101 protein-coding genes, 10 tRNA genes and 1 CRISPR repeat array are annotated in these 115,343 nt (G+C 40.3%); of the genes, 51 read left to right on the top strand and 60 right to left on the bottom strand.

Annotation, left to right across the window (positions count from 1 at the left end; genetic code table 11):
- Positions 1-952: 952 nt before the first annotated feature.
- From thrS to infC, 3 genes are read left to right on the top strand one after another with little or no spacing between them, the layout of a single operon-like run.
- The gene (thrS, locus tag FHK89_RS06855; RefSeq protein ID WP_230658425.1) at positions 953-2,893 is read left to right on the top strand and encodes a threonine--tRNA ligase; all 1,941 of its coding nucleotides are present in this window, start codon (positions 953-955) and stop codon (positions 2,891-2,893) included.
- 48 nt (positions 2,894-2,941) lie between these two features.
- The gene (locus tag FHK89_RS06860; RefSeq protein WP_230658428.1) at positions 2,942-3,394 is read left to right on the top strand and encodes a hypothetical protein; all 453 of its coding nucleotides are present in this window, start codon (positions 2,942-2,944) and stop codon (positions 3,392-3,394) included.
- A gap of 54 nt (positions 3,395-3,448) precedes the next feature.
- Positions 3,449-3,952: a translation initiation factor IF-3 gene (gene infC / locus FHK89_RS06865; protein WP_230658431.1), complete on the top strand. Its 504-nt coding sequence runs from the start codon at positions 3,449-3,451 to the stop codon at positions 3,950-3,952.
- Between the two features lie 205 nt (positions 3,953-4,157).
- Here infC and FHK89_RS06870 read toward each other — a convergent pair whose 3' ends face one another.
- Positions 4,158-4,862 carry a hypothetical protein gene (locus FHK89_RS06870; protein WP_230658434.1) on the bottom strand — a complete coding sequence of 235 codons (705 nt, stop codon included), beginning with the start codon at positions 4,860-4,862 and terminating at the stop codon, positions 4,158-4,160.
- 261 nt (positions 4,863-5,123) lie between these two features.
- On the opposite strand from FHK89_RS06870, the gene FHK89_RS06875 reads away from it, so the two are divergent.
- Positions 5,124-6,371, top strand: a complete 1,248-nt coding sequence (locus FHK89_RS06875) for a toxic anion resistance protein (RefSeq protein ID WP_230658437.1) — start codon at positions 5,124-5,126, stop codon at positions 6,369-6,371.
- Between the two features lie 180 nt (positions 6,372-6,551).
- Here the strand turns inward: FHK89_RS06875 and ahpC are convergent, their stop codons facing one another.
- Entirely contained in the window at positions 6,552-7,118 is a 567-nt protein-coding gene (gene ahpC, locus FHK89_RS06880; protein WP_230658439.1) for an alkyl hydroperoxide reductase subunit C, read from the bottom strand.
- A 310-nt stretch (positions 7,119-7,428) separates the two neighbouring features.
- Between ahpC and FHK89_RS06885 the strand changes: the two genes are divergently transcribed.
- Entirely contained in the window at positions 7,429-8,349 is a 921-nt protein-coding gene (locus tag FHK89_RS06885) for a hydrogen peroxide-inducible genes activator (RefSeq protein ID WP_230658442.1), read from the top strand.
- A 3-nt stretch (positions 8,350-8,352) separates the two neighbouring features.
- Complete coding sequence (locus FHK89_RS06890) at positions 8,353-9,096, top strand: HD domain-containing protein (protein ID WP_230658445.1); 744 nt, start codon at positions 8,353-8,355, stop codon at positions 9,094-9,096.
- A 75-nt stretch (positions 9,097-9,171) separates the two neighbouring features.
- On the opposite strand, the gene nemA is transcribed toward FHK89_RS06890, so the two are convergent.
- On the bottom strand, positions 9,172-10,269 hold the full coding sequence (gene nemA, locus FHK89_RS06895; protein ID WP_230658449.1) for an N-ethylmaleimide reductase: 1,098 nt from the start codon (positions 10,267-10,269) through the stop codon (positions 9,172-9,174).
- A gap of 450 nt (positions 10,270-10,719) precedes the next feature.
- On the opposite strand from nemA, the gene FHK89_RS06900 reads away from it, so the two are divergent.
- The gene (locus FHK89_RS06900; RefSeq protein WP_230658452.1) at positions 10,720-11,907 is read left to right on the top strand and encodes an alanine racemase; all 1,188 of its coding nucleotides are present in this window, start codon (positions 10,720-10,722) and stop codon (positions 11,905-11,907) included.
- Positions 11,895-13,220: a D-arabinono-1,4-lactone oxidase gene (locus FHK89_RS06905; protein ID WP_230658455.1), complete on the top strand. Its 1,326-nt coding sequence runs from the start codon at positions 11,895-11,897 to the stop codon at positions 13,218-13,220. The genes FHK89_RS06900 and FHK89_RS06905 overlap by 13 nt, the downstream gene beginning before the upstream one ends.
- 381 nt (positions 13,221-13,601) lie before the next feature.
- Here the strand turns inward: FHK89_RS06905 and FHK89_RS06910 are convergent, their stop codons facing one another.
- The 8 genes from FHK89_RS06910 to FHK89_RS06945 form a co-directional block, all read right to left on the bottom strand.
- Positions 13,602-14,957, bottom strand: coding sequence for an outer membrane protein transport protein (locus tag FHK89_RS06910; protein ID WP_230658458.1), 1,356 nt, complete (start codon positions 14,955-14,957; stop codon positions 13,602-13,604).
- Positions 14,958-15,079: 122 nt separating this feature from the next.
- Positions 15,080-16,354, bottom strand: a complete 1,275-nt coding sequence (gene trpB, locus FHK89_RS06915) for a tryptophan synthase subunit beta (protein WP_230658460.1) — start codon at positions 16,352-16,354, stop codon at positions 15,080-15,082.
- 198 nt (positions 16,355-16,552) lie between these two features.
- Positions 16,553-17,587 (bottom strand): hypothetical protein, encoded by a 1,035-nt coding sequence (locus FHK89_RS06920; protein ID WP_230658463.1) that lies wholly within the window; start codon positions 17,585-17,587, stop codon positions 16,553-16,555.
- Positions 17,588-17,772: 185 nt separating this feature from the next.
- A tRNA-Leu gene (locus FHK89_RS06925) sits at positions 17,773-17,857 on the bottom strand.
- 1 nt (position 17,858) lies between these two features.
- Positions 17,859-17,943: transfer RNA gene (locus FHK89_RS06930), tRNA-Leu, on the bottom strand.
- A gap of 87 nt (positions 17,944-18,030) precedes the next feature.
- A tRNA-Tyr gene (locus FHK89_RS06935) sits at positions 18,031-18,116 on the bottom strand.
- Positions 18,117-18,207: 91 nt separating this feature from the next.
- Positions 18,208-18,292 (bottom strand) — tRNA-Leu (locus FHK89_RS06940).
- Between the two features lie 75 nt (positions 18,293-18,367).
- Positions 18,368-18,453 (bottom strand) — tRNA-Tyr (locus FHK89_RS06945).
- Between the two features lie 862 nt (positions 18,454-19,315).
- Between FHK89_RS06945 and FHK89_RS06950 the strand changes: the two genes are divergently transcribed.
- Positions 19,316-19,819, top strand: coding sequence for a hypothetical protein (locus FHK89_RS06950; protein ID WP_230658465.1), 504 nt, complete (start codon positions 19,316-19,318; stop codon positions 19,817-19,819).
- A 64-nt stretch (positions 19,820-19,883) separates the two neighbouring features.
- A CRISPR array of direct repeats spans positions 19,884-22,011; the repeat unit is 28 nt; unit sequence TTTCTAAACCATCTATGCGATGGATAAC.
- A gap of 426 nt (positions 22,012-22,437) precedes the next feature.
- On the opposite strand, the gene FHK89_RS06955 is transcribed toward FHK89_RS06950, so the two are convergent.
- The 3 genes from FHK89_RS06955 to FHK89_RS06965 all read right to left on the bottom strand — a co-directional run bounded on the left by FHK89_RS06955 (position 22,438) and on the right by FHK89_RS06965 (position 26,229).
- On the bottom strand, positions 22,438-24,588 hold the full coding sequence (locus FHK89_RS06955; protein WP_230658468.1) for an NADPH-dependent 2,4-dienoyl-CoA reductase: 2,151 nt from the start codon (positions 24,586-24,588) through the stop codon (positions 22,438-22,440).
- Between the two features lie 400 nt (positions 24,589-24,988).
- Positions 24,989-25,837, bottom strand: coding sequence for a hypothetical protein (locus FHK89_RS06960; protein WP_230658471.1), 849 nt, complete (start codon positions 25,835-25,837; stop codon positions 24,989-24,991).
- Between the two features lie 200 nt (positions 25,838-26,037).
- Entirely contained in the window at positions 26,038-26,229 is a 192-nt protein-coding gene (locus FHK89_RS06965) for a hypothetical protein (protein ID WP_230658474.1), read from the bottom strand.
- 256 nt (positions 26,230-26,485) lie between these two features.
- On the opposite strand from FHK89_RS06965, the gene FHK89_RS06970 reads away from it, so the two are divergent.
- Positions 26,486-27,241 (top strand): CPBP family intramembrane glutamic endopeptidase, encoded by a 756-nt coding sequence (locus tag FHK89_RS06970; RefSeq protein ID WP_230658476.1) that lies wholly within the window; start codon positions 26,486-26,488, stop codon positions 27,239-27,241.
- Positions 27,242-27,268: 27 nt separating this feature from the next.
- Here the strand turns inward: FHK89_RS06970 and FHK89_RS06975 are convergent, their stop codons facing one another.
- Complete coding sequence (locus FHK89_RS06975; RefSeq protein ID WP_230658479.1) at positions 27,269-27,454, bottom strand: hypothetical protein; 186 nt, start codon at positions 27,452-27,454, stop codon at positions 27,269-27,271.
- A 258-nt stretch (positions 27,455-27,712) separates the two neighbouring features.
- Between FHK89_RS06975 and FHK89_RS06980 the strand changes: the two genes are divergently transcribed.
- Positions 27,713-29,368: an AMP-binding protein gene (locus FHK89_RS06980; RefSeq protein WP_230658482.1), complete on the top strand. Its 1,656-nt coding sequence runs from the start codon at positions 27,713-27,715 to the stop codon at positions 29,366-29,368.
- Between the two features lie 120 nt (positions 29,369-29,488).
- Here FHK89_RS06980 and FHK89_RS06985 read toward each other — a convergent pair whose 3' ends face one another.
- Together FHK89_RS06985 and hemA are read right to left on the bottom strand one after the other, a co-directional pair.
- Positions 29,489-30,634: an aminotransferase class V-fold PLP-dependent enzyme gene (locus FHK89_RS06985; RefSeq protein WP_230658485.1), complete on the bottom strand. Its 1,146-nt coding sequence runs from the start codon at positions 30,632-30,634 to the stop codon at positions 29,489-29,491.
- Positions 30,635-30,924: 290 nt separating this feature from the next.
- Positions 30,925-32,292, bottom strand: a complete 1,368-nt coding sequence (hemA, locus tag FHK89_RS06990; RefSeq protein WP_230658487.1) for a glutamyl-tRNA reductase — start codon at positions 32,290-32,292, stop codon at positions 30,925-30,927.
- A 420-nt stretch (positions 32,293-32,712) separates the two neighbouring features.
- Here hemA and FHK89_RS06995 point away from each other — a divergent pair, with 420 nt between their 5' ends.
- The 9 genes from FHK89_RS06995 to panD all read left to right on the top strand — a co-directional run bounded on the left by FHK89_RS06995 (position 32,713) and on the right by panD (position 40,444).
- A complete protein-coding gene (locus FHK89_RS06995; protein ID WP_230658490.1) occupies positions 32,713-34,689 on the top strand; it encodes a tetratricopeptide repeat protein in 1,977 nt (658 codons plus the stop codon).
- Between the two features lie 98 nt (positions 34,690-34,787).
- Positions 34,788-35,486 (top strand): lipoprotein insertase outer membrane protein LolB, encoded by a 699-nt coding sequence (gene lolB, locus FHK89_RS07000; protein ID WP_230658493.1) that lies wholly within the window; start codon positions 34,788-34,790, stop codon positions 35,484-35,486.
- A gap of 98 nt (positions 35,487-35,584) precedes the next feature.
- On the top strand, positions 35,585-36,544 hold the full coding sequence (gene ispE, locus FHK89_RS07005) for a 4-(cytidine 5'-diphospho)-2-C-methyl-D-erythritol kinase (protein ID WP_230658496.1): 960 nt from the start codon (positions 35,585-35,587) through the stop codon (positions 36,542-36,544).
- Between the two features lie 172 nt (positions 36,545-36,716).
- A tRNA-Gln gene (locus FHK89_RS07010) sits at positions 36,717-36,791 on the top strand.
- 224 nt (positions 36,792-37,015) lie between these two features.
- Positions 37,016-37,091: transfer RNA gene (locus FHK89_RS07015), tRNA-Gln, on the top strand.
- A gap of 98 nt (positions 37,092-37,189) precedes the next feature.
- A complete protein-coding gene (locus tag FHK89_RS07020) occupies positions 37,190-38,143 on the top strand; it encodes a ribose-phosphate pyrophosphokinase (protein WP_230658499.1) in 954 nt (317 codons plus the stop codon).
- Positions 38,144-38,470: 327 nt separating this feature from the next.
- The gene (locus FHK89_RS07025; protein WP_230658502.1) at positions 38,471-39,163 is read left to right on the top strand and encodes a 50S ribosomal protein L25/general stress protein Ctc; all 693 of its coding nucleotides are present in this window, start codon (positions 38,471-38,473) and stop codon (positions 39,161-39,163) included.
- A 182-nt stretch (positions 39,164-39,345) separates the two neighbouring features.
- The gene (gene pth, locus FHK89_RS07030) at positions 39,346-39,930 is read left to right on the top strand and encodes an aminoacyl-tRNA hydrolase (RefSeq protein WP_230658505.1); all 585 of its coding nucleotides are present in this window, start codon (positions 39,346-39,348) and stop codon (positions 39,928-39,930) included.
- 133 nt (positions 39,931-40,063) lie between these two features.
- Positions 40,064-40,444 (top strand): aspartate 1-decarboxylase, encoded by a 381-nt coding sequence (panD, locus tag FHK89_RS07035; protein ID WP_230658508.1) that lies wholly within the window; start codon positions 40,064-40,066, stop codon positions 40,442-40,444.
- A 137-nt stretch (positions 40,445-40,581) separates the two neighbouring features.
- Here panD and FHK89_RS07040 read toward each other — a convergent pair whose 3' ends face one another.
- From FHK89_RS07040 to FHK89_RS07055, 4 genes are all read right to left on the bottom strand, one after another.
- The gene (locus FHK89_RS07040) at positions 40,582-41,061 is read right to left on the bottom strand and encodes a hemerythrin domain-containing protein (RefSeq protein ID WP_230658511.1); all 480 of its coding nucleotides are present in this window, start codon (positions 41,059-41,061) and stop codon (positions 40,582-40,584) included.
- A gap of 135 nt (positions 41,062-41,196) precedes the next feature.
- Entirely contained in the window at positions 41,197-41,826 is a 630-nt protein-coding gene (locus tag FHK89_RS07045; protein WP_230658513.1) for an RDD family protein, read from the bottom strand.
- Between the two features lie 265 nt (positions 41,827-42,091).
- Positions 42,092-42,168, bottom strand: a tRNA-Arg gene (locus tag FHK89_RS07050).
- Positions 42,169-42,331: 163 nt separating this feature from the next.
- Positions 42,332-42,421: transfer RNA gene (locus FHK89_RS07055), tRNA-Ser, on the bottom strand.
- A 264-nt stretch (positions 42,422-42,685) separates the two neighbouring features.
- Here FHK89_RS07055 and FHK89_RS07060 point away from each other — a divergent pair.
- A complete protein-coding gene (locus FHK89_RS07060) occupies positions 42,686-43,489 on the top strand; it encodes a hydroxymethylpyrimidine/phosphomethylpyrimidine kinase (RefSeq protein WP_230658516.1) in 804 nt (267 codons plus the stop codon).
- Between the two features lie 222 nt (positions 43,490-43,711).
- Here FHK89_RS07060 and FHK89_RS07065 read toward each other — a convergent pair whose 3' ends face one another.
- The 17 genes from FHK89_RS07065 to FHK89_RS07145 form a co-directional block, all read right to left on the bottom strand.
- Positions 43,712-44,281: a YggT family protein gene (locus FHK89_RS07065; protein ID WP_230658519.1), complete on the bottom strand. Its 570-nt coding sequence runs from the start codon at positions 44,279-44,281 to the stop codon at positions 43,712-43,714.
- 68 nt (positions 44,282-44,349) lie between these two features.
- On the bottom strand, positions 44,350-45,141 hold the full coding sequence (gene proC, locus FHK89_RS07070) for a pyrroline-5-carboxylate reductase (RefSeq protein ID WP_230658806.1): 792 nt from the start codon (positions 45,139-45,141) through the stop codon (positions 44,350-44,352).
- 133 nt (positions 45,142-45,274) lie between these two features.
- Positions 45,275-47,032: a tRNA lysidine(34) synthetase TilS gene (gene tilS / locus FHK89_RS07075; protein WP_230658522.1), complete on the bottom strand. Its 1,758-nt coding sequence runs from the start codon at positions 47,030-47,032 to the stop codon at positions 45,275-45,277.
- 47 nt (positions 47,033-47,079) lie between these two features.
- Positions 47,080-48,189, bottom strand: coding sequence for a DNA polymerase beta superfamily protein (locus FHK89_RS07080; protein ID WP_230658525.1), 1,110 nt, complete (start codon positions 48,187-48,189; stop codon positions 47,080-47,082).
- Complete coding sequence (locus tag FHK89_RS07085; RefSeq protein WP_230658528.1) at positions 48,149-48,949, bottom strand: nucleotidyltransferase domain-containing protein; 801 nt, start codon at positions 48,947-48,949, stop codon at positions 48,149-48,151. The genes FHK89_RS07080 and FHK89_RS07085 overlap by 41 nt, the downstream gene beginning before the upstream one ends.
- 247 nt (positions 48,950-49,196) lie before the next feature.
- A complete protein-coding gene (locus FHK89_RS07090; RefSeq protein ID WP_230658531.1) occupies positions 49,197-50,000 on the bottom strand; it encodes an acetyl-CoA carboxylase carboxyltransferase subunit alpha in 804 nt (267 codons plus the stop codon).
- Positions 50,001-50,210: 210 nt separating this feature from the next.
- A complete protein-coding gene (gene ppx, locus FHK89_RS07095) occupies positions 50,211-51,728 on the bottom strand; it encodes an exopolyphosphatase (protein ID WP_230658534.1) in 1,518 nt (505 codons plus the stop codon).
- 137 nt (positions 51,729-51,865) lie between these two features.
- The gene (hisC, locus tag FHK89_RS07100; protein ID WP_230658536.1) at positions 51,866-52,987 is read right to left on the bottom strand and encodes a histidinol-phosphate transaminase; all 1,122 of its coding nucleotides are present in this window, start codon (positions 52,985-52,987) and stop codon (positions 51,866-51,868) included.
- A 339-nt stretch (positions 52,988-53,326) separates the two neighbouring features.
- Entirely contained in the window at positions 53,327-54,631 is a 1,305-nt protein-coding gene (hisD, locus tag FHK89_RS07105) for a histidinol dehydrogenase (protein WP_230658539.1), read from the bottom strand.
- Between the two features lie 227 nt (positions 54,632-54,858).
- The gene (locus tag FHK89_RS07110) at positions 54,859-55,302 is read right to left on the bottom strand and encodes an NADAR family protein (RefSeq protein ID WP_230658542.1); all 444 of its coding nucleotides are present in this window, start codon (positions 55,300-55,302) and stop codon (positions 54,859-54,861) included.
- Between the two features lie 47 nt (positions 55,303-55,349).
- Entirely contained in the window at positions 55,350-56,315 is a 966-nt protein-coding gene (locus tag FHK89_RS07115) for a Hint domain-containing protein (protein WP_230658545.1), read from the bottom strand.
- 31 nt (positions 56,316-56,346) lie between these two features.
- Positions 56,347-57,960, bottom strand: coding sequence for an ATP-binding protein (locus tag FHK89_RS07120; protein ID WP_230658548.1), 1,614 nt, complete (start codon positions 57,958-57,960; stop codon positions 56,347-56,349).
- A gap of 66 nt (positions 57,961-58,026) precedes the next feature.
- A complete protein-coding gene (hisG, locus tag FHK89_RS07125) occupies positions 58,027-58,719 on the bottom strand; it encodes an ATP phosphoribosyltransferase (protein ID WP_230658551.1) in 693 nt (230 codons plus the stop codon).
- 381 nt (positions 58,720-59,100) lie between these two features.
- Entirely contained in the window at positions 59,101-60,369 is a 1,269-nt protein-coding gene (gene murA / locus FHK89_RS07130) for a UDP-N-acetylglucosamine 1-carboxyvinyltransferase (RefSeq protein ID WP_230658554.1), read from the bottom strand.
- Positions 60,370-60,535: 166 nt separating this feature from the next.
- Positions 60,536-60,787: a BolA family protein gene (locus tag FHK89_RS07135; RefSeq protein ID WP_329958696.1), complete on the bottom strand. Its 252-nt coding sequence runs from the start codon at positions 60,785-60,787 to the stop codon at positions 60,536-60,538.
- A gap of 140 nt (positions 60,788-60,927) precedes the next feature.
- The gene (locus tag FHK89_RS07140; protein WP_230658558.1) at positions 60,928-61,926 is read right to left on the bottom strand and encodes a BON domain-containing protein; all 999 of its coding nucleotides are present in this window, start codon (positions 61,924-61,926) and stop codon (positions 60,928-60,930) included.
- Positions 61,927-62,077: 151 nt separating this feature from the next.
- Positions 62,078-62,473: a YraN family protein gene (locus FHK89_RS07145; RefSeq protein WP_230658561.1), complete on the bottom strand. Its 396-nt coding sequence runs from the start codon at positions 62,471-62,473 to the stop codon at positions 62,078-62,080.
- A 148-nt stretch (positions 62,474-62,621) separates the two neighbouring features.
- On the opposite strand from FHK89_RS07145, the gene rsmI reads away from it, so the two are divergent.
- Both rsmI and FHK89_RS07155 read left to right on the top strand, forming a co-directional pair.
- On the top strand, positions 62,622-63,512 hold the full coding sequence (gene rsmI, locus FHK89_RS07150; protein WP_230658564.1) for a 16S rRNA (cytidine(1402)-2'-O)-methyltransferase: 891 nt from the start codon (positions 62,622-62,624) through the stop codon (positions 63,510-63,512).
- Between the two features lie 68 nt (positions 63,513-63,580).
- Positions 63,581-64,489, top strand: coding sequence for a histone deacetylase family protein (locus FHK89_RS07155; protein WP_230658567.1), 909 nt, complete (start codon positions 63,581-63,583; stop codon positions 64,487-64,489).
- A gap of 37 nt (positions 64,490-64,526) precedes the next feature.
- Here FHK89_RS07155 and FHK89_RS07160 read toward each other — a convergent pair whose 3' ends face one another.
- Positions 64,527-65,171: a DNA-3-methyladenine glycosylase family protein gene (locus FHK89_RS07160; protein ID WP_230658571.1), complete on the bottom strand. Its 645-nt coding sequence runs from the start codon at positions 65,169-65,171 to the stop codon at positions 64,527-64,529.
- Between the two features lie 49 nt (positions 65,172-65,220).
- Between FHK89_RS07160 and FHK89_RS07165 the strand changes: the two genes are divergently transcribed.
- A complete protein-coding gene (locus FHK89_RS07165) occupies positions 65,221-66,207 on the top strand; it encodes an endonuclease/exonuclease/phosphatase family protein (RefSeq protein ID WP_230658574.1) in 987 nt (328 codons plus the stop codon).
- 108 nt (positions 66,208-66,315) lie between these two features.
- On the opposite strand, the gene coaBC is transcribed toward FHK89_RS07165, so the two are convergent.
- Complete coding sequence (gene coaBC, locus FHK89_RS07170; RefSeq protein WP_230658576.1) at positions 66,316-67,548, bottom strand: bifunctional phosphopantothenoylcysteine decarboxylase/phosphopantothenate--cysteine ligase CoaBC; 1,233 nt, start codon at positions 67,546-67,548, stop codon at positions 66,316-66,318.
- A 624-nt stretch (positions 67,549-68,172) separates the two neighbouring features.
- On the opposite strand from coaBC, the gene FHK89_RS07175 reads away from it, so the two are divergent.
- From FHK89_RS07175 to FHK89_RS07200, 6 genes are all read left to right on the top strand, one after another.
- A complete protein-coding gene (locus tag FHK89_RS07175) occupies positions 68,173-69,060 on the top strand; it encodes a substrate-binding periplasmic protein (RefSeq protein ID WP_230658578.1) in 888 nt (295 codons plus the stop codon).
- Positions 69,061-69,101: 41 nt separating this feature from the next.
- Positions 69,102-69,785: a RadC family protein gene (gene radC, locus FHK89_RS07180; protein WP_230658580.1), complete on the top strand. Its 684-nt coding sequence runs from the start codon at positions 69,102-69,104 to the stop codon at positions 69,783-69,785.
- A 297-nt stretch (positions 69,786-70,082) separates the two neighbouring features.
- Positions 70,083-72,995, top strand: a complete 2,913-nt coding sequence (locus FHK89_RS07185) for an acyl-CoA dehydrogenase (RefSeq protein WP_230658582.1) — start codon at positions 70,083-70,085, stop codon at positions 72,993-72,995.
- A gap of 234 nt (positions 72,996-73,229) precedes the next feature.
- Entirely contained in the window at positions 73,230-74,870 is a 1,641-nt protein-coding gene (locus tag FHK89_RS07190; RefSeq protein ID WP_230658584.1) for a carbon-nitrogen hydrolase family protein, read from the top strand.
- A 97-nt stretch (positions 74,871-74,967) separates the two neighbouring features.
- On the top strand, positions 74,968-75,498 hold the full coding sequence (locus tag FHK89_RS07195) for a protein disulfide oxidoreductase (protein ID WP_230658586.1): 531 nt from the start codon (positions 74,968-74,970) through the stop codon (positions 75,496-75,498).
- A 48-nt stretch (positions 75,499-75,546) separates the two neighbouring features.
- A complete protein-coding gene (locus FHK89_RS07200; protein WP_230658588.1) occupies positions 75,547-76,389 on the top strand; it encodes a hypothetical protein in 843 nt (280 codons plus the stop codon).
- 115 nt (positions 76,390-76,504) lie between these two features.
- Here FHK89_RS07200 and tsf read toward each other — a convergent pair whose 3' ends face one another.
- Together tsf and rpsB are read right to left on the bottom strand one after the other, a co-directional pair.
- A complete protein-coding gene (tsf, locus tag FHK89_RS07205; RefSeq protein ID WP_230658590.1) occupies positions 76,505-77,383 on the bottom strand; it encodes a translation elongation factor Ts in 879 nt (292 codons plus the stop codon).
- A gap of 202 nt (positions 77,384-77,585) precedes the next feature.
- Positions 77,586-78,395 carry a 30S ribosomal protein S2 gene (rpsB, locus tag FHK89_RS07210; RefSeq protein WP_230658592.1) on the bottom strand — a complete coding sequence of 270 codons (810 nt, stop codon included), beginning with the start codon at positions 78,393-78,395 and terminating at the stop codon, positions 77,586-77,588.
- 470 nt (positions 78,396-78,865) lie between these two features.
- On the opposite strand from rpsB, the gene FHK89_RS07215 reads away from it, so the two are divergent.
- From FHK89_RS07215 to FHK89_RS07255, 9 genes are all read left to right on the top strand, one after another.
- Positions 78,866-80,065 (top strand): 5-(carboxyamino)imidazole ribonucleotide synthase, encoded by a 1,200-nt coding sequence (locus FHK89_RS07215; protein ID WP_230658594.1) that lies wholly within the window; start codon positions 78,866-78,868, stop codon positions 80,063-80,065.
- Between the two features lie 31 nt (positions 80,066-80,096).
- On the top strand, positions 80,097-80,546 hold the full coding sequence (locus FHK89_RS07220) for a YaiI/YqxD family protein (RefSeq protein ID WP_230658596.1): 450 nt from the start codon (positions 80,097-80,099) through the stop codon (positions 80,544-80,546).
- Between the two features lie 531 nt (positions 80,547-81,077).
- The gene (locus tag FHK89_RS07225; protein ID WP_230658598.1) at positions 81,078-81,377 is read left to right on the top strand and encodes an HvfA family oxazolone/thioamide-modified RiPP metallophore; all 300 of its coding nucleotides are present in this window, start codon (positions 81,078-81,080) and stop codon (positions 81,375-81,377) included.
- Between the two features lie 179 nt (positions 81,378-81,556).
- Positions 81,557-81,892, top strand: coding sequence for an HvfA family oxazolone/thioamide-modified RiPP metallophore (locus FHK89_RS14955; protein ID WP_329958697.1), 336 nt, complete (start codon positions 81,557-81,559; stop codon positions 81,890-81,892).
- A gap of 68 nt (positions 81,893-81,960) precedes the next feature.
- Positions 81,961-82,923: an HvfB family MNIO-type RiPP peptide maturase gene (locus FHK89_RS07235; protein ID WP_230658600.1), complete on the top strand. Its 963-nt coding sequence runs from the start codon at positions 81,961-81,963 to the stop codon at positions 82,921-82,923.
- Positions 82,910-83,803 (top strand): HvfC family RiPP maturation protein, encoded by an 894-nt coding sequence (locus FHK89_RS07240; RefSeq protein ID WP_230658602.1) that lies wholly within the window; start codon positions 82,910-82,912, stop codon positions 83,801-83,803. The genes FHK89_RS07235 and FHK89_RS07240 overlap by 14 nt, the downstream gene beginning before the upstream one ends.
- A gap of 165 nt (positions 83,804-83,968) precedes the next feature.
- The gene (locus tag FHK89_RS07245; protein ID WP_230658604.1) at positions 83,969-84,637 is read left to right on the top strand and encodes an HvfX family Cu-binding RiPP maturation protein; all 669 of its coding nucleotides are present in this window, start codon (positions 83,969-83,971) and stop codon (positions 84,635-84,637) included.
- Positions 84,638-84,738: 101 nt separating this feature from the next.
- Entirely contained in the window at positions 84,739-85,368 is a 630-nt protein-coding gene (locus tag FHK89_RS07250) for a sigma-70 family RNA polymerase sigma factor (RefSeq protein ID WP_230658606.1), read from the top strand.
- Between the two features lie 97 nt (positions 85,369-85,465).
- Positions 85,466-85,669 carry a zf-HC2 domain-containing protein gene (locus FHK89_RS07255; protein WP_230658608.1) on the top strand — a complete coding sequence of 68 codons (204 nt, stop codon included), beginning with the start codon at positions 85,466-85,468 and terminating at the stop codon, positions 85,667-85,669.
- 42 nt (positions 85,670-85,711) lie between these two features.
- Here the strand turns inward: FHK89_RS07255 and FHK89_RS07260 are convergent, their stop codons facing one another.
- The 6 genes from FHK89_RS07260 to FHK89_RS07285 form a co-directional block, all read right to left on the bottom strand.
- Positions 85,712-85,990 (bottom strand): hypothetical protein, encoded by a 279-nt coding sequence (locus tag FHK89_RS07260; RefSeq protein WP_230658609.1) that lies wholly within the window; start codon positions 85,988-85,990, stop codon positions 85,712-85,714.
- Positions 85,977-86,222 (bottom strand): BrnT family toxin, encoded by a 246-nt coding sequence (locus tag FHK89_RS07265; protein ID WP_230658810.1) that lies wholly within the window; start codon positions 86,220-86,222, stop codon positions 85,977-85,979. Before FHK89_RS07265 ends, FHK89_RS07260 begins: the two co-directional genes overlap by 14 nt.
- A 66-nt stretch (positions 86,223-86,288) precedes the next feature.
- Positions 86,289-86,531, bottom strand: a complete 243-nt coding sequence (locus FHK89_RS07270) for a DUF2281 domain-containing protein (RefSeq protein WP_230658611.1) — start codon at positions 86,529-86,531, stop codon at positions 86,289-86,291.
- Positions 86,532-86,643: 112 nt separating this feature from the next.
- On the bottom strand, positions 86,644-87,657 hold the full coding sequence (epmA, locus tag FHK89_RS07275) for an EF-P lysine aminoacylase EpmA (RefSeq protein ID WP_230658613.1): 1,014 nt from the start codon (positions 87,655-87,657) through the stop codon (positions 86,644-86,646).
- A 38-nt stretch (positions 87,658-87,695) separates the two neighbouring features.
- Complete coding sequence (locus FHK89_RS07280) at positions 87,696-88,964, bottom strand: 4-phosphoerythronate dehydrogenase (RefSeq protein ID WP_230658812.1); 1,269 nt, start codon at positions 88,962-88,964, stop codon at positions 87,696-87,698.
- Positions 88,965-89,000: 36 nt separating this feature from the next.
- The gene (locus tag FHK89_RS07285; protein ID WP_230658615.1) at positions 89,001-90,119 is read right to left on the bottom strand and encodes a hypothetical protein; all 1,119 of its coding nucleotides are present in this window, start codon (positions 90,117-90,119) and stop codon (positions 89,001-89,003) included.
- A gap of 208 nt (positions 90,120-90,327) precedes the next feature.
- On the opposite strand from FHK89_RS07285, the gene FHK89_RS07290 reads away from it, so the two are divergent.
- A complete protein-coding gene (locus FHK89_RS07290) occupies positions 90,328-91,605 on the top strand; it encodes a sodium/glutamate symporter (protein WP_230658617.1) in 1,278 nt (425 codons plus the stop codon).
- Between the two features lie 186 nt (positions 91,606-91,791).
- On the opposite strand, the gene FHK89_RS07295 is transcribed toward FHK89_RS07290, so the two are convergent.
- From FHK89_RS07295 to glyS, 3 genes are all read right to left on the bottom strand, one after another.
- Complete coding sequence (locus FHK89_RS07295; RefSeq protein ID WP_230658619.1) at positions 91,792-92,037, bottom strand: hypothetical protein; 246 nt, start codon at positions 92,035-92,037, stop codon at positions 91,792-91,794.
- A gap of 62 nt (positions 92,038-92,099) precedes the next feature.
- Positions 92,100-93,266, bottom strand: coding sequence for an AI-2E family transporter (locus tag FHK89_RS07300; protein WP_230658621.1), 1,167 nt, complete (start codon positions 93,264-93,266; stop codon positions 92,100-92,102).
- Positions 93,267-93,495: 229 nt separating this feature from the next.
- Positions 93,496-95,589, bottom strand: a complete 2,094-nt coding sequence (gene glyS, locus FHK89_RS07305; RefSeq protein ID WP_230658623.1) for a glycine--tRNA ligase subunit beta — start codon at positions 95,587-95,589, stop codon at positions 93,496-93,498.
- A gap of 162 nt (positions 95,590-95,751) precedes the next feature.
- Between glyS and FHK89_RS07310 the strand changes: the two genes are divergently transcribed.
- Positions 95,752-96,435 (top strand): hypothetical protein, encoded by a 684-nt coding sequence (locus tag FHK89_RS07310; protein ID WP_230658625.1) that lies wholly within the window; start codon positions 95,752-95,754, stop codon positions 96,433-96,435.
- Here the strand turns inward: FHK89_RS07310 and FHK89_RS07315 are convergent.
- The 4 genes from FHK89_RS07315 to FHK89_RS07330 all read right to left on the bottom strand — a co-directional run bounded on the left by FHK89_RS07315 (position 96,432) and on the right by FHK89_RS07330 (position 99,033).
- Positions 96,432-96,971 (bottom strand): hypothetical protein, encoded by a 540-nt coding sequence (locus FHK89_RS07315; protein WP_230658627.1) that lies wholly within the window; start codon positions 96,969-96,971, stop codon positions 96,432-96,434. The two genes, FHK89_RS07310 and FHK89_RS07315, sit on opposite strands and share 4 nt — an antisense overlap.
- Positions 96,964-97,479, bottom strand: a complete 516-nt coding sequence (locus tag FHK89_RS07320) for a hypothetical protein (RefSeq protein WP_230658629.1) — start codon at positions 97,477-97,479, stop codon at positions 96,964-96,966. Before FHK89_RS07320 ends, FHK89_RS07315 begins: the two co-directional genes overlap by 8 nt.
- A 15-nt stretch (positions 97,480-97,494) precedes the next feature.
- Positions 97,495-98,430, bottom strand: a complete 936-nt coding sequence (gene glyQ / locus FHK89_RS07325; RefSeq protein ID WP_230658631.1) for a glycine--tRNA ligase subunit alpha — start codon at positions 98,428-98,430, stop codon at positions 97,495-97,497.
- A 387-nt stretch (positions 98,431-98,817) separates the two neighbouring features.
- Positions 98,818-99,033, bottom strand: coding sequence for a PspC domain-containing protein (locus tag FHK89_RS07330; protein WP_230658633.1), 216 nt, complete (start codon positions 99,031-99,033; stop codon positions 98,818-98,820).
- Positions 99,034-99,367: 334 nt separating this feature from the next.
- On the opposite strand from FHK89_RS07330, the gene FHK89_RS07335 reads away from it, so the two are divergent.
- The 4 genes from FHK89_RS07335 (at position 99,368) to FHK89_RS07350 (ending at position 102,992) form a co-directional block, all read left to right on the top strand.
- Complete coding sequence (locus tag FHK89_RS07335; RefSeq protein ID WP_230658636.1) at positions 99,368-100,441, top strand: hypothetical protein; 1,074 nt, start codon at positions 99,368-99,370, stop codon at positions 100,439-100,441.
- 47 nt (positions 100,442-100,488) lie between these two features.
- Positions 100,489-101,619: a multifunctional transcriptional regulator/nicotinamide-nucleotide adenylyltransferase/ribosylnicotinamide kinase NadR gene (gene nadR, locus FHK89_RS07340; protein WP_268992939.1), complete on the top strand. Its 1,131-nt coding sequence runs from the start codon at positions 100,489-100,491 to the stop codon at positions 101,617-101,619.
- A gap of 126 nt (positions 101,620-101,745) precedes the next feature.
- Positions 101,746-102,471 carry a nicotinamide riboside transporter PnuC gene (pnuC, locus tag FHK89_RS07345; RefSeq protein ID WP_230658640.1) on the top strand — a complete coding sequence of 242 codons (726 nt, stop codon included), beginning with the start codon at positions 101,746-101,748 and terminating at the stop codon, positions 102,469-102,471.
- 71 nt (positions 102,472-102,542) lie between these two features.
- On the top strand, positions 102,543-102,992 hold the full coding sequence (locus tag FHK89_RS07350) for an Mpo1 family 2-hydroxy fatty acid dioxygenase (RefSeq protein ID WP_230658642.1): 450 nt from the start codon (positions 102,543-102,545) through the stop codon (positions 102,990-102,992).
- A 117-nt stretch (positions 102,993-103,109) separates the two neighbouring features.
- On the opposite strand, the gene FHK89_RS07355 is transcribed toward FHK89_RS07350, so the two are convergent.
- From FHK89_RS07355 to FHK89_RS07365, 3 genes are all read right to left on the bottom strand, one after another.
- The gene (locus tag FHK89_RS07355; RefSeq protein WP_230658644.1) at positions 103,110-103,901 is read right to left on the bottom strand and encodes a glucose 1-dehydrogenase; all 792 of its coding nucleotides are present in this window, start codon (positions 103,899-103,901) and stop codon (positions 103,110-103,112) included.
- Between the two features lie 42 nt (positions 103,902-103,943).
- Positions 103,944-105,659 carry an amidohydrolase gene (locus FHK89_RS07360; protein WP_230658646.1) on the bottom strand — a complete coding sequence of 572 codons (1,716 nt, stop codon included), beginning with the start codon at positions 105,657-105,659 and terminating at the stop codon, positions 103,944-103,946.
- Between the two features lie 374 nt (positions 105,660-106,033).
- Positions 106,034-106,915: a transporter substrate-binding domain-containing protein gene (locus tag FHK89_RS07365; RefSeq protein ID WP_230658647.1), complete on the bottom strand. Its 882-nt coding sequence runs from the start codon at positions 106,913-106,915 to the stop codon at positions 106,034-106,036.
- Between the two features lie 536 nt (positions 106,916-107,451).
- Here FHK89_RS07365 and parC point away from each other — a divergent pair.
- Positions 107,452-109,725: a DNA topoisomerase IV subunit A gene (gene parC, locus FHK89_RS07370; RefSeq protein ID WP_230658814.1), complete on the top strand. Its 2,274-nt coding sequence runs from the start codon at positions 107,452-107,454 to the stop codon at positions 109,723-109,725.
- 78 nt (positions 109,726-109,803) lie between these two features.
- Positions 109,804-110,334 (top strand): hypothetical protein, encoded by a 531-nt coding sequence (locus tag FHK89_RS07375; protein WP_230658649.1) that lies wholly within the window; start codon positions 109,804-109,806, stop codon positions 110,332-110,334.
- Positions 110,335-110,427: 93 nt separating this feature from the next.
- On the opposite strand, the gene FHK89_RS07380 is transcribed toward FHK89_RS07375, so the two are convergent.
- Positions 110,428-111,060 carry a thiol:disulfide interchange protein DsbA/DsbL gene (locus FHK89_RS07380; RefSeq protein WP_230658651.1) on the bottom strand — a complete coding sequence of 211 codons (633 nt, stop codon included), beginning with the start codon at positions 111,058-111,060 and terminating at the stop codon, positions 110,428-110,430.
- A gap of 584 nt (positions 111,061-111,644) precedes the next feature.
- Here FHK89_RS07380 and ubiG point away from each other — a divergent pair.
- The 4 genes from ubiG to FHK89_RS07400 all read left to right on the top strand — a co-directional run bounded on the left by ubiG (position 111,645) and on the right by FHK89_RS07400 (position 115,049).
- On the top strand, positions 111,645-112,385 hold the full coding sequence (gene ubiG / locus FHK89_RS07385) for a bifunctional 2-polyprenyl-6-hydroxyphenol methylase/3-demethylubiquinol 3-O-methyltransferase UbiG (RefSeq protein WP_230658816.1): 741 nt from the start codon (positions 111,645-111,647) through the stop codon (positions 112,383-112,385).
- A gap of 31 nt (positions 112,386-112,416) precedes the next feature.
- On the top strand, positions 112,417-113,136 hold the full coding sequence (locus tag FHK89_RS07390; protein WP_230658652.1) for an HAD family hydrolase: 720 nt from the start codon (positions 112,417-112,419) through the stop codon (positions 113,134-113,136).
- Positions 113,137-113,188: 52 nt separating this feature from the next.
- Complete coding sequence (locus FHK89_RS07395; RefSeq protein WP_230658654.1) at positions 113,189-113,980, top strand: YciK family oxidoreductase; 792 nt, start codon at positions 113,189-113,191, stop codon at positions 113,978-113,980.
- A 142-nt stretch (positions 113,981-114,122) separates the two neighbouring features.
- On the top strand, positions 114,123-115,049 hold the full coding sequence (locus FHK89_RS07400; protein WP_230658656.1) for a tetratricopeptide repeat protein: 927 nt from the start codon (positions 114,123-114,125) through the stop codon (positions 115,047-115,049).
- 76 nt (positions 115,050-115,125) lie between these two features.
- Here FHK89_RS07400 and FHK89_RS07405 read toward each other — a convergent pair.
- Positions 115,126-115,200 (bottom strand) — tRNA-Gly (locus FHK89_RS07405).
- Between the last annotated feature and the right edge of the window lie 143 nt (positions 115,201-115,343).

Raw genomic sequence — 115,343 nt, forward strand, 5'->3', positions numbered from 1 at the left:
TCGTCCATTGTATGTTATGCCTAAACTAAGATAGTTTTAACTTCAATTTGAAGTACTCATATTTAGAGTAGTTATCTTATTTAGTGAGCCATTCAGTATATCATCTTTTTAATATCTGTCAAGCTTTTTTTCAATTCTTTTTCCTTCGTTTCAATCCAAACTTCTTTATTTATTTAAAAGTGTTTAGCTTGTCCCGATGAGGTGCGTATTATACGCTAATCTTCCTCAGTGTCAAGAAGTTTTTTTACTTTATTTTTAGTTGATTGTTTTTATTCATCTCTGAATATCTCCACCCAACTTCAAATATCCACTAACTCAATTCCTCAAGCTAGCCTTCCCTCTTAACAGGCTGCGTATTATATACAGTTTTTTAAAGAGGTCAAGGGCTTTTGCAAAAATAATTTTTGAGAGGTTCTTGGATGGCTTAGCTTTTAATAGTAATGATTACACTACAACCACTCTCAACTTATCACCCCCTCCTAACCTCCCCTTTGAAAAGTAGGAGGAATTGGCTTTTAAGCCCTCCCCTTAACTTAAGGGGAGGGTTTGGGAGGGGTTATATATAACTTTAAAAAATAAAATTGAGAATAGCATGGGAATACTTTGATGTTATTACTTTACTTTAGAATACTCTGTTGCAATAACTTCTATTAAAGTGTTGGTCGGTTTAAGTAAGGCTTTTTAGCCCTGATAGTAGCGGTTATCCTACTCGGCTGGGCGGGGTGCGAGGGCTAGTGGCTGAGACAGTGTCGAGGCAACAGTAATGTCTCAGCTCGTGCCCTCGCCCCGCCTAGCTGAGTAGATATGAGCGGATAGCAGGATTTGCTACTAATAATAGTTTATAATGGGGATATGTTAGGGTCAGCGGGGTACGTTGGCTTTTTTTACTATCTATTTTTTACTATATAATAGTGATATAAATATTATTTGTTTATTGTTTGGATATAAGATTATGGTCGCAATTACTTTGCCTGATGGTAGTGTGAAAGAGTTTGAGGGTGCAACTTCGGTGATGCAGGTTGCTGAGAGTATCGGTGCGGGTTTGGCTAAGGCTACGGTGGCTGGGCGTGTCAATAGCAAGCTGGTTGATGCCTGCGATCCGATTACTGAGGATGCGTCGGTTGAGATTGTGACGCCTAAGGATGATGATGGGGTGGATATTATTCGCCATTCTTGTGCTCATTTGCTCGGTCATGCGGTGAAGCAATTGTATCCTGAGGTGAAGATGGTGATTGGTCCTGTGATTGAGGATGGCTTTTATTATGACATTTATAGTGAGACGCCGTTTACGCCTGAGCACATGGAAGCCATCGAAAAGCGAATGATGGAGCTGATTAATCAAAATTATGATGTGGTTAAGAAGATGACCCCTCGTGATGAGGCGATTGAGATTTTTGAGCGTCGTAATGAGAGTTATAAGCTACAGTTGATTAATGATATGCCTGAGGAAAAAGAGTTTGGGTTGTATCATCATCAAGAGTATGTGGATATGTGTCGTGGGCCGCATGTGCCGAATACGCGCTTTTTGAAGGTGTTTAAGCTGACCAAAATGAGCGGTGCGTATTGGCGTGGTGATGCTAAAAATGAGCAGTTGCAACGTATTTATGGCACGGCTTGGGCGGATAAGAAGCAGTTAAAGGCGTATATTCAGCGTATTGAGGAAGCCGAAAAACGGGATCATCGTAAGATTGGTAAGGCGTTAAATCTGTTTCATATGCAGGAACAAGCACCGGGAATGGTGTTTTGGCACCCAAATGGTTGGACGATTTATCAGGTACTTGAGCAGTATATGCGTAAAGTGCAGCGTAACCATGGTTATCAAGAGATTAAGACACCGCAAATTGTGGATCGTAGTTTGTGGGAAAAGTCGGGACATTGGGGCAATTATGCGACCAATATGTTTACGACTAACTCAGAAAATCGTGATTATGCGATTAAACCAATGAATTGCCCTTGCCATGTGCAGGTATTTAATCAAGGCTTAAAATCATACCGTGATTTGCCTTTGCGTTTGGCAGAATTTGGTTCGTGTCATCGTAATGAGCCATCGGGTTCGTTGCATGGACTCATGCGGGTGCGTGGGTTTACTCAAGATGATGCACATATTTTTTGTACGCAAGCACAAATTCAACAGGAAGTGGCTGAGTTTATTAAGTTAACGCTTGCGGTATATGATGATTTTGGTTTTACTGATATTGAGATGAAACTATCCACTCGCCCAGAAAAACGAGTGGGAAGCGATGAGTCATGGGACATTGCTGAGAAGGCATTGGCAGATGCGTTAGACAGCTCGGGACTGGATTGGGAATATTTGCCGGGTGAAGGGGCATTTTATGGCCCGAAAATTGAGTTTAGTTTACGAGATTGTTTAGGTCGGGTGTGGCAATGTGGTACGATTCAGGTTGATCCAAATATGCCTGAGCGATTAGAGGCTGAATTTGTCAGTGAAGAAGGCCATCGTGAAACGCCAATTATGCTACACCGTGCTATTTTAGGCTCGTTTGAACGCTTTTTGGGGATGTTGATTGAGCATTATGCTGGTTGGATGCCTGTGTGGCTTGCCCCGCAACAGGTGGTGGTGATGAATATCACGGATAAACAAGCCGAAGTCTGCGAAAATGTGGTCGCTGAGCTAAAAAATGCAGGTCTGCGTGCCATTAGTGACTTGCGTAATGAAAAAATTGGATTTAAGATACGAGAAAGAACGTTAGAACGTATCCCCTATATGCTAGTATTGGGGGATAAGGAAGTCGAGTCTGGACAGGTCAATGTGCGTACCCGTGAGGGAGAAAACCTTGGCGTGATGTCTACAAGTGACTTTATTAAGTTAGTAGAGCAAGCCATTGCTCAAAAGGGACGGTTGGTTGATGCTAAAAATATCATCAATACTTAAAGTACTCTGCATAAGATGTTGCTATAACGATAATTTAGAGAAAATAAAATGAAAAATGCGGATACTGATTTTGTCGCTATAAAACCTGAAAAAGTTGAAGAGTTTTTATCACTTTCGTTAAGTGATAAAATTGAATACACTGAACGTGAAGGTATCAAGTCTGCTGTACTCTGCGATGTTCATGCTCATGATTTTACCATTAGTATGTTTCATGCTTATATAGACTACTATTTTTTGAAACCTTCAAGTCAAAACTGTCACATATACGATAGCGAGGCTATCAAACAAACATTAAAATCAATGCGTGAGATTGAGTGGAAATCATTTAATGAGGAAGCGAAAAACTATATCGCTGAACAAGAAGGTGAAAAACCTGATTGGTTTGGTGTGGATTTTTATCCTCATGTTCAGAGCTTATTTAAGTATGCTGATGATAATGATATGTACGTTGTTTCATTCGAGGATTTTAGTAACCTAGAGAGTTTTGAAGATTTTGAATGAGTTTTATTTTATTTTTCTTAATAAGGAGTAAGAGCTATTAAACAGTCAAACCGTTTGAACATCAACGAAGAGATTCAGCTAAAAGAAGTTCGTCTAGTAAAAGAAGACGGCGAACAAATGGGCGTGGTCGATATAGAGACTGCGCGTAAAGCGGCTCGTGATGATAATCTGGATTTGGTCGAATTAGTACCTGATGCTAAACCGCCTGTGTGCAAAATCATGGACTACAAACGTTATTTGTACGACCAAAAACAAAAAGCCAAAGAAGCGAAGAAAAATCAAAAGCAAACGCAATTAAAAGAGATGAAGCTGCGTCCGAGTACCGAAGAGGCAGATTATCAGGTGAAATTGCGTAAAATCATCAGCTTTTTGGAAGACCAAGATAAGGTAAAGGTCACCATTCGCTTCCGTGGGCGTGAAATGGCGCACCAAGATATTGGGCGTCAGCAACTTGAGCGTATCATTGAGGATACCGCTGAGATTGCCAATGTTGAGCAACCTCCTAAAATGGAAGGTCGGCAAATGGGCATGCTGTTAGGCCCTACTCGTAAGAAATAATATGGCTAGATGGCTAGTATAAAAACTATCTAGTCCAGCTAGCGCCGTATGACGATTCACTATGAGAGTAAAGGTTTATTTAGTTATACTATTTAAAAAGCCATGCTTGTAACAAGCATGGCTTTTTATTTTTATACCATCCTAAAATAACTCAAGGTAAACAATCAACTTAAGGTTAACATTAATAAACCATAGCTGTTTAAACCTAGCTCTCAAAATTGACTACTTGTAACTCTCCATCAACAGCAGTAATGACTGTAACTTGTAATCTATAAATTGAGCCATCTTTATCAATTTCATAACACACCGTTGCTGTCTTATCACGCTCTAAGCCTGCTTTTTTAACACTTGTTATTACTGTTTTTGTACAAAGATTGGCGCGATTATAAGATACTTTATGTAAATACCAAGTACGTCTTGTCTCCTGTACTTTTACACCTTTGGGATCATAAGTAGAGGAAGTAAAAAAGTCACCTGATTGATCAAGATTTGCTATCTTTGGTAAAAATGCATGACTATCAACCACATTTTTATAATGGTTTTTTCTTGGGAGTGGATCACTAACAATTTCAAACGGATTAGTGGTAACAAATCCTTCCACTTCTGTGCGTCCGGTGGATATACCATCCACCTCAGACTCAGTTATTGTACTTACTGTTAAATAATTTTTACCATTGATAAAGTATTGTTTTCCTGGTTGTGTTGTTACCATCATCTTCCAACCTTTATAGTCCTTTCCTTGAGCATATAAAGTATAATGACTGAAATTTGAATATATCTTTTCAAATGTATCGGCAACAGGATATCGGGTCACCTCACTATAGTTATTTTTGTCACTACCATCACCACCACAAGCTGTTAATAAGATTGAAGTACCCGCAACAATTAAACCAATTTTTAGAATTTTCATGACCTATATCCTTTAATATGAATGTAAGATTAATAGTTTAATAGATTACTAAATACAATAAATAAGTAGCTTCTATATCCATTAGTTTAATGTAATGAATCTTAAAATACTATTAAAAAAGAAAACAGATATAAGAAGGTGTTTAATTAAGTAACAAAAATATGAGCTATTCATCCCTTTATCTTTCCTATGATACAATCTTATTTCATATAGATCTAACTATTGGTTCATGACCACTATTAATACAATAAGGATAAATTTATGCAAGAATTAACGCCTCCTGAAAATACTAATTCATCAACCATCAGCTTAACCCCACCTGAGCCAGTCAAAGAAGTACCGACCAGTGAAGCAGATCAAATGGTAACACTGGATAAAAGCCAAATCCCTGAGCTAGATGCCAAAGTCGATGCTTTCGTGAATCATGTCATCACCAATCCTGTGCAGAGTGATGAGTTTAAGCAAAATGTGCAGACCATTCATAATCTAGGTAATCAAGAAATTCGAGAGTCGGCACAAGTATCTAATCGTATGCTAGATTTACCCGCCAAAAGCTTAGACAAAAGCCTATTTGATAATTCCCCCATCGCTAAGTCACTCACTGAGCTACGTGGTATCGTGGAGGATTTAGATCCGAGTAAAAAAGAGCTGACCAGCTCACGTAAACTATTTGGTATTATTCCTTTTGGTAATAAAGTACAAGATTATTTCCGCCAATATGAGTCAGCACAATCACATATTAATGCTGTGGTAACCAGTTTGTATAATGGCAAAGATGAACTGCTCAAAGACAATGCGATGATTGAGCAAGAAAAAGTCAATATGTGGAATTTAATGCAGTCGATTCGGCAATATATTTATGTAGGCAAAAAAATTGATGAGCAACTAGAGCAAAAAGTGTATCAAATCGAGGCCACCGATCCCGAAAAAGCCCGCATTATCAAAGAAGAGATGCTGTTTTATGTGCGCCAAAAAAATACGGATTTTTTAACTCAGTTGGCGGTGAATGTGCAAGGTTATTTGGCGTTAGATACTATCCGCAAAAATAACCTTGAACTTATCAAAGGGGTTGATAGAGCGACAACCACCACGGTTTCTGCCTTGCGTACAGCTGTGGTGGTCGCACAAGCGATGACCAATCAAAAACTGGTTCTTGATCAAATCACTGCGCTAAATAAAACCACCAGTAGTTTAATTGAATCAACTTCAGCGATGATGAAACGCCAATCGGCTGAAATTCATGAGCAGGCGACTTCTAGCACCATTGAGCTTGATAAGCTACAAAATGCGTTTAATAACGTCTATGAAACCATGGATATGATCAGTACTTATAAGATACAAGCACTCGATAATATGAAACAAACTGTGAATACATTAACGGTGGAAGTGGATAAAGCACAAAAATATCTTGATAAAACCAATCAAACTACGGTTCTTGAAGTATCAAAGGAAATCGATGCAAAAAAAATTGCCAATAAATCTGGTAATGTGGTCGATATTGAGCTGTAAAAATTTTGCGATAATAACCGCATAATATGTTTGGCTATCTAGGCTTTTAATTTATTAAACAACGGTCATTACAAAAGAAAAGCCCCATCAAAATTATTCGATGGGGCTTTTTTATATTTGCTTGTGTTCATATTAACTATGAACCAAATCATGCAACTTTATAAAGTTTATATTCGTTACTTAGATTTTACCAACTAAGTCTAGGCTTGGTTTTAGAGTTTTGCTACCTTGTTCCCAAGCGGCTGGGCAAACTTCACCATCATTGTCACGAACATATTGAGCAGCTTTCACTTTGCGAACCATGTCTTTAGCAGAACGACCGATGCCTAGGTCATGGATTTCTGCCACTTTAATGATACCATCAGGATCTACGAGGAATGTACCACGTAGGGCAGCATTGTCTTCTTCAATCATGATGTTAAAGCCACGAGTGATTTTACCAGTACCATCACCAAGCATTGGGTAAGTTACTTTACCAATGGCTTCTGAAGAATCATGCCATGCTTTGTGCACAAAGTGGGTATCAGTTGATACAGCATACACTTCTACGCCTAGAGCTTTTAGCTCTTCATAATGGTTTGCCATGTCTTCAAGCTCAGTTGGGCAAACAAAAGTAAAGTCATGTGGGTAGAACATAAAGATAGCCCAGCCACCTTTTACGTCTTCTGAAGTGATGGTTTTGAATTCACCATTGACAAAAGCTTCAGTGCTAAATTCAGGAATTTCTTGATTGATAATTGCAGCCATTTAAGACTCCTTGTTATTGTGGTTGATTGTGTTGTGGTTAATTGTGAATGTGTTCTCTTAATCGACAACACCTACTATACCGGAATTTTATAATTAGTGAATTTTAAAGTTTTTAATCTGATATTTTGTTTTATTAATACAATATAATGATACACACTACTACAGATACAACTATTTTTAGGGTATATATGAACAAATAGACTGACAGATATTCAGTATTTTAACCGCTGAAATGGTATCATTAGTTTACTAAACTATTTACTTATAAACCTTTTTGCCTTCTATTTTGAATAATTATAAGAGAACACTGATGATCACTTTACGTCAACTAGAATTTGCTTTAGCCGTCGCCAAACATCGTCATTTTAAACGAGCAGCCGAAGATTGTAATATTTCACAGTCTGCTTTGAGTTTAGGGATTGCAGAGCTGGAAAAACAGCTTGATACACAAATATTTGAACGTAATAACAAACAAGTTTTAATCACCCCCATTGGTGAAGACTTATTACTACGTGCCAGACGTATTTTTTCTGAAATTAATGATTTAACAGCGCGGGCACATAGTCATCAAACACCACTTGCGTATCCGATGACCATTGGTATTATCCCAACCATTGCACCTTATTTACTGCCAAAAGTATTGCCAGACCTCAAACAGCAATACCCCGATTTTCAAATTACTTTGGTAGAAAAACAAACCGAGCGTCTACTGGAAAAAGTACGTTATGGCCATATCGATACTGCCATCATCGCCCTACCCTATCAAGTTGATGGGCTACATACATTTGAGTTTTGGTCAGAGGACTTTTTTGCCGTATTCCCCAGTGAAGATCCTCACGCTCATTTGAGTGTCATCTCATCGGCTGAGCTAAGTGATGCCAATTTGATGCTACTTGGTGAAGGTCATTGCTTAACTGATCAAGCCTTATCTGTCTGTCACTTTGACCATGATGCAATGAAGTCTAGCTTTGCTGATGCCAGCTTGAATACCTTAATCCAAATGTCACTTGCAGGAATGGGTACAACATTAATTCCAGAAATGGCAGTAAATCAAGTACAAGAACAAAGTCCAGATATCACCACCATTCCACTGAGTGAACCAGGACCCCATCGCCGTATCGCCTTTGTCACTCGGTTAAACTATGCTCGAGTTGATGATGTGAAATTATTGGGAGATTTATTCCGCCAGTCTTTACTAACACATCACTCCAAGCACAAACAAAACCAGTAGCTCATGTTCAGCCCAGCTGAGAAGCTAAGTACTTCTTTACAAACTCATTTTGATCAGCTAATCAGCCGCTATGCACCAAATTTGTCTAAAGATAGACGATATGCTCAGTGGCAGATTATCAGTGAATACTATAATGCCCCACATCGTCACTATCATACCTTAAGACACGTTGCATTTTTATTAAATGAGTGGCAAAAATATCAAAGTCAGCTTATTGATGCAGATATGGTGGCATTAGCGATTTATTATCATGACATCATTTATGAGCCATTACGCAAAGATAATGAGCATCAAAGTGCACAGTTTTTTGCTGATAACTTTGCTCATCTGCTAAGCCCACAGCAGATACAGGTAGTGGTGAGTTTAATAGAGATGACCGCTAAACATTCGCTAGAAATACCACAAATAACCGCTAAACATTCGCTAGAAATACCACAAATAGATGATAAAACTGAGGCAGTTTTATATTCAAGCATACAGCAGTTTAAAGTCGATGCTGCATTATTTTTGGACATGGATTTAGCCATTCTTGGTATGCCTTGGGGGCAGTATGAGGCTTATGCCAAAGCGGTACGTCTTGAGTATATACAAATAGAGTCCACTCAATATCAGCAAGGTCGAAAACAAGTTTTACAACGCTTGCTCTCCAAGCCTTACTTATATTTTACCTCAAGTTATCGCCAGTCCCATGAGCAACAGGCAAGACAAAACATCAATCAAGAGATGCAGTTATTAGCATCCATGTGATGTTTGTCCTGCCTATCTTTTATTTACTGTTTTATCTACTGATATCAGTTAAACCTTTTTACATATTACATAAACTTAATCCATAAACGGATAATCAGTATAACCCTCTACGCCACCACCATAAAACAGCTCTGCACGAGGCTCATTTAGCGGGGCATCTTGTTGGATACGCTCAGCAAGGTCAGGATTGGCAAGATAACTGCGTCCAAAGGCGACTGCATCAATATAACCTGCCTGCATATTTTTTTCTGCCTTGTCGGTATCATAATCACCAGCACAAATTATCAAATTATCAAAAGCATCGCGAATTTTTTGACGAAATTCATCGGTATAAGGTTTACCCCCTGCCCAATCAGGCTCAGAGATATGCAAGTACATCAAGCCTCGTTTATTAATCTGCTCAATCAACCAGATATTATCCTCAACTTCATAGCCTGCATCGACTTCATTAAATTTGCCCCAAGGTGATAGACGAATACCAATATGCTCAGCGTCCCACGCCTGCACACAAGCATCAATGACTTCAAGCATTAATCTGGCTCGGTTTTCACGACTGCCACCATAGTCATCATCACGCTTGTTGGTCTGCTTAACCCAAAACTGACTGAGCAAATAACCATGTGCGCCATGTATTTCTACACCATCAAAACCTGCCTTTTTGGCACATTTTGCCGCATGCGCATAATCACTAATGACTTGTTTAATATCCTCCTTACTGGCAGGGCGTGGCGGGGTGGCATCAACTCGAATCATCTGATTATCATTGTCTCGCAATGAGGTACGTGCACCCACATCAACGGCAGAGGCAGAGATGGGAGCTTGGCGATTAGGCTGAACGCTTTTATGCGACACCAAACCAGTATGCCATAACTGCACTACGATTTTACCCCCTTTGGCATGTACTGCATCGGTAATGACTTTCCAAGCGGTAATATGCTCATCGGTATATAAAGCAGGTGCACCCGCTGAGCCTTTGGCTTGCTCAGACATCTGCGTCGCTTCGGTAATGATTAACCCTGCACCAGCCCGCTGTGCGTAATATTCTGCTGATAAGATATTGGGCATATCCTGAGGCTCAATGGCACGTAGTCGGGTTAATGGTGCCATAAAAATACGATTTTTTAGGGTTTGCTTACCCATTTTTAGAGGTTGAAATAAAATGTCGTGTGCCATGGTTTTACCTTACTTAAATGTTGTTTTACCTTAACTATTATAGAAAGTATTGATTTGACGATATTAAATTGAATATCTCAAACATGGCTATATACCTATGATTTATCAAGGTATATTTACAAACAAAAACACCTTTACGCTATTTACTGCTTTTTTAGTATCTCCTGTTTTATATTTTTTGCTTATAAAATATGGGTGGTGTTTCAAAAAGTATGCTGTGGGTATTTTTAATAAATTACCATATCAGCCCTCCCCCTAGCCCCCTCCCAGTGGGAGGGGGAACAGTTCCCTCCACCTTTGGGGGAGGGTTAGGGAGGGGGTAGCATACTTTTTAGAACACTACCAAAATATGATTAAAATTCATTCTCATTTTCCATCGTATTGCTTTGTCTGGTAGGATATAAAATAACGTTGACAAGTTAATCCGCAGAATATAAAAAGGACTGCAATATGGACTTTGCTCATATTACCCCACCTTATGCCCCGTCAGCATGGCTTAACCTTGATGGATTAGATGCCAATATCCATCAGGTCAACCAGATGACCAGCAATATCAATCTACGCATTGCTTCTAAATCCATACGCTCAATAGATGTCTTAAAATATATCCAAGCAAAAACGCCAAACTTTATTGGTATCATGAGCTTTTGCGCCCAAGAGTCCGCTTATTTGCTTGGCAATGGTTTTGATAATGTACTGTGTGCCTATCCAACCTTTGACCGTGCAGGTATTATCAAAACCCTACCTTATTGTCAAAACGGTGCAACCATGATTTGGATGGTTGATAGTTTTGAGCAATGGCAACTGCTTGAAGAGATTGGACGCCAACACAATCAAACCCTACAAGTGTGTTTAGATATTAATATGTCGATGCCTCTGCCAAAGCTGTACTTTGGTACCAAGCGTTCATCACTATTTAATATCAGTGATATCAAAAAACTACTCAAACAAACTAAGAAATTTAAACACAGCAAGCTAACAGCGATGATGGGGTATGAAGGACAAATCGCAGGACTGCCCGAAACCCTACCTGATAAAGCAAAACTTGCCCCTGCCATTCGTGCCTTAAAGGCATTATCAAAAAAACAAGTCAGTAAACGTCGGCAAAAAATAGCGTATTGGCTCAATAAAAATAACCACCCACTGACGCTAGTTAATGGGGGCGGTAGTGGCAGTATGGCGTTTACCTGCCTGCAACCTGAAATCACCGAAATTACGGTTGGCTCTGCCTATTACTACCCTGCTCTATTTAGCTATATGGACAGCATGACAAACTTTACCCCATCGGCAGGCTTTGTATTGCCTGTCACTCGGCAACCTGAGCCAAAAGTGATTACCTGTCATAGTGGCGGATTTGTGGCATCAGGGGCAATGGGAGCAGACAAAGTACCGCAGATTGTCTATCCAGATAATTTGAGTATCCTTAAAGATGAAGGCTATGGCGAAGTACAAACTCCAATGCAAGCCACTGGCAAACTCAGCGTTGGTATTGGTGATTATGTATGGTGTCGCCATGCCAAAGCAGGGGAATTATGTGAGCATTTTAATGAGCTGATTACCTATCGTAAGATTGACAATCAACACCAAACACAAGGAAGTATAACCACCTACCGAGGAGATGGACAATGTTTTCATTAAAGCAGTGGCAAAACTCACCCCATTGGCAAAATTGGGTCGGCTATGTGACCGCTACCCCTGAGCAAAAACTCACGCCTGAGTCGATTGCAGCCTTACAAGATATCGTCAAAAATGCGGTCAAAAATAACAAACGGGTACGGGTAACTGGTGCAGGACATTCTTTTAATGGCTGCGCACGACCTGAAGAGATTGCCGTAAGTTTGCACCATCTACGGGGTATTGATAGTGTTGATAGCATCAATAAAGAAGTGACTGTGTTTGCAGGGACTTATCTTTATGAGATGGGCGACTTATTGCGTGAACATGGCTTTGCTATGGAAAATATGGGCGATATACAAAACCAAACTGTGGCAGGCTCTATCAGTACTGGCACACATGGTACAGGTATCACCCTTGGCTCAGTATCTAGCCAAATTGTCGCTTGGGAATGGGTCGATGGACTCGGTAATTTGCATCAGCATCGACGCGGAGATGATGAGCTATCCAACGCCTTACATATTAATATGGGGATGCTTGGCATCTTTACGCGTTTGACCCTAAAAGTGGTAGATTTATACGGACTGCGAGAAGAAAGTGCCGTCTTTGACTTTGACACAGGGTTGGCGCTATTTGATGATGCGATGCGTGCCAATCGACACATGGAATGGTTTTTATTCCCTGGTACCAATAAACTCCAACAAAAAACACTCAGCATTATTGAGCCCAAACCTATGAGTGAATGGCAAAAATTTAAGGATAAAATAGAAAGTAAAGTAGTATTAAACGGGGCGTTTTATTTGGCTTCTGAGCTGGCACGTAAAAATCCTAAATACACTAAATCGGTCAGTCAGCTTTCTGCTGATAATATCCCCAATACCATCCGAGAGGGCTATAGTTACGAGGTGTTCCCCAAGCCACGAGGGGTACGGTTTAATGAGTCGGAATATTTTATTAAATTAAGCGACTTTGCTGCCTGTATCAGTCACATCAATGAGGCTTTGCTTGAGGATACCAAAGGCTCACACTTCCCCATTGAGGTACGCTCGCATAAAGCCGAAACAGGATTTTTAAGCCCAACCCAAGGCAATGACAGCGTGGTGCTTTCTTTTCATGTGTATAAAGGCATTGATAGTGAACCATTTTTTAATTGGGTCAAAGAACAAATGGCACAGTGGCAAGGGCGACCTCACTGGGGCAAGGTCAATAAACTCAGTCATCAGGAATTATTGGACTTATACCCTGATTTGCCAAAATTTTTGGCACTACGCCAACAATATGACCCACACAATGTCTTTATCAATGAGTGGTTAGCACAAAAATTTTTAAGCACTTAGGGTCTGTTGAACTTTCACCCCGTAAGGCTAATATCTACAAGGATACAGCTCCTTTTTACTTTCATGTAAAAATTGGCTAAATTTGCCTTATTCTGCGTTAATGAACTTGTTAATATCCAGATATTACCTACGTTCATTGCCTTGACTAAGTCAAATTTTTCTCAATTTTTCCTATGAAGATGAATGTTCAACAGACCCTAAATATTCAATACCTAAATTTAAATATCTCAATGCGACAACTTAACAGACCATAAAAAGAAAGCATCAAAATAGGCAAAGCATAAAAAAGGCTTATCATTTTAAAATGATAAGCCTTTATAGAACTCCCCCCAAATCCTCCCCTTAAAATAAGAAGAGGGCTGGAAAGCCATTTCCTATCTATTAAAAATGATAGCCTACCTTCATGCCCAATGCGTAACCTGACCCATCATCAATGGTCGCCACTTTGCCATCGGCTTTGGTTTCAATATCACCACCATCAAGCCACATATACTGGCCACCTGCTGACACGCTTAAATTTTTATTAAACTGGTATTTTGCACCAATACCTGCTGTTTTTACTGCTCCATAAGGTCCTAGTAGAGTCAGTGGTGTACCTGTGCCGTGGTCATAACCTAAACGCACTTCACCAGAAAGCTGAGGGGTAAACTTTTTGCCCAAGGCTACTTCAACAGAATAACCATCTTCTGGGTAGCTTGCTAATGGCTCTTGTGTCGCTTGTGTGGCAAGTGGGGGACTCACTTCAAACTTACTCCAATTTACCCAACGTGCATTCACCATACCAAGCAATTGATGCTTTTCACTTAAACCTGTTTGAAAGTCTAAATTAACAGACTGCGGAAATTTAACCTCTGTTTTACCAGCCATAGGCAATCCTGCCTCTGCTGGTGTCGGAGTCACACCATCGCCTCCCAATGCTACTGGTATAACAACTTGCAGGTTTTCTTTTCCTGACATTTGATAAGTGGCTGGCGCACGATAGGTCACTGCCGCACGCAAGGCAATTTCTGGTTTTTCATACGCCATACCGACCACTGGTACAAAGGTATGGTCATCTTCAAAATCTAGAGAATAAAGCGTGGGTGCAGGTGCTAACTGTGCGGCTAAACCATTAATGGCTTGCAAAATTTGTTGTTCTGGCACAGATAAGCTATTATTTTGCTGTTTAGCAACCAGTTTTTGGTAGTCCTCGACTGTATTGATACCAAACTTCGCACCTACCTGATTAACAACTTGAGAAACTGCTACATTAAATCCAACGGGCTGTGCTCCTGTAATATGACCTTTAATGGTTTGATACTCTAAACCACCATAAATAGAGAAATTATCAGTCACATTTCCTTTGCCTAATAAAGTTAGGCTTTTATTACGCACTCGGGCTTCGGTTGCCCCTATCTCATTATGAAAAATACTGCCTTTTGGATAAATGGTATCAACACCAAAAGGCTCTTCATATATCAATGCCAACGCTGTATCGGCTGTGGGTGCAATTTTTACCGCTGCTCCTGATAAATCAAAATCATCCATCACATCGTCAATACGATTACCAGCGACATCCTTACCTTCCATCTTTGGATCCACATAAGCATAAGACAGCTCAGCATAGTTACCCTCTTCAAATAATGGGGCAACCGATTGCTTGGTATATTCTAGCCCCGCAGCGTGGCTGATACCCACAATGCCGACACAACCACCAAGAACAACAGAGATGTGTTTGGCTAACATATTCTTTTTCATAACAAGTTCCTTTTGTCAGTTAGCAGAAATTTGATTCTATTAATCTGTATACTAAAAAAACGGCTTAATCAAAAACTTAATCTTGATTAAACCGCTATTATTCTCTTTTGTCAATCTTGATACTATAAATCTACTTTACTCAAAACAAAATCTATGTCTTTATCACCACGTCCTGATAGATTAACTAAGATACTATCATCAGCAGACATTGTCTTAGCAATCTTCATGGCATAGGCAATGGCGTGTGCAGACTCCAGTGCAGGAATAATGCCTTCAAGGCGTGATAATGTCATAAATGCGTCCAGACATTCAGCATCTGTCACTGACTCATAACTCGCTAATTGTTTATCTTTTAATAGTGAATGTTGTGGTCCAACACCAGGATAATCCAATCCAGATGCAATTGAGTGTACAGGTGCAGGCTCGCCATTCTCATCCAGTAAGACATAACATTTAAAACCATGTATAGCCCCTTTAACCCCCTTGCTCATTGTAGCGGCATGATTAGGCGTATCAAGCCCTTCACCAGCAGGTTCCACCCCTACCAACTCCACACACTCATCTGCTAAAAATCCACTAAATATACCAATAGCATTCGAGCCCCCGCCCACACACGCCACGACTTTATTTGGTAGCTTTCCTGTTGTCGCTAAAAATTGCTCACGGGCCTCGTGTCCAACTACTGATTGAAAATAGCTGACCATTTCAGGATATGGTGCTGGTCCTAGAGCAGAACCAATGGCAAATAAGCTGCTGTCTACCTGACCCAAATAACTCTCAAAAGCACTGTCTACTGCCTCTTTTAACGTCCCTGCTCCTTGTGACACAGGTACAATATTAGCACCCAAGATTTTCATACGGCTCACATTGGGGTGCTCTTTTTTGATATCGACCACCCCCATGTGAATTTCACATTCGAGACCCATCAACGCTGCGGCTGTTGCCAATGCGACGCCATGCTGCCCTGCTCCAGTTTCGGCAATGACTTTGGTTTTACCCAGTTTTTTTGCTAATAGTACCTCACCAAGACAGTGATTAATTTTATGTGCCCCTGTATGATTTAAATCTTCACGTTTAAAGTAAATCTGGGCCCCACCACCCTGCTCACTCAATCGTCGGGCATGATAAATAGGACTGGGTCTACCCACATAGGTCTCACGCAAGCGTTGCATTTCATTGATAAAATCATCACTTTTGATAATTTTACGAAAGCCTACTTCTATCTCATTCATGGCACGGGCAAGCTCTGGGTGCTCAATCTTACCACCATATTCACCATATAACCCCTCATCACTGGGTAAAATGGATTGATGCAATCCATACTTATCGCAGGTTTTTTGGGGGGTATCTTGAGTTTTATTTACAGTATGAGAGTTAGAGTTATTTGCTGTTGTCATAATCAACCTCAGGTATTTTAGTCATAAACCAACCACTATATTGCTAAATGGAAAGTAAAATGAAAGACAAATCTATGTATTCGTGTTCTAGTATACTGAAACTCATTCTAAGTTATCCATCATCTTAGGTCAAGTGACGTTGACAGAGTTTGTTTACTAGCATGAGTAGATTAAGCGAGTTTCTCAAAGATACGTTTTTTAGCGAATTGTTTTCATGGTCGCCAACAATTTATCGACAGGCTCTTGATGCTTTAATGGATTATCCACCACCCAATTTGAAAAATTCTCTGCCAACACTTCTTCAGGGTCATTCATATAGTCAGCGTTGGGCTGAACACGTGCCAAATAGTTGGTATCTTCTTGCGCAACGAACAATGGCTGGTTATTGACATAGACAGGTTTTGATTTGCCATTCACTGTTTCGACAGCCAATAATCCGTCGTTAAGATAGGCAAAGAATGGCAAGTTCGTTGCGACATCATACGGTTCAGCACTCAAAGATAATGGCACAAAGGTATAAACTTTGCCTTGATAATCTAAGTCTATTCCATAATGAATTTGTGGTGAATCGGGGTTGGTAATACGTAATGCATTTAGCTCAGACGGCAAATCCAGTGGTGGTATTTTTTTGAAATTAACTGTGGCATACAACTTATCACGTTGATTGCGGTTATAACGAGAATACACATGAGAAAATTCATGTGCCACCAAGTGATTAATATCAGCTTGCGGCATGGTTAGAAAGTTTGTGGTTAACACAATATAGTCATCTCTGGTATAAGCTGCCCCTGCCTCAACCAGGCCATTCGTCAACACAAATTTTAAATTAGCAGGCATATTTAAATGCATATCTGCAATTTTTCGTTGTAGCACTTCAACAGCCGTCATTACTTTTTGTTTAGAAGCAGTATCCCAATTTACAACTGCTTTTGCATAATAGTTTTGCAACTCTTGCTGAGTCAGTGGACGCTCACTTTTGAATTTAGCTTGCCAATCAAATGGGCTTAAAGCCTCGATATAATCATCAGTTGTTGCCAGTAGTTTGATGCTCGCATCTTTGTTTAAAAAAACAACTTGGATATGGTTATCGTCATTTTGTGTCTTAGATTGAGATTGACTGGCTGTTTGTGTAGTCGTGGCTGATGTTGGCGATGTTGATACAGATGTTTGAGTCGTACAAGCGGTTAAACTACTGGCAATCAGTATGGCAAGTAATGTTTTGATGGGTGGCATGAGAGCTATTTTCCTTATTTTGAATTTGTTAGGTGACAATTTGATATATAGCTAAATATTATCAAACAGCATAGCAGATATTGTACTACTATCACACGACAAAAGACAAAAAAGGAATAAGTGATTGATATAAAAGAAAATTTAATATTTACATCTAAATAGATTGACTATCTACTTATAAAAAATGGTGCTCTTGCCCAGACTCGAACTGGGAGGCCATTAGGCCATGGATTCTTAGTCCACTGCGTTTACCAATTTCGCCACAAGAGCGTGGTGCTCCCACCCAGAGTCGAACTGGGAAGCCCGAAGGCGGCAGATTTTAAGTCTGCTGTGTTTACCTGTTTCACCATGGGAGCAGTTTTAGATTAAATCACTACTGTGATAACGATGTTATTCACTGCAACTTAATACGATAAAAACGCCGTATAAAATCTATCAAAAAATGGTGGCGAAGGTTGGATTTGAACCAACGTGTCTTTCGGAGCCAGATTTACAGTCCGGTGCATTCGACCAACTCTGCCACTTCGCCATAAGTTTTTAATACTGTGTAGATGTATAGTTATATCATTGTCGTAATTATCTAACCTGCTAATTGTCTAGCTTTTAATCACTATATAAAATGGTGCTCTTGCCCAGACTCGAACTGGGAAGCCCGAAGGCGGCAGATTTTAAGTCTGCTGTGTTTACCTATTTCACCATGGGAGCGGTTTTAGATTAAATCACTACGGTGATAACGATGTTATTCACCGCAACTGAATACGATAAAACGCTATCAGAAAATGGTGGCGAAGGTTGGATTTGAACCAACGTGTCTTTGGGAGCCAGATTTACAGTCCGGTGCATTCGACCAACTCTGCCACTTCGCCATGTTTTGCTGTTTTATAAAAAATAATGAAAATCAATAAATAATAGGCATAAAAAAAGAGCCTTTCGGCTCATCTGGTTGCAAATTAGTTTTCAGCAATTACGCTGAGACTTTTGCACAGATAAGCCATGGTATTTTGAGTAAACTAAATAGCTTGAATATAAGTTACCCAGATATAAAGCATTGCTCAGTAAGCCAGTTACTAAGCTGTTTGCTAAATAAGACTGTTTAATACTGTGTAACATAATATTCTCTCACGCTTATCAAAGCGGTAATTTAATGAGTGTTAATAATATGGTTGTCATTATAGACATAGAATTTTAGAAGTCAACAACTTTTTTAAATTTATTTAAATTAATTTATTATAAAAATTAATTAATACTACCCGCCTCACGTACATATATCCCATGAAAGTTGAATGTTCAACAGACCCTAATTAAAAATAGCAGGCATAAAAAAAACGAGCCCAATGGCTCGCTTTTGCTATTCTAATCAGTAAGGCAAATTTTACTAATTTTTAGGCACAAACGAACCACGGTATCTTGGGTATAAATAACCCAGATAACCTAATGGTAAGTAAGTGCTGTGATTAGTTTGTGTCATAATTAATGGTTTTATTGATAACTTTATTGATGGTGTAATTGTTAAAATTTTGCCAAAGTATAAGTTTTTAAAAATGTGATGTCAAATTTATCGTTTTGACTTGTCAGCAATGTTAAATAGGAACTTACGCAACACAGCTTAAACAATATATGGCTAACAATCCAAATATTTCTGGTAGCTCATTAAAATGAAGTCATTGCCATAAAAGCATAAAAGACGGTCAAATCACAAACATATACATTAAAAAATAGGATATTGATATGAATGAGTTATATTTTAAAATGAATACCAAAGCATTCACATATTCGTCTATTTTAGATATCTTAGCGAATAATCATAGTTACTTATCTATTGAAAGATATGAAAAAATTGAAAATCATGAAAGATATTCAGATGGAATAAGCTTAAAAACAAAGTACATGACTGCGAGTATAGATACTTATGAGAGCAATGGCTGCCTTTCGGAGACACCCTATAGTTACGACGCTCCAGAATTTGGTATTGTTGATTTTGAAGTATACCCTTGTCTCTTTATAAGCATGAACTATTTTCCAGGATATGAAGAAATAATAGATGTTACAGAGCTGTTTAAATTTTTATCTATATTTATGGATATAGATAAATCTGATTGTATTTTAACTTCACCTACTTATGATATCGTCTTCTTTCGCAAAGATAATAAGTTTTATTTTCCAGAGAACTCTTCTATTACTAATGACTTCTCACGAAATTGGAGTGATATAAAAGATAGCTTTGATAGCTAAAGCAAAACACCAATCATGCTATGAAGATAACCTTAAATATAATTTCGTTACTACCCTTTGGCGATTTCTAAACCATCTATGCGATGGATAACCACAGTTGCTTGATAACGTCCAACAGCACAAATTTCTAAACCATCTATGCGATGGATAACGTGATACATACCAAGTTTGATTACCGTGGATTTTTCTAAACCATCTATGCGATGGATAACACGCCTATTTTGTCAGCAAACCTTGCCTTGTTTTTCTAAACCATCTATGCGATGGATAACGCTCCCAGTCCGGACGATTTACACTAATATCATTTCTAAACCATCTATGCGATGGATAACTAGAGAGCATCGAGGGGGGAGGTGGCTGGATTTTTCTAAACCATCTATGCGATGGATAACCTGGTGCTGACCTATCTGGTGCTGATTTTACTTTTCTAAACCATCTATGCGATGGATAACTTCCAACAAAATTTTGCAATACTTCGGGCTGTTTTCTAAACCATCTATGCGATGGATAACGCATAAAAAATTCAAATCGAAAGCTGTTATCATTTCTAAACCATCTATGCGATGGATAACTGCCAGGGCAGTTAAAACAACTGGCATCTGAATTTCTAAACCATCTATGCGATGGATAACCATATTAAAAAAAAGGGTATAATAGCTATAGATTTCTAAACCATCTATGCGATGGATAACAGATACAAGCGATTGTCCACAGTCATCCCAACTTTCTAAACCATCTATGCGATGGATAACCAGTAACGGGGGCAACCCCTGGCACCCAAACTTTTCTAAACCATCTATGCGATGGATAACATACATTATATCATAATGTATTCAAATACCGATTTCTAAACCATCTATGCGATGGATAACACCACGGATTTTTTTCATATATTAATACGAGCTTTCTAAACCATCTATGCGATGGATAACCAAACAAACTGGCTAACTTATCAGCTTTCGGCTTTCTAAACCATCTATGCGATGGATAACCTATAAGAAAACCTCATCTGTGTCCAGCAGGTTTTCTAAACCATCTATGCGATGGATAACTCAAAAAATCTTCGCTCGGAAGATATGTTCCTTTTCTAAACCATCTATGCGATGGATAACTAACCATTGACCACACCCAGCTTAATGCAGCATTTCTAAACCATCTATGCGATGGATAACCGTACCTTTTTAATGCTCTCTATGGCAAGTTCTTTCTAAACCATCTATGCGATGGATAACTGAAGATGACGGAAAGCCAGTAAAAAGTCGTTTTTCTAAACCATCTATGCGATGGATAACGGCAAATCCGAGTCAGCAAACTTACAGCAGATTTTCTAAACCATCTATGCGATGGATAACAATAAGCGGACGGGTCTTTTAATACATCAAACTTTCTAAACCATCTATGCGATGGATAACCTGGAAGTTTCGCCACCCCAGTAAGCAGTGGTTTTCTAAACCATCTATGCGATGGATAACGCGCCGCAACTTGAGGAACAGCGGGTAGCTATTTTCTAAACCATCTATGCGATGGATAACAACAATACTTATGGTGTTGCCGGTGGTAGCAATTTCTAAACCATCTATGCGATGGATAACCTGGAGTCGCTGGAGTAACAATATCGTGCTCATTTCTAAACCATCTATGCGATGGATAACCAACCAGTGGGCGGTCTGCCTTGTCATAGTATTTTCTAAACCATCTATGCGATGGATAACTTGATGATAGGGTTTCAGATATGCCAACAATGTTTCTAAACCATCTATGCGATGGATAACGGGGCTAGGTGATGAATATCGTTTTTGCTCGTTTTCTAAACCATCTATGCGATGGATAACAGTCTAATAAGATTCCTGTCAAAAAATATTTTTTTCTAAACCATCTATGCGATGGATAACTCCACGCTTTCTTCTGCAAACATGCGTCAATTTTTCTAAACCATCTATGCGATGGATAACACAATGTGGTGCGCAAAATTGGAGACATCACATTTCTAAACCATCTATGCGATGGATAACTAAACCGCATACGCGCGCGAAATGGCGAAATATTTCTAAACCATCTATGCGATGGATAACGTCACCCACACCTCTTATGGCATAGGCTTTAGTTTCTAAACCATCTATGCGATGGATAACCAGCAGCTTTAGATGTCATTGATGCATCAACATTTCTAAACCATCTATGCGATGGATAACTAGAATTATAGCGTTAAAAAGTCAGTAATAACAAGGTATGCAAGGTAAAAAACCTTAATTTACCTTCTATTTTTTCTTTGTTTTCAAGTTATTGATTTTAATTATTATTTTTATAGGCGTAAAAAAAAGGGTATTTTGCTAGGGTCGCTTAAATGAGTAAGGTGGGTAAGGTAGGTTTGGTTGGAAACGAAAACCATAAGCAAAATACAAACTACGATAAATGGTTGTAAGTACTCAGATGTGACCGCTAGCCCTGACGCTAGCGGTTATCCTGTCGGGCTAGGCGAGTTGCGGTGGCTAGGTTTTGGGGTGGTCGCTCGCTTAGATGGAACGCCCCAAACCGTGTCACCGCCTCGCCTAGTCTGGCAGATAATAGCGGTCGGCAGGAGTGGCTACAAAAAACTTATTGAGCCACTTTACGCCATTTTAAATAGCGGCGGCAACTTCTGCGCCATCACGAATGGCGCGTTTGGCATCGAGTTCGGCTGCCAGTTTTGCTCCACCGATAAGGTGGTATTCTGCATTAGGCGCATCAGCAACATTGGGCATCAGCTCATTAACGGATTCTTGCCCTGCACAGACGACCACACTATCGACTCGCAATAGTTGACTGTGTCCTTGCGGGTTGGTAATCCAGATGCCTTCGGTAGTGATTTTCTCGTACTGCACACCTGAGATTTGGATAACGCCATGCGACTTGATATGCGCTCTGTGTACCCAACCTGTGGTTTTGTTAAGCCCTGCTCCGAGTCGCCCTGCACTGCGCTGCATCAGATAGACTTGCCGAACTGGGGTGATTGGCTCACGTTTCACCAGTCCACCATCGGTTTGATAGTCGCTATCTAGGGTGACGCCCCATTCTTCTCGCCAATCTTCAATAGGCTGCGGTGTGGGTCGATAGTCGGGGTCTTTTAGCGTCTCTTCACCTAACTCATGTAATGGCTGTCCGTGATTGGCGGTTAGGTATTCACTAACGTCAAAACCTATGCCCCCTGCACCGATAACGGCAACAGTCTGTCCCACTGTTTTTTTGCCAGAGAGTAAGTCAGCATAGCTGATAACTTGCGGCAATTCTGCGCCTTCGAGGCGACCTGCTAGGCTACGCGGCACAACCCCTGTGGCAATAATGATATGGTCAAATCCACCGTCATCAAGTAAGGCTTTATCAACTTTGGTGTTGAGGTGTATGGTGACACCTTGATGCGCAAGCTCAGTGGTAAAGTAGCGAATGGTCTCAAAAAACTCTTCTTTGCCGGGGACGACTTTGGCGTAGTTAAATTGTCCGCCTAATACGTCTCTGGCTTCAAATAAAGTAACGTCATGTCCTCGTTTGGCAGCCACCGTTGCCGCTGACATACCTGCAACACCACCACCAACGACGGCTACTTTTTGTGGTTTTTTGCTCTTTTTATACACCAGCTCGGTTTCGTAACAGGCTTGCGGATTGACCAGACAGGTTGAGCGTTTGTGCTGGAAAGTATGGTCAAGACAGGCTTGGTTACAGGCGATACAGGTATTAATACGGTCGGTGTCACCAGTTTTGGCTTTGTTTACCCAGTCGGGGTCTGCTAAAAATGGACGTGCCATTTGGATAAGGTCGGCTTGTCCTTGTGCAAGAATATTTTCGGCAGTCTCTGGCATGTTAATGCGGTTAGACGCCATCACAGGAATGCTGACGTGTTTTTTGACCTCATGGGTAAAGTCCACAAAGGCAGCTCTTGGTACACTGGTGACAATGGTAGGGACTCGAGCTTCGTGCCAGCCAATGCCTGTGTTGATAATAGTCACACCTGCCTCTTCTAGTGCTTTAGCAACGGTGATGACTTCGTCCATGACGTTGCCATCTTTGACCAAATCAAGCATCGATAGGCGGAAAATAATAATAAAGTCTGAGCCGACTGCCTCTCGTACTGCTCGCACCACATTTAATGGAAACTTCATGCGGGCATAAATATCACCACCATATTCATCGCTGCGCTGATTGACATGGCTTGATAAAAATTGATTGAGCAGATAGCCTTCTGAACCCATGATTTCCACGCCATCATAGCCTGCCTCTTTGGCAAGTGTGGCACAACGAGCATAGTCTTCGATGGTTTGCTCAATGTTTTTGATGCTCATTTTACGTGGTTTAAATGGGGTGATTGGTGATTTAATGGCACTTGAGGATACTGAAAATGGGTGATAGCCATAGCGTCCACTGTGCAGAATTTGCATGATGATTTTGCTGTCGTGTTTATGCACCGCTTGGGTGACTCGGCGATGGTTTAGCACGTCTGCTTTGGTGTTCATCGTACCACCAGCAGGCAGTAACCAACCTTCACGATTGGGCGAGATACCGCCTGTAATCATCATACCTACACCACCTTCAGCTCGTCTGGCAAAGTAGGCGGCTAGCTTGCCATAGTTATAAAAGCGGTCTTCTAACCCTGTGTGCATTGAGCCCATAACAATACGATTTTTTAGGGTAGTAAAACCCAAATCTAATGGTGCAAGAATGTGTGGATAAGGGGAGCTACTTTCTTCAATGTCAGTGGTGGTGATTTTTTGTGCTGTGGTGGTAGCGACGGCTGCCATAGCAATGTCCTTATTTAACTTTAATGGTGTCTAACGGTATGAGGGTATTTGGTGCATAATAGTTGCACCATAAAATAGTAATCCATCGTATCATATTGGATTTGTTAGCAGCCATTGCTACAAACGACTGATGAGTGAACGAAAAAGAGGGGATTATTTTTATTCAAGAGAATATGTTATTTAAGAAAAAATGTGTTTTAGGTAAGTTGCAACACATACATCCTTTAGTAGTGTCTGTTGAACTTTCACCCCATTAGGCTAATATCTACAAAGGATATATCTACTTTTTACTTTCATATAAAAATTGACTAAATTTGTCCTATGAAGATAAATGTTCAACAAACCCTAGAAATACTAAAAATTAATTTTTGTGATTATAAGTAATATGGTTAAATTAATACTATTTTATTCTTTCAGTTAAAAGACTCAATAACTCATTTATCATAAACTTATTAGAAGACCCCAAAAATACCTTACTATATTTACTTCCACTTGTCACGATCACTATTTTATGACTTGTTTTTTGGTTTTCATATATCATCCAAAAAGGAAGTATAGTAAACATCAACCAACCAAAACCATATATAGGGCTAGCTGACACAACCTGAATGAAATAACTAAAATCAGTCTCCCAAATCACGGACAACAAAGACCATAAGCTATATACTCCACATAATAATAAAAAAATGCTTAAAAGATTGGATAAAACTGGTTTTTTATATGAAAATGATTGTATTTCAGATATCTTGATTGTATCATTTCCAATTTTTATGTAATTATCATTTATTTCCCAATATGGCGTTTTGAAACCATTATCATCCTTTCTTATTTGCTTATATAATTTATCAATTACCCAGTATTGCCCTATAGTTTTAAACGGAAAAATATTCCCATTACTGTCCTTTATCTTTAATTCAAGATAACTCTCCTTATCTTCTGACTTCATTTGAAGAAAACCAAAAAACATCCCAAAAATTATGATTATAACTATTCTCACCAATATATCAAAAAATAAGTTTTCAAAAAAACTATATTGTTTAAGGTTTTCTATTGGCGTCCAATCCCAACTAAATAATGCCATGACAATAGCAAAAAAAATGCTAATAAACCCTAAGATACCTAAAAATAATATAGCAAAAACTACATAAGATAAAAATTTAAGTAATTTTCCAATAAATGTATTCCCTCTCTTTACTGAAGCAATGTCCTTTATATCTATTTCTCTTCCTTCAATATTTATTAAAGCCACTAGCAAACTCCTTCCTTATCATACCTCAATCCATCTACTGTCATAACTATTCATATATCTAAATTATTATATATTATCTCTCTCTCACTTATTAAACAACAACCAATGTAAGTGTAGCTAACTGCGTGATTGATTTATAGTAAATAGACTATAACATAGAGGTTTTCAGCAAAGAGCCAGCATCACAAAGTATATAGATTCTAATTATTCTTTGCAGATTTATTTGCTATATCCTTATCGCTTTTTTTAGAAAATAACCAAGCATTGACTGCCCCTATCGCCAGTCCAAGTACAATCGCCATTAATATGTCATCAAATAGCAAATAATCTACTATGACTAGCATGGCGGTTATCCAGATTACAAAAAACCAATCTATTTTTTTATTTTGCATCACTTATCCCTTTCAATATAAATATTTATTTATAAAAATATTAAAATCAAATAGTTATATATATATTAAACACGTGTTGGGACTATTATTAATATAATAACCTCACCTTAAGCCGACCATTAAATATTTAAATTTATTGATAATAATATTTAATTTTTCTATGATTTTTGGCTGATTTGTGATATCATTATTTACAAAATACTCAAAATATTAATGGTATTTTATCCAGTCCTTCTCCACATCATAGCCAATAAATATGAAAAAATTATCTCTTAAAAAAGTCAGTATATTCACTGCCATCATTTATACAGCATTAATTGGTTTGGGTATGTACACCGCATTTCATATTAATGGCACATCTTATGATAATCCTGCAATGGTTAAAACATTGATATGGTTTGAAATTATCATGACCTTATTTGCTGTGGTCATGAGTGTTAAGTTTTTTTCTTGGCAACAATTAGGCTTTACCAAGATTGATAAGAAAAATATAGCGTGGCTATTACCAATGGCAATAACGGCTATAGTGATTTTATTTACCATGACAAGTTTTATGAGCCAAGCTCAAATCTCAGCTCAACAATGGCAACTATTTACTGTTGTTGGTATCACCACGTTATTGGTAGGATTTTCAGAAGAGCTGGTATATAGGGGTATTGTATTTTCTGCTTTTTTCAAAGACAGCCAAATTAAAGCATTATGGGTCAGTGCCGTTATATTCTCTTTATTACATTCAGTGAATGTGGTTGCAGGGTTAGAAGTTTCAGGTATGTTAATGCAACTGGCAATGACTTTTATTGCTGGACTTTTCTTTGCATTGGTTAGAATAAAAATACAAAGCATTATTCCGCTGATGATTTTTCATTGGCTATGGGATTTTAATCTCATTGGTGGTGAGGTTTTACAGGCTGGAGATACCAACAGCTTATTTACGACGGCATTTATACTATTTGAGCTTGTGGTCGTCTGTTTTTATTTGCCTTATTATATTTATAAACTAAAAAGACCATGACATTACATGCTAAAGCAAGTTCATACTTTAACCGTCCTTTTCAGATTTATTATCCTTATCACTTTTTTTAGAAAAAAACCAAGCATTGCCTGCCCCTACTGCCAAGCCAAATATGATGGCTAATAAGATATTCTCAAAGAACAGATAACCCACTATCACCATCATGACCGTTATTAAGCTAAGAAAAAACCAATCTATTTTTTTGTTTTTCATCACCCATTCTCCCTAATATAAGCTTTTGTATAAAAATATTAAAATCAAATGGTGACAGGCATATTAAATAAACTTTTTAGATTGTGAAAAATTGACACAAATATTTCCAATATATTAATAAATAACTCCAATATTAACAATAACTTAACTTCAACCCCCTCCTAGCCTCCCCCTTTTGTTTTATACAGAAAATAGGCTATAATCATGCCTTGCAATTAATCCACACACTCATCATGTATTTAGATAAAGGACTATCCAATGACAGACTTCCATACTGGTCTGAGCAAGACTCCTGCCAATTTTCAACCACTTACCCCCATTGACTTTATTAAACGCAGTGCATTTATCTATCCTGATAAAGTTGCCATTATTTATGATGACCTACAACATAATGAGCTAACGCAAACGTGGGGGCAGACATTTACCCGTTGCCGTCAGCTTGCCGATGGTCTGCGTAAATTGGGGATTGATAAAAATGATACAGTGGCAGTGATGTTGCCCAATGTACCAGCCATGGTTGAGGTTGCCTTTGGAGTGCCGATGGCAGGGGCAGTGTTATCTACTCTAAATACCCGTTTGGATATCAATGCCCTAACCTTTTGCTTACAGCATTCTGAGGCGAAGGTGCTGATTTTGGACAGTGAATTTGCCCGTTTTGTCGAGGTAATTGAAGAAACTTTCCCAGATTTAATCCTCATTCACGCCACTGACTCGGCTATTGAGCGTCCAGCTTTTGGACAAATGAGCTATGAGGCATTGGTCGCCAGTGGTGATAAGTTAGATAATTGGGAAAAACCTGATGATGAATGGGACGCTATCGCTCTAAATTATACCTCTGGCACCACTGGTATCCCTAAAGGTGTGGTGTATCATCATCGAGGGGCAGCCCTTAATGCCATCTCTAATGTGCTAGATTGGGATATGCCCAAGCACCCTGTCTATCTTTGGACATTGCCATTATTTCACTGTAATGGTTGGTGCTTTCCTTGGACAATAGCTGAGCGAGCAGGGGTAAATGTGTGCTTGCGTAAGATTGACGCGGATTTGATTTTACGTTTAATTGATAAGTATAAAGTTAGCCATTATTGTGCTGCCCCTGTGGTGCATAATATGATTGCCAGTGGTGATGCCAGCCTACAAAATGCCATCAGCCATAAAGTTAAAGGCTGGGTGGCAGGTGCACCACCATCGGAGTCTATGCTAGAGAAAATGGAAAATATCGGCTTTCATATCACCCACGTTTATGGGCTAACCGAAGTTTATGGTCCAGTGACTTTATGTGCTGAGCATGATGAATGGAACGAGCTGAGCATCTCTGAACGTGCCGCCAAAAAGTCACGTCAAGGGGTGGTATCGCATTTGATGGCAGGCTTTGAGGTGTTTAAACAAGGCACAACCGAGCCTGTGGCTGCTGATGGTGAAGAGATGGGCGAGCTGGCATTGCGTGGTAATATGGTGATGAAAGGCTATCTAAAAAGCCGTAAAAATACCGAAGCGGCATTTCTTGATGGCTGGTTCCGTACAGGGGATTTGGGGGTAAAATATCCTGATGGCTATATCAAAATCATGGATAGGCTAAAAGACATCATCATCTCTGGTGGTGAAAATATCTCTAGTATTGAGGTGGAAAATATCTTATATAAAATGCCCGAAATCGTCAGTTGTGCAGTGGTTGCCGCCCCTCATGATAAATGGGGTGAAATCCCAGTTGCCTTTATTGAGATTGCTGAGGGTTGCAGTCTAGAGCGTGAACAGGTGCTGGAGCATTGCCGTCAGCATTTATCAGGGTTTAAAGTTCCTAAGCATATTATTTTTGCTGAAACTCCCAAAACCAGTACGGGTAAAGTACAAAAATTTGAGCTAAGACAAGCTGCCAAATCTTTGGCACACGAAGAGCCAAAGGTTAAGCATTAAAAGCTTGAGCTTTAACAAGTTGTCGTTAATAAGGTTATTGTTAATTTGGGTTGCAAAAAAGGTGGGCTATCTAAACAGCCCACCTTTTTATTTAGCAGTTAGTAGCTAAAAAGTGCAATGTTACTTTGTAAGCACCTTTTTCAACACTTCCTCAAAACGGCTTACCGCACCATCGACATCTTTGAGCTTATCAATACCAAATAAGCCCAAACGGAAGGTTTTAAAGTTAGCAGGTTCATCGCATTGTAGCGGCACGCCAGCGGCAATCTGTACGCCTTGCTCGACAAAGGCTTTACCTTTATGAATGTCATCATCATCGGTATAACAAACCACCACACCAGGGGCTTGATAGCCTTCCCCTGCGACACTTTCAAAGCCGTTATCCTCTAGCAAATCACGGATACGGTTGCCAAGCTCCCACTGTGCATCACGCAAGTTTTCAAAACCAAATTCTTTTGCCTCTAGCAGCACATCACGGAATTGACGCAAACCATCAGTAGGCATGGTCGCATGATACGCATGACCGCCATTTTCAAAGGCACGCATGATATTTAGCCACTGTTTTAAATCTAAGCTAAAGCTGTCTGATTCACTATTTTCTACACGCTCTACAGCCGTATCATTAAATAGTACCACGCCAGCACAAGGGGTGCTACTCCAGCCTTTTTGTGGAGCTGACACAATGACATCAATCCCCAATGCCTTCATATCTAACCAAATGCAACCTGAGGCGATACAGTCAATGACCAATAAACCGCCCACGCTATGCACCGCCTCACTTAAGGCTTTGATATAGTCATCTGGCAGTATCATACCCGATGCAGTTTCAACATGTGGGGCAAAGACCACATCTGGCTTTTGCTCTTTAATGGCAGCCACTGCTTCTTCAATCGCGACTGGCGCAAAGGGGGCAGGTTCACCATTTTCAACCTCATCTTCTTGACGACTGGCTGTTAATACGGTGCTGGATTTGGCGATTTTGCCTTTTTCTAAGATTTGCGTCCAACGATAGCTAAACCAACCATTACGAATGACAAGGCAGTTTTTATCATTGGCAAGTTGACGCGCGACCGCTTCCATCGCAAACGTACCTGAGCCTGACACAATGGCAACGGCATCGGCTTGATACACTTCTTTTAGGTTGCTCGATAAATCACGCATCACTTGTTGAAAGACTTGCGACATGTGGTTTAACGCACGGTCGGTATAAACCACCGAATATTCTAATAATCCGTCAGGGTCGATATTGGATAATAATGCTGGCATAAGATACTCCTTATCTAGTGATTATAAAAATCTATGGGTTATACAATCTAATTAAATTAAAACATAACTAAAACACAGTTAAGATACAAGATAAATACTGGCTTATGTTTTATAGATTGACTGATACTGGCGTGCAATTATTAAATCTTTAATTATTTTGTCTATGACATTCTAGGCAAATTTTTGACGTTTCTCTAATAACATGGATTTTGCCCATATCTGAGCATAGCATAACTGATTTTTAGTATTTAGCTTACTTTTATATTTAACTGGCTGCTAGGTTAGTTATCCTAATGGCGGTACGCATCATTTAACGCGGTGACCACCAAAGCAACCAACTCACTGTCTCCTTCACGAGCCACCGTACGCATCAGCTTTGAAGGGGCATGGGTCAATGTTTGCGTCAGCCTATGGGTCAATTCACTCATGACTTGTTCAGCAGGTAGATTGCCCTGCTCAAGTTTACGCAGTGACTCAGCAAGTAGCTTCTGTGCATGTTCATTGGCACGCAAACGATATGTTTGAATATCGCTACCCACTTGGCGTACTTGAAAGCGGTGCTCAATCTCCACCACCAGATGACTCACCAGCAGCTCTGCTTCAACCGCTGCCTGACGACGCTGCTCCAGATTACCTTCGATGACATGTTGCAAATCGTCAATAGAATACAAATACACATCATCCATACGGCTAATGGCAGGCTCAATATCACGAGGTACTGCCAAATCCACCATCAACATCGGCTGATAACGCCTTACTTTTAGTGCATGTCGTGTCATGGCTTTATCAATTAACGTATCCATACTACCACTACAACTACTGACAATATCTGCCTGTGGTAAGACTTCAGCCAACTGCGTTAAAGGATAAACTTCAATATGCCTTCCTGCTCTGGCTAACTGCTCAGCTAGTAGTTGCGCCCGCTCTGGGCTACGATTACAAATAATAATTCGAGAGACACCAAGCTCTGCAATGTGAGTAGCAACCAGCCGATTCATCTCTCCTGCTGCCACGACAAGCAAAGTGGTATGCTCAGGTCTATCAAATATCTGCGTCACCAACTTGGCGGCTGCAAAGCCTAACGAGACTGCCTGTGAACCAACCTCAGTATCATTACGCACTTGTTTGGCAGCCCCAAAAATCTGCTCAATGACCCAGTGCATTTCACTGGACATCTGCTGTGCTTGCTGCGCTTGTACCACCGCTTGTTTGATTTGCCCAAATATCTGTGGCTCACCCAAAATCATTGAATCAAGCCCTGCCGCCACACGTAGCCAATGCGTCAATGCTTGCGAGGTCACGTAAGTATATAAATAAGGCTCTATATCACTACGTGCCACCCCTTTAAAATTAGCCAACCAATCAATCAAACGATTCACTGTTGTACCAACTAACGCCTCACGTCCTTGACCAAAATGGATAACAGAAGTTGACTGTTGCTTGGCATTCATACTGACATTACTACTGTGGCTAGCAGATACTAACGGAGCTAACACATAGATTTCAGTACGATTACAGGTGGAGACAATGACGCTGCCATCTGTAAACTGATCAATTTGCTGCAAGGCTGTAGTCAAATCATCGCCCACAAAGGCAAGTCGCTCCCGTAAGGCAACAGGTGCTGTTTTGTGATTAACGCCAATGACCACTAATCTCATAAGCCAAAAAGACCATGTCTAGGTTAGAGTGTTGTTGCCATTGATATAAACAGCTAACAACACAAAAATTAAATGAATATTTATTATAAAAAATATGATTTAACAAAATTGAGCTAAAGTAAAAGCTGTCAATTATAGCATTGAATAAATAATGAGTTCATCCTATTACTAAATCAAGCCAGCAATCGCATTGCAAAATCACATAAACCGCATAACTAATATCACGATTATCTGCTCTTATCTGACACCAATCATTTGAGCGATTACTTAAACAATCATTTGAGCAACGTCTCTAGCAATGACTCTAACAGTCTCTCTGGCAAACAGTGAGTATCTGGTAGTTACTGTTAACAAGTTACCTATTGTATCTATGGTCAAGACTTATATAATGTGACTAGTCTGTCAATTTTGTAATAACTTATGCTTCTATCAAACTGGTCGGCTTATCGTATATTCTCTAACAAACCATTACTGAGAATACAAAAAAACCACTGTCAGTATACCAAAGCCAATAAACGTCTATTACGTCCATTGCTATTGGGTATCTGTCTGGCTGTCAGTGGTAGCCTATATAGCCCAAATGCTCAGGCAAACATATTTGATTCATTATTGCGTATTTTACTGCCTTCTTACTCCAAAGAAGACACAAAAGAAGACACGCAAAATGAGTCATCTAGTACCATGCCTGATCCAAATGCACCAATAGATAATACTACCAATATACAAGACCCACTGGCAGATGATTCTGTATTACTACAACAACCTGATAATGAGCTGCTAACCTCTACAGACGATCATTCACTGCACCATCAGCCAAGTTTGTATGCCTTACTAATGGCTGAATTTGATGTTGATCGGGGCAATATTAAGCAAGCACTGAACATATATAAACAGCAGTCCTTTAATGATGAAGCAACAGCCGTTTTTGAGCGCGCGCTAAAACTGTCTTTAAAATATGAATCAACAGAAGATTCTTTGGCATTTGCACAAGCATGGCAAAAGCAAAATCCTGATCACATTCCTGCCCAATTTTTTGTGGCACATTTGGCATTAAAGGCACACAAATATGAAGTGGCTGGTGAGGCTTTAAGTCAGATTCTCAGCTATGATCCACAGGCGGATTTAAGTGAGATATTAATTGGTATTTATCCAAATAAACCAAGCGATCAACAGCAATTATTGGCAATTTTACAAGCCCTACCCAATCACGAAAATCCCTCTATCTTGGTGATGAAAGCAGGGTTGCAATTACAGTTTAATCAACCAGAAGTGGCTTTGGTGAATATCAACAATGCCCTAAAAATACTCCCTGATAGTGTGCCATTTATTACCCTAAAAGCCGATATATTACAACGCTTAAAATCGCCTACTGATGTCATCAAGTATATCAGCGACCAGCGCAAACGCCTGCCTGATCGCAAAGGGCTATATCTCTATGAGATACGCTATCGTTTGGCACAAGGACAGACAACACAAGGGTGGGAGCTACTACAAGAAGCACATACACACTTTAGCAATGATGAAGAAATCACCCTCCTTGCTGCGTTGGTCGGTATTGATGTCGGTGCTTATGCCAAAGCAGATACCTTGCTATTATCTCTGGCTGCCTCACCTTATTATTTGGATCAAGCCTATTATTATCTTGGTATCAGTGCAGAGCGTCAGCATAATTATGCCGCAGCAGAGCGATATCTATCTAAAGTCATGCAAGAAAACTTAGTACTGGCAGCACGACGTAAAGTCGTTGCCATACAGCTCCTCAATAATGATCCTGAAGCTGCGATTGCTACCTTAGATAAGCTTAGCGCACAATTTGATGTGTTTGCGCCCGAAAGTGCGGTACTCAAAGCAGAAATACTAAGACAACTAGACAAGCTTGATGAGGCCCAACAGGTGCTTGCTACTGCCAGTGCTAACCATCCTGATAATAGTGATATTTTATTTGCTCAAGTACAGCTATTGGACAATAAAAAAGACTATGAAAAAAAACATGCCCTTTTAACTCAGCTCATGCTATTAGATCCTGAAAATACAGAATATCAGCTCAGCTATGCCACCTTGCTATTTAAATCACAACACCATGTTGATGAGAGCTTGAATATTGCCAGACAACTGATTAATATTGCCTATGATGATCCCCGATATCGCAGTGATATTTATCTGCAAGCATTAAACTTATTGGCAGCCAATGCCCTTGCAGAAGCACATTACCAAGAAGTCATTGACTATCTATCTACGCCCTACGAAGTGTTGCCCACATTAGAGACAGGGGTATTGTTATTACGAGCCTACCAAGGTCTAGGAAATGATGCACAGGTCAAAACATTACTACAAGACTTGCAAAGTCGCTTTGCTTTTGGTCAAAAAAACATCAGTGATCAAGTGCAATCTTATTGATAACCGCCATCAACAATTAGCAATTTTTAGTCATTAGCAATCTTAAAACTGCCAATCAGTACCAACCTATTTTAACTTTGATCATGAGTAACTCATATATGCCACAGCCTTCACTTAAACAAAAATCTACCCCAATAACAAATATCATGCAGCCGCCAAACAGTCGTGCTGCCACTCGTATTGCCTTATTGGGTATGGTCTCACTACTGAGTATCAGTGTTATGACTGGCTGCCAAACACCTGCTTCGATGGGCACACCGACAACCACACCTGTTCTCCATGATATCCAAACACCCAACCGCCTACAAGCCTTTAATATCCGTGGTAAAATTGGTGTCATTGTTCCACAAAACATAGAGCCGCATGCACAATCTGGCAGTGCCTTTTATGTATGGGCACAAGACGATGATCGCTTTGCCATTGACCTCACAGGGGCACTCGGCATTGGGCATACAGTGATAGAATATAATGGGCAAACCGCAACACTTGTCAGTGACAAAACGGGGACGATTACCGCTACTAGTCCAGAAGAACTATTGCAGCAAGCCACTGGCTGGCAAGCACCCATCTCACAGCTTCCTTACTGGATATCTGGCAGCCCTGCTCCCTCAGACAGTGATATCAATTTTAATAACAACCAGCAATTAACCAGTGCAACCAATGGTGAATGGGTAGCAAGCTTTGAATATAAAGACACTCAACAAGTAGGTAAAAACCTACGTCAACTCCCCAGTACGATCACAGTACAAAAGCAAGATGGTCACAAAGTTGTCATGACCATTAACCATGATTCATGATTTGCCTGTAGCGTAAGCAACAACAAGATAGTTAATTTTAAACAGTTAACCTAAAAACATTCACTGATAATCATAAACAAAAGGATCATTGTCGCATTGTGAACCAAATCTCTCAATCTCTCACAACTAAAGCAACTGTGGCTTCAAGCGCACAGTTACAGATGACCAGCGTTGCAAAGATCAACTTATTTTTGCATATTGTGGCGAAACGCCATGATGGTTATCATGACTTACAGACAGTATTTCGGCTATTAGATTGGGGAGATACGCTCAACTTTTGCACATCATCGCAGCATTTTGAGCCGATACAATTGCTACAAACATCTACCTTACCCATTGACCTGCATTGTGCACAACAGCTAACCGAAAAACCACAAGATAATCTGATCATCAAAGCAGCGATTAAACTCCTACAATGGCTGCACCAACATAACCGCTTACCTGATAGCCTGCCTTTTATCACGACCCACCTTAAAAAAAACCTACCTACTGGTGCAGGATTGGGTGGTGGTTCATCCAATGCAGCAACTACCCTCATTGCACTCAATCAATTATGGCAATTAAATATCAACCGTCAAAATCTGCTAAACATTGGGGCACAAATTGGGGCAGATGTGCCCATTTTTATCTTTGGGCAAGATGCCATTGCTGAAGGCATTGGCGAACAACTAAGCTGCATCAATTTACCTAAACAGCACTATTTACTCCTTTGTCCTAAAGCACATATCAGTACTGCAAAACTATTTAGCCATCATGATTTATGCCGTGATATGCCGCCATTATCATTGACTGATATACAAAAAAACAGTGATAACTATTTATTTGACTTACAGCCACCCTATTGCAATGTATTTGAGCCAGTGGTTACCCAGCTTGCTCCCTCAGTCAAGCAAGCATTAGATTTTCTACGTACACTTGAGCACATCAGCAACAGTACCGCCCGTATGACTGGCTCAGGTAGCTGTGTGTATTTGCCATTTCGTGAGCCACATCTTGAACAAATACAAACTGTCCTCACCAATGCGCCTTGTCTTGCAAAAATTGTTTCAAGTAAATAAGATCATCATGTGATAGTGTGATATTAATGACTCACTCTATAAATAATAAATAGTTTAGCTACTGATTTTCTCAGTAAATGTGTGCCAGTATCTTTTTTAAGCAATATTTAGCTTAATTTAGGCAAAAACCCTTGCAATAAAAAAATTCCTATGTATAATAGGTCGCCCATATAGGGGTATAGCCAAGTTGGTAAGGCATCAGGTTTTGATCCTGACACCGTTGGTTCGAGTCCAGCTACCCCTGCCATTTTTAAGTGATAAATCAGTTAATCCTGTATAAAAACTGGTATAATGAGTGAATGATATTTACTATTTTGATTAGTAATTCACCAAATAGTAACAGGATAATTGACAACACTGTCAGAAGTTCGGTATAGTTCGCAACGAACGCCACCATATAGAATAGGAAGCTTCATAGCAAATTCTCAAAATATATTTTGAAATATGCTAAGTATTCAGTTTCTAAGTTACAGGGGTATAGCCAAGTTGGTAAGGCATCAGGTTTTGATCCTGACATCCGTTGGTTCGAGTCCAGCTACCCCTGCCATTTTTCTTCTCTTTTGCGTTCACACCTTTTCATATTATATTGAGCAGTTATCTACTGCTTAGCAGCTGCTGCTTGAGTCAATTAATAGGACTTTTGTCATGCCTTATTTGGCGATTTTTACGGGTAATGCCCATCCTGAGCTTGCAAAAACTGTTGCCGATCATCTACATATTCCTTTAGGTAAAGCCGACGTTACTCGATTCTCTGACGGTGAAATTGCTGTCGAGATCAAAGAACACGTTCGTGGTAAAGATGTATTTATCTTACAACCCACCTGCGCCCCCACCAATGACAACTTGATGGAAATCATGGTGATGGCAGATGCGCTACGTCGCTCTAGTGCTGGTCGCATTACTGCTGTGATGCCTTATTTTGGCTATGCACGTCAAGACCGCCGTCCTCGCTCCGCTCGTGTTCCCATCTCTGCCAAAGTGGTTGCCGATATGCTTAATATCGTCAGCATTGACCGAGTAATGACGGTAGATTTACACTCAGATCAGATTCAAGGTTTTTTTGACATACCAGTCGATAATATCTATGGCACGCCTGTACTACTGCGTGACTTATTACAAAAAGATTATGAAAACCTAATGGTTGTCTCACCCGATGTGGGTGGTGTGGTGCGTGCACGTGCCATGGCAAAACAACTCGGTGACACTGAGCTTGCTATTATTGATAAACGCCGTGCGCGTGCCAATGAATCACAAGTGATGCATATTATTGGTGATGTACGTGATCGTGATTGTGTGATTGTCGATGATATGGTCGATACCGCTGGTACGCTATGTAAAGCAGCTCAAGCGTTAAAAGACAACGGTGCTCGCCGCGTATTAGGTTACATTACCCACCCTGTATTATCAGGTAATGCCTTAGATAATATTCGTAATTCAGCATTAGATGAAATTGTGGTTACCGATACCATTCCATTAACAGCCGAAGCCAAAGCTTGCGATAAAATACGTCAAGTCAGTATTGCTTCTATGCTGGCTGAAAGTTTACGTCGGATTAATAACGAAGAGTCACTCAGTGCCATGTTTGAATACATTGGTTAATCCATGCAATATTTATCAATTAACAGCATAATATCAACGGCTACTTGGTAAGCGATTACAAGTAACAGATAAAAACCCGCCCTCAAATGTGAGGGCGGGTTTTTATTGAATTAAATAAATAATTCACGTATAATTCCGTCTCTTATTTTGTCTTATTTATCATAAAGTCAATATTCAATCAATACCGTGCTTTATAGACAAGATATAAAATAATTCACTTGGTTTATTAGCAATGAGTTAATACCAAGTTTCTCGATGCCATAATAGGAATGTTGGTCGCAAACATCCTATTATGGTATCTCATTTAGATTAATAAAGGATACTCTTATGAGTGATGCATTATATACAGTAACGGGTATTGCCCGTAGCGAAAAACAGCAGGGCAAAGGTGCGAGCCGCCGCCTGCGCAAACAAAATCTTGTACCTGCCATTATTTATGGTGGTAACGAAGAGCCAACCGCCATTGCCATTCGTGCCAATGAGTTGGTTAAATTGCTTGATAATGAAGCATTTTTCTCAAACATCTTAACCATCAATGCCGATGGTGAAGAGTATCAAGCAGTTATCAAAGATCTACAACGCCATCCTGCCAAAGGCTTCCCGATGCATGTTGATTTTCAGCGTATCGTTAAAGGTCAGAAGATTCACATGAACATTCCTGTGCATTTTACTGGCAGAGAAGATGCGCCAGGTACCAAAGATGGTGGTATTCTATCTACCTTGGTATCGGATATCGAAATCGTATGTATCCCATCAAAGCTGCCTGAATATCTTGAAATTGATGTATCAGGTATGGAAATCGGTGATTCTTACCACATGTCAGACATCAACCTGCCAGAAGGCGTGGTTATCTATGAACTTGAGCTAGAAGACGGTACTGACCGTACCATCGTCAACATGCAGCCACCAACTGTTGAAGAAGTTGATGAGCCAAGTGAAGATGAAGTTGATGCTGATGAAGTACCAGCCACTGAGCAAGGCGGTGAAGGTAATGACAGCGACAATGATGGCGACGAGTAATTGTCGTTTAACTTTCATTGTTAGCTAATATCTCGCTGTTCATGTTAAAAATAAAGGCATATTATATGCCTTTATTTTTTATCTAAAATTTGATGTTGAGCCCAACAAAAAACCAAAAAACTGCCCTATATAGACAGTGATTTTGGTGAATTGCTATCATTTACAACAATAACGAGGCTTATATGCAACCACTCAAGCTTATCGTTGGACTGGGAAATCCAGGCGCACAATATAGCCAAACTCGGCACAATGCAGGTTTTTGGTTTATTGAACAACTGGCTGAAAAATACCATATCGATTTGAGTATGGATAAAAAATTCCATGGATTAACAGGTCGAGGGCGTATCTGTGGGCAAGATGTCAGATTGTTACTGCCTGTCACTTTTATGAATAAATCAGGACAAGCTGTTGTACCCATGGCAAACTTTTATGATATTGATAACAACCAACTGTTAATTGCCCATGATGAGCTAGATATCCCTGCGGGCAGCATTAAGCTAAAAACTGGCGGTGGTCACGGTGGTCATAATGGTCTAAAAGACATCACACCCCATATTGGCAATGATTTTCATCGTCTGCGTATTGGTATCGGACACCCAGGTCATAAATCAAAGGTCAGTGGGCATGTACTCTCCAAACCAAGCCCTGATGATCAGATTGCCATTATGGCAGCCTTAGATGCTGCCCACAGCGTTATTGAGCCACTCATTACTGGTGATCTGGACAAAGCCCGTAATCATATTAATGGCTTTAAATTAGCAGAATAAATAAACCAAATAAGTATGGTATACAGTGAAAATATCATGCTGACTTTAAATTTTAAATTTTACCGCCATTAACTTTACTACACAGCCAATGTTATTTTTTCTCCCTCTTTGTGCACCTATCAAGGAAATACTTATGCAACTTACGATGCTTAAATGCAAATTGCACCGTGCCCGTGTTACTCATGCCGACCTACACTATGAAGGTTCTTGTGGCATTGATGGTGACTTGCTAGATTTGGCAGGACTTAGAGAAAATGAGTCCATTGACATTTATAATGTCAATAACGGCAAACGTTTTCGTACTTATGCCATTCGTGCTGAGGCTGGCTCTGGCATCATCTCACTAAATGGTGCAGCGGCACACATGGCAGATTTAGGTGATATCGTTATCATCTGTGCGTATGCCCAAATGGACGAATCTGAGGCGGATAACCACAAACCAAAATTGGTCTATTGTAATGAAGACAATACTGTCAAAGACACTGCCAATGTTATTCCTGTACAGGTAGCATAAAGCTTTTGCCTTTTTTTATTCTAACCCAATAAAGCAAAAGCCATTTACACTATGGTAAATGGCTTTTTATATTTGTACTGTAAGCTCATGTTAGTCAAAAAACGTTCAGGATCATATCATTTCGGTTAAATAAGCACTTATTCATCGGCATGCGCTTGTTCATACTCTTCGTGCTCAACTTGATATAAAGCACCCAAACGCTGCTGCAAATCATCATCTAAAATCTTTTTGGCTTCACCAAAAAACTCATTTTCCTCTTCTTTGAGATGATGACGTACTTTATCAATCAATTTTGCACAAGTTTCATTCCAAGTGTCTGCACTCACCCGACCATCTTCTAAGGTTTCAATCATCTCATCCATCTCATGATGCTCAGTGATGGCATGACGAGACAAATCCAGACCCTCATCGTGCTGCATTACAGGCATATACAAATGACGCTCTTCAGCGGCAGCATGTGCATGTAGCTCCAGTTTTAACTCAGCAAATATTGCTTTACGTTTCGCAAGATCCGTTTCTTTTTCGAGTCGATCACACATATCACGCTGTACTTCATGATTGGCAATTAATGCGGCAAAAATATCTTGATTTAAATCGACATTGACCTGCTTGCTCATACCTTCCTCTCATTCATTTGATTATTGTCATATAACTAATAATACACTCACCAATATAGCAATTTTTTTACCTGATACTGTCAGCTTTTAGCATTGCTTTTATATCAAAATGTGAGTAATGCAAGCCATTCTTATTCAGGATTTTGTCTTGCTTTGAGAGGATTTACGGTTTTTAAAAGATTGCCACAGACTCTCATGCTCAATCTTAGGCATTTTTAGTGTTACCGTATTGGATAATATATCTTGTACTGCCAAACCACGGCGATTAAATAAACAAAAAACATAATTAAAAATCAGCCCAAAAAAGGCACTGCTTAAGATAACCGCCCGAGATTGGTCAGAAAAACCGTGTAAGATTCCAGCCACTAACGCACACAATAAAGGCACAACACAGGCTGATAAAATACGCTTGACACTCTGCCCCCAAGTGAGCAAATGACCATCAGCGGTGACAGTTTTTAAACGCCATGTCTGCATACCCAATGTCTGCCCACCTCGCCGCCAAAATAACCCATAAAAGCCAATGAGGGTTAGAATAAAAGCAGGTGTCATCACCAGATTTTGATACCATTTGGGTAGCGCACGCGCTTGATCTGAGCTTACCCCTGTCTCCATTGTCAACATCGTACCAATCACAGTTAACACCGTCCCCACCAAAAATAACAATGCCAATATCAGCATGCCATCATAAACAATGGCAATCATACGTGTACTGGCACGAGCAATGGTTGGCTCATTGGGTATTTTTTTATGAGAGGTCTGCATATAAGATGGCTACCTAAAAAGTCAGGCGTATCAATAGCCTTATGAGGAAGTTATATTATGTGAGAAATGATATGCGTTGGATTATAACAACTCTAACCCAGAGAAACCAACCCTTCATACAAACTGGAACTGTGCCACTTTATATGAAGGATTGCGATAAACTGGTAAATTTTAGACACAAAAAAATCGCCGAAGTTAAAAACTGGCGATTCAATTGTTTTATTTTAGGTTGTATGAATACACAAACAATAAAATAAATAATAAGTGGTGCGCCCGGAGAGATTCGAACTCCCGACCCCTTAGTTCGTAGCCAAGTGCTCTATCCAACTGAGCTACGGGCGCATAATGCTAAAGCATTTTTTGTTATCTAAATTAGCATAATTTATTATGTAATGTGTGATAACAGGATGGCTATTATAGTGATTATTTTCACTATGTCAACCATTTTAGTTTATCTTTTATTAGATAAAAGAGTAGATTTCTCTATTATCAATCATAAGATAAATGGCGGTGAAGGAGGGATTCGAACCCTCGATACGCGTCAACGTATACACCCTTAGCAGGGGTGCGGTTTCAGCCACTCACCCACTTCACCAAGCAACAACAATATAGTAGATATGAATAAATATGATAACATACGTTAATACTTATTCACCATCATCATGTTGTGGGCGAGTATTATAACAAAGCAAAAGTAAAATGCAAGGGTTAGTCGGTTTTTATCTGCAACTTAACTGTAAAAAGTTATTTTTAAGCGACTAATCAGCTAAATGATACGATAATGTCTAATAATTTAGCATATTACCTCAGCATTTATTATTGATAAAAATTCATAACAAACAAAAAAATGGAGACTTTTATGCGTCCAGTTGTTTTATGTTTTTCTGGGTTAGACCCTTCTGGTGGTGCTGGTTTACAAGCCGATATCGAGGCCATCGGTGCTAGTGGTGCACATGCCGCGATTGCTTGCACTGCCATCACGGTACAAAACTCACAGCAAGTTTATGGATTTGAGGCATGCAGTACAGAGTTGGTCAAAAAACAGGCAATGGCAGTGCTTGATGACTTACCTGTACGAGCGATTAAGTCAGGTATGCTTGCCAGTACGGATATCATTGAGATGATGGCTGATCTGTTTGCACAAAAGATTATCAGCACAGACATACCTTATGTGTTAGATCCCGTATTGGTCGCAAACAGTGGTGGTAGTTTGGGTGATAAAGACACATTAGTACAAGCCTTCCAAAAGCTGATGCCTTATGCCACATTGCTGACTCCAAACACCCATGAGCTACGGGCATTATCAGGAGAAGAGGATTTGCACATTGGCGCACAAAAACTCTGCACACAAGGGGCAAATGCTGTCTTAGTAAAAACCTCACATGATTTTGATTCTGGGGATATTGACCAGTATCTATATGTTAAAGGTGAGATGGTATACCACAGTGTTATCAATAGATTGGCAGGAGAATTTCATGGCTCTGGCTGTACGTTAGCCAGTTATTTGGCAGGAAGGCTGGCGATGGGTGATGAGTTAATAGCGGCAGTACAAGCAGCAGATAATTGGATTGCCAAAGTATTGGCAGCAGCGGACGTGCCACATCCAGAGGATCCAAAAGCTCAGCTTATTCCCAATCGTTTTTTTAATTATTCCTGTCCATAGCTAGCAGTGGGCATTGCTGTTTATTAGGACTTATGCAGTTTTTATATTTATAGCATATTGCCATCAGAATTGGCATTAGATAACAACTAACTTAGATGAAACAAATGACCTAGCTAAAATAAATGCTCTAGATAAAACAAAGGCGTACCAGTCACCATCTGATACGCCTTTGTGTTGTATGCACAAATAAAGTTTAATCTGAGTCTAAGTTTAATCTTATATTTAGCCTAACATTGGTACAATATTTTGAGCCACCACAGTCACAACCTCTTCTACCAAATATATAACAAAAAAGGCGATAATCGGCGATAAATCCAACATACCTAAGTTGGGTAAAATTCGACGAAATGGTGCTAAGATTGGCTCAGCCAACTGCATGATAATACCCAAAATTGGATGCATTTTTTGGGTGAAAATCACAATCCAACTGATAATAATAGAGGCGATAATCAAGTAGCGACACATACTCAAAAAGTCTAGAATCAAAGTCAGTGAGCCATAAAAAAACAGCTCAATAGGAGACACACCTTGTCCTGCCAGTGCTGCTGATCCTGATATATCAATCAGACGTAACAAAAACATCAATACAATGGCTGCTAAGCTGACCCGACCATCACCCACCGTAGGAAAAATACGCGCAAACACATCAACCACTTCGGTGGCTTTATAGGCAGGCATGGCATACGGATTTTTGTTATCTATTCCTGCAAACTGTAGCATAAAACGGATAAAAATCAGCAACATTGCAACGCTGATGACCATATCAAATAAGTATCTTAAAATATCGTGCATTCACATTTTCTCATTTTTGATTAATCGCAACTTTTTATTTTGCAGACCTTAACTCTTAAACTACTGGTTTAAGTCTGTGATGACATCTCGGAACTGATTTGCTCGCTACGTTTATAACATGCTTGCATTGCCTGTGCTATCAGCTCACCGACATTATTGGCTTGCATCGACTCGATGGCAGCTTGGGTGGTGCCATTGGGTGAGGTGACATTGCGACGTAGCTGAGCAGGTGTCTCATCACTGGTGATGCTCATCTGCGCTGCACCCAAAACGGTTTGCATTGCCAAAGCTGTCGCTTGTTTACGATCCAATCCTAATTCTATAGCACCATCGACCATGGACTCAATAAAATAAAACACATACGCAGGGGCTGAGCCTGATACGGCAGTCACTGCATGCATCTGTGCTTCATTCTCTACCCACAATACCAAACCTGAGGCTGCCATCACTTCTGTCGCCAACTGCTTTTGGCTATCATTGATCGCATCTGTCGCATACATACCTGTAGCCCCCATCTGAATCATCGCTGGAGTATTGGGCATTGCACGCACAATATTTTGATAGCCACCAAGCATAGCAGCAATCGCTTGTGTTGATAATCCCGCCGCCACAGAGATAACCAGTTGTTCTTTTAGCACAGTAGCAAAATCAGCCACTACCTTATGCATCACTTGTGGTTTAACTGCCAATACAATGACATCGGCTTCTACTAATGCTTTTTCTGTTGCTTGCTGTGGTGTCGTGGTATTAACACCTTTACTCGCAAGGTATTGGCGTTTGTCTTCATTAGGATCAATGACAGTCACATGTTTGGGTATGATACCTTTGCCCAATAGCCCACTAACGAGTGCTTGTGCCATATTACCACCACCCACAAAACAGATTTTTTTATTTTTTAATATATCATTCACAATGGTTTTTCCTTTCTTTATTGTTATTAAAAAAATATGGTCATCACAAAAATGTCGCTAAGTGTAGCATAAGCCCACCCTTTTAGTCATCGCTCGCCCTGTCATCTTGGCATACAAACTTAGTATATAATTGCTGAGAGTTCACTAAATTAAGTAGCACAGCACTATATTCATTTTGCAGTACATGAATAGTTTTCTGTCCCAACGCACTCACTATAAATAATGGCTGATAATATTCCTCTGCATTTTGTAATGAACACAACATCACTGAAGGACGAGCAAAGGTGGGTTGTTGTAATTCTTGGTATAGTTTTTTACCTTGTTTACGTCCCCGACGCCCTGCCAATGTTACGGGCAATTGTTTGGGTAATGCTTCGATAACGAGCTGTTGCTGTTTATGTTGTCCATTTTGTAATGCCTCTAATAAAGCATCAGCCCCATGCAATTGCCATTCAATCACTCCACCACCACATGCTGCGGATTTTAAAATCCAATAGGACTGCTGAGTATGATAGTTTTTATCACTAGCACAGTTTTGCATACTATTTAGCGATTTATACTGCACACTTGGCAGTATCTCAAGCCATTGTAACCACTCACTGCGTAAACGGTATAACTGCTGCTGATAACGGCGTATCTGATAGCCATGGCTGCCACTATGCCAATACAAGCAGGTTTGATGATCGCCATCTGTGCGCTGACTCAACGCCAGTACCTGATCTACCAGTTGCTTTGATGCAGATAAATCTAACGCATGTGGGCTTAGCCAAGCATGGATAACAGCAGATTGCCTAGCAGTAGATAATGTCTGTAACTTATCAATGCTTAATATAGATTGTAGTTGTCGTGTTGATAAATCGGATAAAACGGATAAATCGGATAAATTAGATGAATCACTATTGGCTACACTGAGCATAGCAAGGTCATCTTGTACCTGCTCAGCTATAATTTGACTGGCATCTTGTAATAACTGGCTACTACGAGCGATGGCGTCACTGGCTTTAGGATAACGGCTATGAATCTGTGGCAGTAACACGCTACGTAGCCATGCTCTATCATTACCTTGATACTGCTCATTACCTTGATTTGCCTCACTCTGCTGCATCTGGGCTTGGGCTTGCTGTGCTTGGTTTAACACCATTACATTGGTTGGGTCATCAATATAATTTAACTGCTGCGATTTGGCATAATCTGTAATTTGCTGCCGACTGACCTGTAACCACGGTCGCCAAAGATAGATATCTTTGCTAACTGCTGCTGAAGATAATGAAGATGACACTGGTATTTGCCGTTGTTTTTTTGTCCAAGCCTGCATACCTGCCAATCCTGTTACCCCTGCACCATTAAATAAACGCATCAGCACTGTCTCTGCCTGATCATCACTGTGGTGCGCTAACATTAACACATCACCCTGATTCATCACTGCCATTATTGCCTTATAACGAGCATCTCTTGCTGCTTGTTCGCTATCCCCATCGACTTTAACTGATAATATCTGACACGGTATGTGCTGCTGCTGCGCCCACCGCTCTACTTGCTGCGCCCAAGCATCACTAGCCGCCTGCATACCATGATTGACATGCAATAACTGCGGCAAAAATGGTAACTGCCCTGCTCTATATAGCTGCTGACAAATCGCTGCCAAACTCAGCGAATCTCGTCCACCACTACACGCCAGCCAAATCCGCCGACCATGCAATGCTTGCTGATAATCTGTCATACTCGCTAACAATGCTGATTGCAATGGCTTAGCTGTCGCATCTGCTTGCATGGGTTGCTGTATTTGAGAAGAAAGCTCTGATAAAGGGAGTTCTGATAAAAGAGATTCTGATAATGGCATAAATAAACTCAATATTTTAGACTCGATGCTACAGACATAATGCAGGTTTAAGACGAGGTATATAAAGCCGTACGTACCGCTGTCAGCGCAGCAATCGCAGCAGCTTGATTGGGATATTCGGGCAAACGACTATTAGCAAATGCGGCTTGTGCCTGCTGACTGAGTGTGTCTGCCATTGCCAAAAGCGCATCATAATCATAACTGCCTGATTTGATTGCCAACAACTGCTGGCGATTATCGCGCCTGACTTTAATATTTCCCGTTTCAGCAATTTCAACCGCCATTTGTAGTAGGCGTATGGTGTGCATCATATTTTTGGCATCATACTTTTTACCATGTTCAAGCGTTGCCTGATAGCGACTGTCATTACGTTGCGCTACCCACTGCCAATATTCTTTATAATCCCTGCAATATTTGCTAAAACCTTGCTGATTAAACGATAAATAAGCAATCGGTGTCATGCCCTTAGGTATCGAGCTAAGACTCAAACTCGTTGCCTCTGGCTTTTGCGTCAAACCTGCAAAATCATGCGTCCCTGTGCTATCCACATATATTGCATACATTTGGGTGGCATTGGGCATTGCTACCAGTCCAAGCTGTTGTTGGCTAAATGGCTGCTGCGCCAACCAGTCGAGTACAGGAATACTATGGTTTTTATCCAGCACCACACAAAAATCCAAAATACTTTTTTTGGCTTTATCCATCGGATTGACGATTTTTTTATTCAGTCCCCGTGCTTTTTTAATTTGACTTTGCGCAAAGCCTGCAAAGCTTTGTTGACACTGCTGACTAATAAACCACTGCGGTAAAAACTGTTTCATTAACGGGTGTTGATAACGGATACAATCACTGGGGGTTGCCAACAACTCAAGTATGTTGGGATTATTCGCCAACAATAACTGCACATAACGCCCCAACTCATAATAAACGGTGTCATTACTGGCATCATTGACTTGGGCAACATAATCTTGCGCCACCCCCGTCATGGCAAAAAAGCGTGAGCGGGGCAGATAAAATACCCCTTTTATATCCACATCTGATTGCTCAGTGGCTAATCCATAGGCATGACTGCCTGACACGCATTCTAACAAAATCAGCCGCTGCTCTTTGAGCGCATCAATGGTCAGGACTGAGGATAATGTGTCGCATAAAGTCATCTAAAGGCTCACTATTTGGGTGCTGATAATCCATATAAAAATCACTGGCAACATCACATTGCTGCCATAAGCGGCAAATCATCTGCTGCATGGCAGGTGATAATTGATGCTGATATTGTTCATCTACTTGCCGTTTAATAGCGATTAACTCAAGTATTTGCGTCTGCTCATCTTTTGCCAGTAGTCCGAGCATATCTGTCATACGTACTGGTGGCGGTGTCTGCTCGGTGATTGTCCAAGTTGCCGCCAACAATGCCCGTAATAAATAAAAAAACTTTTTAAATTTTATCGGTTGCCATAAATCAAGGCTTTGATTGGCAGTTTTTGCCATACCACGATAATGATAAAACACGGCATTGGGGTTAAAATAATCTTGGCTTAATACACGTAGCCTTGCCACTGCTTTGCTTTGGCTTTGATAAATAATGGGTGAATTTAGCCATTCAAATATGACCGCATTGGATTTATATATCAGGCGCAACGCTTTACGCAGCTCCCAACCGCCAATATCAAAAGGAACGCCAAAAGGAATGCCAAACAAATCATCACTAATAAATTCAAACGTATCTTTATTATCAAAGACAGACACATACCACTCAGCAGAATGGTAATAAATCAAGCGCACATCATAATCACTATCAGGTGAGAAAAACCCACACACACGACTACCACTTTCAATGGCGTGCAGACAGTGCAGTTGCTTATCCGCACATACGTTAGCAATGGTCGATGAGATGGCAAATTGTTTATCTTGTTGCATTTAGTCCCTTATACCTGTTTTAGTCTGCTATAACCTATGACTATGACGATAAATATTAGCGCATACTATAGCATCTAAGTATAGCTTTTAGCCAAAATCGCCCAATGACAACCATTTTGCTGACAACACTTAAGCAAACTCGCACAAAAACACGCGCACAAAACACCCAGACAAAAAAAAGTGGCAACGCTAAAATAGCCTTGCCACTTTTATAAAAGATAAGAGCTACTATCAGCTCTAATAATAACTAAGATGCCAACGCCACCGTTGAATCAAAACCTTTGAGACGCTCATAACGCTGTTGCAACAGCTCGTTGGTATCTAACTTTTGCAATTCAGCAAGCTGCTCACATAATAAAGCTTTTAACGCTGCCATCACAGGTTTCGGCTCTTCATGGGCGCCTTTGCCTTCGGCAATCACCGCATCAATCAGCCCCATCTGATACAAATTATTGGCATTGAGCTTTAATGCTTCACTGGCGTCACTGGCTTTTTCTGCCGTCTTCCAAAGAATAGACGCACAGCCTTCGGGTGAAATCACCGAATAAATACTGTTTTCTAGCATATTGACTCTATCACCGACACCAATTGCTAATGCCCCACCTGAGCCACCTTCACCAATAATGGTGGCGATAATTGGCGTTTTTAGGCTAGAGAATACCGCAATACTCTCGGCAATCGCTTGTGCTTGCCCACGCTCCTCAGCACCCACACCGGGATATGCGCCTTGGGTATCAATAAAGGTAAACACGGGCAAAGAAAAACGCTCGGCTAATTTAACCAAGCGAATGATTTTGCGATAACCCTCAGGATTTGCCATACCAAAATTATGTGCAATACGCTCACGGGTACTGCGACCACGATGCTGACCAACGATAAGCACAGGCTCACCATTGAGACGTGCCAAGCCACCTAAAATCGCACGGTCATCAGCAAAGGCTCTATCGCCATGCAATTCATCAAACTCGGTAAATAATTCATTGGCATAGTCCATAAATAACGGACGTTTGGCATGCCGTGCCAGTTGTACACTTTCCCACACTGCGCTCATAGTCGAATTCCAGTCTCTATGTTTACTCTTGATGACTTATCAATAATAATGTTTATAAATAATTAAAACCAATAACCACGCCACAACCATCACTTATAGCATAGGTGTACAGTTGTAAACTTTGACGTTATCATCACATATTTTGCCATATTAGGCAAACAACAAATACTGGCGACCAACAAATCTAACGAACAACAAAAATACACCTTATCACGATTCTGCTGCGACCACATCAAGCTGTATGTGCCATTTAGCAAATTGCTCAATTTCATCATCAAGGTCTGATAATAGCAAAGGATAGTCCTCACTATCTGCATCAAGGCTAATTTGCCAATGATGCTTGTCAATGATACTTAAGTTCAGCACAGGACGCTCAAAGTCACTACGACTATGATGCGCCAATACAGATAAGCGTAATAATAGACATAAATACACTAAGCTATCACCACCAATCATCTTGGTTTGCTCATAAGTGTCGGATTTGAGTTTGCGGCGATGATTTAAAACCAACTGCGATAGACGCAATTGGTCAACCTGAGAAAAACCGGGAACATCAGAGTGCTCTAGCAAATAAGCACTGTGGCGATGATAACCACTGTGGCTAATGGCAAGCCCGATTTCATGCAAAAATGCCGCACGACGCAACAAATCAGCATCTTCACCATTAAGCCCCAAACGATGCTGTACTTGCTCAAATAAAGTTTGGCAACTATTCACCACTCGTTTGGCTTGCTTTTTATCCACCGAATAACGCTTTATCAATGCCTGCACACTGCGGTCACGCACATCTTCACTGGCAAAGCGACCCAGCATGTCATACATCACACCTTCACGTAATGCCCCATCAGAAAACGCAATGCTATCAATACCAAGCACTTTCATAATGGCACGCAATACCGCTATACCAGCAGGAAAGACCGCTTTACGATGCTCTTTGACCCCTTCTAACTCTATGTCATCAACATGACCAATTTTTACCAATAGTTTTTCTAAATTTTTGATACCCTGATAAGTAATACATTCTTGCTCATCTGCCCAACCTTTGGACACCAGTACATTGCGTGCTGCTTTTATCGTACCACTTGAGCCAATAACACTGCTCCAGCCTGTTTTTTGATACTGTCCACTGATTGCTAAAATCTCTTTACGAGCCGCAGCAATGGCTTTATCAAATGCCTTTTCTGTGATAATGCCATCTTCAAAAAAGCCTTTGGTAAATGCCACACAGCCCATTTGTAGGCTTTCTGTCAATATGGGTTCAAACTCTTGCCCAATAATAAATTCGGTTGAACCACCACCGATATCAATCACTAAGCGTTTGTCACTACTGGCATTGGTGTGTGACACCCCCAAATAAATCAACCGAGCTTCTTCACGCCCAGCAATAATCTCAATGGGTTTGGGTAAGATGGCATTGGCACGTTTGATAAATTCATCGGCATTTTTGGCTTGTCGCAGCGCATTGGTAGCAACAATACGTAAGCGTTCGGGAGTCACAGACTCAAGCCTGCCAACAAAACGTGTCAGACAATCCAGCCCTCGCTGTTGTGCCGCTTCACTAAGAAAGTTATCTTCATCTAATCCTGCCGCAAGCTGAACTTTTTCTGACATGGAAGCAACTTTACGCACTTCGCCATGATCGAGTCGAGCGATTGCTAAATGAAAGCTATTTGAGCCAATATCAATGGCTGCCATCAGTTCGTTATTTGCTAAAAAATTGGTGGGCATAAGAAATTCATTACTCACGTCAGATAAATTCAAAGTGGCTAAGTTGTTTAGTGGCTATTGAGTTTAGAAGATAGTAAGCCATCTTATTCAATTGGGTCATTAAATCATTTCTAACCAGTGGTGGCAAGATGACACTTTTATCCCTGCATTTGCTTTAACGCCACTAATAAGCGTTGATTCTGCTCAACTGTACCTACAGTAATACGCAAATAATCACTAATACGTGGCTTATTAAAATAACGCACAATGATGCCCTGTTCACGTAGCTTTTCAGCCACATCGGCAGCTCGACCATCAGCAATATTACTTGGTGGACGCGCAAAGATAAAGTTGGCTTGTGAAGGCAATACCTCAAAACCTAGTTGAATTAAGTAACGACTCAACTGCTCACGCAAAGAGATAATTTTTTGACAGGTCGATACAAAATACTCGTGATCTTGTAAACTGGCAATTGCTCCAACTTGTGCCAACCTATCAAGTGGAAAGCTATTAAAACTGTTTTTCATTCGGGTCAACGCTTCAATTAATGAAGCATTGGCAAATGCCATACCCACACGTAGACCTGCTAAGGAGCGTGATTTTGAAAAAGTTTGGGTCACCACAATATTATCAAATTCATTAATCAAGCTCACCGCAGAGGCTGACTGCCAGTTGCTCAGTTGACCATTAGCAAAATCTATATAAGCTTCATCGATAACAACCACTGCATTGGGGTGTTCACTTGCCAATTTAGCAACAGCATCAAGTGGCAATATCTTACCTGTCGGTGCATTAGGGTTGGCAATGATAATACCACCACAAGGCTGACGATAATCATCTGTATCTATACTAAAATCTTCTCGTAATGGAATTCTAATTAAATCAACGCCAAAAGTTTCAGCATACACAGGATAAAAACTATAGCTAATATCAGGGGCAAGCAGTGGACGCTCTTTGATAAAAAAGCAGGAAAATACAAATGCCAAAACCTCATCTGAACCATTACCAACAAACACTTGCTCAGGCTGCACGCCATAAGTACTTGCTAAAGTTTGCTTGAGTAAATCAGATTCAGGATCAGGGTATAAACGTAGTGATTCAGCCTGTTTACCCAATTCAGTGATAATGGCTTGTTGTACTTTTGGCGAGGGTGGAAACGGATTTTCGTTGGTATTTAGTTTACATAAATTGGGGTGCTTGGGTTGCTCTCCTGGCACATAAGGTGACAGATTGCGGGCTTTACTTGACCACAGTCGATTATCGATTTTTTGCTCACTCATAGTTTGCTCAATTCATTTATCATCAATTATATTTTGGCTGCACAGTTTACTAACATCACCAGTATTATCATAATAAATACCAGTTCCATAACCACCTAAACGTGCACTATCTAATTTATATTTAGATATTAATATAAATTTATTGCATCGATTTTAACACGCTAAAAATATACTGGCGATATAAAGCAAATAAAAATATATGGCTATCGTATATTATACGACAGCCATCGTCGCCCAAAGACTGATATATATGATGGTCAATCTAATATCATCACACCATAAGGCAAGTGACCGTCACTAACACCATGGTGAATTTATCGTCAGCAGGCTATATGGCGATTAAAGTTTGCTCTGATAACGATAGCGTGCTGAGCGGGCATGTGCGTCTAAGTCTTCTTGCTGAGCTAAAGTGTCTGCCGTTTGTGCCAATGGTTTGCTGCCTGACTCACTACAATAAATCAGTGAGGATTTTTTCTGAAAGTCATACACGCCAAGCGGTGAGGAAAAACGGGCGGTACCAGAAGTTGGCAATACGTGGTTTGGCCCTGCACAATAATCACCAATCGCCTCTGGGGTATGACGACCCATAAATATTGCCCCTGCATGACGAATATCTCCAACCAGTTCATCAGGATTATCCACAGATAACTCCAAATGCTCAGGGGCAATACGGTTAATCATCGCCAAGCCCTCTGCTCTATCTTTAACCAGAATTAATGCGCCACGATTGCGAATCGACTCGCCTGCAATATCCGCTTTGGGTAAAATTTCCAACGCTTTATCAATCTCTTTGGCAACCTCATCAAGCAAGCTCTGACTGGTGGTGACAAATATCGCTTGCGCAACCGTATCATGCTCAGCTTGCGATAATAAATCCATCGCCAGCCAATCAGCTCTGTCATTCTCTTGACCTTCGGCATATACCAACACTTCAGAAGGCCCGGCAATCATATCAATGCCCACTTGCCCAAATACGGCTCGTTTGGCGGCTGCTACATATTTGTTGCCCGGTCCTGTAATTTTATCCACTTGTGGAATGCTGTCTGTACCATAAGCTAATGCCGCCACCGCTTGCGCCCCACCAATGGTAAACACTCTATCCACTTCTGCCAAATGTGCCGCTGCCAATACCAATGGATTTAAGTCACCATTGGGGGCAGGTACAACCATAACCACCTCTTGCACCCCTGCGACTTTGGCAGGTATGGCATTCATCAATACTGATGACGGATACGAGGCAAGCCCACCGGGAACATAAATACCGACTCTGTCTAGTGGTGTGACTTTTTGCCCCAAGCGATTGCCTAGCTCATCAGTATATTGCCATGATTCTTGTTTTTGCTTTTGATGGAAACTTTTGACTCGGCTTGCTGCCAGTTTGAGTGCGTCTTTGATATCATCAGCCAATTCGTCAAAGGCTTGCTTTAGCTCGGTTTGTCTAAGTTCAAGCTCTGCCATTGTGGTCGCTGGGTGTTTATCAAACTTTTGTGTTAGCTCTAATACGGTTTTATCCCCATGCTGGCGCACTTGGTTGATGATATCATCAACGGTAGCTAGTAGCTGTGGGTCATTGACGGTTTCAAAGGCGAGCAGGTTATCAAGCTGGCTTTGAAACTCGGGGTCTTGGGTGTTTAGGGTGCGCATGTTGTATCCTTGTACAATTGCAATTTTAATAACAATTCTAGTTAACTTAACTGACTGCTAAACAGGGCAATCATTTGAGTATTTAATCTATAAAACCAGTGTATCACGTCAGAGTTAAACTGATAGCAACGCACTGGTTTAAATTATTGATAACTGGATTTTATTGGGCTTTACTGGAATAACACTGTCAAAAAGTCTTATCAATTTGATAACTCTTATTGGGACAGTTATTCTGTGGATAGTTCCTCTCTAACTTTCATTAACAGTTTACCCAGTCGATTTTTTCCTGAGCCATCACCACCATCGCCCCAATAACTATCATTTTCGGTATGCTCAACTAAAATTTTATCACCTGTACTTAATAATAATTCTTTTAATTCAGAGTGTTGGCTAAACTTTGCCCTTAAAGCCTCTAACATCACATTAACTTTGATATTATCCCAATTACGTCTCATTTTAATTTTTCGGCTACGCCCCATTTCTGCCGCCTTCATTGGTGAGGTAGCCTTTTGGATTTGGCTTTCGTAGGCTGTCCCTGCAAATTTTTGGGCTTGAAAATAGTGTTCTACGGTTGCCCATGTTTTACCCTTTAATTGAATGGCAAATCTAGCAAAATTTGAAAATTCCCCATAATCACCAGTTTCAGAATAAAACTCTATTTTATCTGTCATCAATTTATATTCCTGCGACAAAACTCATCTTACTTCCTTGATTGATTTTACTCATGCACCCACACCCCATCCTGCCCGACAAAATAAGTATGATGGTCAGCGACTTCTAAATTATAGACATAATCCTTAAAAGGATTGGGGCAATCGTCATAATATTCCTCCATTTGCTTATGTAGGCTGGTGTCGCTTAACCCTGTGGCATCACCGTATTTTTTAAGGTTAGCTACTTCTCTATTAACTTGCTTTATATCAGCAATGCTGTTTTCTTGAATGACTTTACCATCTAGCATTAACGGTTGAGAAACAGCTTCTAAAAAGCTATCAGCACTATGACATGTAGGATCTTCATCTTGGCTTAACCTAATATTCAATGTTTTATATAGCTCTGGATCAACCATAAATGGGTTGTTTTGGTTAATCAGCAACTTAGCATCAGAAGTGTGCCAGTTTAATGTTTTAATCTTGCGTTTAAACTGTGCTGGCGTCTCTGCCAGACTCACATACTGATAGCCAGTGTCTGCAAATTGCACAAACTGAATGACACCATCACCTTCCCAAAAGTCTTTGTCTTGCACGTTTTGGATATAGGCACAGCCTTCTGGATAGTTGGGCAGGGTACGCACAGGCATAAACGAGTAGTCATCAAGGGCGATGACATCACCATTAGCTGCGGTGAGATAGCCCGGTGGCAATCGCCCAGCAGACAGCCATTTCCCTTTTAGCTCTTGTGCAGCGTCGGTCACTGCTTCTCTGCTCACATAGAAGGGGTGGTCACCGGTACAAAATAAGTAGTTTAGACCTTTCTCACCGCTTTGTTGTACAGCTTCATTAAAGTATTCAACTTTAAACAGTTTTCTTTTGCTTGTTGATTTCAAGGTACTTAGCACAGGTTTGTATTCAGGCTCACCACTACCGTCCTCGGGCTTGGATAACACAAGGTCACCAACTTTAATATCCTGTATTGGCACCAAGCCTTTATCCGTATGCACCAGCGTTCCTGCGACAAAGCTCATATCATATCCTTATTAAAATAATCCAATTTAATTAAACCACTTCTTCCACCATAAAATCCGCTACTTCTCGACTGCTTTCGCTAAACTCCACCCCAATTAAATAAATAGCCTTGCCCTGCATACGATATTTATCGGCATAGCCTTTATCTTTGATTTGCTCAAGGGCTGAATTGGGCTTTTTGCTTTGCTCTATCACTTTAAATTCAAAAATATAAATACACTCATTAAAGTCCACCGTCATATCCATACGCCCACGATTGGTACTGTCTTCCACTAATACTTGTAAACCAAGACTGGCAAAGTAAGCATAAAACACACTTGCCCAATATCCCTCAAAGTGAGCTATATTGTTATTTCTATGCCAATCATGCGGAATGGAGCTAAAAAAGGCGTTAATCAGCTCGTGAATAGCGTCAAAGTCATTTGCTATCAGTAACGGCACAAGGCGAACTTGCTGTGATTTATAATTATTATTAGGTAGATAACGCATCAGTAGCGTTTGGTTGAGGCTTTGGCGGATTTCTTTATTGGGATAATTGAGCTGATAATAAGGGCTATCAACCAATATTTTGGTGGCTTTGATGGTGAGATAGCCTGTTTGAAACATTAAGGCAATCGGGGATATATCACCCACATCAAAGCTCGATAATAGCTGGTCATCAGCAAGCTGTTGCGTTGGCTCATAGCTACTAATGCCTTCTTCCATCATTTTATCAATCAAAAAGGTTGGTGTACCTGTTTCAAACCAATAGGGGCGGAACACTTTGGCATTCAGATACAGCAAGATATCAAACGGATTGTAAACCGATTCCCCTGTCCAGTTATAGCCGTTATACCAGACTTTAATTTTTGCTTTATCCTCATCACTAACCGTTTCTAACTCTGGGGCAAAAATGGTTTCTAGCTCATTTTGGGTATAACCACACAATGCCGAAAACTTTTCATCAATGGTAATATCTAATAGATTATTTAACCCCGAAAACAAATTCACTTTGCTAAATTTAGACACCCCTGTGAGCATAGCAAAGCGGATATGAGCGTCTTGTCCTTTGATGACTGAATACAAATCTCGCAGACCGTCTCGCATGATTAGGGCAATGTCTGGTTTGGTTAGATTGTCTAAGATGGGTTTGTCGTATTCATCGATTAAGATGACGACTTTTTGTTGGTATTTTTCATAAAGTGTGCGAATAAGCTGACGAAATCGGTTCGATATGGATACGTCTTTTTCCGTTGTATTCGTAACTGTATTAGCAATAGCATATTTTTGTTCATTGATGGATAGCTGGCTATGAATTTCGCTATAAAGCGCTTGTTTATCGCTCATAATGCCTTCAGCAAAACCTAGCCGTATCACTGGATAAGTGGTATCCCAATCCCAATTATTTTCAGCATACAACCCTGTGAACAACTCTTTATTACCTGCAAATAATTCAGCAATGGTGTCTAGGGTGAGACTTTTACCAAAACGTCTGGGGCGAGATAAAAAGATATAATGGTATTCGACCAGTTGTAAGATATGTTTGGTTTTATCGACATAATAAAAGTTGTCATTGCGTAGAGTGGCAAAGGTTTGGATACCGATGGGCAGTTTTTTGGACGGTTTAGATTTGGTAGATAGGTGTGGCTGTTTATTATCACTCATGGTATGTCCTCTTTTACCCTAATTGTTAGCAATTGAACCAATGCCATCACCTATCCATACTACACGCTAACCCACACTCTGCTTAAAACTCTCTAATATCGGCTCAAGTAAGGCAAATTTACGTTTATAACTCACCTGATTGACGATTAAACGTGAGGACACATCACAAATATGCTCTAATGGCTCAAGCCCGTTGGCTCGTAAAGTGTTACCTGTATCGACCACATCGACAATCAAATCACCCAAACCAACCAAAGGTGCAAGCTCCATTGAGCCATATAGTTTAATAACATCAACTTGCTGACCTTGACTGGCAAAATAGGCACGGGCAACATTGACATATTTGGTAGCAACACGCAAACGACGCTTTGGCAATGTCGCGCCTTTTATTCCTGCGGTCATCAGCTTACATTGGGCAATCTGCAAATCGAGCAGCTCATAGACATGACTTGCGCCATGCTCTAGCAACACATCTTTTCCTGCCACGCCAAAGTCAGCCGCCCCATGCTCCACATAGGTGGGTACATCACTAGCACGTAATATCAGTACTCGTACATTGTCATTGCTAGTAGGAAAAATCAATTTTCGCGACTTATCAGGATCTTCGAGTAACTCAATCCCAGCCGCTGATAATAAGGGCATGGTTTCTGTTAAAATACGCCCTTTAGATAACGCAAGGGTTAAGCCATTAAAGTTATTATCTGCTTTATTAAGCAGTTCGTTACTTGTTACTGTTGATTGCTCATTTTGTGATGTCATAGCTACTCATCTTTTTATATTAGTTACTTATCTTTTGTTATATCAATAATTTTTTATATCAATAATTGATGGTGTTCTAAAAAGTATGCTACCCCCCTCCCTAACCCTCCACTACGCGAGCATAGCTCTTATCTTGCGTCGGGGCGAAACAGTGTTTCGCTGTCTCCCTCCTCAGGTGGAGGGAACTGTTCCCCCTCCCTGAGAGGCGTTAAAAAATTGCACTGCAATTTTAGTCTCGCAAGGGAATTTCTTTAAATAGAAATTCCTACAAGGAGGGGGTTAGGGGGAGGGCTAAGGCTATAGTAATTTATTAAAAATATCCACAGCATACTTTTTGAAACACCATCCAATAATTAAAGAGATATACCACTTTATTGCAGGCTATTTTTTAGGGTTAATACGCTCAATATGCACACCCAATGCCCGTAATTTGTTTTCGACATCTTCATAACCACGATCAATATGATAGATACGATCAATTAAGCTTTCACCTTCTGCCGCTGCCGCCGCCATCACCAATGACATTGAAGCGCGTAGGTCTGTTGCCATGACTGGTGCGGCTGTAAACTTCTCCACACCTTTAACAATGGCAGTATGTCCATCTACTTTGATATTTGCACCCAAACGTTTTAGCTCAGGCACATGCATAAAACGGTTTTCAAAGATATTTTCAATAATGGTACTGGTGCCATCAGCAAGACAACAAATCGCCATCAATTGCGCTTGCATATCCGTGGGAAAACCTGGGTGCGGTTGGGTACGAATATCTACAGGTTGTGGGCGTTTATTGATTTGCGCTCGAATCCAATCATCACCACTGCTAATAGTAGCCCCCATGGCTTCAAACTTTTTAAGCACTGGGCGTAGTAGTAATGGTGAGGTACTTTTGGTTAACACATCACCTTGTGTCATCAATGCCCCTGCCAGATAAGATCCTGTCTCGATGCGGTCTGCAACAACAGAATACTCACAGCCATATAGCTCATCAACCCCTTCAATGGTCATATTTGCTGTACCAATACCACTGATTTTCGCCCCCATTGCCACCAGCATATTGGCTAAATCGACCACTTCAGGCTCACGTGCACAGTTTTCTAGTCGAGTCGTTCCTTTTGCCAACGCTGCTGCCATGATGACGTTTTCTGTGCCGCCAACGGTGACCATATCAAAGCTATAGTCACAGCCAATTAAACGCCCTCCTTTGGGGGCTTGGGCTTTAACGTAGCCATTTTCTACTTTGATAATTGCTCCCATCGCTTCAAAGGCTTTGAGGTGTTGGTCAACAGGGCGAGAGCCAATGGCACAGCCACCAGGTAAGGATACCTCTGCTTCACCAAATCGAGCTAGCAGTGGACCTAATACCAAAATAGAGGCACGCATGGTTTTGACCAAATCATAAGGGGCATAAAAATTATCAATGGTTTTAGTATCACAAATAACGGTACTTTGATCTTTTTTGATCACAATACCCATACCTGCAATCAATTTAATCAAAGTACGCACATCTTGTAATAAAGGTACATTATGTAGGGTAGACGGAGTCTTGGCTAAAATCATAGCCGCGAGTAAAGGAAGCGCAGCATTTTTTGCGCCAGAAATGGTGACTTCACCTGCAATACGACTGCTGCCTTTGATTAAAAATTGATCCATGATAACTAGTCCAAAATAGCAAAATTAATTAAAAAGAGAATTAAAATAAAATTTGTTACAATATTATTTACAACATTAGGGAGAGACATCTATTATTTAAATAGATGACATTGAGATTGGGATATCCATAATAATCTTTAAATAAACATGTATTAGCTTATTGAGCTTATCTGGCTTGCTGTGCTTCCCACTCTTCTGGTGTCAATGCTTGAATATTCATGGCATGAATATCGCCACTAGCAATAAAGCCATTGACCAATGCATAGATAGACTGCTGACGCTGTACACTGCGTTTGCCTTCAAAGCTTGCATCTACCACGCGCACATCAAATTTATTACCTTGATTGGCAGCTTGAATAAAAGCGTCTGGAAAATGGGGCTGTAAAAAATCAATTAAATCGTCAGCGTTCATACTCATGGGGATTACCTGTGATGTTAAAAATAAATAAAAAATAATAATGCAAGGATGATTATAACAAGAGTTTACGGACAACTATATAGCACATCAGCATCAGCTATGATTCAGTCACCTTGGGTTTAGGGTCTGTTGCACATTCATCATGGTGACGTCTGATTTTTATATAAGTCAATATAAGGACTAGGATTATCTGAGAGATTGCTATTACCATTATTACGGTTGTTATTCTGATTATTATCAGAATCCACAGTCATGGTGCTCGGATTATTCGTTATGCTACTACCTGCGACAGGGCTATTATTAGCGACAGGATTAACGACAGAGTTATTAATGACTGGATAGGTGGGCCGGGTTGCATCAAAAGTGGGTGGCTGTAGACCAGATTCTTGCATAATTTCATCTTGAGTCAATATGTTACCATTATCATCAACCAACGTGGTTAACAGTACCAGCTCTTTGATACCCACTGTGTCATTGACAATATCAATTAATCGCCCTTGTTCACTTGGTGTTAACCTACCTAACACATAAACAACCCCATCATCGGTCACGACTTTAAGCGGTGAGCTATGCATTTTTTTATTCGTAATAATTTTTGCTGTCAGCTTCGAGGTAATATAACCATCATGTAATGTATAGCTGCTGCCCTTAGGACGGGAAATATTTAGGCGATTATACAGATACTTAACATCGGGCATGGATTGAACAATCTTAGTAATCTCTTCTTTAATACTGGCATCAGGTACTTCACCTGTCAATAAGACTTCACTATAAAAACTATCGATACTTATGCGACTGTTACTTCTCAATGTTTTATCTATTGCATAAATATTGACCCGAGCAGTATGCTCAATGCTTTCATCTAGTAACCGCTGTGCCAAAGTACGCTCTGTCGTTGGCACGCCGATACCACCTGATATTTGGGTGCTTGTTGCCGCAGGAGAAGTTGCGCAGCCAAACAAAGATAAGCTGCCACTCAATAATAGCATCAGTGCTGCACATGCTTTATATTGATGAGCTTTTGAGTGATAGGATTGCGGCTGATGGCGTTGATACCATCGATGAAGACTACTGACATGGCGAACATCGTAGTGACTACGATTGTCTACTGACTGACATTGTTGTTGCCTTTTATTCATCGTGACCTCTATTTTGTCATAAGTTAACTTTATGTATATTTAATCTACGACTACCGACTATGATGCTGCAATTGTTACTTCTATCTATTTGTTCTATTTGTTTTAGTTTCACTCTACCACCAATTAAGCCTCATCACTCATCTGATACAAATCATGTCATAAATGCGCTCTGTACCCATTCTGGTAGCAAACTGCTATTCTCATAAGCCAATACATCAAAACGACATTCACACTGGTCATACTCAGGATGCTGCTGCAAAAAATAGCGGGCAGCTTTAATAATTTTACGCTGCTTAGCCGCAGTCACACTCATCAAGGCATCAGCAAATGCTGAAGATTTACGTTGACGTACTTCCACAAATATCAACGTATCCCAAGCCATACCGTGCTGTAACATCACCAAGTCCAGCTCGCCAACTTTGGGCTGCTGCCAGTTTTGAGCAATCAGTATCAATCCTTGGTCTTGTAGATATTGTGATGCCATCTGTTCAAAGTATCCACCTTGACGCTGAGTGGGTGAGGTTAAGGATAGGGGCTTTTTTTGCATACACTTGCTATCATGAATAGATGAATTGATAAAAACCTAAAACGCTTATATTAGCACAACATGATACACTAGCGAGGTTCTAAGCGATTTGCTGCTGTCGTTAATTTTTGTTGACCCCATTTTAAGATATTGAGGTATTGAGGTATTTATGTCATCTAACCCCTCCCCTATTGATATTGACCCCGCAAAAAAACTACCCGCTGCTTTATATGTCGTTGCTACCCCCATTGGCAATTTGGATGACATGACCCCGCGTGCGATTGCAACCCTAAAAGCAGTTGATATCATTGCCTGCGAAGATACCCGTACTTCCGGCAAACTGCTAAACCACTTTAACATTGATACCCCGACATGGGCATACCATGAACATAATAGCGAGGTACAAACCCCCAAACTCATTGAGCGCATCCAAAGTGGCTATGCTGTGGCATTAATTAGCGATGCGGGCACACCGCTAATCAGCGATCCAGGCTTTCAACTGGTACAAGCTGCACACGAGGCTAGAGTGAAAGTCGTGCCTGTGGCTGGTGTGTCTGCGGTAATTACTGCCTTGTCAGTGGCAGGCTTGCCGTCAGACAAATTTACCTTTGTCGGCTTTTTACCTGCCAAAACACATGGTAGACAAAAACTGTTACAGACATATCACGAGCGTAGTGAAACATTGATATTTTATGAAGCCCCGCACCGTATTATTGCCAGTTTAGAAGATATGGCAACTGTCTTTGGACACAAGCGTTCTATTACTTATTGCCGTGAGCTAACCAAAACTTTTGAGACGGTGGTTAAAAGTAGCATCGGTGAACTGATTGAATTTGTCAAACAAGACAGCAATCAGCAAAAAGGGGAGATTGTGTTGGTGGTGGCAGGTCATAGCGCACAAAAGCAATTGGATGAATCTGTGCAACACGATAAATTATTACTGCGTTTACTAGAAGATTTGTCCGTGAAAAAAGCGGCTGCGTTGGCATCTGATATCACAGGGGTGAAAAAAAATGCCCTTTATCAACGGCTTTTACAGTTACAACAACAAGATAGCTAAGCAACAAACACCTAAGCGACAAGTCATCTGTTTTTTATAAACTTTCTATTTTTTATAAACAATGCCCTATGTTAAAAATTGCCTATTCTGATATTTTTGCCTATCAAGTACCCAAAAAGCACCGCTTTCCGATGCAAAAATATACCCTTATTCCTGAACGCTTGCTGGCTGAAGGCACCATCAGCCGTGAGAATTTTTTTGCCCCGAATAAATTAAGCGAAGATGAGATATTAACCACTCACACCAACGATTATTGGCACAAACTGAAAACCCAAACCTTAACGCCCAAAGAGGCACGCCCCATCGGCTTTGAGATGACACCACAATTAGTAGAGCGGGGTCGTTATATTGCCCATGCCACTTATGAATGTGCGCTATTTGCCAAAGAGTACGGTATTGCAATGAATGTGGCAGGGGGCACGCACCATGCTTTTGCCGACCACGGTGAGGGGTTTTGTGTGTTTAATGATGTGTGTATTGCCAGCAATTTATTATTGGCACGAGGACAGGCTCAAAAAATTTTGATAGTGGATTTGGATGTGCATCAAGGCAATGGCAATGCCAGTATTATGCAACATGAAGATAGAGTGTTTGTTTTTAGTATGCATGGGGCAAAAAATTATCCGTTTCGTAAGCAGCAATCAGATTTGGATATTGAGCTAGACAATGACACTGGCGATGCGCAGTATTTGGCAATTTTGCACGATACCCTACCGCGGCTGATTGAACAGGTCAATCCTGATATGATGTTTTATCAATCGGCCGTTGATGTGTTGGCAACCGATAAATTAGGCAAATTAGCACTGAGCCGTGAGGGCTGCTATGCTCGTGATGAGTTTGTATTACGTCAAGCCCATGCTCATCAAATTCCCATTGCAGTGGTGATGGGTGGTGGTTATTCAGAAAACATTGAAGATGTGGTTGAAGCGCATTGCAATACTTTTCGCTTGGCACAAAAAATATTTTTTGCGGATTAATTTTTGCTTATCTTTTTCTGATTAATAACTTAGTTTGCTAAACAGGCAAACCTTGTCTGTCTTTTAACCAACCATAATATGCCCATAATAATAGGCTGGCAGTACTGCGATGTGGTGACCACGGCTGCGACAATTCGTATAACTGCTTGGAGGTGGGTCGGGAGTCTAGCTCAAAGAGTACCATTGCCCCCACTTTGATTGCCAAATCATCGACTGCCAACACATCGGCTCGCCCAAGCGAAAATAACAAATACATCTCTGCCGTCCAGCGTCCGATGCCTGTCACTGCCGTTAAAGTGTCTATCACTTCATCATCGGGCAGGCTTGCCAATTTTGCAAAATCAATATTATGCTCAACCAATGAGCGTACATAACGGATTTTTCGTTTCGATAATCCTTGTGCCCGTAATAAATCATCCTCAGCAGATTTGATATTCTCAGGCTGAATTAATTCTGCTTCTTCTAGCCGCTTCCAGATGCTAGCGGCGGCAGCTACTGAAAGCTGTTGCCCCACCATCGCTCGTAATAATGACTCAAATCCTTGTGATTTACGACGCAAATCAGGCACACCCACTTGGGCATAGACGTCGGCAAAACGTGGCTCTATGCTAATAAGCTGGTCAATATGCTCGGCAAGCTCTTTAGGCGTATCAATGGTGGTAATGGGTGCAGATGTTGGCATAAAATTCTCAGGTTCTTAACGCATAAGACAGGTAAAAAGGCAGGTAAACTTGAAAGTATTATACCGTTTTTTTAGTCGGCGTTTATTTTGGCTGGCATGGCTGGCGTTGATTGTTTTGCTACTAAGCCAATTGTTCGGGCGAATCTATTGGCAATTAGAGTTATTTAGCCACTATCTGCCCCATGTTGCCATTTTATTATTATTGGCAAGTTGTTTTTATCCAGTTCATAAAAAATACTTAGTTTCTCGCCAGATACAATTGGGGGTTCGATTAGGATTTGGCTTGCTTGGTGGAATTTTACTGCTGCTAAGTTTACAGTCCCTATCCATGCTAACTCAAAACGTTAATCCGCCAGATAGCACCATTGCACCGCTTACAATCGCTTATCAAAATGTCAACATTGGTAATCAACAAGCCAAGCAAACTTTGGCACAATTAACCCAATTTCAGCCAGATGTCTTAATTTTACTGGAGGCTGGCGGAGAGAATTGGCAGCAACCTTTACAGACGCTGATAACTGAAAACTACTACCCCATCCATTGCCAACATAAGGATAACAGCCCATTTGCGATGCAGGTTTTTGTCCATCAATCCAATGCTCATTGTGAAGTGATAAAGTTTGCCGATTTTCCTGCCATTAAAATAACGCTGCCCAACTTACCCAATCAGCGTAGCATTTATGCGGTACATCCACCGCCACCGATTAATAGCGATTTAGCACATGCCAGAAATCAGTATTTACATGCGCTAAAACAGCATCTTTTGAGCACAAATTTACAGGGTAATTATTTAATCATTGGTGATTTTAATTTATCGGCATTTTCACCGATTTATCGAGATTTTATCGCTGATAGCAAGCTACAAAGAGCCACGCCACGAGGCTTGCCAACGTGGTTACCTTTTGCCATTTCTATTGATCAGATATTGATACATAGTAGGCAAAATACTTCTAGCACCAATGATATTAACATTCAGGTTCAGCCGTTAGCTTGGGTGGGTTCTGACCATCGAGGATTTTTGCTGAGTTGGGAATAAGGGGCTGCTAAGATCAGCAGAAAAAAGCTTAAAAACCCTCAAAAAAAGAGCCACCATCATTAGATTATGGCCCTTTTGCTTATTAAAGATTAATGCAAGCGAGTTAAGTTAAGACACATGCTGTGCAATCAATGCAACTAATTGCTCGGCAATCTTATCTTTACTCGCTTTAGATAATGGCACAGGCTGATGCTGATAGTGATCAGCAAAAAATACTGTCATTGCATTGTCATCACTGGCAAAACCAATATCAGAACGTGACACATCATTGCAAGCAATTATATCCAGTTTTTTGGCAACCAACTTGCCATGTGCATATTTTTCGACATCTTGAGTTTCTGCGGCAAAACCCACCATAAAGATATCAGGATTATCAGCTGAGATAGTGGCTAAAATATCAGGATTTTTGACCAAATCTAAGGTCATTTGCTCTTGTATCTTTTTGATTTTTTGTGGTGCCGCTTCACGAGTACGATAATCGGCAACGGCAGCAGTGGCGATAAAAATATCAACTGGGAGTTGTGGATCACTGGTCAATGTTTCGGCAACCTCAAGCATATTGTTTGCAGAAGACACATCAATACGATTCACCGCAAACGGAGTATTCAAATACACATGCCCTGCAATCAAAGTCACCGTTGCCCCTGCATCACGACACGCTCGTGCTAAAGCAAAGCCCATCTTGCCTGTAGAATGATTGGACAAATAGCGCACAGGATCGATTGCTTCAAGCGTTGCCCCTGCGGTAATCACCACATGCTTGCCCGCCAGCGTTTGGGGAATGGTGTGACGTTTTATATGGTATTCAATGTGCGCTAGTAGCTCATCAGGCTCAGGTAATCTTCCTGCTCCCACATCGCCACACGCCTGCTCACCACTATTGGGGGCAATAAGATGATAACCATAACTTTGTAGTCGCTGCACATTGGCTTGTACCGCCTTATTTGCCCACATTTGCTGATTCATCGCTGGGGCAAATAAAATCGGTGCGGTGGTCGCTAAGCAGACTGTGGTAAGCAAGTCATCGGCACAGCCTGATGCTAAGCGAGCAAGGGTATTGGCAGAGGCGGGTGCAATGATAATAAAATCTGCCCATTTTGCCAGCTCAATGTGCCCCATGCCCAGCTCTGCCTCTGCATCTAGTAGCTCGGTATGTACCTTATTGCCTGTTAGTGCTTGTAGCGTCAGTGGGGTAATAAATGCTTGTGCCCCTTGGGTCATGATTACCCGTACCTCAAAATCAGCTTTTATCAATAAACGGGCAAAAAAAGCAGCTTTATAGGCAGCAATGCCACCTGTAATGCCAAGAATAATACGAACTTTTGTGCTTTGATGTGTCATTAGGCTATCAACTGTTAAAAATGTTAAAGGTTATTAAATATAAAATATGAATATATAGAGTCTGTTGAACATTCATCTTCAGTGGTGGATTTATATTAGGCAAACCATAGTCTGCTCAAGATAAAACCATAACGTTAAGATAAGGCAAAAAATTGGCTTATGGTAGCAATTTTTTATATGTATGGGGGAGCTTTTGCCAAATAGACACAGTCATATCATACAAATCAAGTGATGCATCTATACGTTTATACATTAGTTATCTCACTCTCAACTTATTTTACTTATTTGACACCAAACCCTCTCCTTGAAATAAGGGAGGACTTAAAAGCCAGTTCCTCCCTCTTTTTTAAGCGGGCGGCACAGCTACTAGAAATTATTTACGAAGCCTCTAAAACCATATACAGCCAGTCCACGTCCACATCATAAAAATTAATAAAATCAATGTGTAGCAACCGCCAATAATCTATAAAATTGTGTAACTTCTATTCATAATCAAGACATCTTTTATTGAGTTTTAAATGCCTATTGAGATATAATTCCATACTTATATTCATGATTTAATCATAATATTAAGGAATCATTGACAACAAATACCAATCCACTCATATTTGAAGGAATGACTATATGTTAGCTGTCTCTTCTCGTTTTCTAACTCTATCTATCATTGCCCCACTTTTTTTATGCACTGCCTGCTCTAACTCCAATCAACCCACCAATTCTGCGACAAACTCATCTACCAATTCAGCCACAAGTCAAACCCCCTCTGAAACAACAACAGAAGCTGAAACAGCCAATACCACAGAGCCCACGGGTGATAATAGCGCAGACTTACCCAACTATATTGTTGCGGTAGAAAATGAATATAAGCCCTTTAGCTTTCGTGATGAGAATGCACAACTAATCGGCTATGACGTAGACATACTCGATGCCATTGCCAAAGACCAAAACTTTACCGTCACTTATATTCCTGCACCTTTTAGTGAAAAATTTCAAGACTTAAAAGCCAAAAAATATGACATTGTGGCGGCAGGTACCAGTATTACAGATGAACGTAAAAAGACCATGGATTTTAGTAATCCCTATCATGATTCTTATCAAGCTGTCATTGCACTACCCAATCAACCTGTCATTAACAATTTTGAAAATTTAATAGAACATACCATTGCCGTTGAACCTAATACCATCTCTGATAAATTTTTAAAAGAGACTATAAAAATAAATCCTAGCAATATTATCCCCGTCACTACCCCTTTTACAGCCATAGAAAAGGTAATACAAAATCAAGCTGACTATGCCATCTCAGATTCCCCGGTTTTACAATATTACGGACAGCAATTTCAAGATTTAGACTTGAAAGTCTATATTGACAAAAGCTCTGAACCTGATCATTATGGCTTTGTCGTGGCAAAAAACCGTGACGATGATTTATTACAAAAGATCAATACTGGCTTAAACAATATTAAAGCGGATGGTACTTATCAAGCCATCAATCAAAAATGGTTTGGTCAGTAAAATATTCATATTAACGAAAAACATTAAAAAAGGCAGTCATCATGGCAATTAAAGACTGGCATAAAGATGACCGCCCTAGAGAAAAACTACTCAATCTCGGTGCCGCTGCATTAACGGATGCCGAGATATTGGCTATCTTTTTGCGTACTGGTAGCAAAACTCAATCTGCCATTGATTTGGCCCGCTCACTCATTACACAATTTGGTAGTCTGGCTGAGCTACTAGCTGCACCACCTGAAACTGTCCTATCCTGCCATGGTATTGGGACTGCCAAGTATGCACAGATGCTTGCCAGCCTTGAGATGGGCAAACGCTATCTAGACAGTCAACTTAAAACAGGTAATACCCTCAATCGCTCACAAGCTGTCAAAGATTATGTCAGCACCCAACTTCGTCAACACAGCCGTGAAGTCTTTGCGGTTTTATGTTTAGACAATGCCTTAACGCTGATCAACTATGAGGTACTGTTTACAGGTGGTATCAGCGCCTGCTCAGTGTGCGTCAAACAAGTACTGCGTCATGCGCTCAGCCACGGTGCCAGTCAGCTTATCATTGCCCACAACCACCCCCGAGTCAGTGCAACACCCTCAGCAGCAGACAATCAGCTCACCACCCAACTCAAGCAGGCTTGTGAGCTGATTGACATTCATTTGATTGATCATATTATCGTTGGACGTAACGATACCCTGTCTTATGCCGAATTAGGACTCGCCCCTTTTGAATGATTTTTTAACGACCTCGATAGCTAAAAAGCATAACTAAAAAATAAGCTAAATTCATGCCCCATACTCATCATAGGGTAAGCAAGTATCGTTATTTTTTACAGCCTATTTCATCCAAATAACCTCTTATCATCTACACTTTGTTGACATCTTGTAATATTTCTCTGCTTGATTATGACAAAAGCTTTGCCTACTCTAGTCTTAAGTATTTTCCATACGCAAAGATAAGAATACGCAAAAAAGTACTTTGACTCATAAAAATGCCATGCTGTATAAAAATACACTAAAGAGACGCTTATCATGACAACATTAACGTTAGTTGGATTATTTATCCTCGCCATTTTATTACAATTATTTGTAATATTAATCGTATTCTTAATGGGCTTAGGACAACTATCAGGAGCGATAGTGGTTATCATTGCTGCCCTTGTTACTGCTTTTATTCAGCCATGGTCGCTCTTACTTGGTCTGCCCTTGATACTTGCTAGCTTGGTGGTACTGATTGCACCACTGCGTCAATCACTAATTACCAAACCTGTATATAACATGCTTGCTAATGCCATGCCGAGTATGAGCGATACGGAGCGCGAGGCTTTGGACGCAGGTACGAGTTGGTGGGAAAAAGAGCTGTTTATGGGTGCACCCAATTGGGATACGTTTGCCAACTATCCCTACCCTACCCTATCTATAGAAGAACAGTCATTTATTGATAATGAAGTCGAAACACTCTGTGGCATGCTTGATGAATGGCAAATTCATCATCATGACAAAGACTTATCCCCCGAAGCTTGGCAATATATCAAAGACAATGGATTTTTGGGATTAATCATTCCCAAAGAATATGGCGGACGTGACTTTAGCTCCTATGCACAAAGCCGTATCATGAGTAAAATAGCCTCACGCAGTCTGACCGCAGCAGTAACCTGTATGGTACCAAACTCGCTAGGTCCAGGTGAGCTGCTCATGCACTATGGCACTCAAGCACAAAAAGAACGCTGGTTATATGGCTTAGCAAAAGGTACAGAAATCCCATGTTTTGGACTGACTGGACCTGAAGCTGGCTCAGATGCAGGGGCGATTCCTGATACCGGTGTGGTCTGCTATGGTGAATACGAGGGCAAACAAGTGTTGGGGCTGAATATGAATTTCTCCAAACGCTGGATTACCCTAGCCCCTGTGGCAACGGTGGTTGGTTTGGCGTTTAAAATGTATGACCCCGAAGGTCTACTTGGTGACCCCAGCAAAACAGACTATGGTATTACTTGCGCCCTTGTGCCTGCCGACTATGACGGTGTGATTACGGGCGCACGTCATAACCCTGGCTCACCGTTTATGAATGGCACTGTGGTGGGTAAAGATGTGTTTATCCCTCTCGACTTTATCATTGGTGGGGTCGAAAATGCAGGTCGGGGCTGGCGTATGCTAATGGAGTGCTTGGGTGTGGGTCGAGGAATCTCATTACCTGCATTATCTACCGCAGCTGGCGAGATGTCGTATCTAACGGTGGGGGCATTTGCCAAAATCCGTGAGCAATTTAAAATTTCCGTGGGCAAATTTGAAGGCGTGCAATCTGCCACCAGTGATATCGCCAGTGATGCCTATATGTTAGAAGCATTTCGCCACTTAGTCACATGTGGACTCAATCAAGGCGGTACGCCATCTGTGATGACTGCCATGGCAAAATACTATGCTACCGAAACCATGCGTGGTGTGGTCAATCATGGTATGGATGTGGTGGGTGGTCGTGCCATTCAGCTTGGGCCTCGCAACTTTTTAGCATTGCTTTATCAAGCAATACCTGTCTCTATCACAGTAGAGGGAGCAAATATTTTGACCCGCTCACTGATGATATTTGGACAAGGCGCAATGCGTTGCCATCCTTATCTTTTTGATGAATTACAACTACTGCAAAGTGAGGACAAACCGCGTGCTCTAGCAGAGTTTGACGACTTATTCTTTAAGCATCTTGGCTATACATTTAATCGTGGTGCAAAAGCCTTTGTTGCAGGCTATTTTGGTGGCAGCGCAGAAACACCCAGCTTTGCCGATAAATTTTCACGCCCCTATTACAAACTCATCAATCGCTTGAGTGCTGATTTTGCACTCACCGCTGATATGGCATTGGGATTATTAGCAGGGGATTTAAAACGTAAAGAGATGCTCTCAGGTCGCTTGGCAGACATTCACGCGCATCTATTTATCATGACAGCCATACTCCAGTATTATGCCAATGGCACTGGCTCAAAAAGTGAACAGCTACATGCCCAATTAGCACTAGAAAAATCATTGTATAGTATTCAAGAAGCGTTCTTTGAATTCTTTGCCAACTTCCCGAATCAGATGGCGGCAGCTCTGGTGAAGTTTGTTACCTTCCCCACAGGACGCATTGTTGATAAACCACACGATGACTTAAAGCGCAAACTTGGTGATGCCATCATGACCGATGGTGAGGATAACCCCTTCCGTGAACAACTCAAAAAATTGGTTCACTACTCCACAGACCCTAACAATGCCACTGGACGGGTTGAACATGCTTATCAAATGCTGCTTAAAGTAGAACCTTTGTGGCAAAAATTTAAAAAAGCAGAATATAAAGGCAAATTTGCAGGCTTAACCTTTGAAGATCATGTTGTGCATGCACTACAAGATGGGGTGATCACAGAAGCAGAGTCTGAACAGTTGATTGAATACAACAGTATTCGTTTTGATGCGTTACTCACCGATGTATTTGATGAACATCTAGACCATGCCGAAGATCGCTTTAATCCGCACACATTAGAAAATGCAGCAGATAACTTAACTGACTACGCACAAAAACAAGCACAAAATCCTGCCACCAGTGAACAACACCTTGAAGAGTCAACAGGTGATGAAAATACTGCTCATGGCTATGAGCCTGATGGTGACGTTAAAATGGCAGATGAACAACAAACGCTGGCAGAAAAGATTGATCAGGCAGATTTTGATGAAGCAACGTCTAACTCAAAGATAAATCCTGCTGAACAACAGACGTCTGCTTCCACACCTGAAATAACGAAACCAACCAATGTGGTAGACGACAAAACTACTCCTACAGAATCACACCACTTAGACCCTCGGGAGCGTGATGCTGAAAGTACACTCACCGAACGTATGCAAAAAAATCATCACTCACTCAACAAAAAAGCTGATGACATAAACCCAAGTGATACGCCAAGCAAAACTGACGAGTAATCAAGGTGACTTCTATTTAACTTTAGCCAATCACTCCTTAACGCTCATCATGACTATCTTGGTGGGCGTTGTTGGTTTTTTCACCAGATGTTTAGTTAAATGACATTTTTAGATATGGTTATGGCGGATAAAGCATTGATGAATCAGTGTGTTATCTGCTACATTCACTTTTTTTTAATTCCGTTTACTATCACTATCATTAACAAATTCATCAAACAGACACAGGTATAAAACATGAATAAACTGGATGACTTTCATCTCAAGATTCAACAAATTAAGAAAAAAGATTACCCACAGCTCAAAGTTCTTATGGACAAAGTTTATGCTGATATGGGTGGTGCATGGTCAAAGACCACCATCAATACCCTAATCGATGCCTTTCCTGAAGGACAAATTGCCCTATTTGACCACGACAAACTCATCGGTATGGTGCTGTCAATGCGGGTCGATTATCAGCGTTTTTCTAATCCACATACTTATGATGACCTCATCGGGCAGCGTGAAATTATCCAAGATGACCCCGAAGGTGATGCCATTTATGGACTTGATGCCTTGATTGACCCTGATTATCGAGGTTATCGCTTGGGTCGTCGTTTGTATGATGCCCGTAAAGAGCTGTGCCGTCAGATGAACTTTCGTGCAATTTTGGCAGGGGGGCGTATTCCCAATTATCACAATCACCACGACTTATCACCAGGCGAATATATCGATGCAGTTGAATCACGTGAAATTCATGACCCTGCCCTATCATTTCAGCTATCTAATGGCTTTATTGTCAAGCGTATTTTGTCAGGCTATCTACCCGATGATGACCAATCCAAAGGCTTTGCTACCCTTTTGGAATGGGCAAATATCTATTATGAGCCACAAATTTATCAGCCCAATACGCGCAAATCTGATGTACGTATTGGCGGTATCCAGTGGCAGATGCGTGAGGTCGAATCACCCGAAGAATTGCTACAGCAAGTGGAATTTTTTGTCGATGTAATGGCAGATTACAACGCTGACTTTGCCTGTTTGCCTGAGTTTTTTAATGCACCACTGATGGGGCTGTGCGAATCCACTGACCAAAATGTCGCCATTCGCTTTTTGGCAGACTATACCGAGTGGTTTAAAAATGAAATCTCGCATTTAGCGGTCAGCTACAACGTCAATGTGATTACTGGCTCAATGCCACTGCTAGACGAAAATGACAGCCTATATAATGTCAGCTATCTGTGTCGCCGTGATGGAACGGTAGAAGAGCAACGCAAAATCCATATCACCCCACACGAGCGCAGTGCATGGGTGATTGAAGGCGGTAACAAAGTGCAAGTATTTGAAACCGATGCAGGACGTATTGGCATCTTGATTTGCTATGATGTGGAGTTCCCTGAGCTTGCGCGCCTATTGGCATTAGAAGAGATGGATATTTTATTTGTGCCGTTTTGGACAGATACCAAAAATGGCTATTTGCGAGTACGCCACTGTGCCCAAGCCCGTGCCATCGAAAACGAATGTTATGTGATGATTTGTGGCTCGGTAGGCAACCTACCACAGGTGGAAAGTTTGGACATTCAATACGCCCAATCTTCGGTATTTTCGCCTTCAGATTTTGCCTTCCCACACGACGCCATCATGGCAGAGACTACCCCAAATACCGAGATGATTTTCTTCTCTGATGTGGACTTGGACATGCTCACCCATGTACGCAACGAAGGCTCAGTGCATAACCTAAAAGACCGCCGAGATGATTTATTTACCCTAAAATGGAAGAAAAAAGCCAAAAAATCGGTGAGCAAAAGTAGTGACTCTGAGCTAAAAGAAAATACGCCAAGTGTACGTGACGGTGATCCGTTGCAAGGTAGAGCAGGACAGGCTGAAAAGCCACATTAATAGATAGCCTTTACCAGTCTTTGATAAAATCCTCCTTTAACATAAGGGGGATTTTTTGTTCCCTTTGATTTTTCTTGAATTATGAGTAGCAAAACTTATGCAAACAACAGCCAAAAAATTCCACGCATCTAAAGCTTACTCATGGCTAAAAACCTTGTTAGGCTATTTGCTTATTTTTATCATTATTTACTCTGTAGTTAACTGGTGGCGACAGCCTGTGATGCCAGCCAACCCACAGCTTGAGCTAACCGATTATCAATGGCAAAGCGTCGATATTGCTGCATTATCACAAAAGTCACCTGTACTGGTGTATTTTTGGGGCAGTTGGTGCGGTGTGTGCAAACATACCTCACCCACCATCAACACACTAGCAAATGAGGGTAATTACCCTGTGGTGACCATTGCGGTACAGTCAGGTGATAACGGTGAGCTTAGCCAATATATGCAGCATAAAGGCTTTAGTTTTACTACTATTAATGATGAGGACGGAGCAATTTTTGCCAACTGGCAAGGACAAGTTACCCCATCGTATGTCATTTTAAAAGATGGTGAGATGAAACAAGGCTTAACAGGGATACAGCCGCTTTGGTCGTTGAAGTTAAGGCTGTGGTTGAGTGGAGTATTGTAAATATAGGTAAAAAATTATAAAATAAAAATCTACTTATGAGTATATTCTATGATAAAACCCAATCCAGAATGGCAAGCAGCTTTTAATTATATAGAGCAAACATTACCACAACGACCATTAAAACTAAAACATGTAGGTGACGGCAATCTATTAAAACAAGTTTGTATAATAATTGCGTTATTCTCTGGTGCCATCTTACTGTTATTTTTCACCTTTGATAACGTCAAAGACATAATTAAGGATAGAAAACTTGTTGATAACTATGTTGTGCTTGATAATGCTAAACTGCATGGGCAATGTGAAGATAGCAGTAACAGGTATTTTTTTGAAAAATGCGAGGTAGTAATTAGTTATCAAGACCAAAAAATAAAAAAGGAATTTGATTTTATCAGCTTTAATAGCTCAAGCTCAAATGATGATTTACAAGTGATTGCCCAAAAAGATGACCCTAGTAATATTAGCTTCAATTTAGCAATCAACGTACTAAAATCTAGAATTATAACAAACATTGGCTACTTTATTTTTGCGCTAGTAACGTTTTGGTGGGGCTATACTGTCATCACTAATGTCCCAAAACAAGGGCGCGTAAAAAAAATTATGAATGATCCTGCCAATCAACCTTGGCAAATTATAGCAATGCCAGTAAGTTGCGATATTGACTCCATGGAGTTTACAACAGATATATATGGTGAAGAAACAGATTTAACAATTGATTTGAAACACAAAAAGCCTTTGATTATTTCACCTATGAATGATAAAAATTGGGTATTAGCAGTAAAAGCAAAACAAACTAATACGAGTGTTCCTTTAACCACAAGTCTACATAATATTGATCTTAGTAGACAAGAGAAGAAAGAAGTTAAGGCAATGATTAATAAGTTTTTTGGCTAATTTTACCTATAAAGTTAGAGTATTTATTAAAAAATTATATCACCCACAAAAAAAACCCATCATTATGATGGGCTTTTTTATATCTTAACTTTATATTACTGCTTAGCAGTAATAATTATTTAGCAGCAGATGCTTGAGCAGCAGCAACTTCAGCAGCAAAGTCTTCTTGTTTTTTCTCGATACCTTCACCCACTTCAAAGCGGACAAAGTTATGTACAGTCACGCCATCAGCTTTTAGGATATCACCAACTTTTTTGTCGTTATCCATAACATAAGGCTGACGCACCAAAGTCACTTCATCAAGATACTTACGTAGGCTACCTTCAATCATTTTCTCAACGATGTTATCAGGCTTGCCAGATTCACGCGCTTTGGCTTCAGCGATTTCTTTTTCACGAGCCAATACGTCAGCAGGTACGTCAGTATCGTTCACTGCTACTGGGTTAAATGCAGCAATATGCATCGCTAGATTTTTACCAGTCTCTTCGCTGCCACCTTCAGTTGCTACCACCACGCCAATGCGTAGACCATGACGGTATGATGCTAAGTTATCACCTTCAACGATTTGTGCACGGCGTACTTGAATGTTTTCACCGATTTTTTGTACTAAGGCAACACGAGCTTCTTCAACGCTTTGACCATCACCATAAGGTAGTTCAGCGATTTGAGCGGCATCAGTGACGCCATTTTCTAGCGCAAGTTGAGCTACTTTTTCTGCAAATGCAGTGAAGTTCTCATCTTTTGCTACGAAGTCAGTTTGGCAGTTTACTTCTAGAAGTAAAGCTTTGTTGCCTTCTTGAGCGATGATAATAGCACCGTCAGCAGCGATATTACCTGCTTTTTTAGCAGCTTTAGCTTGACCAGATTTACGTAAATTGTCGATGGCTACTTCAATATCACCGTCAGTTTCTTCTAGTGCTTTTTTACATTCCATCATGCCAAGACCAGTACGGTCACGCAATTCTTTTACTAATTTGGCGGATACTTTTGCCATGAGATTACCTCTTTATTTGTTATGAATTTTTTGCAAATATTAAATTATCAATGCAAGTTTTTTGTTATCCATTTTATAGACATATATTCTATGACTTTATAATGACAATGGCATGACGAGGATTTCCACATCATGCCTTTGTCTGATAACTCTAAATGACTAAACCATGCAATCAAGTCATCAATAATAACTACTCGAATGATTATTCGCTTGCAGCGTCTTCTTGAGTCTCAGCTTTGGCTTCTTCTGCTTGAGGTGCTTCTTCAGATGCAGCAGCTTCAACTGGCTCAGGGGCACCGCCTGCTTGAGTTTGTGCATACTCTTTACCAGCGATGATAGCATCAGCAACGGCAGTGACATACAAAGTAACGGCACGGATAGCATCATCATTTGCAGGGATAACATAATCCACGTTATCTGGGTTTGAGTTGGTATCAACGATACCGATAACTGGGATACCTAGATTTTTAGCTTCTTTAATGGCAATCGCTTCATGGTCAACGTCAACCACAAAGATAGCATCAGGCAATCCGCCCATGTCTTTAATACCACCAAGTGAGCGTTCTAGTTTTTCCATCGCACGTGTGCGCTCTAGTGCTTCACGCTTAGTTAGCTTAGCAAATGTACCGTCTTCTGCTTGTTTTTCTAGCTCTTTTAGACGGTTGATAGACTGGCGCAGTGTTTTCCAGTTGGTCAACATACCACCTAACCAGCGATGGTCAACATAAGGCATACCAGCACGCTGTGCTTGTTCACGAATAACGCTACTGGCAGCACGTTTTGTACCAACAAATAAAATTTTGTTGCGTTTAGCAGCCAAACCATTGATAAAAGTCAAGGCTTCATTAAAAGCTTTCACTGTGTATTCTAGGTTGATGATATGAATTTTGTTGCGTGCGCCAAAGATGTACGCATTCATTTTTGGGTTCCAAAAGCGAGTTTGGTGACCAAAGTGAGCGCCAGCTTGTAGTAAATCACGCATTGATACTTGGGTTGGAGATTGTGTTGCCATGATAAAAAATCCTATTTAAATTGGGTTATGCCTCCACATTACAAAAGTTACCGATTTGTTGGCACGCATCCGTCATTATTCAGACACTTAAAAAGTTCAAACACTTAAAAAATGGCTAACAGACAGATTAATCAAGCCAGCAAACACCCAGTTACTCTTTAGCGTAATGTGTGTGTCATTGGTTGTATTGATTGATTACGTCATACATCTTTCTAAATTGCTTGCAAACAAGCAAAATAAACGAGTATTTTAACATAATTGAATACAGCTTACTAGCAAGTATGGGGTCATATTGTTATCATTTATTTGTTATAATCCCTATTCTTTTTCTATTTGTCTTAAAGTAAGTGATGGGTGCTGCTGCACCTTTTTTATTTTTATTTTGTATTAACAGCTATTTTAAAACCATCATATATAACCATATTTATTAATAGCCACAATTTATTATCAACCATTGCAACGAGCCTGCCATGACCAACGCCAACGCTTATCCCGCTAGCCAGTCTATTCACACCATCGGCATTTTAGGAGGTGGACAACTCGGTATGATGCTTGCCGCTGCTGCACTGCCACTGGGTTATCGCTGTGTATTTTTGGAAGACACACCCAATGCCCCTGCCCATCTTTATGGCAAAGTCTATAGCACCCAGCAGCTTGATGAATTTGTTGCTGCTGCCGATGTGTTTACCTTAGAGTTTGAAAATACCCCTGTAAAAACTGTCGAGTATCTCAAGCAACTATCTGAGCAAGGTGAAAAACAAGGCATATATCCACCACCACAAGCCTTAAAAGTGTCTCAAGACCGTCTACAAGAAAAATCATTATTTAATGAGCTAAATATCAAAACTGTACCTTTTATGGCAGTATCTTCAAAGCAAGAAATTGAGCAAGCCTGTGAACAATTAGGCTTACCATTGGTACTAAAGACCAGTCGTGGTGGCTATGATGGCAAAGGGCAGTTTGTCATCAAAACCCTTGCTGATATTGATGCAGCATGGGCAGATTTGGGTGAGGCAGTCACAGGTAATGGTGAGCTAACCCCTACCCCTGCACCTTTGATTGCTGAAGGCTTTATTCACTTTAGTCGTGAAGTATCCATCATTGCAGTCCGTGGACAAGATGGCAACATACGCTGTTATGACTTAGTAGAAAATTATCACCATCAAGGGGTACTCGCTAAGACACAAGCCCCTGCTGTGGGTGCCAGGCACCTGTTAGCACAAGCAAAAAATGCCATTAGCGCCATCATGAATCATCTTGACTATGTGGGGGTAATGACTCTTGAGCTATTTGTTAGCAAAGATGAAAATGGCAAAGATACCTTGCTTGCCAATGAGATTGCCCCTCGTGTGCATAATTCAGGGCATTGGAGTATGGAAGGCGCAGTCACCAGTCAATTTGAAAATCATATTCGTGCCGTAGTTGGTTTACCACTGGGCGATACGGATAATATTAAGCCATCAATTATGGTCAATATTTTGGGACAATACCCAAAAGTCAGTGAGGTGTTAGCAATTGATGGCAGCCATTATCACACCTACCACAAAACTGAACGTGAAGGACGTAAAATTGGACACATCACCCTAATGCCCAGTGATGTTGCTGATTTGGATAATGCTTTATCACAGTTAGTTAACGTTTTGCCTAATAAAGTTGGCTTAGATAAATAGGCTTCGATAAATAAGTTTGGATAAATAATAGATGAAAATCTGGATAGATGCTGATGCCTGCCCTGTGGTGGTCAAAGACTTGATTTGCAAAACCGCAGAACGTACGCAAACACAAGCGATTTTTGTTGCCAATCAACTAATTAAAATACGTAAATCACCGCTAATTAGTATGACGGTTGTACCATCTGGATTTGATAAAGCTGATGATTATATCGCTGACAATGTCGAAGAGGGTGATTTGGTGATTACCAGTGATATCCCTTTGGCAAATGATGTGCTCGATAATGGTGGACAAGTGTTAACCCCGCATGGCGTCATTTATGATGCTGATAACATCAAGCAAAAGCTCAATGCCCGAGATTTTATGGATACCATGCGCAGTACAGGGGTGCTTGACTTAACCCAAATGGGCGGACAAAAACCCTATTCAGATAAAGATAAAAAGGCATTTGCTGATGGCTTAAATAAGTTGGTACGCTAATTTTCCACTAATATTCTTTCCAGCAATACCATATAAAACCTACTCTCCATTATAAACGCCAACCATGCCAATATGGTTAGCGTTTTTTATTGCTCATCTTTGCTATAGTCAGCGAAGTTATAAACTGATACAAGGCAGGCGAGTGCAGATAGTACGGTTGTACAGCAAGTGAGCCTAACACCGTAACAGTTATAAAATTCGTTGACTATACTTGTTGAGTCAACTCCAGTACGGGATAAATCACCTAATTATGTCACTTAGCTATGCCAATTGCTAACTTCTGCCCATAATCAGCAATATTTTATAAAAAAATTTATAAATCTTTTCTTTTTAATATCAATAACTTACAAATTAATTTTAAATTAATTGCAAAAAATTTAAAAATAATTGTAAGAAAACACCCCTCTACTGCGTCTAAGTTATAACAGCACGATGATTTGCCCAACAGATACTTATCATACTAAGCAACTCATAGCTGTCCAACTTAACCTTTTATTTAACCCTCTATTTACGTTCAATATGGAATTACTTATGAAAAAGACATCAATCATTACTAGCCTAGCTCTTGGTTCTTTAGTTGCAATGGGTTCTGCTCACGCTGGCGAAAGCAATCCTTACTCTGCCAAATCTATGCAAGATGGCTATCAAAACACCACCAAAGCCAAAGAAGGTAAGTGTGGCGAAGGCAAATGCGGTGGCTCTGCTAAAAAAAGCTCAGCCAAAAAAGCCGATGGTAAATGTGGCGAAGGTAAGTGTGGTGGTACAGTCAAAAAGCCAGTAAAAAAAGCGGACGGTAAATGCGGTGAAGGCAAATGTGGTGGTAGCCATTAATTACTGATTATTAATCGTTAATTATTTTAATAAATTTAATGATTGCAACTATTTTCTTTAAACCCTTTTGTTACTGCCATAGTGGCAAAAGGGAGATTTTTAACCCAACCCTTTTATCTCATTTAATTAACAATCAATACGCAATGACACGGATTGATACAACACAATTTGGAAAATTTATGAAAACTTCAACACTTCTTAGCAGTTTAGCACTTGGTTCTTTAGTAACGTTAAGTGGCTGTGCCAATAACCCTTTTTCTGCCGAGCCTATGCAAAACGGCTATCAAAACTCTAGCAAAGCCAAAGATGGCGGTTGCTCTGCCAATATGAAAAAAGCAGACGGTTCATGCGGTGGCAGTATGGACAAAAAAGCTGATGGTAAATGTGGCGAAGGCAAATGTGGAGCAGACGCTAAAAATATGGATAAAAAAGCAGATGGCTCATGCGGTGGGCATGCTATGGATAAAAAAGCAGACGGTAAATGTGGTGAAGGCAAATGTGGGGCGAATAAATAAGCCTTAACCATCTAATCATCTGGTTTGCCAACCCATCAAGAAATGTATAAATCTATCGAGGACAACCCATGACAACGGCTAATACGTTATCTACAGCACACAATAGACCCACTGGAGCAGGCTTGGGCTTTCGCCGAGAGTTATTGCCTGCCATGCGTCAAGCGGATTTGTCAGCGATAGATTTTTTTGAAGTGTCCCCCGAAAACTGGCTCAATTCTTCAGGGCAAATGGGCGGGCAATATGCCAAGCAATTACGAGAGTTTAGCGAGCGTCACCCGTTTATTTGTCATGGTTTGTCGCTATCCATTGGTAGCACTGCCAAATTAGATACTCAGTTATTAAAAAACGTCAAAGCCTTTATGCAGGCTCATAATATCAGCCTTTATACCGAGCATTTATCATGGTGTAGCGATGAGATGGGGCATTTATACGACCTACTTCCCATTCCTTGCACCACCGAAGCGGTGCATTGGGTGGCTGATAGAATTAAGCAGGCTCAAGATATTTTGGGTCAGCAAATTGGCTTTGAAAATGCCTCGTATTATTTTAATCCACCCAACAGCGAGATGAGTGACGCAGAATTTATCACTGCGGTGGCAGAAGAAGCAGACTGTTTGTTACATTTGGACGTCAATAATATTTATGTCAATAGTCAAAACTTTGGCTTTGACCCACATCAGTATTTACGCCAATTACCCGTTGAACGTACCTGCTATTTGCATGTGGCAGGGCATTATGTCGAGGACGATGGCTTTTTGGTAGATACACACGGCAATACGGTGATTGACCCTGTTTGGACGTTATTAACCGATGCGTATGCGTTGATTGAGCAAAAGACGGGCAAACAGGCAAGCGATTTACCCACCTGCCTTGAGCGAGATTTTAACTTTCCTGATTTTGCAGATTTGGTTGCTGAGGTGAATCACATTCGGGCTTTGCAAACTGCAAGCCAAAGCCAACTTCAACAACAAAATCAAAAAACAGTCAGTCAAAAAGACAGTATAAAGGACAATCGCCATGAGCCTAGCTGATTGTGAAACCAACCATCACCCTGCCAGCCTAGCAGAATTTCAACAGCAGTTTGGGCAGTATTTACGCCATCAAAAAGCTGACAATGCTGATGCTGATAAGGCTGAGTTTGATAATAGTGAGCCTAATCATAGCAACAGCACCACTGCCATTTTACAACGGGTATCACAAGATGTTCCCAGTCGCATTGGTAAACTGTATCAATCGCTAATTTTTAATAATTTGCGGGGTTTTTTAGACCAATGTTTTCCTGTTTGTCAAAGCCTCATCGATGATGAACAATGGCTGATGGTGTGTCAAGCATTTATGGCACAGCACCCTTGCCATAGCCCGTATTTTACTGAGATTAATCAAAGTTTTGTGGATTTTTTGGCACAGCCTGAGCAATTAGAAACATTAAATTTGCCCGCCTATTTTGCTGAGTTGGCTCATTATGAATGGGTAGAATTATTGGTCGATATTCACAGCGATGAGGCTAACACTGCTCTTGCTCAAAATCTAAAGCCTAATGAAATTCAGTTAATCCTTAATCCCAGTTTGCAAAATTTGCATTATCAATGGGCAGTGCATTTAATCAGTAGCGATGAGCAACCTGATAGCCCTGAAGATAGCTTTTTTTTGGTATTTCGTAATGAGGAAGATAAGGTTGAGTTTATGCAGGTCAATGCGTTAACCCATGCCTTGATTGTGTATATTGCTGAGATTAGCAACCAAAATCCAATCATTGCACCGATAGAGGATTTAACGGCTGTATTAACCAGCCTGTTACAAGACTTTGCCGAAACACTTGGGGCTGAAAATAGTGAGGTATTAGTGGAGTTTGGTTTGCCACTACTCAAGCAACTAATTGAACAAGGGGTTTTGCAAGGTGTGCAGTGCTAACCCCTCCCAAACCCTCCCCTTGAAATAAGGAGAGGACTTCAAAGCCTTTTTTTTCTTGTGCTTTTGCTTTTGCAATAAAAGTTAGAAAGGTTGGGATAACTCAATTTAACATAAGTTTTTTAACGACTTCATCACATTTTCTATTATTTTTAAAACAGGTATTTTATGACTGTCATTTCACAAATCACTCGCCCTTTTAATCGCTTAACCCAACGGGTTGAAAGTTTGGACTTTATTGCTCCCCTTGCTATTCGCTTGTATCTTGCACCGATTTTTATCAGTGCAGGTTGGAATAAAGTCACAGGATTTGAGGACATTGTTAGTTGGTTTGGTAATAGTGAATGGGGTTTAGGTTTACCCATGCCAACTTTGATGGCAGTATTGGTCATTATTGCCGAATTGGTCGGTGGCTTTGCCTTGTTATTTGGTATTGGTAGTCGTGGCTTTTCAGTGATGTTATTGGTAACCATGTTGGTCGCTATGTTTAGCGTGCATTGGGAAAATGGCTGGTTTGCCATCACTCCCACCGACCCAGAAACCAGTATCGCTAGTGTGATGAATGCCATTAATTTTTGGGGCAGTGACGCCAGCCTTGCCAATTCGTATGAGGCAAGCTTACGTTTGGACAAAGCTCGTGAGATTTTGCAGACACATGGCAACTACGACTGGCTCACCGAAACGGGTAATTTTGTGATACTCAATAATGGTATTGAATTTGCTGTCACCTATGCCATCATGTTATTGGTTATTATATTTTATGGCGGTGGACGTTATGTCAGTTTGGATTATTGGCTAAACCCTTCATCGACAAAACGTCACTATGGTCGTCGCTAAAATAGTACTGTTCATTAATAGCATGAATGAAAGTAACTAGCAAAACGCAATCGACCATATTGTGATAGGAATATAATAAAACAGTAAATAATGGGTATCACATGACCGACCAACATTCAGCCACGCCACAACCCTCTCATAAGCAAATATCGCCAGAGTTTATAGATGCGGTACGAAAGCAGATGATTGCGTTTGCATTTAATCAATTAAATGACCATCATTTGGCTGAGGACGTGGTGCAAGATGCGTTGATTTCTGCTTTGCAACACAGTGAACAGTTTCAAGGTAATTCGGCATTTAAAAGTTGGGTATTTGCCATTTTAAAAAATAAAATTGTCGATTGTATTCGTAAAGACAGCAAATACACCAATCTGTCGAGTATGCACGACCATGAGGAAGGCAGTGAGGAAACCTTGCTCAACGCCTTATTTGATGAGGCAGGATTTTGGCAAAAAGGCAGTATGCCCAGCCAATTTGATAACAGTTGGTGTAACCCTGAGGTGCAAGTACATAGTGATGGCTTTTGGCAGGTGCTAGAAGTCTGCCTTACCAATTTACCCAGTGAGCAGGCTCGGGCGTTTTTAATGCGTGAATATATGGAATTGGATACCGATGAGATTTGCCAAGAGCTTGAGATTAATACCAGCCATTATTATGTGTTAATGCACAGAGCAAGATTAAGATTACAAACTTGCTTGACACTGCGTTGGTTTGAAGCTAAAACGGCTTAATACACCTCTTTGTTTGTTTATTTATTTTACCTTATTTCCTTTTCTTTTATTTCTCCCTAAATTTTTAATCTAAAGATTATTAAGGCAATCGTTTTTTATGAAAAATTGTCAACAAATTACCCAGATTGCTAGTGATGCTCAAGAGCGTCCATTAAGCACTGGCGAAAAGTTCCAACTACATACCCATATTATGATGTGTAAAGGCTGTCGTGCCTTTTATAAAAACACCGATGTATTAAGTAAAATGATGAAAACCTTAAAAAAGGTAGAAGGGCAGGAAAATCAAAAAGGTGGGGAATAGTTTTTTATAGCATATTCATTTGGTCGTTTCCATTTAATCACCCTAAGAAACAGAGTGTAATGCCATCACTTGTCGCAACATTGTATTTATTCGACTTTTTGTCGTTTCATCTTGTTTTGATAGCCACTGTGCGACATCGGTATCCAAACCACTTGATTGATTCACAATAGCCCCTCTGATGGCTTTTGTCCAATCTGTCACCTCTGGTATATCATCACAATGAATATCACTATCAGACATTTTTTCTAGTTTTTGTAATCGTGTGACTTGTTCAGCCGTCAAAACTGGCAAGTCTGTTTCGATATGTTTAACCATGCTCATAAAATCGCCTCTCTTTACTGGTTGCCCGTCTAGCACTAATAATACGGATTACTTCGATATTATCATCATCTCGATAGGTGTAACCAACAAACACAATGGTTACGCCATAAATACTACCAATAGCCTGCCATCTGTCCTCACCATAATCAAATCTATCATCAGGCTGTCTTAAACAAAAAGGGTCATAAAATACGCCTTTTATGTCTTCAAAGGCTATTCCATGCTTGCGTATATTTTCTTAATTTTTATCTTCGTCCCACTCAAAGGCAATCATAACTTATTCTCTTATAACAACTCTCTATCTTGTCGCTGTTCTCGTTGCTATGTTACAAGATGCCACAGGGTCTTTGATATCGCTAAATGCCGTACCATGTTGACTAATATCTTCTAAAATATCTGCTAACGATACATTATCAAATTGTTTGCTTTGTTTTTGTGCTAAACGATACTGCAAAAAATTAACAAATTCTAAAGTTTCCATTTGTAAATTTTCTGGTAAGGATTGCACTTGATTGTATATTTCTTCGGTGATAGTAGCCATCATATAGCCTATAGCAAATTAATTATAAAAGACCATTCTTATTTTCATTATTTAAAATACAAGGTATAAAGTCAATATTTTTAATCAAGCTCTGCAATAGTTTAAACAAACCCTAAGCCCTACCTACCCCAAAGCCAATCACCTCATCAATACGGCTTGCACCTGTCAACACCATCAACAGCCTATCTATTCCGACTGCAATGCCACTACAAGGTGGCAAATCATCACAGGCTTGTAGTAAATGCTCGTCTATCGGCATAATGGATAAGCCTCGTTTTGCTCGCTCGGCATTATCCTGCTCAAAGCGTTGCCGTAGAGCCTGACCATCAGCTAGCTCATCATACGCATTGGCAATCTCAATACCATTTATATATAGCTCAAAGCGTTTGGCAACCAGATTGCCATCTTTGTCAGTAGCGGTTTTTGCCAATGAAGCGGTGGCTGGCGGATAATCAGTGATAAGCGTGGGTAAATCTTTGCCCAAATGTGGCTCAACCACATGGCTAAATAGCAAATCTAACCATGCTTGGCGGTCATCACCCAACGCCTCTGCCAATCCTACGCTGACAATGCCCTTATCCTCAGCAACTGCTGATAGCACTTCAGCCGAAGTGGTAAATGGGTGAATACCAACAAAATCCATAAACGCATCAACATAACGATAATGGTCAAAAATCACAGGATAGCCATACAGCACCGCCAACAGCTCGGCAAGCTCATTACCAAGTTGCGACAAGCTATAATCAGGGCGATACCACTCCAGCATGGTAAATTCGATATTATGACGACTGCCCGCCTCATTATCACGAAATACAGGGCAAATCTGATATATTGGCACTTGCCAACTGGCAAGCAAGCGTTTCATCGCAAACTCTGGTGAGGTGTGCAGATAATAAGTTTTGGCTTGGTCAAGGTAGGTAATATTTGCTGATACGGATTGCAAAAATAGGTCAGTATTGCCTGCCTGCGACAGCAACGGTGTTTGTACTTCTAAAACGTCACGCTGAGCAAAAAACTGACGGATTTTTGCCAGTATTTCTGCCCGTTTAACTGCCATCTCTAGACTGATTGTGGGGTGGTAGCTTTGGTTTGGGTTAGGGGTTATATTGGGATTATTCTTGTTCATAGTTTTCTCATTTTGCTAAACTTAATTTATATGAATATTTAATCAAACAACCACTCTCGCCTTAATAAATAATTTTTGCGTAATTTATCAAAATTATCGCCATTAACTTGCCCTGCTTGTTTATCTACAGCGTTACGCAATAATTTATCATCAGCCATAATGTCATAAAATTCTGCTAATTTTTTAGGGCTAGATTTTAATGGCTCTTGTGATTGACTTTTTAATTTATTTTTTAAATCCTGCCAATGATAAGGGTTTGGTGGTAACAGTTGGTTAAATAAGTTTTCCCCCTCCCTAGCCCTCCCCCCAAGAGGGAGGGAATTATCCTGCTCATCTTTTTCACCTAAGTATTTCCCCCTCCCTTCAAGGGAGGGGGTCAGGGGGAGGGTCTGAACAAACGCATCAAATATCATCTGCGTACCACGTAATTTGCCCTCAAGGGTATAACCTGCAATGTGTGGCGTGGCAATAGCAAGTGAGGATAATAACTGCTCACTGACCATAGGCTCATGCTCAAACACATCTAGCACCACGGTACGCCCTGTATTGGCAATATCTGCCAATAAATTGCTTTCACTCACCACTTGTCCGCGAGCCGAGTTAATTAACAAACTATCTGTCGGCATTTTTGCTAAGGTTTTACCATTTATTAGATGATAAGTGGGATATGGACTTTGCTCATTAGTGGCTGTCGTGGGAAAAGTTAACGGCACATGCAAACTTACGGCATCGCTATCCATCAACACTTTATCCAAACTGGCATTATTTATATCGGACGGCGGTAACAAGGGGTCATAACCCAATACTTGCCAGCCCAAATCTTGGGCATATTTTGCCAATGTACTACCGATATTACCCAGCCCGATAATACCGATTATGGGGGTGGTGGGGATTGACGGTGAAGGCGATTGCTGTGCGTTTAATGATGGGTTTTGTTTAGATAAATACTGAGGGCGTAATGTCAAAATAGCGGTTAATACATATTGTGCTACCGAATGTTTGCTACAACCTGATGCATTGGCAAACACAATACCACGACTGGCAAGGTAGGCTTGGTCAACATGGTCAGTGCCAATGGTCGCTGAGCCAACAAACTTAACGCTATGATTATCCACTAATAAAGCTTGATTGATTGGTGTTACCGAGCGGATTAATAAGGCATCTGGCTGATACTTTGCCAAAATATCGGCGGTAATTTCTCGCCCTATCATGGCGATAACATTAACTTCTGCCTGTAATGTCTGAGCGTTAAAATAATCGTGTAAATGGGCAATGTTACTGTCGGCAATGATGGTCAGCATGGGAATTCCTGATATGGACGATATATGCAGATATTGTAAGGATTACTTATCCTTATTGCCAATCCTATCAGTAACCATATTACCAGCCCCATCAGCAACCACTACAGCATGGTAAAAAGCATCAGGCTTGATAAAATAATCACTATATTTGCCTTGATACACTTGAATTTGGTAGGTTTTGCCCACTTCAAGATTGGGGTTGGCGATAGGTGAGGATTTTTTGATAGAAAACTCATTATTATTTTGATGTAATGTTAGATTTTGAGCTTGCCAGTCTTGATAACTTTTGGTTTGCTCTTGATAAGTAAAGTTTGCAGTCATTGACTTTAGAGAGTGTTGTTCATTATATAAATACAGGCTTTGTATAATTAAATAGTATGTAGCATATATCAAAAGAATAGCATACAATGATATGTTGCTCTTCTCAAGCTTAAATGGTTCAGAAAATAATACATTAAAAATTAATGATGACGAACTTAAAAAAAAGAAGAAGATAAATTCTTTATAACCAAATGATGGCATAAAATACTTATTAAGTATTAAGCTACCGATATGTATATAACTAATACTAGGAAGATATAAAAACGATATAAATATTATATATAAGAAAATAAAAATACAAGTTAAACATATTTCATAAAACAGCTCCTTTTTGTCATCATAAAATTCTGGATACTCATATAATACAGAAGTAAATTTAGTTCTATTATTATTGAGAATACTATAAAAAATATTTTTTGATTTAAGATATTCGCTTACATGTAGTTTAAAATCCTCTTTTCTATTATAAAGAATAAATCTTATGACTAAATCATCACTATCTCCATTATAAAGATAACCCAAATTATTCTCTAAATTTATACTTTTTACATCATCCCAAGATAAAGAATAATTACACCATAAACCAAACCCTCGATATATCTTTATTCCCAAAGAGTTTACTCTTACAACAGGATATAAAAATCCAATGATAGCCATTGATATAATAACTAAGGCATACTTTAAATCACCTATTTTAATGTCAAAATAGAATAATAAGAACATCACTATATAACTTAAAAGCAGGAAAATTTCAACATAACTAGCACTTGGCTTTTGATAAAAAGTTTGGGTAGCCAGCTTATCCTCTGTCTCTTCTGCTGTTGCCACTTGGTGTTGCATGAACTAACCCTTATTATAAAAAATAAATATTAAATTATATGTTATTAATATCTTAAATATATTGCAATAAATTTATTCCCCACCCATACCTTTTATCTAAATTTATCCCTCAAAAACCCTCTTTACTTTTAGTAATAATGTGATTTAATTTGAAGCCTTTGTTTTTACAACCTGCTCATAACTACTTGTAAGTAAAGGTAAAATTTATATGGAAATCACACTAAATGGGTACTATACCCTGATTCTAGCAACCCTTGTTTTGCTACTGGGGCGGTTTTTGGTCAAACGGATTAAATTCTTATCAGAGTTTAATATTCCTGAGCCTGTCGCAGGTGGCTTGGTTGCGGCAATTATTGTCTATGCGTTAAATATTTTTTTTGGCTATAGCTTTAACTTTCAGCAAGAGCTACAGACAGCATGTATGTTAATGTTTTTTGCTTCCATTGGGTTAAGTGCTGATTTTGGGCGGCTCAAGGCAGGTGGCACGCCATTGATGATATTTTTGGTGGTTGTATCCACTTATATCTTCTTACAAGATTTGCTCGGTGTCAGTTTGATGTCACTGATTGGACAAGACCCTTTGCTTGGCTTGGTGACAGGCTCAATCGCCTTGACAGGTGGTCATGGTACAGCAGGCGCTTGGGGAGTTGTGTTAGAAGATAAGTATGGCGTTACAGGGGCAACCACGCTGGGCATTGCCTGTGCCACTTATGGCTTGGTGGCAGGTGGCTTAATCGGAGGTCCTGTCGCCAAACGTTTGATTAAAAAGCTCGGCGTTCAACCGTTACCCACACCAGAGCAGCAAAGCAGTGTCGAAAAATTAGCAGGTGAGCAGTCATTATATAGCACCCAACATAATGAAAACGAGGACAGAGCCAATAAAGAAGTCTTTGAAAAACCAGATAATATCCGTCTGATTACCGCCTCATCAACCATTGAAACCTTGGCATTATTTGCCGCTGCATTGGCATTTGCTGATGTGATGACAGGGATTGCCAAAGGTACGTGGTTTGAGTTGCCTACTTTTGTCTGGGCATTGGGCGGTGGGGTGATTATCCGTAATACGCTCACGACCATTTTTGATTTTGATATGTTTGATAGAGCCATTGATGTGCTTGGTAATGCGTCATTATCACTATTTTTGGCAATGGCATTATTATCATTAAAGCTATGGGAGTTGACCGATTTGGCAGGTCCTGTGTTATTAATTTTGGTTGCACAAACTGTATTAATGGCTGCCTTTGCTTACTTTATTACCTTTCGGGTCATGGGCAAAGATTATGATTCCGCTGTGCTGGCAGCAGGGCATTGCGGCTTTGGTATGGGGGCAACGCCAACAGCGATTGCCAATATGCAGGCGGTTACTGACCGTTATGGTACATCGCATAAGGCATTTTTGATTGTGCCAATGGTGGGGGCATTTTTTGTGGATATTGTGAATGCCACTATTTTGCAGATATTTACCCAAATGCCATTTTTACAGTGATATGACTCACCTTTAAAGCAGCTAAATCATTCGTATTATTATAAATAAACGGGATAAACTTATAATGGTTTATCCCGTTTTTTAATGATTTAGTGATTCGTCAATTTTATTCAAATAAACGTTATTCAAATAGATAGACACTATTTATGGCTGTTATAGCTGAATTTAGCTACTTAATTCTAACTATTAATACATCAAATATTCAGCTCTAAAGTCACTATTAAATAAGCCATATAAAAACAATAGAGTAATACCAAACCATGTAATCAAAACGTATAGCTTGATTTGCTCAGCGTTCCAATCCCAAGCCACCAATCCGACAACAAAGATAGACAGCCACCCCTGCACACGCTTTGCACCACCAAAAAACACTATCCATGCATTTAATATGCTAATAAAACAAAACGCCAATATCCAGACCAGCAAAAGCATATTAGATATCTCCTACAGTATAAGCATCACATTGATAAAACTTTGCCTTACTATTTACCTTGTTATTTGTCTTCTTTCCCCATCTTTTCATTCATCACAATCTTATTTTCTCCTTGCACATTTGCTAATACTTGCTCATCATCTAAAAGTTTCTCTTTGGGGGCAAAAATTTCATTGTGATGCTGGCTAATCCATTCTCGCCATACTGCAAGCCCAATGGCTAATACCACAGGTCCAATAAATAAACCCACAAAACCAAATGCAGTTAAGCCACCAAGTACGCCTATAAAGATGATAATAAAGGGAATTTTGGTCGCGCCACTAATCACGATTGGACGAATCAAATTATCCACCCAACTAATCACAAATATGCCCCACAATGCCAAACCAATGCCTTCAGTAGCATGCCCTTGTGATAATAGCCATAATGACACCCCACCCCACGCAAACGGTGTACCAAATGGAATCAAAGCAATCACAAACGTCATAAGTGTCAATAATATAGGACTTGGCGCACCAGCAAAAAAGTAACCAATACCTGCCAGCAACGCTTGTGCTAAGGCGGTAAGACCAATGCCATACACCACCGCTTGTGTGGTCGCGCCTACCGAGTCAATATAGTCATCAATACGATTGCCAATGATATTACGCAATGCTTGGCGAATTTGCTTCACCAAACTCACACCATCACGATAAAAGAAAAATAGCGTCATCAATGCCATACCCATTTTGGCAAGCGAGCTTAACACCACGTCCAAAGCCACTTTGCCATAATATAGGTGTGAGTTTATCCACGCTTTAAATGCCGCCATTGAACCTTCGGGGTCTTTATTAATCTCCCAAAGTGTGTCTTTGATTTGTTGCCCAATCACAGGAAGATTTTTAATACTCTCCGGCAAATCCACATAGCCAACTTTGATACGATGAATTAAAGTCGTATATAAGCTGATTGCTTCTTGTTGTAGGATAAAAACCCCAATGACTAAAGGTATACCAATCATCAAAGAGATGGTGACCGTCATGATGGCTGCGCTAAAATCAGGACTAAATTTGACCTTATGATGAAAAAATTTGTAAATTGGAAAAGTAACATACGCCAATATTGCCGCCCACAATGCAGGCACAATAAAAAACTGTACGACTTGAAAACATAAGATAAAAAGTACGACCAATAAGGTAATGGCAAGCAGACGCTGGATAACCAGCTCTTTAGTCCAATTTTCAATCATGGTGGGATAAACCAAGCAAATAATTAAGTGAAGGCAAGCAGAAGAAAGTGAAGTAATTATTATGCACTAGGTTTATGAAAATGAATAATATCGGCTTGTAATTTTTACTTACAACTTTATAAGCCAATGAAAAAATGTGATATCTAATTTTAGATATCACATTTTCGACCAAATATAAATTTGTCAAAACTTAATAGAACAACTCAATCATGTCTATAACTATAAACCTCTAAATCTGCAATTCACCCACATCGGCAACGGTTAAAAATAATGCCCGAACTTGTTTAAGCAGAGCCAAACGATTGGCTTTTAACTGCGCATCGTCCGTATTGACCATCACATTATCAAAGAACTCGGTAAGTGGCTCGGCAAGCTGGGTCAAAGTTTGCAGAATTTGACGATAATCAGCAGTTTCTAGCAAGGGATTAAGCGTTTGCTGTGCTGTCACAACTGCTTGATATAAGTTTTGTTCAGCCGTTTCATTCAGCAAATCAGCATTAACACTGTCCGCCACTTCGACATCAGCTTTTGCCAAGATATTGGCAACGCGTTTGTTATTTTCGGCCAATGTTGCCGCTTGTGGTAGTTCGCGGAAGGCTTGCACTGCTCGGATACGCTGGTCAAAATCCAGTGGCATGTGTGGATTAATGGCTTGTACTGCTTGAATGGTATCCACGCTGACGCCTTGCTCGGTATACATTGCCCGATAACGTGAATTGATAAACTCAATCACATTGGTAAAGGTCTCACCCATTTTAGCCACTTTATTATCGCCATCAGCATTATAATTTTTGATGGCTTGCTCAACCAATCCAATCAAATTAATCGGCAGTTTATTTTCAATCAAAATGCGTAGCACACCAATGGCACTACGACGCAAGCTAAACGGGTCTTTTGAGCCTGTCGGCGCTTGGTCAATAGCAAAAATCCCCACTAAGGTATCAATACGGTCAGCTAATGCCAAGCAAATACCAATCGGCGTTTGTGGCAATTTATCACCACTAAAGCGAGGCAAATACTGCTCTTCAATACTATCCGCAATCGCAGTTGGTTCACCATTTAATCGCGCATAATAAGTACCTGCCACCCCTTGCAATTCAGGGAATTCACCAACCAAACTACTTGCCAAATCAGCTTTGGATAAAATACCTGCACGCGTCGCTTGCTCAACATCAATATCTTTGCCTTGTTCTTTTAGCAAGGTGGCAATAAATGCTGATAATTTGGCGATACGTTCTGACTTTTGCCAAATTGTACCAAGTTGGTCTTGGAAAACTCGGGTTTTAAGGTTTTCAGTCAAAGCAAATAATGGCTGTTTTTGGTCTTGTAAAAAGAAAAACTCAGCATCAGCCAAGCGAGGACGCACCACTTTTTCATTACCGCTAATCACTTGACTTGGGTCTTTAGATTCAATGTTACTGATAAAGATAAAATACGGTTGCAATTTGCCATCATTGTCAGTCAAACAAAAGTATTTTTGATCCGCTTGCATGGTCGAAATCAGTGCTTCTTGTGGCACTTGCAAAAACCGCTCTTCAAAACTGGCTCGCAATGCCACTGGCAAATCAACCAATGCGGTGACTTCATCTAATAAATCTTGTGGCATAATCGGTGCGGCATTGACTTCACTGGCAAGTTTATTGACTTGCTCGACAATTATCTGTTGACGTTTATCAAAATCAGCAACCACTTTGGCAGTCTCAAGCACACTTTCATAGTCTTTGGCGTGGGTGATTTCGTACTTATCTGCTGAGTGGAAACGATGCCCTAAGGTATTGTTATCCGATTTTAACCCTTGAATGGTGGCATCAATGACTTGATCATCTTGCATCAATACTAGCCATTTTACAGGACGCACAAATTCTTCTCGACTTGCCCCTGAGCGCATACGCTTGGCAATCGGTAATTCATCAAGCGCTTTTTGGAAAATGGCAGGTAACAATTCAGTTACCGCTTGTCCATGAATGGTTTGCTCATAGCCAATATAATCGCCTTTATCCGTGTTAATGGTAATCAGCTCACTAACATCAATACCCAAACCTTGAGCAAAACCTTGAGCGGCTCGGGTAGGATTTCCTTCGCTATCATAGGCTGCTTTTAATGCCGGCCCTCTTTTTTGCTCTACTCTATCAGGTTGTTTATCAGCGATGCCTTCAATCTGAATGGCAAGCCGTCTGGGAGCTGCAAAGGCTTTGATGCTTTGATAATCAATTTGTGCCTCTTTAAGCTGAGTTTCAACGCTAGATTGCAAAGCATCACGTAATGGTTTTAAGCTTTTTGGTGGCAACTCTTCGCAGCCAAGTTCAAATAAGATGGTGGTCATGGGATTCTCTTGTATTTTAATAAAATGATTAAATAACTGATTAAATAATGATGGGGGTGATTATAACAAATCTGCACAAATAAAAAGTTTACGACAGACACATATTAGAATAAAGTTTTGCAAATCAGCATATTAAAAGAAATAACTAAAATGAGTCACTATATGACTAAGATAAGCAAGTCTTTGACATTACCATTGATAACAATCGCTACCTTATCGGCAACGCTATCTGGCTGTGCTAACTTATCAACAAACCATCACAACTATAATAGCAATGATAATTATGATAGCTATGATAATGACGCCAAACAGCAAGCAGCCATTGATCACATCACTGATAAAATAGCCAAAAATATGAACGATAAAGAAGCAGAACAGTTTTTGTTAAGTGACAGCACAAAAAACTGGCTAAAATCTGCCCTACCACCCCAAGATTACAAAAACTTTTATAACAATGTGGTTTATTTTAATGCCACCAGTACCTTAAAAAATGGTAGCAAATATTACGAAGCTCGCCAAAATAATAACTTTAAATCTTATGATGATGGTTTAGGTCTAATATCAGGAATTGTGGTCAATCCAGATGGCTTTTTTTATTTGGCTTATACGCAGCCAAATTCCCAGTCAAACTCAAACCAAATGACCTACATCACTAATGACAGCAAATGCCAATCTGAAGTACACGATGCCATTAAGGTAGTTTCTCATATTTACCAAAAATCGCCTGATTTTCGCTTAGTTAAAAGCACTCAAGAAAAGCCTAGCAATCATGACTGTAGTGAAGTATATGGGCGTGAGTTGCCAAGCGATTTTCCGCCACGTTCTGCTTATCGATTAGCAAACTAATGCTGAAGGTCAAACGTATCCATAACCAGCTCACATAAAGTCTGTAAACTATAGAAATCATATGGCTGTGCCAGTTTTGGTACCCAATAGCGGCCATGTGCTAGCCAATGCCGATATAGAAAAGCAGACTTAACTTGACCGATAAGATGGTTATTTACCTCAGAATATGCTTTCCAATACTCTAATATCTCATCTTCAAGCGATACTCTATTGCCTTTAGCTTTTGCCATCTCTCTAAATGCGCGCGATAACTCATCCTTGAGCTTTAGAGTATTCCTTGCTATATAATCAATACGAAACCTTGCTTCCAAAGCTGATAACAACATCAATGAAAGTGCTAATTCATTTTCTTGTTGAACTGTATTTTTACGCTGCTGTACTTCTTGTATCGTCCAACCCAAAAAAAGTTTATTAAAATTTAGGTTGTCTGTAGAAAAATATAGATTTATGGCATTGGTTGTTTCTTCATATTGTGTGCTTATCCTTGATATATCAGGATGTCTCCCTGATAAACTGACCTTTTTCTGTCTAGCCATTAACCACTTCCATCAAAGCATCTTGAAAGCTTTCTTGGGTTAACTCATAAAAATTTATATTAGGGGGTAGCGTAGCAATTTTCCAAACCCATTCTGGATCATAGTTATCGGTTCGTGGCAAATCTAGATAAGAGTAAGCTGGCTTATGACTATTTTTATCTACTAATACAAAACGTACATTTCCTTTTGAGCTATTCATGTCTACTCGTCCCTTAGCACCTATTAAATTAGTCCCTTTAGGAATTAAATAGACAGTCTCTCGTCCCAAAGTCAGTATTAGTTGATTTACTGAATATTGACCAATATATTCTTCATGAACTTCAATAGTCTCTTCTTTTAGTTTTATTGCTCCCCTCTCAATATAAGGTTGCAGATAATTTTTAATTTGAGTATAAAACTGGTCTAAATAATTCAACCATGATTGTTTTTTAGCATCCCAATTAATCTCTGGCTGATTATCTACCTCTTGCTCTAACTCTTGGATAAACTCATCAAATGTTGTCGCCATCCCCCCTCTCCTTTTTTATTTTTCTGCCTCTTCTTTCGGCAAATACTTCTCTAACGCTGCCTCTCGGTGCGCCTCATCCGCCAATGGAAAGCCCAATTTTGCCCGGGCTTCGACATAGCCTAACGCCACTTTGCGAGCCAATGTGCGTACTCGCAGAATAAACCGCTGACGCTCTGTCACCGAGATCGCCCCACGAGCGTCAAGCAAGTTAAAGGTATGGCTGGCTTTAAGTACCATTTCATACGCAGGCAAAGGCAATCCTGCTGCCACCAGTTTATCGGCTTGCTGCTCATAAAAATCAAATAATTCAAACATCTTCGGCACATCGGCATGTTCAAAATTATAGGTTGATTGTTCCACTTCGTTTTGATGAAACACATCGCCATACGTCACCGTACCAAACTCACCATCTGTCCACACAAGATCATAGACACTATCCACGCCTTGAATGTACATCGCCAAACGCTCAAGCCCGTAAGTAATCTCACCTGTCACAGGGAAACACTCGATACCACCGACTTGCTGAAAATAGGTAAACTGGGTGACTTCCATACCGTTAAGCCACACTTCCCAACCAAGTCCCCACGCACCAAGCGTTGGCGACTCCCAGTTGTCTTCGACAAAACGCACATCATTAACCAGTGGGTCGATACCAATCGCTTTGAGCGACTCTAAATACAGCTCTTGGATATTGGCTGGATTGGGCTTAAGCACCACTTGAAACTGGTAATAATGTTGCAAACGGTTGGGGTTATCGCCATAGCGTCCATCAGTGGGACGGCGAGAAGGCTGTACATAGGCAGCGTTCCAAATTTCAGGACCTAATGAGCGCAGAAAGGTGGCTGTATGAAACGTGCCTGCACCCACCTCCATATCATAGGGCTGCAACACCACACAGCCTTTACTTGCCCAGTAGTTTTGTAAAGTTAAAATTAGTTCTTGAAAAGTCATAGTTACATCACTGTTGGTTTCGTTAGGTTTGATTTATTAAAACTCAATAAAATTTAATGAAAATAAATAAAGCTTAAAATAGGTCAATATTTGTGCAGGAAATCTGCACAAATATTAGGTAATTAATTTACTGCTCACCTTACTAAAAAATGGCAATTTTATCCATAGTATAGTGTAGTTTCTTTATTTATAGAGACAAAATTTATAGAGATAAAGTGAGCTGACAAAAAAATACCCAGATAGGAGGAATCTGGGTAGGAGGAAAGCAGTTATTCAAAATATTAGTTTAACTTAGTATTTATTAAGGTTAATTAAAGCAGATTTTTATCATGCTTACAATATATATTAACTTAATAATTAGATAATATCGTAACTAAATACTACTCATTATGCTTGATAGGAAGCTGCGGTTGCATTAGGCATAATAAGCCAAAGTATGATATAGATTAAGATACCAGGCACAGCCGCACTTGCTGTCGAGACAACGACAAACAAAATTCGAGTCAAGGTGGGCGACCAACCAAGATATTCGGCAATACCACCCATAACGCCTGCAATCATACGATGGTTGCGTGAGCGGTGTAACCTAACCAGTCTGTTCATTATAATCTCCTAAAAAATCCATGATAAGGGGTTAAAGGATAATGTCACATTCTTATAAACTGATATGAGGGGATTTACAGTTGTTTTCAATCATTAGCGTCATGATAGAGGTTATTTATTACTCATTATTACTAAAACTGTACACTATTTACTCAAAGTTTGTCATGTTATGCTAACTTAGCTTACATCAATCTATCCTTATCTATTTATAATCTATTGATTTAATAAACATATTTCAAGATATTTCAAGGAAATTATTTTTCATTTATAATTAAATACTATTATAAATTATAATAAAAAGACAATAATAATTATAAACTAGGATAGCAAAACTATGTCAACACCCCCGACCACATATACTAATCGCCCCAAAAGCATACGGTATGATAAGCAATATAATCATAATCATTATTCTTCAAGTGCTTTTATACTTATCATGCTATATATGCAAAAAGATACCACACAATTTTTATTTATGGCTTTTTTAAGTAAACTACAGCATGGTATATGGTGGGCATGGCTACTATTATTATTGCTACTGGTGTGGTTTTTTTTAGCAAAGGACTATTGGCAGTTAAGTGTGGATAGGCTAAGTTATTATTTTGCGAGTATTCGCGTTAAAAGTATGCCACTGACGGATAAGCTTCCTCCTATTATTGAGATTCAACAAGGTGAAAAGGAGACGCAACATGTGCGTATTTATCAACGCCGTAATGATATGTTTGTCACAGATTATCAAACTTTGAAGTTTCATATTTCAAGCGATGAATGTCAATGTTTACCCCAACTAATCGCAGATTTACAAAAACGAGTACCAAACCTTGATATCAAAGGTAAGTTTGACTGCACTTCAGACATCACCCAAATAAAGTATTATGAAAAAAAGCTAAAACGGGCAATGAGAATCAATCAGTTATTGGTTGTTTTATTATTACTATCCATATTTGCCAAACAAATGGTGCATATTAACTATCAATTATGGGGGCTTTTGGCATTTATTTTTTTATTATTAATTGCTGAAACAGTTGTCAAAAAGTCTGATAAAACCTCCTTAGAACAACAAAAAAACGAAACCATATCTTTATGGTATTCCTTAATTCCTGCACTATTATTTTTATTAGCGACCAATATTGTGATGCTCATCAATGAATACCAAGTGACACAAGGACATCTACCAACAACAACCATCACAGCGACACTAAAAAGCCAAGATATATCATATAACTATCAGCGATGGGAAAGTGAGCAGTTACCATCAATGCCAAAGTATTTTACCGTCTATGGTCAGAAGCTCAATTTTGCATTACAAAAAGAGCAAATGTATCAAATAACCATTTATCATGGTTATTTGGGTGATGTCATTATCCCAGACTCCTCATTAGCTAACGCAAAGATAAAACAACAGTAACCGTAATAAATAAAAATAGATGAAAAAGCAAAAATAAAAAACCCTCATTGCAAGTAGTCATAACTAACCATAAAATCAGCCATAAAATCAACCACAAATATAAGGAAATACCCATGACAGACCATACAAACTTAGCCAGCATCGGTATAATGATTGGACACTTTGAGCCGTTTCACCTCGGGCAGATGCGTAGTATTCTGCACGCATCAGGACAGGTTAAAACCCTACACATCATCATCACCCCACACCCTGCCCCCAACCCAAACTACCCTGTGACCCTACAAGATAAAGCACGTTGGTTACAGCTTGCCTGTGCTGAGCTGCCCTTTATCGAGATTCACACCAGTGATGAGATTATGCTGCCTGTACATGACCGCTTTGATACCGCACACATTGATGTGCATAAAAGCAATGCCAAGCTAAAACATCTTATCTCAGGTTTGGGATTGTCTGAAACGGAGCAAGCACAGCTATTCGTTGCCGAAAACCACCCATTGGCACAAGCCTCACAATATACAGAGTTATATTTACCCATTGCCACCACACCAAGGCAAGCAGAATTTAATTCATTTGATATTGCGCAAAATCCTGTGGCGCATTGGGATAAAATCCACCCCGAAGCCCGCAGTAACTATACCAAAACCGTCGCCATCGTCGGTGGTGAAAGCTCAGGCAAAACCACACTGGTGCACAAATTAGCAAACTACTATGGTGCAAGTTTTGCTCTAGAGATGGGGCGACTCTATGTTGGCACAGACTTAGGTGGCAGTGAGGTGGGACTACAATATAGTGACTATGCACCGATTACCCTTGACCATGCCGAAGCGGTGCGAGTGGCTAAATATCGTGCACCTGCCCCTGTCACTTTTGTCGATACTGACTTTGTGACCACGCAAGCATTTTGTGAAGAATATGAAGGACGTACTCACCCTTTTGTCAGTGCTTGTATTGATGAGTTTCGCTTTGACCATACCCTATTTTTAGCCAATAACACCCCATGGGTGGACGATGGTATGCGCTCCCTTGGCAGTATCGATGCACGCGAGCGATTCGAGGCACGCCTCAGTGATATTTTTGCACGTCATCAGATACAGCCACATCGTATCAGTAGCCCTAACTATGACGAGCGTTATCAGAAGGCCATCACTTATATCAATCAACACATTTATCATTACTAAGAGCTAACACGATAACATGAACGCCTTTTTTTATAATTTGCTATTATCAACAAAATAACAAAATACTTATGATTTTGATAAACCAACTATCGGATTTTAATCCATTATTTTTAAGTGAGGAATGGAATGCGCATTCAACTGTTAGATAACATTACTGGAAAGTGGGCGGTGCAATGGACGATTGGCTGGTTTGTCGCTGGTGTCATTGCGCTATCAATAGGATTTTGGAAGTTTACACAACATACAGGATTAGACTGGTTTTATTTGGGTGTGTCTTTTATTGGTCTGTTGTGTGTGGTATCGCTGTCATTTCGTAAAAACATTCTGGGCAATGGTCTGGGATTATTAGCAAATATAGGCGAGATTATTGTTCAGTTTACCTCTGGAGCGGTTGGTTTGATGCTGACACCTGCGTTTAACTCAACCACACATGTGGCGGGATTATTTTATTGGAGCAAGCACAGTGATGGTGATGGGCAAATGGTGCCACAATCTGCCAATAAACTGGTGTGGTTAGCAGCGATTGCGTTTATTATTATTGGCTTATTTTTATTTCCTTATGTCAATAATTTAATGAACGAATATCAATTTTTAAACATTGATAATGACCAGTTTTATTGGTTAAACGTAGCAGCTTTTGTGGTTGCCATTACCGCACAAGCAACCATGATTATGCGTTATGCCTTTAGTTGGTGGCTATGGATTTTATCCAATGTAATATGGTTATCAGTCAACTTAATTACAGGCAACTATATTTTTGCCATTCAAACCATGGTCTATCAGGTCAACGCCATTGTAGGTCTATATGAATGGTACCGTAATGAACAAGATGATAACGAAATCCTAGCTTAGCAAAATATCCAACTTAGTACGTTTTCAATGTACCATACATAAATTGTCCGTATATTAACAAGGAGGTTAATATGGCTCGTTCATTTTTTAAATCCCAACGCTCACTTGAGCAGTGGCTGGCAGACTATGCGGTCAGCCATCAACACCCCATTAATAAAAAAATCCATTGGCTTTGTGTTCCTATCATATTTACCTGTATTGCAGGTATGTCTGTCTCCTTTTCGGTGTGGTTTACCCTAATACTCTCTGCACTGGTTTTATTGTTTTATATTCGTCTCTCGGCTCCCCTATTTTTGGCGATGGGCATTTTTATGTTGTTCTGTTTTGCTTTAATCACTCTTCTGCCTGTTGGATTTAAATTTTGGGCGGCATTATTTGTGCTGGCTTGGATTGGTCAGTTTATTGGACACAAACTTGAAGGTAAAAAACCCTCATTTTTTGAAGATTTACAATTTTTGTTGATTGGTCCTGCTTGGCTTGCAGCAAGTCTTATGGGGCATAATATACAGCCAGCAGAATAACCTGCCATAAAAAAAGTATGCCACCACAAAATGATGACATACTTTTGCATTTATCAATTAATTTTACTCGTACTTTTGAGAAGTAATTACGCTTACAAATAAAAGTTATTGGATAATTTAATCTAGTGTCTGGTCACCACCACCATTAACAAATAAAGTCTGACCACTGACCCAAGTGGAAATCGGTGCGGCAAAATACAGCATAGCTCCAGCAATATCATCAGGCTCACCCAATCGCTTGATGGGGGTATGCGCCAGCATTTTTTGTTCAATCTCTGGCGTAAGCACCGTTTCTAGGGCATGGGTTCGTGTCGCACCAGGACCGACAGCATTGATACGAACTTCAGGCCCAAAATCATGAGCCAAGTTTGCAACCATATGATTGATGGCAGCTTTTGAGGAAGCATACCCACTCATATTCGGGCTTCTATCAATACTTGCCATTGAGGTGGTAAAGACAATAGAGCCATAGCCAGATTCTTTCATGTGTGGCACACATAGCTGACACAAACGCCAGCCACTAAAGACATTTAACTCAAAATCACGACGGAAGTTATCAACATCAAGTTTTAAAGGGTTTTCTCGACCGCCACCACCACCACCAGCATTACTAATTAATATATTGAGTGCACCAAAGGTCTCAATGGTTTTATCCACCAAGCCTACCAAATCCTCATCTTTTAAGATATTACAGGTTACTGCCAAGCCTTTGACACCATAACTCTCAATCTCTGTGACTACTTGCTTGGCATCGTCCAAGTTTAAGTCAGCAATCACCACATTCGCCCCTGCTTGTGCCAATCTTAAGGCAGTGGCTTTACCGATACCATTAGCACCACCTGTGACGATGGCTGTTTTGCCTGATAAATCAAATAATTCATTAAATGACTTTTTTTCAAATTTCACCATGATACATACTCCTTGTGTGTTGGTCTTTTGGGTTATTAATAATTAATTATTGGTTTTTATATGTTCATTAGGGCCATAACTATCATAAATCACTACTCCATTTTTGATGGTTTGCATTACTTTAATGTCTTTGATGCGGTCGGCTGGTACGGCAAGTGGATTATTATCTAATATCACTAAGTCAGCAACTTTACCGACAGTCAATGTGCCTTTACTGTCTTCTTCAAAGTATTGATAAGCGGCGTGCTCGGTGACCGCTTTTAGGGCTTGGTAAGGGGTAATGCGTTCGTTTGCACCGATGATTTGCCCTGAGCGTGAGGTACGGTTGACCGCTGTCCATACCGATAATAAGGGGTTAACAGGGGTGACGGTGTCGTCTGAATGGTTGGTGTATTTAAAGCCCATGTTGTGGGCACTTGCCATCGGGCTTAAAGAGTAGGCACGCTCTTTGCCGAGATTTTTGACATGCACGTCACCCCAAAAAAAGGCGTGATTGGTAAAAAATGAGGGTTGAATGTTGTATTGTTGTAGTTTTTTGAGTTGGTCAGGGCGGATAAATTGCGCATGAACGGCAATGGTACGGCGGTCTTTGTCTAAAGGTTGGTTTAATTTTTGGCAAGCATACTCATGGGCGGTGATAATCATGTCGGTGGCGGCGTCACCGTTGTTATGGATAAACAGTTGATTGTCATGCTGATAGGCTTTGTAAAACATATCGTTTATCTGCTCTTGGGGCAGGCTGGGCATGCCTCGGGCGTGACCGCCACAGCCACAGCTTGGGATATTGCTAAGATAAGGCTTGGTAAAGTAAGCAGTTTTGCCTTGCGGTGAGCCATCAGCGATGATTTTAGTGCCTTGGATTTTAAAGCCGTTTTGGTAGTGTTGCCATTTTAGTTGATTATCCGCCAAATTTTCGTCCAAATCGCTGACCCCTGCTAATGCCACAAGGTCGATTTTTAGCTTGCCTGCGTCTGCTTGAGCTTGGAAAAAATGTAAGGTATCACGAGGGGTTGAGCCGTCTTGGGCGGTGGTGACACCTTGTTTGATGTAATAATCTTGGGTTTGCATAAAAAAATCACCCTGCTTTGGGGCAAATAGCTCAAGCATGTGACGCATAAAGGGATACATGGCGGTTTCTTGTACCAAGCCATTTGGCTCTTTACTGCCATCATAATGAGCGATGTTACCACCTTCGGGGTTTGGGGTGTCGGCGGTGATGTTCATAAAAGCAAGGGCTTTGGAGTTTGCCACGCCCATGTGTCCGCTGGTGTGTTGTAGATATACAGGGTTGTTGGGTAATACGGCGTCAATCTCATCTTTGGTTGGGTGGCGTGCTGGGGTCAACTCGTTGTCATCATAGCCCCAACCAAATATCCACTCACCGTCAGCGATTTGCTGATCAATTTTGTACTGTTTCACTGCCTGCATCATCTCATCAATGGTGCTGATTTGCCCAATTGGTGGTGGACTTAAGTTAACTTGCCCCATGGTATTGGAAACTAAGGCAAAATGGCTGTGTGGGTCGATAAAGGCGGGCAATAGGGTTTGCTGGTGTAGGTCAATTAAGGTCGCTTGTGGGTAGGTGGCTTTGGCATCTGCTAAATCACCAACGTAAATGATTTTGTCTGCTTGGGTAACGAGAGATTGGGCATATTGTGGGCTGTCGCCTTCCATGGTAAGGATATGTCCATTGTGATATAGGGTGGGTGGTTGTTTTAGTTGTTTATTGCAAGAAGATGATCCATCTGTCATAGTCATATAATTATCCTTATAATTAAGTTAAAAATTTATTATAACGTTATTTTTATTTTTAAGAATTATTTATTCATATTAATCAATAGAGATTATTATACCATTTTGAATAATGAACCTATCAAGAAAAACAAGCACTACCATTAAGCTATAGGTTCTGTTGAACTTTCACCCCGTTAGGCTAATATCTACAAGGGATACGGCTACTTTTTACTTTCAGGTAAAAATTGGCTAAATTCGCATAATAAAGCGTTAATGAACTGGTTAATATCCCTGCTGTTATTAACAAGAGCTACCTGCGTTCATTGCCTTGATTAAGACACTGCTTGTTAAAATCAGTATCTCAATTTTTCCTATGAAGATGAATGTTCAACAGAACTCTAGTTTGTAGCTGTACTGGGTATCGCTGATGCGGGTTTTTCATGAAACCACTTTTCATAAATCTTATCATAAGTACCATTTTGTTGTATTTTCTCTAGACCACTATTGATTTTATCAAGCAGCTTGACGTTATTCTTTTTAACCAGAATACCCCATTCCCAAACAGGAAACTGAGGATCATTCACTATCACAAATGACTCCCCTTCATTTAACTGACTTTTATACAAGTGAATATTATGATCTAAACGTACTTGGGCATCAGAGACATACTGGGCTTTATCAGTCATCAAATTTTGTAAGGCAACATAGCTACTTTTACTGGTCAGCTTTTGGTTTTTAGCACTCAAAAACTTTTCAAAAAAAGCATCATTTTCACCACCAATTGCAACGGCTATCGTCTGGTCTTTAATATCTGTGTATTTATCTGGAAGCGTTTGGGTATCACTTTGTAAGGTCAACAAAGACATGGGGGATTGATAGTAAGGATTAGAAACACCGTAGTTTTGTTTACGCTCATCTGTAATCCATACTGATGAAGCAATGATGTCAGCTTGCCCTTTTTTTAAATCATCAAACAATACAACCCAAGGACGGGATTCAAAGGTTACATTAAAGCCCTCTTCTTGACCAATGGCTTCCAATAAATCAACATCAAAACCAATAACATTACCAGTTGCATCCAAATCCTCAAAAGGTGGATAGCTGGCATTGGTAACGACTCGATAGGTGGTATCAAAAGTTTGTAGGCCAGCCGTAGCCGCTTCCTCATCTGCTTGTTGATCACACGCAGTACAACAAAGTAGGGTTAAGGAAATACTGCATAATATTTTAGGCAGTTGTGTCAACCAGCCATTTGTTGAGTTATTTATTGTAAGCTGCATAGTCATACCTTAAAGTAATAATGTAACGATAAAATAAGGGAAACAAAGAAAATAGGTGAATAATGATACAAAAATGAGTGAGTAACAGAAGATAAAACTTAATATATCTGAGTATGAATGGCTCTATATTAATATAATTAATCTAATAAGATACTTTCATATTTTACCAGTAAGTCAAATGCTTACCTGACATGATACTACTAAAAAAATGCCACTTGCATCATATTGAATAAATTGTTTCAAATTGATGAAATCTATAGTTCGTTAATAGTGTAAGAAAAAAAGCTGAATAAGGAAACATGTTCAAGCATAAATAAAGCTGTCTGACCATCTACCGATAAGAAAGCGATAGATGACAAAGCATAGATGACAAATAATATACGACAAACAATGTCGTAAGCTACCGAACTGGGCTTTTATATTTTGCCAATATCCTTTAGGATAGCTCTGTCTTATTTTTATTAAGTGAAGTCATCTGTATGTCCGAAGTCAAAGCTACTCATGCTAATAATGTTACTAGCCAATCCAATACGCTGATGAATACAAATATGGATACTCGCTCAGTTGCTGAGTTTACCGAAAAAGCCTATCTCAACTATGCCATGTACGTCATCATGGACAGAGCCTTACCGCACATTGCCGATGGACTAAAACCTGTGCAGCGGCGGATTGTCTATGCCATGAGCGAGCTTGGGCTAAAAGCCAATGCCAAACCAAAAAAATCTGCCCGTACAGTGGGGGATGTTTTGGGTAAATATCATCCACATGGCGATACCGCTTGCTATGAAGCCATGGTACTGATGGCACAGCCGTTTAGCTATCGCTATCCGCTGATTACAGGGCAAGGCAACTGGGGCAGTCCTGATGACCCAAAATCCTTTGCTGCCATGCGCTATACCGAAGCAAAAATGTCTGCCTATGCCAATACCTTACTCACTGAGCTGGGGCAAGGCACGGTAGATTGGCAAGATAACTTTGATGGCTCAATGCAAGAGCCAGTCACCTTGCCTGCCCGCTTGCCCAATATTTTGCTTAATGGCACAACCGGTATTGCTGTAGGTATGGCAACTGACATTCCACCACACAACTTAACTGAGGTGGTACGTGCTGCCATTCGCCTGCTGAAAAACCCTGAGCTATCGGTTAAGCAAATCACCCAATCTATTCCTGCACCCGATTTACCTACCTTCGCTGAAATCATTACTAATAAAAAAGACTTACAAAAGATATATGAGACAGGGCGTGGCAGTTATAAAATGCGTGCCACCTACCATATTGATAAAAAACAAAAGAATCTGGTGATCGTTGATGCCCTACCCTACCAAGTCTCTGGCAGCAAAATCCAAGAGCAGATTGCCAAATTAATGCTTGATAAAAAGCTGCCGTGGGTGACTGACATTCATGATGAATCAGATCATGAAAATGCGTGTCGTATTGTGTTAGAGCTGCGCTCCACCCGAGTCGATGTCGATAGAGTAATGAGCCATCTATTTGCCAGTACGGACTTAGAAAGCAACTATCGAGTCAACCTCAATATGATTGGTTTAAATGGCAAACCACAGGTAAAAAACCTGAAAGAGATATTAAGTGAATGGCTTGAGAGTCGCCGTAATGTAGTCACCCGCCGTTTGCAATATCGACTCGATAAAATCGACAAACGCTTGCACATCTTGGCAGGTTTGCTTATTGCTTATCTTAATATTGATGAAGTGATTCGTATTATTCGCGAAGAGGACGACCCCAAGCTTGAGCTGATGACTTGTTATGAGTTAACAGAAGCACAAGCCAATGCCATTTTGGACATTCGTCTGCGTCAATTAGCAAGACTCGAAGAGATTGAGCTGCGCCGTGAGCAAGACGAACTCGAAGCAGAACGCGCATTGATTCAAGAGCGTTTGGACAATCCTGATAGTCTCACCAAGCTGATGATTGATGAGCTGACAGCAGATATGAAAACGCATGGCGATGACCGCCAATCGCCTGTGGTCGAGCGTGCCGAAGCACAAGCACTAAAAGAATCCGATCTTGTACCCAGTGAGCCCATCACAGCCATCTTATCCAAAGCAGGCTGGATACGAGCTGCCAAAGGACATGATGTTGATGCCGCAGGTATGAGTTACCGCTCAGGCGATGGCTATCAAGCGCATGTACATGGTAAATCAAATGAAAAAGTCTATATTCTGGATAGTACAGGACGTAGCTATAGTATTGATGCCCATACCCTCGCTTCAGCTCGAGGACAAGGTGACCCATTGACCAGTGTATTAAAACCACCCTCAGGTGCAAGATTTGAACAGCTATTAGCAGGCGATAATGAGCAACGCATTATCCTTGCCAGCTCACAAGGTTATGGTTTTATCAATCAGCTTGGCAACCTTGATACCAACCAAAAAGCAGGCAAAAATATCATTAATTTTGCTGATGATGCGCATCTGCTGACCGTGGCAACCGTAGATATCAAAACCCAAACAGACAACAAAGACGACGCAGATGCTTGTAGCACAGCAGACACACCCATACAAGATCAAATTGCCGTCGTGACTTCAGCCGGTTATTTATTGATTTTTGCGTTAGAAGAACTGCCAGAGCAAGCTCGTGGTAAAGGCAATAAACTGATTCATCTTAAAGAAGATGAAGAAGTCGTTGCTGTTATTGCTCTGTATCATGACGATAGCTTAACCATCACCGCAGGCAAACGTCATGTGACCTTAAAACCAATGGATTTGGCAAACTACACCAGTAAACGTGGCAATCGTGGTAGCCAACTGCCCAGAGGTTTTCAAAATGTGAGTGGCATTGCAATTGCTTAAGAATGTCATTTAAGGACAATATAGTTTAAGAGGGAGTCTGATATGTGTAAAAATATAAATAAAAAGTTACACAGGCAAATGAATAAATTACTATTTACCTTGTCAGTATGGTTGCCCATATCATATATGGTAACCATAACAACGATGCCAATAGCTCAAGCCCACATGTCAGAAAAGACGGCAAAGAATACATCACAGTGGGTTTGGGTCAATGAAAATGATCCAAGCGATGAATTTAAGCTGTTTGTTGACTTTGAAAACGTCATTAAACAAGACAATGCTCGTTATCAAATTAATATGAAAACAAGCACGTTACCATCGCACTATACTGCTATTTACCCCATGCCATTATACCAGCCTTATATGACCAGCCAGCAAACGATTGATTGTCAAGCTCAAACCATCACTACCTATAATCGCAAACTGTTTGCCAAAATTGAGCCAACAGCAGATTTTATTGATGTATACGCAACTTTTAAGACAGATGCAGACGCATCTAGCCCCAGTGATGAGCGTACTAATCGCTCATTATCAATGAGTGATGTGGTTGATAAACAGCTCTTTTCACGACTTTGTCAATCTAACCCTCAACCCAGTAAACAGAAATGATGACCTATATAACCAGTGGCAAACAACCACCAACTGGTTTAATAATAGATAAATAGCAACTGCACCAAAATACTAGTTATTACAATACTATTACTATTTATTTTCATCACGAACTTTATTGACTAAGTAATCAACCACTTGTGGTACTTTTGCGCCTTCACCTTGCACCACATATTTGCCTTGTACCACCACAGCAGGCACACCAGTTAATTGATAGCGTTTAGCCCCTGCTTTAGAGCGTCCCACTTTGGTACTAACCGCAAATGAATTATACAAGCTGTTGAATTTGTTTTTATCTACACCTTGTGAAGCATACCAATTAGCCAAAGAGTTTTGGTCAAATAGCTTTTTGCCGTCTTTTTGAATGGCAGAAAATAATGCTTCATGAGTTTTGTCATGATAGCCAAGCATCTGTGCTGCATAGAACCCACGAGCATTAGCTTCCCAAACTGGGTTTAAGGCTGCTGGTGACTGTAAAAACACCACATCACTGGGTTTGGTTTTTGCCCATTTTTGCATAAATGGTTCAAGGTTATAGCAGTGTGGACAGCCATACCAAAAGAACTCACGCACAATGATTTTATTACCTTCAATTGTCTCTGGGTTATCAAGTACGGTGTAATCTTTACCTGCTTGAAACTCTGCTGCCGCGGCAGGCAATGAAGCCAGACCAACTGCTGAGACTAAAGCTGCCAATACAAAACCATTTTGGGGACTAATTTTCATCGTTTTTTCCTTATACTAAAAAAGACAGCCAATCGCTTATCATTACTTTGTATATTTTTAATATATCTTATTATTATTGCAGTCGCATCATAACAATACTGCTCCAACACTGCATCAGCCGCCTTAAAAATTACTTTAGAAAGGGGTTATATAAAATATGTCAAACTAAATACAAAGCATAACGAATAACTTAGAATATATGAGTATCTGTATCATACCGCATTTCACTTGTCATTGTGAACCAAGAAGCGTACAAAGTATCTTAAATAACCGTTGTAACGATGTGAGCAATTGCAGTTATGGTTAACAATCAGGTAACATGTCATCAAATATGCCATTAAATCTGATAGATGATGTGCCTGTAGAAGCATGCTAATATAGCCAACAAATACTTCCTATATCATTAATAACTTCCTCTTTGTAGCACATTGCAGCGCGTTGTAGCACATTGTAGCGTAAGTTGCTCTTTTCCATTTTCTTTAACTTTGCGATTTTTTTTGGAGCGTCTTGTGAATCCAGCTAACCACCCATCTCATAACCAAAATACAACCAATACAGCTGATACCACCGCTGCTAATGCATCTATTGCTGCGACCAATGTTGATGCTGCCGAAATCAGTAAATTTACCCGTTTGGCAAATCAATGGTGGGACAAACAAGGAGCATTTGCAACCTTGCATGAGATTAACCCATTACGTCTTAACTGGATTGAACAAAACGTCATCGCTGGTATGAATTCTGGGCTAACTGGAAAAACCGTACTTGATGTCGGCTGTGGTGGTGGTATTTTGACCGAGTCAATGGCACGCCGTGGTGCTGATGCTACTGGTATTGATATGGGACTAGAGAACCTCAAAGCCGCACAAATCCATGCCCAGCAAAGTGGACTAACCAACAGATTGCGTTATCAGCATATTCGAGTGGAGCAGTTTGCTGCAGAAAATGCTGGCAAATTTGATGTGGTGACCTGTATGGAGATGCTTGAGCATGTCCCTGACCCTGCTGCCATTGTGCAAGCCTGCTTTAAGCTATTAAAACCAAGCGGTGTCTGCGTCTTATCCACCATTAACCGCAATCCGAAGTCCTATCTATTTGCCATCATTGGTGCAGAATATGTGTTGCGTTTGTTAGATAGAGGCACACATGACTATAGCAAATTTATCACGCCTGCTGAGCTTGATAAAATGGTGGTGAATGCTGGTTTTAATCGCCAAGATTTGATTGGTCTGCATTACAACCCAATCACCAAACGCTATTGGCTAGCACAAAATGTCGATGTCAATTATATGATGGCAGTCAAAAAGCCTGATGAGCAATTGTCTTAATTTATGGTACTTTAGGGTTAGGAATAAATAAATGTATGCTAAAGATAAAAAAGATAAATATACCAACAATATTCAAGCCATTTTATTTGATTTGGACGGTACGCTGATTGATACTGCGCCTGATTTTATTCGTATTATCAACAAAATGTGCACTAAATATCAACATACCAGTCCCTCTGAGATAGCTATTCGTGAACAAGTATCGGCAGGCTCATTTGCGATGGTAAAACTGATGTTTGGCGATAGGCTTGCTGATATGGCTAATGATAATCCACAATTATTGGCATATCGGCAAGAGTTTTTGGATACTTATGAGGCAGATATTTGCGTTGATAGTCAACTGTTTGCAGGCTTTGATGACATGCTGCATCTTATTGAAGAGCAATGCAAAAAACCTTGGGGCATTGTTACCAATAAACCCAGATACTTGGCAGAATTATTATTAGAAAAATTAGATTTAACTCATCGCTGTGCGGTGCTTATCTGTCCTGATGATGTGACCAATACTAAGCCTGACCCTGAGCCGTTATTTTTAGCCTGTCAGCAGTTAGGCGTTGAGCCAAGCCAATGCATCTATGTAGGCGACCATGTTCGTGACATTGAGGCGGGTAATCGAGCTGGTATGATAACAGTGCTTGCCAGTTATGGCTATATTCCGCCAGAGGATAAAGATGATTTAAGTGTCTGGGGGGCAGACTTTATTGTTAATAACCCAAAGCAAATGCAAAACTTTGTCGCAAATAAACTGTAGTAAAAAGTAAATCTATCATTTTAAATAGCTATAAATAATTGTGGAAATTTTTATGGATAATACAATACAAACAACTTTAACACATGAACAAATCCGCCACTATGATGCCCCAAAAGACTGCTTAAAAGGTAAAAATATTTTGGTCACTGGTGCAGGTGATGGTATTGGGCGTGTGGCAGCACTGACCTATGCCCGCTATGGTGCCACCGTTTTATTACTCGGTAAAACCACCAGCAAACTTGAATACGTTTATGATGAGATTGAAGGATTTGGTGGGGCGCAACCTGCGATGCTACCGATGAACCTAGAGTCTGCTACACAAACTGAGATGCAGCAGTTGGTTAACTTAATCGAAAAAGAGTTTAATACCCTAGATGGGGTGTTGCACAATGCGGGTATTTTAGGTCAGCTCACACCGCTTGAAATGTATGATGTCGATACCTTTGATAAGGTGATGAAAATTAACTTTAGCGCTTGCTTTACCCTGACCCAATCTTTATTGCCGCTATTAAAATCTGCTCCCCATGGCTCAGTGGTATTTACCACCAGCTCTGTGGGCACACACCCCCGCGCTTTTTGGGGAGCTTATGCGCTGTCCAAGCAAGGGGTTGAAGGCATGAGCGATATCTTTACCCAAGAGACACAAAATACCACCAATTTGCGCTTTAATTGTATCAACCCTGGTGCAACTCGTACCAATATGCGTGCTCATGCCTATCCCGGTGAAAATCCAATGAGCCTAAAAACACCCGAAGACATCATGGCAGGTTATGTGTGCTTGATGAGTGATGACAGTATTGGTGTGCGTGGGCAAGTAATTGATTTACAACCAAAGCAGATTTAGATTGAAGAATACATTATGTGCTGTACTGAGGTCTGTAGCAAGAATAGTAGAACAATAAAAGGAACCTGTTATCAAGTCGATTATAAAGTATGGTATGGCTACTATAATATGTGGGTATGCTCACTTCATCTGTGCAGCGGCTATGGCTACTGAGGTTACCAGCTTTAAAACCACCTCAACCATAAAGCAGATAACTAGCGAGTTATCTGTAGATGATTACCCCGCCTTATCCATCGCCACTGTCATCTCTTTGGCACAGCAAGGTGATGCCAATGCACAGCTACATTTGGGTTGGCGTTATGCTTTTGGGCATGGCGTTACTAAAGATATAGATAAAGCACTTGTATACTATCAACTGGCTGCTAAGCAAGATAATGCGTTGGCACAAACCATCTTAGGTATTCGCTATCTTAACGGCGATGGCGTCATTCAAGATATTAACCAGGCGCATAAATGGTTTACCCAAGCTGCTGTCCTAGGCAATGATGTTGCCAAGCTCAATTTGGCATTTATTTATCAGGGGCTTTATGATTCAGATAGTCCCAGTAATTTTTATAATCCACAACACGCACTGAGTTTATTTCAACAACTAGCCAAACAAGGTGATGACATTGCGCAACTACATTTAGCATATATTTATTATCAAGGCAGTTATGCTGATATATTGCCACAAGACTGGCAACAAGCATGGTACTGGTTTGGACAAGCTGCCATTCAGGGCAATAAGATGGCTCAATACATGCAAGCAAAAATGTATCTTGATGGTGACATAGAAACAGCCATCGCCCATGCTAGTCATTTTGATATACAGCAAGCCTTGGACTACTATCAAGCCGCAGCAATTGATGCTATTCCAGAAGCACAATATGCTCTTGGACACCTACTACAACAAGGTAATATTATCAAAAAAGATACGCAGTCGGCTATTTTCTGGCTGACAAAGGCGGCCAACCAAGGCCATACAGCCGCGCAATATGAATTGGTTGCAATTTTATATTTTGGGCAAGGCATCACCCCACAGCCAAAGAAAGCGGTTAAATTAATGCAGCAGTATGCCAGTCACAACTGACTAAAAACTTGAACAAAAAAAAAGCCCCACAACTCTGATTGAGTTGTGAGGCTTTTTGCTCTTAATGAGCCATATTTGGAGCGGGATAAGAGATTCGAACTCTCGACCCCAACCTTGGCAAGGTTATGCTCTACCACTGAGCTAATCCCGCTAATATCAGGCAACTTAATTCTTAAATAAATAATTTATTATTAAGATATCAAGTATAAAAAAACATCAAAAATAATGTTGTGCCTTAATAGGTGGGCTATTTTAGCAAATATTTCTCGCCTGTCAACACCTTTTTTTATTTTT

It is taken from the genome of Psychrobacter sp. I-STPA10 (assembly GCF_021012795.1).
In the GTDB taxonomy this organism is placed as follows: Bacteria; Pseudomonadota; Gammaproteobacteria; order Pseudomonadales; family Moraxellaceae; genus Psychrobacter.

What these genes read in the sequence shown, in the direction of transcription:
- thrS (WP_230658425.1), top strand. Translation starts at nt 953, where the DNA reads ATGGTCGCAATTACTTTGCCTGATGGTAGTGTGAAAGAGTTTGAGGGT.
- FHK89_RS06860 (WP_230658428.1), top strand. Translation starts at nt 2,942, where the DNA reads ATGAAAAATGCGGATACTGATTTTGTCGCTATAAAACCTGAAAAAGTT.
- FHK89_RS06870 (WP_230658434.1), bottom strand. Translation starts at nt 4,862, where the DNA reads ATGAAAATTCTAAAAATTGGTTTAATTGTTGCGGGTACTTCAATCTTA.
- FHK89_RS06875 (WP_230658437.1), top strand. Translation starts at nt 5,124, where the DNA reads ATGCAAGAATTAACGCCTCCTGAAAATACTAATTCATCAACCATCAGC.
- ahpC (WP_230658439.1), bottom strand. Translation starts at nt 7,118, where the DNA reads ATGGCTGCAATTATCAATCAAGAAATTCCTGAATTTAGCACTGAAGCT.
- FHK89_RS06885 (WP_230658442.1), top strand. Translation starts at nt 7,429, where the DNA reads ATGATCACTTTACGTCAACTAGAATTTGCTTTAGCCGTCGCCAAACAT.
- FHK89_RS06890 (WP_230658445.1), top strand. Translation starts at nt 8,353, where the DNA reads ATGTTCAGCCCAGCTGAGAAGCTAAGTACTTCTTTACAAACTCATTTT.
- nemA (WP_230658449.1), bottom strand. Translation starts at nt 10,269, where the DNA reads ATGGCACACGACATTTTATTTCAACCTCTAAAAATGGGTAAGCAAACC.
- FHK89_RS06900 (WP_230658452.1), top strand. Translation starts at nt 10,720, where the DNA reads ATGGACTTTGCTCATATTACCCCACCTTATGCCCCGTCAGCATGGCTT.
- FHK89_RS06905 (WP_230658455.1), top strand. Translation starts at nt 11,895, where the DNA reads ATGTTTTCATTAAAGCAGTGGCAAAACTCACCCCATTGGCAAAATTGG.
- FHK89_RS06910 (WP_230658458.1), bottom strand. Translation starts at nt 14,957, where the DNA reads ATGAAAAAGAATATGTTAGCCAAACACATCTCTGTTGTTCTTGGTGGT.
- trpB (WP_230658460.1), bottom strand. Translation starts at nt 16,354, where the DNA reads ATGACAACAGCAAATAACTCTAACTCTCATACTGTAAATAAAACTCAA.
- FHK89_RS06920 (WP_230658463.1), bottom strand. Translation starts at nt 17,587, where the DNA reads ATGCCACCCATCAAAACATTACTTGCCATACTGATTGCCAGTAGTTTA.
- FHK89_RS06950 (WP_230658465.1), top strand. Translation starts at nt 19,316, where the DNA reads ATGAATGAGTTATATTTTAAAATGAATACCAAAGCATTCACATATTCG.
- FHK89_RS06955 (WP_230658468.1), bottom strand. Translation starts at nt 24,588, where the DNA reads ATGGCAGCCGTCGCTACCACCACAGCACAAAAAATCACCACCACTGAC.
- FHK89_RS06965 (WP_230658474.1), bottom strand. Translation starts at nt 26,229, where the DNA reads ATGCAAAATAAAAAAATAGATTGGTTTTTTGTAATCTGGATAACCGCC.
- FHK89_RS06970 (WP_230658476.1), top strand. Translation starts at nt 26,486, where the DNA reads ATGAAAAAATTATCTCTTAAAAAAGTCAGTATATTCACTGCCATCATT.
- FHK89_RS06975 (WP_230658479.1), bottom strand. Translation starts at nt 27,454, where the DNA reads ATGAAAAACAAAAAAATAGATTGGTTTTTTCTTAGCTTAATAACGGTC.
- FHK89_RS06980 (WP_230658482.1), top strand. Translation starts at nt 27,713, where the DNA reads ATGACAGACTTCCATACTGGTCTGAGCAAGACTCCTGCCAATTTTCAA.
- FHK89_RS06985 (WP_230658485.1), bottom strand. Translation starts at nt 30,634, where the DNA reads ATGCCAGCATTATTATCCAATATCGACCCTGACGGATTATTAGAATAT.
- hemA (WP_230658487.1), bottom strand. Translation starts at nt 32,292, where the DNA reads ATGAGATTAGTGGTCATTGGCGTTAATCACAAAACAGCACCTGTTGCC.
- FHK89_RS06995 (WP_230658490.1), top strand. Translation starts at nt 32,713, where the DNA reads ATGCTTCTATCAAACTGGTCGGCTTATCGTATATTCTCTAACAAACCA.
- lolB (WP_230658493.1), top strand. Translation starts at nt 34,788, where the DNA reads ATGCCACAGCCTTCACTTAAACAAAAATCTACCCCAATAACAAATATC.
- FHK89_RS07020 (WP_230658499.1), top strand. Translation starts at nt 37,190, where the DNA reads ATGCCTTATTTGGCGATTTTTACGGGTAATGCCCATCCTGAGCTTGCA.
- FHK89_RS07025 (WP_230658502.1), top strand. Translation starts at nt 38,471, where the DNA reads ATGAGTGATGCATTATATACAGTAACGGGTATTGCCCGTAGCGAAAAA.
- pth (WP_230658505.1), top strand. Translation starts at nt 39,346, where the DNA reads ATGCAACCACTCAAGCTTATCGTTGGACTGGGAAATCCAGGCGCACAA.
- panD (WP_230658508.1), top strand. Translation starts at nt 40,064, where the DNA reads ATGCAACTTACGATGCTTAAATGCAAATTGCACCGTGCCCGTGTTACT.
- FHK89_RS07040 (WP_230658511.1), bottom strand. Translation starts at nt 41,061, where the DNA reads ATGAGCAAGCAGGTCAATGTCGATTTAAATCAAGATATTTTTGCCGCA.
- FHK89_RS07045 (WP_230658513.1), bottom strand. Translation starts at nt 41,826, where the DNA reads ATGCAGACCTCTCATAAAAAAATACCCAATGAGCCAACCATTGCTCGT.
- FHK89_RS07060 (WP_230658516.1), top strand. Translation starts at nt 42,686, where the DNA reads ATGCGTCCAGTTGTTTTATGTTTTTCTGGGTTAGACCCTTCTGGTGGT.
- FHK89_RS07065 (WP_230658519.1), bottom strand. Translation starts at nt 44,281, where the DNA reads ATGCACGATATTTTAAGATACTTATTTGATATGGTCATCAGCGTTGCA.
- proC (WP_230658806.1), bottom strand. Translation starts at nt 45,141, where the DNA reads ATGGCACAAGCACTCGTTAGTGGGCTATTGGGCAAAGGTATCATACCC.
- tilS (WP_230658522.1), bottom strand. Translation starts at nt 47,032, where the DNA reads ATGCCATTATCAGAATCTCTTTTATCAGAACTCCCTTTATCAGAGCTT.
- FHK89_RS07080 (WP_230658525.1), bottom strand. Translation starts at nt 48,189, where the DNA reads ATGACTTTATGCGACACATTATCCTCAGTCCTGACCATTGATGCGCTC.
- FHK89_RS07085 (WP_230658528.1), bottom strand. Translation starts at nt 48,949, where the DNA reads ATGCAACAAGATAAACAATTTGCCATCTCATCGACCATTGCTAACGTA.
- FHK89_RS07090 (WP_230658531.1), bottom strand. Translation starts at nt 50,000, where the DNA reads ATGAGCGCAGTGTGGGAAAGTGTACAACTGGCACGGCATGCCAAACGT.
- ppx (WP_230658534.1), bottom strand. Translation starts at nt 51,728, where the DNA reads ATGCCCACCAATTTTTTAGCAAATAACGAACTGATGGCAGCCATTGAT.
- hisC (WP_230658536.1), bottom strand. Translation starts at nt 52,987, where the DNA reads ATGAGTGAGCAAAAAATCGATAATCGACTGTGGTCAAGTAAAGCCCGC.
- hisD (WP_230658539.1), bottom strand. Translation starts at nt 54,631, where the DNA reads ATGCGCACCCTAAACACCCAAGACCCCGAGTTTCAAAGCCAGCTTGAT.
- FHK89_RS07110 (WP_230658542.1), bottom strand. Translation starts at nt 55,302, where the DNA reads ATGACAGATAAAATAGAGTTTTATTCTGAAACTGGTGATTATGGGGAA.
- FHK89_RS07115 (WP_230658545.1), bottom strand. Translation starts at nt 56,315, where the DNA reads ATGAGCTTTGTCGCAGGAACGCTGGTGCATACGGATAAAGGCTTGGTG.
- FHK89_RS07120 (WP_230658548.1), bottom strand. Translation starts at nt 57,960, where the DNA reads ATGAGTGATAATAAACAGCCACACCTATCTACCAAATCTAAACCGTCC.
- hisG (WP_230658551.1), bottom strand. Translation starts at nt 58,719, where the DNA reads ATGACATCACAAAATGAGCAATCAACAGTAACAAGTAACGAACTGCTT.
- murA (WP_230658554.1), bottom strand. Translation starts at nt 60,369, where the DNA reads ATGGATCAATTTTTAATCAAAGGCAGCAGTCGTATTGCAGGTGAAGTC.
- FHK89_RS07135 (WP_329958696.1), bottom strand. Translation starts at nt 60,787, where the DNA reads ATGAGTATGAACGCTGACGATTTAATTGATTTTTTACAGCCCCATTTT.
- FHK89_RS07140 (WP_230658558.1), bottom strand. Translation starts at nt 61,926, where the DNA reads ATGAATAAAAGGCAACAACAATGTCAGTCAGTAGACAATCGTAGTCAC.
- FHK89_RS07145 (WP_230658561.1), bottom strand. Translation starts at nt 62,473, where the DNA reads ATGCAAAAAAAGCCCCTATCCTTAACCTCACCCACTCAGCGTCAAGGT.
- rsmI (WP_230658564.1), top strand. Translation starts at nt 62,622, where the DNA reads ATGTCATCTAACCCCTCCCCTATTGATATTGACCCCGCAAAAAAACTA.
- FHK89_RS07155 (WP_230658567.1), top strand. Translation starts at nt 63,581, where the DNA reads ATGTTAAAAATTGCCTATTCTGATATTTTTGCCTATCAAGTACCCAAA.
- FHK89_RS07160 (WP_230658571.1), bottom strand. Translation starts at nt 65,171, where the DNA reads ATGCCAACATCTGCACCCATTACCACCATTGATACGCCTAAAGAGCTT.
- coaBC (WP_230658576.1), bottom strand. Translation starts at nt 67,548, where the DNA reads ATGACACATCAAAGCACAAAAGTTCGTATTATTCTTGGCATTACAGGT.
- FHK89_RS07175 (WP_230658578.1), top strand. Translation starts at nt 68,173, where the DNA reads ATGTTAGCTGTCTCTTCTCGTTTTCTAACTCTATCTATCATTGCCCCA.
- radC (WP_230658580.1), top strand. Translation starts at nt 69,102, where the DNA reads ATGGCAATTAAAGACTGGCATAAAGATGACCGCCCTAGAGAAAAACTA.
- FHK89_RS07185 (WP_230658582.1), top strand. Translation starts at nt 70,083, where the DNA reads ATGACAACATTAACGTTAGTTGGATTATTTATCCTCGCCATTTTATTA.
- FHK89_RS07190 (WP_230658584.1), top strand. Translation starts at nt 73,230, where the DNA reads ATGAATAAACTGGATGACTTTCATCTCAAGATTCAACAAATTAAGAAA.
- FHK89_RS07195 (WP_230658586.1), top strand. Translation starts at nt 74,968, where the DNA reads ATGCAAACAACAGCCAAAAAATTCCACGCATCTAAAGCTTACTCATGG.
- FHK89_RS07200 (WP_230658588.1), top strand. Translation starts at nt 75,547, where the DNA reads ATGATAAAACCCAATCCAGAATGGCAAGCAGCTTTTAATTATATAGAG.
- tsf (WP_230658590.1), bottom strand. Translation starts at nt 77,383, where the DNA reads ATGGCAAAAGTATCCGCCAAATTAGTAAAAGAATTGCGTGACCGTACT.
- rpsB (WP_230658592.1), bottom strand. Translation starts at nt 78,395, where the DNA reads ATGGCAACACAATCTCCAACCCAAGTATCAATGCGTGATTTACTACAA.
- FHK89_RS07215 (WP_230658594.1), top strand. Translation starts at nt 78,866, where the DNA reads ATGACCAACGCCAACGCTTATCCCGCTAGCCAGTCTATTCACACCATC.
- FHK89_RS07220 (WP_230658596.1), top strand. Translation starts at nt 80,097, where the DNA reads ATGAAAATCTGGATAGATGCTGATGCCTGCCCTGTGGTGGTCAAAGAC.
- FHK89_RS07225 (WP_230658598.1), top strand. Translation starts at nt 81,078, where the DNA reads ATGAAAAAGACATCAATCATTACTAGCCTAGCTCTTGGTTCTTTAGTT.
- FHK89_RS14955 (WP_329958697.1), top strand. Translation starts at nt 81,557, where the DNA reads ATGAAAACTTCAACACTTCTTAGCAGTTTAGCACTTGGTTCTTTAGTA.
- FHK89_RS07235 (WP_230658600.1), top strand. Translation starts at nt 81,961, where the DNA reads ATGACAACGGCTAATACGTTATCTACAGCACACAATAGACCCACTGGA.
- FHK89_RS07240 (WP_230658602.1), top strand. Translation starts at nt 82,910, where the DNA reads ATGAGCCTAGCTGATTGTGAAACCAACCATCACCCTGCCAGCCTAGCA.
- FHK89_RS07245 (WP_230658604.1), top strand. Translation starts at nt 83,969, where the DNA reads ATGACTGTCATTTCACAAATCACTCGCCCTTTTAATCGCTTAACCCAA.
- FHK89_RS07250 (WP_230658606.1), top strand. Translation starts at nt 84,739, where the DNA reads ATGACCGACCAACATTCAGCCACGCCACAACCCTCTCATAAGCAAATA.
- FHK89_RS07255 (WP_230658608.1), top strand. Translation starts at nt 85,466, where the DNA reads ATGAAAAATTGTCAACAAATTACCCAGATTGCTAGTGATGCTCAAGAG.
- FHK89_RS07260 (WP_230658609.1), bottom strand. Translation starts at nt 85,990, where the DNA reads ATGAGCATGGTTAAACATATCGAAACAGACTTGCCAGTTTTGACGGCT.
- FHK89_RS07270 (WP_230658611.1), bottom strand. Translation starts at nt 86,531, where the DNA reads ATGGCTACTATCACCGAAGAAATATACAATCAAGTGCAATCCTTACCA.
- epmA (WP_230658613.1), bottom strand. Translation starts at nt 87,657, where the DNA reads ATGAACAAGAATAATCCCAATATAACCCCTAACCCAAACCAAAGCTAC.
- FHK89_RS07285 (WP_230658615.1), bottom strand. Translation starts at nt 90,119, where the DNA reads ATGCAACACCAAGTGGCAACAGCAGAAGAGACAGAGGATAAGCTGGCT.
- FHK89_RS07290 (WP_230658617.1), top strand. Translation starts at nt 90,328, where the DNA reads ATGGAAATCACACTAAATGGGTACTATACCCTGATTCTAGCAACCCTT.
- FHK89_RS07295 (WP_230658619.1), bottom strand. Translation starts at nt 92,037, where the DNA reads ATGCTTTTGCTGGTCTGGATATTGGCGTTTTGTTTTATTAGCATATTA.
- FHK89_RS07300 (WP_230658621.1), bottom strand. Translation starts at nt 93,266, where the DNA reads ATGATTGAAAATTGGACTAAAGAGCTGGTTATCCAGCGTCTGCTTGCC.
- glyS (WP_230658623.1), bottom strand. Translation starts at nt 95,589, where the DNA reads ATGACCACCATCTTATTTGAACTTGGCTGCGAAGAGTTGCCACCAAAA.
- FHK89_RS07310 (WP_230658625.1), top strand. Translation starts at nt 95,752, where the DNA reads ATGACTAAGATAAGCAAGTCTTTGACATTACCATTGATAACAATCGCT.
- FHK89_RS07315 (WP_230658627.1), bottom strand. Translation starts at nt 96,971, where the DNA reads ATGGCTAGACAGAAAAAGGTCAGTTTATCAGGGAGACATCCTGATATA.
- FHK89_RS07320 (WP_230658629.1), bottom strand. Translation starts at nt 97,479, where the DNA reads ATGGCGACAACATTTGATGAGTTTATCCAAGAGTTAGAGCAAGAGGTA.
- glyQ (WP_230658631.1), bottom strand. Translation starts at nt 98,430, where the DNA reads ATGACTTTTCAAGAACTAATTTTAACTTTACAAAACTACTGGGCAAGT.
- FHK89_RS07330 (WP_230658633.1), bottom strand. Translation starts at nt 99,033, where the DNA reads ATGAACAGACTGGTTAGGTTACACCGCTCACGCAACCATCGTATGATT.
- FHK89_RS07335 (WP_230658636.1), top strand. Translation starts at nt 99,368, where the DNA reads ATGTCAACACCCCCGACCACATATACTAATCGCCCCAAAAGCATACGG.
- pnuC (WP_230658640.1), top strand. Translation starts at nt 101,746, where the DNA reads ATGCGCATTCAACTGTTAGATAACATTACTGGAAAGTGGGCGGTGCAA.
- FHK89_RS07350 (WP_230658642.1), top strand. Translation starts at nt 102,543, where the DNA reads ATGGCTCGTTCATTTTTTAAATCCCAACGCTCACTTGAGCAGTGGCTG.
- FHK89_RS07355 (WP_230658644.1), bottom strand. Translation starts at nt 103,901, where the DNA reads ATGGTGAAATTTGAAAAAAAGTCATTTAATGAATTATTTGATTTATCA.
- FHK89_RS07360 (WP_230658646.1), bottom strand. Translation starts at nt 105,659, where the DNA reads ATGACTATGACAGATGGATCATCTTCTTGCAATAAACAACTAAAACAA.
- FHK89_RS07365 (WP_230658647.1), bottom strand. Translation starts at nt 106,915, where the DNA reads ATGCAGCTTACAATAAATAACTCAACAAATGGCTGGTTGACACAACTG.
- parC (WP_230658814.1), top strand. Translation starts at nt 107,452, where the DNA reads ATGAATACAAATATGGATACTCGCTCAGTTGCTGAGTTTACCGAAAAA.
- FHK89_RS07375 (WP_230658649.1), top strand. Translation starts at nt 109,804, where the DNA reads ATGAATAAATTACTATTTACCTTGTCAGTATGGTTGCCCATATCATAT.
- FHK89_RS07380 (WP_230658651.1), bottom strand. Translation starts at nt 111,060, where the DNA reads ATGAAAATTAGTCCCCAAAATGGTTTTGTATTGGCAGCTTTAGTCTCA.
- FHK89_RS07390 (WP_230658652.1), top strand. Translation starts at nt 112,417, where the DNA reads ATGTATGCTAAAGATAAAAAAGATAAATATACCAACAATATTCAAGCC.
- FHK89_RS07395 (WP_230658654.1), top strand. Translation starts at nt 113,189, where the DNA reads ATGGATAATACAATACAAACAACTTTAACACATGAACAAATCCGCCAC.
- FHK89_RS07400 (WP_230658656.1), top strand. Translation starts at nt 114,123, where the DNA reads ATGGCTACTGAGGTTACCAGCTTTAAAACCACCTCAACCATAAAGCAG.